The organism is Bacteroides sp. 519, from assembly GCF_010500955.1.
In the GTDB taxonomy this organism is placed as follows: domain Bacteria; phylum Bacteroidota; class Bacteroidia; order Bacteroidales; family Bacteroidaceae; genus Bacteroides.
Genome location: NZ_QVMJ01000007.1, coordinates 57,672 through 173,014 on the forward strand (window position 1 = coordinate 57,672; position 115,343 = coordinate 173,014).

Annotated in this window: 101 protein-coding genes, 1 tRNA gene and 4 pseudogenes (2 of these 106 cut by a window edge); 46 read left to right on the forward strand and 60 right to left on the reverse strand. The window is 39.6% G+C overall.

Features of this window, described 5'->3' with window-relative positions; translation table 11 throughout:
- From D0T85_RS08460 to D0T85_RS08480, 5 genes are all read right to left on the reverse strand, one after another.
- A protein-coding gene (locus tag D0T85_RS08460; protein ID WP_163212229.1) for a DUF3857 domain-containing protein crosses the window boundary here: on the reverse strand, nucleotides 1–2,864 show its 5' portion. It extends 898 nt beyond the left edge of the window; only the first 2,864 of its 3,762 coding nucleotides appear in the window; its start codon is at nucleotides 2,862–2,864; its stop codon lies beyond the left edge, outside the window.
- A gap of 740 nt (nucleotides 2,865–3,604) precedes the next feature.
- The gene (locus D0T85_RS08465; RefSeq protein ID WP_163212231.1) at nucleotides 3,605–4,282 is read right to left on the reverse strand and encodes a DUF3823 domain-containing protein; all 678 of its coding nucleotides are present in this window, start codon (nucleotides 4,280–4,282) and stop codon (nucleotides 3,605–3,607) included.
- Between the two features lie 17 nt (nucleotides 4,283–4,299).
- On the reverse strand, nucleotides 4,300–6,129 hold the full coding sequence (locus D0T85_RS08470) for a RagB/SusD family nutrient uptake outer membrane protein (RefSeq protein WP_163212233.1): 1,830 nt from the start codon (nucleotides 6,127–6,129) through the stop codon (nucleotides 4,300–4,302).
- A gap of 12 nt (nucleotides 6,130–6,141) precedes the next feature.
- On the reverse strand, nucleotides 6,142–9,354 hold the full coding sequence (locus D0T85_RS08475; RefSeq protein WP_163212235.1) for a TonB-dependent receptor: 3,213 nt from the start codon (nucleotides 9,352–9,354) through the stop codon (nucleotides 6,142–6,144).
- Nucleotides 9,355–9,519: 165 nt separating this feature from the next.
- On the reverse strand, nucleotides 9,520–13,575 hold the full coding sequence (locus D0T85_RS08480; protein WP_163212238.1) for a two-component regulator propeller domain-containing protein: 4,056 nt from the start codon (nucleotides 13,573–13,575) through the stop codon (nucleotides 9,520–9,522).
- Between the two features lie 230 nt (nucleotides 13,576–13,805).
- On the opposite strand from D0T85_RS08480, the gene D0T85_RS08485 reads away from it, so the two are divergent.
- The 9 genes from D0T85_RS08485 to D0T85_RS08525 all read left to right on the forward strand — a co-directional run bounded on the left by D0T85_RS08485 (nucleotide 13,806) and on the right by D0T85_RS08525 (nucleotide 24,717).
- A complete protein-coding gene (locus D0T85_RS08485; RefSeq protein ID WP_163212240.1) occupies nucleotides 13,806–14,996 on the forward strand; it encodes a glycoside hydrolase family 76 protein in 1,191 nt (396 codons plus the stop codon).
- A gap of 274 nt (nucleotides 14,997–15,270) precedes the next feature.
- Nucleotides 15,271–17,082 (forward strand): glycoside hydrolase family 2 protein, encoded by a 1,812-nt coding sequence (locus D0T85_RS08490; RefSeq protein WP_163212242.1) that lies wholly within the window; start codon nucleotides 15,271–15,273, stop codon nucleotides 17,080–17,082.
- A gap of 663 nt (nucleotides 17,083–17,745) precedes the next feature.
- Complete coding sequence (gene sppA, locus D0T85_RS08495) at nucleotides 17,746–19,512, forward strand: signal peptide peptidase SppA (RefSeq protein ID WP_163212244.1); 1,767 nt, start codon at nucleotides 17,746–17,748, stop codon at nucleotides 19,510–19,512.
- Between the two features lie 5 nt (nucleotides 19,513–19,517).
- On the forward strand, nucleotides 19,518–20,633 hold the full coding sequence (gene lpxK, locus D0T85_RS08500) for a tetraacyldisaccharide 4'-kinase (protein ID WP_163212246.1): 1,116 nt from the start codon (nucleotides 19,518–19,520) through the stop codon (nucleotides 20,631–20,633).
- Nucleotides 20,590–21,396, forward strand: a complete 807-nt coding sequence (locus D0T85_RS08505) for a purine-nucleoside phosphorylase (RefSeq protein ID WP_163212248.1) — start codon at nucleotides 20,590–20,592, stop codon at nucleotides 21,394–21,396. The genes lpxK and D0T85_RS08505 overlap by 44 nt, the downstream gene beginning before the upstream one ends.
- Nucleotides 21,397–21,403: 7 nt before the next feature.
- A complete protein-coding gene (thiL, locus tag D0T85_RS08510; protein ID WP_163212250.1) occupies nucleotides 21,404–22,438 on the forward strand; it encodes a thiamine-phosphate kinase in 1,035 nt (344 codons plus the stop codon).
- Nucleotides 22,439–22,494: 56 nt separating this feature from the next.
- Nucleotides 22,495–22,567, forward strand: a tRNA-Phe gene (locus tag D0T85_RS08515).
- 253 nt (nucleotides 22,568–22,820) lie between these two features.
- A complete protein-coding gene (locus D0T85_RS08520; protein WP_163212252.1) occupies nucleotides 22,821–24,047 on the forward strand; it encodes a site-specific integrase in 1,227 nt (408 codons plus the stop codon).
- 163 nt (nucleotides 24,048–24,210) lie between these two features.
- Nucleotides 24,211–24,717 (forward strand): HD domain-containing protein, encoded by a 507-nt coding sequence (locus D0T85_RS08525; protein WP_239060672.1) that lies wholly within the window; start codon nucleotides 24,211–24,213, stop codon nucleotides 24,715–24,717.
- A gap of 160 nt (nucleotides 24,718–24,877) precedes the next feature.
- Here the strand turns inward: D0T85_RS08525 and D0T85_RS08530 are convergent, their stop codons facing one another.
- The 3 genes from D0T85_RS08530 to D0T85_RS08540 form a co-directional block, all read right to left on the reverse strand.
- Nucleotides 24,878–25,228, reverse strand: coding sequence for a DUF2200 domain-containing protein (locus D0T85_RS08530; protein ID WP_163212254.1), 351 nt, complete (start codon nucleotides 25,226–25,228; stop codon nucleotides 24,878–24,880).
- Between the two features lie 15 nt (nucleotides 25,229–25,243).
- Nucleotides 25,244–26,011 (reverse strand): N-acetyltransferase, encoded by a 768-nt coding sequence (locus D0T85_RS08535; protein WP_163212256.1) that lies wholly within the window; start codon nucleotides 26,009–26,011, stop codon nucleotides 25,244–25,246.
- Nucleotides 26,012–26,116: 105 nt separating this feature from the next.
- Nucleotides 26,117–26,896 (reverse strand): EFR1 family ferrodoxin, encoded by a 780-nt coding sequence (locus D0T85_RS08540; RefSeq protein ID WP_163212258.1) that lies wholly within the window; start codon nucleotides 26,894–26,896, stop codon nucleotides 26,117–26,119.
- Nucleotides 26,897–27,007: 111 nt separating this feature from the next.
- On the opposite strand from D0T85_RS08540, the gene D0T85_RS08545 reads away from it, so the two are divergent.
- A complete protein-coding gene (locus tag D0T85_RS08545; protein ID WP_203558437.1) occupies nucleotides 27,008–27,433 on the forward strand; it encodes a helix-turn-helix domain-containing protein in 426 nt (141 codons plus the stop codon).
- A 41-nt stretch (nucleotides 27,434–27,474) separates the two neighbouring features.
- Entirely contained in the window at nucleotides 27,475–28,134 is a 660-nt protein-coding gene (locus D0T85_RS08550; protein WP_163212260.1) for a flavodoxin family protein, read from the forward strand.
- Nucleotides 28,135–28,223: 89 nt separating this feature from the next.
- Here D0T85_RS08550 and D0T85_RS08555 read toward each other — a convergent pair whose 3' ends face one another.
- Nucleotides 28,224–28,538: a helix-turn-helix domain-containing protein gene (locus D0T85_RS08555; protein ID WP_163212262.1), complete on the reverse strand. Its 315-nt coding sequence runs from the start codon at nucleotides 28,536–28,538 to the stop codon at nucleotides 28,224–28,226.
- Nucleotides 28,528–28,815 (reverse strand): helix-turn-helix domain-containing protein, encoded by a 288-nt coding sequence (locus D0T85_RS08560; protein ID WP_163212264.1) that lies wholly within the window; start codon nucleotides 28,813–28,815, stop codon nucleotides 28,528–28,530. Before D0T85_RS08560 ends, D0T85_RS08555 begins: the two co-directional genes overlap by 11 nt.
- A gap of 483 nt (nucleotides 28,816–29,298) precedes the next feature.
- Between D0T85_RS08560 and D0T85_RS08565 the strand changes: the two genes are divergently transcribed.
- The 6 genes from D0T85_RS08565 to D0T85_RS08590 are packed head-to-tail and all read left to right on the forward strand — an operon-like array spanning nucleotide 29,299 to nucleotide 32,430.
- Nucleotides 29,299–29,538 carry a hypothetical protein gene (locus D0T85_RS08565; RefSeq protein ID WP_163212266.1) on the forward strand — a complete coding sequence of 80 codons (240 nt, stop codon included), beginning with the start codon at nucleotides 29,299–29,301 and terminating at the stop codon, nucleotides 29,536–29,538.
- Nucleotides 29,539–29,549: 11 nt separating this feature from the next.
- A complete protein-coding gene (locus D0T85_RS08570) occupies nucleotides 29,550–29,762 on the forward strand; it encodes a hypothetical protein (RefSeq protein WP_163209459.1) in 213 nt (70 codons plus the stop codon).
- A 1-nt stretch (nucleotide 29,763) separates the two neighbouring features.
- Nucleotides 29,764–29,988 carry a DUF3873 family protein gene (locus D0T85_RS08575; RefSeq protein ID WP_239060673.1) on the forward strand — a complete coding sequence of 75 codons (225 nt, stop codon included), beginning with the start codon at nucleotides 29,764–29,766 and terminating at the stop codon, nucleotides 29,986–29,988.
- Between the two features lie 20 nt (nucleotides 29,989–30,008).
- Nucleotides 30,009–31,973, forward strand: a complete 1,965-nt coding sequence (locus D0T85_RS08580) for a ParB/RepB/Spo0J family partition protein (protein WP_163212268.1) — start codon at nucleotides 30,009–30,011, stop codon at nucleotides 31,971–31,973.
- 50 nt (nucleotides 31,974–32,023) lie between these two features.
- The gene (locus D0T85_RS08585) at nucleotides 32,024–32,206 is read left to right on the forward strand and encodes a hypothetical protein (RefSeq protein ID WP_163212270.1); all 183 of its coding nucleotides are present in this window, start codon (nucleotides 32,024–32,026) and stop codon (nucleotides 32,204–32,206) included.
- Nucleotides 32,203–32,430, forward strand: coding sequence for a hypothetical protein (locus D0T85_RS08590; RefSeq protein ID WP_163212272.1), 228 nt, complete (start codon nucleotides 32,203–32,205; stop codon nucleotides 32,428–32,430). Before D0T85_RS08585 ends, D0T85_RS08590 begins: the two co-directional genes overlap by 4 nt.
- Nucleotides 32,431–32,630: 200 nt before the next feature.
- On the opposite strand, the gene D0T85_RS08595 is transcribed toward D0T85_RS08590, so the two are convergent.
- The 11 genes and pseudogenes from D0T85_RS08595 to D0T85_RS08645 form a co-directional block, all read right to left on the reverse strand.
- Nucleotides 32,631–32,945 carry a hypothetical protein gene (locus D0T85_RS08595; RefSeq protein WP_239060674.1) on the reverse strand — a complete coding sequence of 105 codons (315 nt, stop codon included), beginning with the start codon at nucleotides 32,943–32,945 and terminating at the stop codon, nucleotides 32,631–32,633.
- A 4-nt stretch (nucleotides 32,946–32,949) separates the two neighbouring features.
- On the reverse strand, nucleotides 32,950–33,879 hold the full coding sequence (traJ, locus tag D0T85_RS08600) for a conjugative transposon protein TraJ (protein ID WP_239060675.1): 930 nt from the start codon (nucleotides 33,877–33,879) through the stop codon (nucleotides 32,950–32,952).
- Nucleotides 33,880–33,882: 3 nt separating this feature from the next.
- On the reverse strand, nucleotides 33,883–34,503 hold the full coding sequence (locus tag D0T85_RS08605; RefSeq protein ID WP_163212274.1) for a DUF4141 domain-containing protein: 621 nt from the start codon (nucleotides 34,501–34,503) through the stop codon (nucleotides 33,883–33,885).
- 53 nt (nucleotides 34,504–34,556) lie between these two features.
- On the reverse strand, nucleotides 34,557–34,871 hold the full coding sequence (locus tag D0T85_RS08610; RefSeq protein ID WP_163212276.1) for a DUF3876 domain-containing protein: 315 nt from the start codon (nucleotides 34,869–34,871) through the stop codon (nucleotides 34,557–34,559).
- 11 nt (nucleotides 34,872–34,882) lie between these two features.
- Nucleotides 34,883–35,089, reverse strand: a complete 207-nt coding sequence (locus tag D0T85_RS08615) for a hypothetical protein (RefSeq protein WP_163212278.1) — start codon at nucleotides 35,087–35,089, stop codon at nucleotides 34,883–34,885.
- Nucleotides 35,090–35,130: 41 nt separating this feature from the next.
- Nucleotides 35,131–37,150 (reverse strand): annotated as a pseudogene (locus D0T85_RS08620) (TraG family conjugative transposon ATPase).
- Entirely contained in the window at nucleotides 37,143–37,478 is a 336-nt protein-coding gene (locus D0T85_RS08625; protein ID WP_163212280.1) for a DUF4133 domain-containing protein, read from the reverse strand. The pseudogene D0T85_RS08620 and the gene D0T85_RS08625 overlap by 8 nt, the downstream one beginning before the upstream one ends.
- Nucleotides 37,479–37,489: 11 nt before the next feature.
- Nucleotides 37,490–37,792 (reverse strand): DUF4134 domain-containing protein, encoded by a 303-nt coding sequence (locus D0T85_RS08630; protein WP_032853573.1) that lies wholly within the window; start codon nucleotides 37,790–37,792, stop codon nucleotides 37,490–37,492.
- A 150-nt stretch (nucleotides 37,793–37,942) separates the two neighbouring features.
- On the reverse strand, nucleotides 37,943–38,683 hold the full coding sequence (locus D0T85_RS08635) for a hypothetical protein (RefSeq protein WP_163212282.1): 741 nt from the start codon (nucleotides 38,681–38,683) through the stop codon (nucleotides 37,943–37,945).
- A gap of 10 nt (nucleotides 38,684–38,693) precedes the next feature.
- The gene (locus D0T85_RS08640; RefSeq protein WP_163212285.1) at nucleotides 38,694–39,125 is read right to left on the reverse strand and encodes a DUF3408 domain-containing protein; all 432 of its coding nucleotides are present in this window, start codon (nucleotides 39,123–39,125) and stop codon (nucleotides 38,694–38,696) included.
- Between the two features lie 3 nt (nucleotides 39,126–39,128).
- Nucleotides 39,129–39,902 carry a ParA family protein gene (locus tag D0T85_RS08645; protein ID WP_163212287.1) on the reverse strand — a complete coding sequence of 258 codons (774 nt, stop codon included), beginning with the start codon at nucleotides 39,900–39,902 and terminating at the stop codon, nucleotides 39,129–39,131.
- A 732-nt stretch (nucleotides 39,903–40,634) separates the two neighbouring features.
- On the opposite strand from D0T85_RS08645, the gene mobA reads away from it, so the two are divergent.
- The 3 genes from mobA to mobC are packed head-to-tail and all read left to right on the forward strand — an operon-like array spanning nucleotide 40,635 to nucleotide 44,382.
- Complete coding sequence (gene mobA, locus D0T85_RS08650; protein WP_163212289.1) at nucleotides 40,635–41,066, forward strand: conjugal transfer protein MobA; 432 nt, start codon at nucleotides 40,635–40,637, stop codon at nucleotides 41,064–41,066.
- A gap of 3 nt (nucleotides 41,067–41,069) precedes the next feature.
- Nucleotides 41,070–42,338, forward strand: coding sequence for a conjugal transfer protein MobB (mobB, locus tag D0T85_RS08655; protein ID WP_163212291.1), 1,269 nt, complete (start codon nucleotides 41,070–41,072; stop codon nucleotides 42,336–42,338).
- A 34-nt stretch (nucleotides 42,339–42,372) separates the two neighbouring features.
- Nucleotides 42,373–44,382 carry a conjugal transfer protein MobC gene (gene mobC / locus D0T85_RS08660; RefSeq protein ID WP_163212293.1) on the forward strand — a complete coding sequence of 670 codons (2,010 nt, stop codon included), beginning with the start codon at nucleotides 42,373–42,375 and terminating at the stop codon, nucleotides 44,380–44,382.
- Nucleotides 44,383–44,430: 48 nt separating this feature from the next.
- Here mobC and D0T85_RS08665 read toward each other — a convergent pair whose 3' ends face one another.
- The 6 genes from D0T85_RS08665 to D0T85_RS08690 are packed head-to-tail and all read right to left on the reverse strand — an operon-like array spanning nucleotide 44,431 to nucleotide 51,546.
- Complete coding sequence (locus tag D0T85_RS08665) at nucleotides 44,431–45,393, reverse strand: DUF4365 domain-containing protein (protein ID WP_163212295.1); 963 nt, start codon at nucleotides 45,391–45,393, stop codon at nucleotides 44,431–44,433.
- Between the two features lie 6 nt (nucleotides 45,394–45,399).
- Complete coding sequence (locus D0T85_RS08670) at nucleotides 45,400–46,362, reverse strand: hypothetical protein (protein WP_163212298.1); 963 nt, start codon at nucleotides 46,360–46,362, stop codon at nucleotides 45,400–45,402.
- A 1-nt stretch (nucleotide 46,363) separates the two neighbouring features.
- A complete protein-coding gene (locus D0T85_RS08675) occupies nucleotides 46,364–48,382 on the reverse strand; it encodes a hypothetical protein (protein ID WP_163212300.1) in 2,019 nt (672 codons plus the stop codon).
- Between the two features lie 2 nt (nucleotides 48,383–48,384).
- On the reverse strand, nucleotides 48,385–49,386 hold the full coding sequence (locus D0T85_RS08680) for a hypothetical protein (protein ID WP_163212302.1): 1,002 nt from the start codon (nucleotides 49,384–49,386) through the stop codon (nucleotides 48,385–48,387).
- A 2-nt stretch (nucleotides 49,387–49,388) separates the two neighbouring features.
- The gene (locus D0T85_RS08685) at nucleotides 49,389–50,747 is read right to left on the reverse strand and encodes a DNA methyltransferase (RefSeq protein ID WP_163212304.1); all 1,359 of its coding nucleotides are present in this window, start codon (nucleotides 50,745–50,747) and stop codon (nucleotides 49,389–49,391) included.
- 4 nt (nucleotides 50,748–50,751) lie between these two features.
- On the reverse strand, nucleotides 50,752–51,546 hold the full coding sequence (locus D0T85_RS08690; protein ID WP_163212306.1) for a thymidylate synthase: 795 nt from the start codon (nucleotides 51,544–51,546) through the stop codon (nucleotides 50,752–50,754).
- A gap of 292 nt (nucleotides 51,547–51,838) precedes the next feature.
- Between D0T85_RS08690 and D0T85_RS08695 the strand changes: the two genes are divergently transcribed.
- Both D0T85_RS08695 and D0T85_RS08700 read left to right on the forward strand, forming a co-directional pair.
- Complete coding sequence (locus D0T85_RS08695) at nucleotides 51,839–53,404, forward strand: DUF3945 domain-containing protein (protein ID WP_163212308.1); 1,566 nt, start codon at nucleotides 51,839–51,841, stop codon at nucleotides 53,402–53,404.
- Between the two features lie 35 nt (nucleotides 53,405–53,439).
- On the forward strand, nucleotides 53,440–55,536 hold the full coding sequence (locus tag D0T85_RS08700) for a type IA DNA topoisomerase (RefSeq protein WP_163212310.1): 2,097 nt from the start codon (nucleotides 53,440–53,442) through the stop codon (nucleotides 55,534–55,536).
- A 197-nt stretch (nucleotides 55,537–55,733) separates the two neighbouring features.
- On the opposite strand, the gene D0T85_RS08705 is transcribed toward D0T85_RS08700, so the two are convergent.
- Nucleotides 55,734–56,579 carry a cation transporter gene (locus tag D0T85_RS08705; protein WP_239060676.1) on the reverse strand — a complete coding sequence of 282 codons (846 nt, stop codon included), beginning with the start codon at nucleotides 56,577–56,579 and terminating at the stop codon, nucleotides 55,734–55,736.
- The gene (locus D0T85_RS08710; protein WP_163212312.1) at nucleotides 56,576–56,833 is read right to left on the reverse strand and encodes a hypothetical protein; all 258 of its coding nucleotides are present in this window, start codon (nucleotides 56,831–56,833) and stop codon (nucleotides 56,576–56,578) included. The genes D0T85_RS08705 and D0T85_RS08710 overlap by 4 nt, the downstream gene beginning before the upstream one ends.
- A 190-nt stretch (nucleotides 56,834–57,023) precedes the next feature.
- On the opposite strand from D0T85_RS08710, the gene D0T85_RS08715 reads away from it, so the two are divergent.
- Nucleotides 57,024–57,551, forward strand: a complete 528-nt coding sequence (locus tag D0T85_RS08715) for an antirestriction protein ArdA (protein WP_163212314.1) — start codon at nucleotides 57,024–57,026, stop codon at nucleotides 57,549–57,551.
- Between the two features lie 114 nt (nucleotides 57,552–57,665).
- Here the strand turns inward: D0T85_RS08715 and D0T85_RS08720 are convergent, their stop codons facing one another.
- From D0T85_RS08720 to D0T85_RS08780, 13 genes are all read right to left on the reverse strand, one after another.
- Nucleotides 57,666–58,361, reverse strand: coding sequence for a hypothetical protein (locus D0T85_RS08720; protein ID WP_163212316.1), 696 nt, complete (start codon nucleotides 58,359–58,361; stop codon nucleotides 57,666–57,668).
- 152 nt (nucleotides 58,362–58,513) lie between these two features.
- A complete protein-coding gene (locus D0T85_RS08725; RefSeq protein WP_163212318.1) occupies nucleotides 58,514–58,849 on the reverse strand; it encodes a helix-turn-helix domain-containing protein in 336 nt (111 codons plus the stop codon).
- Complete coding sequence (locus D0T85_RS08730) at nucleotides 58,846–59,160, reverse strand: helix-turn-helix domain-containing protein (protein WP_163212320.1); 315 nt, start codon at nucleotides 59,158–59,160, stop codon at nucleotides 58,846–58,848. The genes D0T85_RS08725 and D0T85_RS08730 overlap by 4 nt, the downstream gene beginning before the upstream one ends.
- Nucleotides 59,161–59,406: 246 nt before the next feature.
- Entirely contained in the window at nucleotides 59,407–60,324 is a 918-nt protein-coding gene (locus D0T85_RS23175; RefSeq protein ID WP_163212322.1) for a GNAT family N-acetyltransferase, read from the reverse strand.
- Between the two features lie 3 nt (nucleotides 60,325–60,327).
- Nucleotides 60,328–60,855 (reverse strand): dihydrofolate reductase family protein, encoded by a 528-nt coding sequence (locus D0T85_RS08740; RefSeq protein WP_163212324.1) that lies wholly within the window; start codon nucleotides 60,853–60,855, stop codon nucleotides 60,328–60,330.
- Nucleotides 60,856–61,129: 274 nt separating this feature from the next.
- Entirely contained in the window at nucleotides 61,130–61,975 is an 846-nt protein-coding gene (locus tag D0T85_RS08745; RefSeq protein WP_163212326.1) for an RteC domain-containing protein, read from the reverse strand.
- A gap of 34 nt (nucleotides 61,976–62,009) precedes the next feature.
- A complete protein-coding gene (locus D0T85_RS08750; RefSeq protein ID WP_163212328.1) occupies nucleotides 62,010–62,540 on the reverse strand; it encodes a hypothetical protein in 531 nt (176 codons plus the stop codon).
- Nucleotide 62,541: 1 nt separating this feature from the next.
- Nucleotides 62,542–63,267 (reverse strand): hypothetical protein, encoded by a 726-nt coding sequence (locus tag D0T85_RS08755; RefSeq protein ID WP_163212330.1) that lies wholly within the window; start codon nucleotides 63,265–63,267, stop codon nucleotides 62,542–62,544.
- A 60-nt stretch (nucleotides 63,268–63,327) separates the two neighbouring features.
- Nucleotides 63,328–64,329 (reverse strand): FAD:protein FMN transferase, encoded by a 1,002-nt coding sequence (locus D0T85_RS08760; RefSeq protein WP_163212332.1) that lies wholly within the window; start codon nucleotides 64,327–64,329, stop codon nucleotides 63,328–63,330.
- A complete protein-coding gene (locus tag D0T85_RS08765; RefSeq protein ID WP_370459942.1) occupies nucleotides 64,316–65,044 on the reverse strand; it encodes a hypothetical protein in 729 nt (242 codons plus the stop codon). Before D0T85_RS08765 ends, D0T85_RS08760 begins: the two co-directional genes overlap by 14 nt.
- 6 nt (nucleotides 65,045–65,050) lie before the next feature.
- Complete coding sequence (locus tag D0T85_RS08770; protein WP_163212334.1) at nucleotides 65,051–65,644, reverse strand: TetR/AcrR family transcriptional regulator; 594 nt, start codon at nucleotides 65,642–65,644, stop codon at nucleotides 65,051–65,053.
- 629 nt (nucleotides 65,645–66,273) lie between these two features.
- Nucleotides 66,274–66,957 (reverse strand): HAD family hydrolase, encoded by a 684-nt coding sequence (locus tag D0T85_RS08775; RefSeq protein WP_163212336.1) that lies wholly within the window; start codon nucleotides 66,955–66,957, stop codon nucleotides 66,274–66,276.
- A gap of 149 nt (nucleotides 66,958–67,106) precedes the next feature.
- Nucleotides 67,107–67,880, reverse strand: coding sequence for a class I SAM-dependent methyltransferase (locus D0T85_RS08780; protein ID WP_163212338.1), 774 nt, complete (start codon nucleotides 67,878–67,880; stop codon nucleotides 67,107–67,109).
- Nucleotides 67,881–68,634: 754 nt separating this feature from the next.
- Here D0T85_RS08780 and D0T85_RS08785 point away from each other — a divergent pair.
- The 5 genes and pseudogenes from D0T85_RS08785 to D0T85_RS08805 form a co-directional block, all read left to right on the forward strand.
- Nucleotides 68,635–68,748: pseudogene (locus tag D0T85_RS08785) on the forward strand (clindamycin resistance transfer factor BtgA); the annotation flags it as partial.
- Nucleotides 68,749–68,751: 3 nt separating this feature from the next.
- Nucleotides 68,752–69,720 carry a DUF5712 family protein gene (locus tag D0T85_RS08790; RefSeq protein WP_163212340.1) on the forward strand — a complete coding sequence of 323 codons (969 nt, stop codon included), beginning with the start codon at nucleotides 68,752–68,754 and terminating at the stop codon, nucleotides 69,718–69,720.
- 440 nt (nucleotides 69,721–70,160) lie between these two features.
- Nucleotides 70,161–71,408 carry a DNA cytosine methyltransferase gene (locus D0T85_RS08795; RefSeq protein ID WP_239060677.1) on the forward strand — a complete coding sequence of 416 codons (1,248 nt, stop codon included), beginning with the start codon at nucleotides 70,161–70,163 and terminating at the stop codon, nucleotides 71,406–71,408.
- Entirely contained in the window at nucleotides 71,405–73,531 is a 2,127-nt protein-coding gene (locus D0T85_RS08800) for an ATP-binding protein (protein WP_163212342.1), read from the forward strand. Before D0T85_RS08795 ends, D0T85_RS08800 begins: the two co-directional genes overlap by 4 nt.
- Nucleotides 73,528–74,619, forward strand: a complete 1,092-nt coding sequence (locus D0T85_RS08805) for a response regulator (protein ID WP_163212344.1) — start codon at nucleotides 73,528–73,530, stop codon at nucleotides 74,617–74,619. The genes D0T85_RS08800 and D0T85_RS08805 overlap by 4 nt, the downstream gene beginning before the upstream one ends.
- Nucleotides 74,620–74,627: 8 nt before the next feature.
- Here D0T85_RS08805 and D0T85_RS08810 read toward each other — a convergent pair whose 3' ends face one another.
- The 6 genes from D0T85_RS08810 to D0T85_RS23020 form a co-directional block, all read right to left on the reverse strand.
- Entirely contained in the window at nucleotides 74,628–75,068 is a 441-nt protein-coding gene (locus D0T85_RS08810; RefSeq protein WP_163212346.1) for a very short patch repair endonuclease, read from the reverse strand.
- Nucleotides 75,069–75,644: 576 nt separating this feature from the next.
- Nucleotides 75,645–75,977, reverse strand: a complete 333-nt coding sequence (locus D0T85_RS08815; protein WP_163212348.1) for a CGGC domain-containing protein — start codon at nucleotides 75,975–75,977, stop codon at nucleotides 75,645–75,647.
- Complete coding sequence (locus tag D0T85_RS08820; protein ID WP_163212350.1) at nucleotides 75,974–76,741, reverse strand: N-acetyltransferase; 768 nt, start codon at nucleotides 76,739–76,741, stop codon at nucleotides 75,974–75,976. Before D0T85_RS08820 ends, D0T85_RS08815 begins: the two co-directional genes overlap by 4 nt.
- 50 nt (nucleotides 76,742–76,791) lie before the next feature.
- Complete coding sequence (locus D0T85_RS08825) at nucleotides 76,792–77,505, reverse strand: DUF169 domain-containing protein (protein WP_163212352.1); 714 nt, start codon at nucleotides 77,503–77,505, stop codon at nucleotides 76,792–76,794.
- 53 nt (nucleotides 77,506–77,558) lie between these two features.
- On the reverse strand, nucleotides 77,559–79,139 hold the full coding sequence (locus tag D0T85_RS23015) for an efflux RND transporter permease subunit (RefSeq protein WP_203558438.1): 1,581 nt from the start codon (nucleotides 79,137–79,139) through the stop codon (nucleotides 77,559–77,561).
- Nucleotides 79,075–80,604: an efflux RND transporter permease subunit gene (locus D0T85_RS23020; protein WP_163212356.1), complete on the reverse strand. Its 1,530-nt coding sequence runs from the start codon at nucleotides 80,602–80,604 to the stop codon at nucleotides 79,075–79,077. Before D0T85_RS23020 ends, D0T85_RS23015 begins: the two co-directional genes overlap by 65 nt.
- Nucleotides 80,605–80,681: 77 nt before the next feature.
- On the opposite strand from D0T85_RS23020, the gene D0T85_RS08840 reads away from it, so the two are divergent.
- On the forward strand, nucleotides 80,682–81,032 hold the full coding sequence (locus D0T85_RS08840; protein WP_163212358.1) for a four helix bundle protein: 351 nt from the start codon (nucleotides 80,682–80,684) through the stop codon (nucleotides 81,030–81,032).
- A 52-nt stretch (nucleotides 81,033–81,084) separates the two neighbouring features.
- Here the strand turns inward: D0T85_RS08840 and D0T85_RS08845 are convergent, their stop codons facing one another.
- The 5 genes from D0T85_RS08845 to D0T85_RS08865 form a co-directional block, all read right to left on the reverse strand.
- Nucleotides 81,085–82,149 (reverse strand): efflux RND transporter periplasmic adaptor subunit, encoded by a 1,065-nt coding sequence (locus D0T85_RS08845; RefSeq protein WP_163212360.1) that lies wholly within the window; start codon nucleotides 82,147–82,149, stop codon nucleotides 81,085–81,087.
- A gap of 127 nt (nucleotides 82,150–82,276) precedes the next feature.
- The gene (locus D0T85_RS08850) at nucleotides 82,277–83,638 is read right to left on the reverse strand and encodes a TolC family protein (RefSeq protein WP_163212362.1); all 1,362 of its coding nucleotides are present in this window, start codon (nucleotides 83,636–83,638) and stop codon (nucleotides 82,277–82,279) included.
- Between the two features lie 51 nt (nucleotides 83,639–83,689).
- The gene (locus D0T85_RS08855; RefSeq protein WP_370459943.1) at nucleotides 83,690–84,142 is read right to left on the reverse strand and encodes an RNA polymerase sigma factor; all 453 of its coding nucleotides are present in this window, start codon (nucleotides 84,140–84,142) and stop codon (nucleotides 83,690–83,692) included.
- 104 nt (nucleotides 84,143–84,246) lie between these two features.
- A complete protein-coding gene (locus D0T85_RS08860; protein WP_163212364.1) occupies nucleotides 84,247–84,612 on the reverse strand; it encodes a hypothetical protein in 366 nt (121 codons plus the stop codon).
- Nucleotides 84,613–84,745: 133 nt separating this feature from the next.
- Nucleotides 84,746–85,345 carry a TetR/AcrR family transcriptional regulator gene (locus tag D0T85_RS08865; protein WP_163212366.1) on the reverse strand — a complete coding sequence of 200 codons (600 nt, stop codon included), beginning with the start codon at nucleotides 85,343–85,345 and terminating at the stop codon, nucleotides 84,746–84,748.
- A 199-nt stretch (nucleotides 85,346–85,544) separates the two neighbouring features.
- On the opposite strand from D0T85_RS08865, the gene D0T85_RS08870 reads away from it, so the two are divergent.
- The 6 genes from D0T85_RS08870 to D0T85_RS08895 all read left to right on the forward strand — a co-directional run bounded on the left by D0T85_RS08870 (nucleotide 85,545) and on the right by D0T85_RS08895 (nucleotide 90,063).
- Nucleotides 85,545–86,342, forward strand: coding sequence for a nitroreductase family protein (locus tag D0T85_RS08870; protein ID WP_163212368.1), 798 nt, complete (start codon nucleotides 85,545–85,547; stop codon nucleotides 86,340–86,342).
- Nucleotides 86,343–86,361: 19 nt separating this feature from the next.
- The gene (locus tag D0T85_RS08875) at nucleotides 86,362–86,736 is read left to right on the forward strand and encodes an MmcQ/YjbR family DNA-binding protein (protein ID WP_163212370.1); all 375 of its coding nucleotides are present in this window, start codon (nucleotides 86,362–86,364) and stop codon (nucleotides 86,734–86,736) included.
- 251 nt (nucleotides 86,737–86,987) lie between these two features.
- Complete coding sequence (locus D0T85_RS23180; protein ID WP_163212373.1) at nucleotides 86,988–87,665, forward strand: AraC family transcriptional regulator; 678 nt, start codon at nucleotides 86,988–86,990, stop codon at nucleotides 87,663–87,665.
- A gap of 87 nt (nucleotides 87,666–87,752) precedes the next feature.
- Nucleotides 87,753–88,307 carry a flavodoxin family protein gene (locus tag D0T85_RS08885; RefSeq protein ID WP_163212375.1) on the forward strand — a complete coding sequence of 185 codons (555 nt, stop codon included), beginning with the start codon at nucleotides 87,753–87,755 and terminating at the stop codon, nucleotides 88,305–88,307.
- 80 nt (nucleotides 88,308–88,387) lie between these two features.
- Entirely contained in the window at nucleotides 88,388–89,524 is a 1,137-nt protein-coding gene (locus D0T85_RS08890) for a DNA alkylation repair protein (RefSeq protein ID WP_163212377.1), read from the forward strand.
- On the forward strand, nucleotides 89,521–90,063 hold the full coding sequence (locus tag D0T85_RS08895) for a hypothetical protein (RefSeq protein WP_163212379.1): 543 nt from the start codon (nucleotides 89,521–89,523) through the stop codon (nucleotides 90,061–90,063). The genes D0T85_RS08890 and D0T85_RS08895 overlap by 4 nt, the downstream gene beginning before the upstream one ends.
- Nucleotides 90,064–90,482: 419 nt before the next feature.
- On the opposite strand, the gene D0T85_RS08900 is transcribed toward D0T85_RS08895, so the two are convergent.
- Complete coding sequence (locus D0T85_RS08900) at nucleotides 90,483–91,064, reverse strand: hypothetical protein (RefSeq protein ID WP_163212381.1); 582 nt, start codon at nucleotides 91,062–91,064, stop codon at nucleotides 90,483–90,485.
- 190 nt (nucleotides 91,065–91,254) lie between these two features.
- Here D0T85_RS08900 and D0T85_RS08905 point away from each other — a divergent pair, with 190 nt between their 5' ends.
- The 4 genes from D0T85_RS08905 (at nucleotide 91,255) to D0T85_RS08920 (ending at nucleotide 93,840) form a co-directional block, all read left to right on the forward strand.
- Nucleotides 91,255–91,854, forward strand: a complete 600-nt coding sequence (locus tag D0T85_RS08905; RefSeq protein WP_163212383.1) for a type 1 glutamine amidotransferase family protein — start codon at nucleotides 91,255–91,257, stop codon at nucleotides 91,852–91,854.
- A 5-nt stretch (nucleotides 91,855–91,859) separates the two neighbouring features.
- On the forward strand, nucleotides 91,860–92,603 hold the full coding sequence (locus D0T85_RS08910; protein WP_163212385.1) for a helix-turn-helix domain-containing protein: 744 nt from the start codon (nucleotides 91,860–91,862) through the stop codon (nucleotides 92,601–92,603).
- A 69-nt stretch (nucleotides 92,604–92,672) separates the two neighbouring features.
- Nucleotides 92,673–93,425: a VOC family protein gene (locus D0T85_RS22735; protein ID WP_239060678.1), complete on the forward strand. Its 753-nt coding sequence runs from the start codon at nucleotides 92,673–92,675 to the stop codon at nucleotides 93,423–93,425.
- A 13-nt stretch (nucleotides 93,426–93,438) separates the two neighbouring features.
- On the forward strand, nucleotides 93,439–93,840 hold the full coding sequence (locus tag D0T85_RS08920) for a VOC family protein (RefSeq protein WP_163212387.1): 402 nt from the start codon (nucleotides 93,439–93,441) through the stop codon (nucleotides 93,838–93,840).
- 622 nt (nucleotides 93,841–94,462) lie between these two features.
- Here the strand turns inward: D0T85_RS08920 and D0T85_RS08925 are convergent.
- A complete protein-coding gene (locus D0T85_RS08925) occupies nucleotides 94,463–95,587 on the reverse strand; it encodes an ATP-binding protein (protein ID WP_163212389.1) in 1,125 nt (374 codons plus the stop codon).
- Nucleotides 95,588–95,767: 180 nt separating this feature from the next.
- On the opposite strand from D0T85_RS08925, the gene corA reads away from it, so the two are divergent.
- The 6 genes and pseudogenes from corA to D0T85_RS23110 all read left to right on the forward strand — a co-directional run bounded on the left by corA (nucleotide 95,768) and on the right by D0T85_RS23110 (nucleotide 104,240).
- Entirely contained in the window at nucleotides 95,768–96,811 is a 1,044-nt protein-coding gene (gene corA / locus D0T85_RS08930) for a magnesium/cobalt transporter CorA (RefSeq protein ID WP_163212637.1), read from the forward strand.
- 102 nt (nucleotides 96,812–96,913) lie between these two features.
- Nucleotides 96,914–100,828 (forward strand): hybrid sensor histidine kinase/response regulator transcription factor, encoded by a 3,915-nt coding sequence (locus tag D0T85_RS08935; protein WP_163212391.1) that lies wholly within the window; start codon nucleotides 96,914–96,916, stop codon nucleotides 100,826–100,828.
- A 76-nt stretch (nucleotides 100,829–100,904) separates the two neighbouring features.
- The gene (locus tag D0T85_RS08940) at nucleotides 100,905–101,339 is read left to right on the forward strand and encodes a DUF6078 family protein (protein WP_163212393.1); all 435 of its coding nucleotides are present in this window, start codon (nucleotides 100,905–100,907) and stop codon (nucleotides 101,337–101,339) included.
- 135 nt (nucleotides 101,340–101,474) lie between these two features.
- Nucleotides 101,475–101,990, forward strand: a complete 516-nt coding sequence (locus D0T85_RS08945; protein WP_163212394.1) for an RNA polymerase sigma-70 factor — start codon at nucleotides 101,475–101,477, stop codon at nucleotides 101,988–101,990.
- Between the two features lie 2 nt (nucleotides 101,991–101,992).
- Nucleotides 101,993–102,361, forward strand: coding sequence for a hypothetical protein (locus D0T85_RS08950; protein WP_163212396.1), 369 nt, complete (start codon nucleotides 101,993–101,995; stop codon nucleotides 102,359–102,361).
- 39 nt (nucleotides 102,362–102,400) lie between these two features.
- Nucleotides 102,401–104,240: pseudogene (locus tag D0T85_RS23110) on the forward strand (FAD-dependent oxidoreductase).
- Nucleotides 104,241–104,275: 35 nt separating this feature from the next.
- Here D0T85_RS23110 and D0T85_RS22745 read toward each other — a convergent pair.
- From D0T85_RS22745 to D0T85_RS08975, 5 genes and pseudogenes are all read right to left on the reverse strand, one after another.
- Nucleotides 104,276–105,475, reverse strand: a complete 1,200-nt coding sequence (locus D0T85_RS22745; RefSeq protein ID WP_370459946.1) for an acetylxylan esterase — start codon at nucleotides 105,473–105,475, stop codon at nucleotides 104,276–104,278.
- 21 nt (nucleotides 105,476–105,496) lie between these two features.
- Nucleotides 105,497–106,306, reverse strand: a pseudogene (locus D0T85_RS22750) (alpha/beta hydrolase); the annotation flags it as partial.
- 64 nt (nucleotides 106,307–106,370) lie between these two features.
- Nucleotides 106,371–108,041 carry a RagB/SusD family nutrient uptake outer membrane protein gene (locus tag D0T85_RS08965; RefSeq protein WP_163212400.1) on the reverse strand — a complete coding sequence of 557 codons (1,671 nt, stop codon included), beginning with the start codon at nucleotides 108,039–108,041 and terminating at the stop codon, nucleotides 106,371–106,373.
- Nucleotides 108,042–108,062: 21 nt separating this feature from the next.
- Nucleotides 108,063–111,263 carry a TonB-dependent receptor gene (locus tag D0T85_RS08970; protein WP_163212402.1) on the reverse strand — a complete coding sequence of 1,067 codons (3,201 nt, stop codon included), beginning with the start codon at nucleotides 111,261–111,263 and terminating at the stop codon, nucleotides 108,063–108,065.
- A gap of 50 nt (nucleotides 111,264–111,313) precedes the next feature.
- The gene (locus tag D0T85_RS08975; protein WP_163212404.1) at nucleotides 111,314–111,751 is read right to left on the reverse strand and encodes a hypothetical protein; all 438 of its coding nucleotides are present in this window, start codon (nucleotides 111,749–111,751) and stop codon (nucleotides 111,314–111,316) included.
- A gap of 247 nt (nucleotides 111,752–111,998) precedes the next feature.
- Here D0T85_RS08975 and D0T85_RS08980 point away from each other — a divergent pair, with 247 nt between their 5' ends.
- Nucleotides 111,999–115,343, forward strand: partial view of a two-component regulator propeller domain-containing protein gene (locus D0T85_RS08980; protein ID WP_163212406.1) — the 5' portion only. 600 nt of this gene lie beyond the right edge of the window; only the first 3,345 of its 3,945 coding nucleotides appear in the window; its start codon is at nucleotides 111,999–112,001; its stop codon lies off the right edge, out of view.

The window sequence follows — 115,343 nt, forward strand, 5'->3', positions numbered from 1 at the left end:
CCGGACAATCGGCAGAAGGTTACAAACAAAGTCGAAACATCTTTGCAATCTCCCAGACGTGTAGAAATGGTGCGCGAAGCATCTTGCGGAATAAAATTATTCTGCATAAACGGTACATTTGAATAAGTTATGTTTTTCAGAATATATTCGTAAAACAACTTGGCCTTTTCCAACTGACTGGCGTTTTCGTTACCTTTCAGAATTTCGTTCAGCGTTTCCTTTACCAAATAATCGTCTTTAAATTTATTGGTAGTGAGGTCTTTGTACCAGCTACTAACAAATGTCCAATTGGGGATACTGCTAAAAGATAGGGTTGGTACCACATCAACAAAAGAGCTCATCAGTGGTTCGGTTCTCACAGCTGGCTGATCGGTTAATACCCATCTGTACAGCTTCATATCCTCAATATTGGATATTTGAGGGGTGATTTTACCATTGGCAACAACGTATTGAAACTTCTTATCTTTAGGTGCCAGAATAGAGTAGCTGGTTATCATTGAAGGCACTACATATTGAAATGTTTCCTGATTGTAAAAATGCTTGGAAAATGCATCGGTCGAGAAGTCTTTTACTCGATATTCCAAGTAAAGTACATTCCCTATTTCAAGGTTTGTAAAAACAACATGGCTGTTATTGGTTTCGGCCTTTACCTTTTGTCCGTTTTCCTTTATTATTTCTGCTTTATCCAATGTTAAGCTTTGATTACCATAATATGGAATAGAATATTCTTTCCATATTTCAACACCTGTTTGATTTAATATTTTCACAGCTATTTCTACATGATATTCTGCGGCCCCCTCCTGATAATACATAAGTTTGGTATCGTGCAAAACAATAATAGAATGATCGTCGGGAAAATCTGTATGCGAAGGTGTTTTAGCTACTAAACTATCAATATTATAACGGGGGAACAAGTCTTCCATCTCTTTTTTACCTTCGAGCTGACGTAGCTGTGCTCTCGATTCGAACGAGGATGGATCATAATGAATTGACATTTTATAAGCTTCAATGGCTTGTTTTTCATTATTCATTGCTTTGTAAATCTCGGCTTGCTGGGTATAGACATCTGCCAGAGACGGACTTATTTGTATAATACGTTTGGTTATGTTCAGTGCTTCTTCATAACGTTGCATATTATACAGTGTTCTTGCATAATTTTGCATAAAGCCTACACCATAGGGAATTCTTTCTATTCTGTCTTTTAAAACCTGCAACCCTTTTTCTGTATCACCATCTTTTATATATCTGCCTGATAACATATTCAAAGCGCTTGCATTAAAGTAGTTGGAACAATATTCTTCGATGATGGCTGTAGCCGCTTTACTGTTTTTGAGCGTGTATTCTTCAATGTTGAACATTGCGTTCATATAACCGTATTTATATGGATACTTTTCATAATTGCCCTTTACTATAGCTATGTAGTCTTCTTGCTTATTCTGCTTGTTAGCCAGCCATGCATCAATTTGGCTGGTGGTTAAGTTTTCGCCATAAAGTTGTTTCATTTTCTGGCATATATTTTTCACCTCTGTTATTTTGTTGGATGCAATAGCTTCGTCGCAAAGATTGTCAAGTGCATAGAAAGATTCCGGATCGTCTGTCTTCAAATCTTCCATTTGTTTAGTATAGTATGTCTGGTTTTGCGCACGGGCATAAGCCTCAGCCAACCTATAATGTACAAATGATGACTTGGGAGCTTTTTTCTGAAATTCTCTTAATAACAGGATAGCTTCTTCTGCCTTATCGTTTCTAAGGTATGTTTCGGCCAGTGTTAAAGTATGAATAGGATTATCGCTGTCCGACTTCAATTTGGCAAGCAGGTATTCTTCGGCAAAGAAAGGTAACAGATTATTCGATTCGGCAACAGTCGAGGTTGTGTATTTAGTATATTCTGCATTCTCCAACAATCCGCTTACCGGGTCACCGTTTGCGTTGGTTAAGCGTACCAAAAAATTTAAAGCATTAACTTCACTTTGTCCTACCTGTAAAAGAATTCTATTGGCTCCTTTATTTAGTTTAACCTTATACGAATATATATCCATATCGCAGTTGCGCTCTTTTTTCACCGAAGCTACAAGTGCATCATTTATCCAGATTTTAAGCGATCCGGATGTTCCGGCACGAAGATAAACTTCCTGTGCCTCGGGCGATGTTACAAATGTTTGAGCATAAGCTATCACATTGTCGGGTACGAAATAATAAGTAAAATCAAACCAACCATCGGGTTTATTCAGTCCGGGATTATACCAATTTACTGTTGCTCCTACTTTGTTTTGAAAATTATCTTTTATCCGGCTCTTCTGGAGTGCTCCCCAGTCTTTATCAAAGCCACTCCCCGATACATTATTGAAAGTACCCAATACCTGCCACTTTAAAAGGGCTCCGGTTTTTGCAAACAATTCATTTGCTTTCGTGGTGTTGTTACACCCCATATAATGTTTAGCTGCGGTTTCATTGAGCATAGCTTTCAATGTTCCGTGCATGGGATTGTTTATAATAGCTTCCAGAAAATTTATTTTCTCTTTTTCCAGCACATCATTACTTGCAAAGGTAAACGGGGTTGTGTACAACCCATATAGATATGCATCGGGCTCGGAAGCATGTTTATAGAACTCTTGAAACTGATTGAAAGCATCTTCCAATCTGGATTCGCTCCAGTCTAAGAAAGCAAGACCGAGATAAGAATCGGCTTTGCATTCGTCGCTATTCAATGCCAGGTTGAAGTGCTCCCGGGCTTCTATTCTATTGTTTTGCAGAAATGCAGCCCATGCCTTATTGTAATTCTCATTGGCCGATACCGATAAATTTCCGCATACTAAAAGGAAAAGGAAAAGAAATGCAAACTGTACTTTATTATTCATATTCATAGCAATAATGTTGGTGTCTTTTTACAAAGATGCAGAGATTAATTGAAAGTTGAAAATTGAAAGTTGAAAATTATTATACAGTGTTGTAATTTGGTTCAAATCAGAGGGGAATTGAATAAAAACACGGAGACACAGAAACACGGAGCTTTTCCTTGTGCTGAACCCGGAGGCTTCGCTTTTGTCGTACAATACTCAAAAACTCAAAATAGGCCAACGGCCTAATAGCCTCTAGCGTAGGCCAACGGCCTACGATGAAGAATATCACATGGAATGCGAGGCTGTAAGCCTCGGAGCTTGCATACAAATACGCTTCGAGGCCTACAGCCTCGCATTTTCATGTAACATCATTGTGTAGGCCGTTGACCTACGCTAGAAGCTATTAGGCCGTTGGCCTATTTTTGAGTAAAAGCGAAGCCTCCGTGTTCAGCACAAAGAAAAGAACTCTGTTTCTCTGTGACTCTGTGTTTTAATTTTAGTTCAACCCAGCTCCTAACCGAACCAAACACAACTGACAATCAACAGATTACAGTACCACCGATTTTTTAGGCTTGAGAAAAAAGTTTCATCAATTATTTTAAGCCTGAAACAAAAGTATCATGCAGGGTGGTACAAAAGTGCCACAACTAAGATACTTTTGTATCACAAGCGTGGCACTTTTGTATCACAGGCATGATACAAAACAATTGAGGTTACCCCATTATGGAGTAACCTCAACCTTACAATGCATAAATACTAAACACCTATTTTAAACTGAAAACGGGGGAGTATACTCCCTGATCGGCACCACTTGTCCATACACAGATACGACCATAAAGGAATTTCTGTTTTTTCGATTCATCATCTAAATCGAAAGAATAAGTAACAGCACCTTTTTGAATATCATCTCCGGTAAAGTCTACACGTTGTACTTTGCGCTCATCATCAACAAACTGCGTTTTATTTGTTAACAGAATAATGCGGTCTATTTCGCGGTCCTGTACAATCTGATTAATATTAAAAGTAGCTGTAACCTTATCACCGGCTACCTTCATATCGGCATTTGTAATGGTGTAGTAAGGGGTTACCTCCATGTCTTGCACAGTATTACCTTTCACTGTAAAGTAAGTAGTATCGCGCGAGTTTACCCATGGTCCGTTATTATTACGGGTCACCATTTTATAGTCACCATTGAACAACATGGCCGAGAAAGAGCCATCCTGACCTACAAACACTTCAATAGCTTCATATTTCTGAAATCCATCTTGATAAAGTTGCAAGCGTACACGCTCGCCGGTTCCACGAACCTGTATAGCTTCGCCATTATAAACCACCTTTCCGGTAAGTTTAGATTTCGGTTCGTCATAATTATCTAATCCGCAGCCAGTAAACAGAACCAGCAATAGCAAGGTCTGTAAAACTGTTGAAAATATTATCTTCATATACTTTGTCTTTTTAATTATTGATAAGGGTTTTTCTTCATTTTAGGATTGTTATTGACCCATCCTTGATCAATATCAGCATAATAGTGTCGGTCTTCGAAATGTAAGTTATTCCGGTATAAGAAATCCATACTAACTTCTTCAAAGAACCATTTTCCATCATTAGGATCGCCTGGAGCTACTACCAAGTAAGGGAACAGTCCTCTGCGTTTTGCTGTTTCTTTTTCTCTGTTCCATACCTTATCGGCCAAACGCCAACGTTTCATATCCCAGAAGCGATGATCTTCAAAAGCAAACTCTACACGACGTTCGTGAACAATATTTTCAAAAGTAACCGTTGTTAAAGCTTTTACACCTGCACGTTCGCGTACTTTATTGATGTATGGTAGTGCATCTTCGGCTTTATTTGTCTCTACCAATGCTTCGGCTGCTATCAGATAAGCTTCGGCTATACGGAAATAGGTACTCCATGTATCAGAACCTGTAAAGGTTGATGATGCAGGTTTTTCATCCAAAAATTTAAGGATATTAAATCCTGTTTTGTTTACATTAATATCATTAGTCATGATTGGACCATTAATTGATGTAAGCAACTTGCCATTAACACTGTTTCCCATATCCCGGTATGAAGACCTGGTGGCTTCCCAGTTTCCTGCTTCATTTTTCACTAATTGACCGGCTTGAAGCACTATTTCTGCGCCATTAAAGTAAGAACCCGGATATAATACGGTACCAGCTAAACGAGCATCGCGTGTTTCGAAAGGTTCGGATGCTGTATTGTAAAACACTGGTTCTTCAATGGTTCCGAAGTTAAACTTAGCCCCTTGTCCTGGAGTTTCAGCGTCAATTGGTTCAAACTCTTCGACCAGGTTTAACAGTATCGATAAACGACAAGAAGTGGCTTCGCCTGCAATAGATCTTGGTATGCAATCTTTAGTAAAATAATGCTTGCTGATAGGAACTTGATAATCGCGCGACCATATTACTTCTGTATTATTTGTTTTAACAGAAACTGCTTCGTAAAAGTTACGTCCCTTATCTGTATTGGTTTGCAATTCATAAGGGCTATTCTCTATTACTTCTTTAGCTGCTGCCAGTGCTTTTTGATAATAATCGGCAGCTTTACCGGCATCAATGCCAACAGCCCCACCCTCAACAGTTAAATTAGGATGATTTACATTGTATTTAGCTAAAGAACCAGCATATAAAGCAGCACGAGCTTCTAACATTTTAGCTGTCCATTTATTGGCACGAGCCGAATATTTGTTGGTACTGGCCGACAACATTCCCGGAGCAGCAATCTCGCTACATTCTTTAATTATATAATCGTAAATTTCGGCTTCGGTAGCACGTGGAAACTGCAAGGTAGTAACATCTGTACCCGAAATGTATTCAAGTACTTCATCGCCCACAATAGGCATACCCCCTAAACTTCTTGCTGTACAAAAATAGCACCATGCACGAATAAAACGGGCTTCGGCTATCAATGCATTTTTTTCATCTTCGGTAAGTTTGGTTGCTCCTTTTATACCTTCCATAAACTCGTTTGTGTTACGGATAAGTGTATAATCGTATACTCTCCACCAGTTGCGGTCGAACGAACCAATATCATCTCTGTCGTGACGAACAGCTTCGTCTAAGAACGAATAATGATTTACATCACCTCCAGCATGTTGCCCCCATGTGATGCGACCATACATATTAGCTAAAGCAGATTTAATAAGTTTAGGGTCGTTGAACACCTGGTCGTAGCTTAGAATTTTGTTGGGATCCTGGTCCAGAAAACCAGAGCATCCTGTCAATAAAGCTGCTAGCGTTATTGTTATAAGCAATATATATTTTTTCATATTCTACTAATTTTAAAATTTAAGATTGAAACCAACATTTATAACACGCATGGTAGGGTATCCTAATCCGTTATCATCTTGTTGTTCTGGGTCAACTCCTTGTACGTTCGATATAGCAAATAGGTTGGTTCCCGAAACGTAAATACGTAGACTACCAATCTGTGCTTTCGACACAATGCTTTGTGGCAAGGTGTAGCCAATTTCCAGATTTCTAAGTTTCATGTACTTCACATTGTGTTTCCAGAAGGTACTTCCCCAGAAGGTATTATCGCCATCACGATCTTTCAGAGCCATTGGGTATTTACCCGGAATCAGTTCGCTGTTTGCATCCCAAGGATCAGATAGATGCCAACTATCGTCTAACAACCACTGTGGACTATTACCATTGTTTTGGAAAGCACGTGCTTGTTCCCATTGTTGGAAATAGGTAGATAAGAATGTACCTGTAAAGTCGGCTGCTAAGTCGAAACCTCTCCACGATGCTGCCAGATTAATACCGTAGTTGAAAGTAGGTGTAGCATCCTGACGGTATCCGATTGGTCGCTCGTCCATGCCATTAATTACTCCGTCGCCATTGATATCTTTGTATTTCACATCGCCCGGCATAACTGTTCTGTTTCCTTGGCGGTCGTTATCAATAGGATAACTGGCAATTTCTTCCCAGCTTTGGAACTGACCAATTGCTTCCAAACCCCAGTTCAGGTATCCGTAACGTTTTACAATACTGTTTCTATATTTATCCCATGAGTTACCTCTGCGGTCGTCGTAGCGTTCCCAGTCGTAAAAACGTGCATAAGTAGCGTTTACACCAACGCTGTAGTTTACATCACTCACTTTATCGGACCAGGTTATCATACCATCAAACCCTCTGTTTACAGTTGAATTGAGGTTTTCGTAAGGCAACGAGAATCCTGCTTCCGATGGAATGATAATGTCCCATCTGCGTTCCGGACTTCCGGTTTGCTTCCGGTTGAAATAACTCAATTGTGCTCTCAAACGGTTATTAAAGAATCCTGCATCAAAACCAATATCGAAAATCTTGGCTTCCATCCACGATAGTGTTCTAATGGGTAATCCACGAGGTTCCGATCCTGTGATGTAATCTCCATCAAGTACTGTACCTCCTTTATCGAAATTATATCCGGCTAAGAAGTCGAAAGCACTATAATTGGGGGTGTCGTCGTTACCTACCAAACCATACGATGCACGAATCTTAAGATCGTTAAATACATTGGCTATTTTGCTTTCTTTCCAGAAGGCTTCTTCCGAAATTCTCCATCCTATCGAAGCTGATGGGAAGAATCCCCAACGGTCTCCCGGAGGAAACTTCCACGAGCCATCGTAACGTCCGGAAAGTTCGATCAGGTATTTTTCGGCATAGTTGTAGTTTATTCTACCTACCCATCCCATACGAGCTTCGGGATTGTCGAGTGCTTCTGTAAATTCTTTAATTTCGTTTTGTTTGATGTTACTCATGCTATTTGCTGTAGGTGTAGACACGATTCTGGAGTGCGGTCTTTTACGTTTAATTGCTTCTAATCCGGCAACAGCATTAACAGAATGATATCCAAACTTATTGTCGTAAGCCAACTGAATGTTCGAGGTCATTTCCTCTACATTTTCGTGTACACGTTCGCGATAAGGAGTATTCATTGTGTAACTGGTGTAATACTCTTGGCTTTCTTTATTGTATTTGTAAAGTTCGTAAGTAAACTCTTGGTTGTTGAACGTTTTATTTGCAAAATAATAACTCACCAACGCTTTTGCTTTCAGCCCTTTAACAATTTCATACTCGGCATTTGCATTCAGTTGCATTACACGCCAGTCTTCTGTCATTCTACCCGATCTGTCGTAATTCAATACAGCAAAGTTTGTTTGCTTATCGTCTAGTTCTTGTGGATAGTTAGGATTTCCATTGGCATACGCGCCCAACACCGGAATGTTTCTTAATACTGCAAAACGAGGCAACCAATAGTCGTCGCCACCCGGAACCCCAGGGTTCTCGCGCGATTCAACGCGGCCATTAACACCTGCTCCGATCTTCAACCGGTCGTTAATCTGCACATCAATGTTCATCTGTACGTTTGTACGTTCAAAACCACCATAACTGCGCACAGTAGCATCTTGTTGCAAATGTCCGATAGATACATAATAGTTGGATTTTTCAGAACCTCCGGTAATGTTAGCGTTAATGTACGATTGAGGAGAGGTATTCCAGATATAATCATACCAGTCAAACCCTTGATATCCGGGTTCTGTTCCTGCCATCCACTTGTCATACTCTTCGCGAGGATACAATCGCTGATCTTCCTTCATACGACCTTGTGCAATTAACATCGTTTCGGACTGCACATACCTTTTAACATAGGTTTTCGCATCGGCAGGTTCGGTAAATTTAAAGTTGCTTTGCCATCCATAGTATCCATTGATAGATACTGTGTTTTTTGAGCCTCTTTTACCTTTTTTTGTTGTAACAACCACAACCCCGTTAGCTGCACGTACTCCGTAGATTGATGCCGACGCATCTTTCAAAACCGAGATGTTTTCAATGTCGTTGAAGTCGATGTTGTTAAACTGTCCTTCATCAACCTGAATACCATCAATAACGTACAAAGGAGCTCCCATGTTACGAATCCTGATTTGTGTGCTTCCTCCGGGACGGCCGTCGGTTTGACGTGTATTCAACCCGGGAACCTTTCCTACCAGTGCTCCCGAAGCAGTTGCAGCCGAAGAACGTGCAATGTCTTTAGCTCCAACAGTTGAGATGGCACCTGTTAGCGTAGCCTTTTTTTGCGATAGCCCGAAACCAGTAACAACAACTTCGTCGAGTACGTTTGAGTCTTCGCTCAATGTAACTTTTACCTGGTTGCTACTGTTTACCTTTACAATTTGGGTGGTGTACCCAATAAATGACACTTCTAATGTGGCATCTTGTTCAATGTTTAGTGTAAACTCTCCATCAATGTCGGTAATGGTACCGTTTTGTGTGTTTTTCTCTCTAACGTTAGCCCCGATAATGGGTTCACCTGATGTGTCCAGGATGATTCCCTTCACAGTTCTTTTCTGCTGATTCACTTCTTCTACCTTTAAAGAGGTATCGGAAATGTCAACGTTCGCATAAGCATTACTATACGAAACCAGTAAAAACGAGAAAGCAAATGCACATAGTTTTATCCTACGTGTGCTATTGCTACCTCTGGAATAACTTTGCTTTTTTCCATTCATAGTTATTAAATTTAAAAATAAAATTATTTTTGGGCACCGGGGCAAAAGTATTCAACAAGGCCCAAAATGCGGGTACGATATTGAGCCAGAACAGTACGCTGACGTATTGCATAAGTATTAGAGGTACTAATCTGTCTCAAAACCGTACGTATAAAGAGCTGGGCTTTAGCTCAATGCTTCATTCTTTTTTGTGTCACGGTAATTCTTGGGAGTGGTGCCAAACCGTTGTGCAAATACTTTAAAGAAATGTCCGCGATTGTGGAATCCGGTTTTGTGCATAATTTCGTCGACCGAAAGGTTGCTGGTGATTAAAAGCCGCTCAACAGTAGATAATCTTTGCTCCTTTATTAACTCGCTGGGGGTTTTGGAAGTAATGTCTCTGGATTTGCGGTAGAGCTGACGTACACTGACACCCATGTTGGTACTTAATAGCTCGGCCGACAAACCCGGATTCGACAAGTTTTGTTCAATGCACCTCAGCAATTTGTCGATAAATTCTTGCTCTTCTACATGGGTTAACTTACCCGAGTGCAGTTCGAATGAGCTGAGTGGTGAGGTATAATACTCCTTTAAATCTTCTTTGCGTTGCAACAACCTGGTTACAATTTTTTCCAGATACTCTACATTGAATGGCTTGGTAACATACACTTCGGCTCCGGATTCTATACCACGTACTTGCTCTTCGGCATCGTTCCGGGCCGATAATAAGATAAAAGGTATGTGTTTCAGCAGTTTGTCTTTTTTTATCGACTTTAATAGAGAAATGCCATCAATATCGGGCATCATCACATCCGAAATGATAAGATCGGGTACTCTTTCTTTCAAAAACGGTAACACCTCGTTGGGATCATTGATAGGAAACACATTGTATTTTTCAATGAATATCTGCGATATAAACCATAACATAGCCGGTTCATCGTCTATCACCAGAACGCTTTGTTTGGTTTTATCAAAGGCAGGCAGGGTTATTCTTTCGGGCACCGGGAGTACATCATGCGATATAGGCGATAGTTCAACCGGTTCTATGGTAACCTCTTCTTTTGCTTCTGTTTTTTCGGTTTGAAGCTCAGGAAGAATAACTGTAAAGCTTGTAGTTTCATTCAAAACACTCTTTACTTGTATCTCGCCCTCGAGCAGCTGAACATTGTGATTACAGATGGCCAGCCCTAATCCGTTACGGGGCGAGAATTCTCGCTTACTCATAACCTCAAAATTGTCGAGTATGGTGTAGCGGTCGAATATTTTAGATATATTTTCTTCTTTGATTCCCTTGCCGGTGTTAGATATTACAATGTGAAGTTCCTTGTTTTCAATAAACAATTCAACCCATATTTTACCTTGGTCGAACGTATATTTAAACGCATTAGATATTAGATTCGTTATAATTTTGCTCAAACAACCGGCATCAGAGTTCCAGCTTATATTTTTAGCTATGTTTATATAATATTCGTATCCCTTGCTCTCGGCTATTTCCGAAAAAGACTCTGCTATGTTTCGGGTAAGTTCCGAAACAGATACTTTGTTGATATCCACCGTTTTGTGTCCGGTTTCCAGACGTCTGAATTCAATAAGTTCTTGTATCAATCCGTTTAACTTTTCGGCATTGTGTTTAATCAGGGTAGTGTATTTCTTTATATAGTTATCGGTACCTGTATAGGTAATAATTTTTTCGCAAGGCCCGGATATTAGTGTGAGTGGTGTACTTAATTCGTGGGTTATATTGGTGAAGAAACGAAGCTTCGACTCATAAATTTCTTCTTGCTTCCGGGTGTTTAGCTTCTCCATGATGCTATTCTGTTTAAACCGATACCATTTTGTACTAAGGTACACTGCTGTTAAAATAAGCAGAATAATCAATACCGTATATATAAGGTATGCCAGATTGGTACGATACCAAGGTGGTAATATACGGATATGAAGAGATTCTGTTTCGCTCTCTTCGCCCGTAATATTATTTCTGTATTTTACCTGTAGTACGTAGTTTCCGGGAGCAATGTTTGTAAACGAAGCCTGGTTAAACGACCCGTTCTTGATCCAGTTTTCACTTAATTCGTTAATCTTATAATAATAGGTGTAATCGTTTCCGTTAATATAGTCGATGGCAGTGAAGCCTACCGAAAAAATATTCTGATTGTATTTTAGCTGAAGTTCTTCTTTATTGCCACTGTTACTCAAGTAATCATAGTAATTGCACTCTTTACCAAAAATAGATAGTTGATTGAACTGAATGGAAGGATGATACGTGTGTTGCGAATACTCGTTTTCGAAAATAGTAATGTAGCCATTAACTCCGCCAAAGAAAAGTATATTGGTTAGTGGATCTTTAAAACTGGCACCATCACTGAATTCGGACACTTCAAACTCATTTTGCTGTTTGTAAGTACGAAAAGTGTTGCGTTGGGTATTGAATTCAACCACTCCATGATTGGTACTAAGCCACAGGTTGTTATAGCTATCTCTTAATATGCCATGTATGGTTTTATGGGGCAAACCGTTGCTATCATTGAGCACCGTATCCATGTTGTTTGATAATTGGGTCAGGCCATAACTTGTGCCAAACCAATATCCGTTATCGGTTTGAGTTATTGAGAAAACGTCATTGAGGTTTAGGTTTGTTCCGTGTTCATCGAACGTAAATGTTTCTATGTTATGTGTATTGTTATTTACTCTAAAGGCTCCATGACCGCGGTTGCCAAACCATATAATAGAATCGTTTTCCTGATAGGAGGTAAAAAAATAATTAGACGACATCTTTCCTCCACCAAACACAAACCGGTTTGCGTTTGTTATTTCGGGCACATCCGGCGTACCTTTCAGCTTGGCTTTTACAATACCTTCGCCCAAGGTTGCTATCCACAGGGTGGTGTCGTTGAACTCGCATATCGAATGCACATATTTAACAGGTTTGTCGTTGATTGTGATATGGATGTTTTTTATCTTCCGGTCTTTGTACGAATAGTAATTAATACCATCTTCGCTCCCTATCCAAAGTATATTCTTTTTGCTTTTGGCAAAAACATATACTGAGTTATCTTTTAAAAGGCTGTTTGATGTGAGGATTTGCTGGGGAGTGTTTCCACTATTAACCAGTACATCGTAGTTGGGTATCCTGATAATTCCATTGCCTTTTGTACCTATCCACAAGGTTCGTTCTTTATCAATAAAAAGGGCTCTGGCCGGATTGTTGACAGGAAAATCAAAAGTTGAAAAAAGAGTTGATTTAATGGTGTACTGGTTTATGAAGTACATAAAAACGCCCTGTCCATCGGTGCCTACCCATATAATATCCTGAAAACGATCTTTCATCAAACAAAAGATACCCGATTTTATATCGATTTCGTGTACCAGAAAACGCGTTTTAAGCTCGGGTGTGTTTTGTAGTTGAATGAGTCCGCTGGTTTTAAAACCGATGAAATAATCGTTCTGGTATTTCAAAAAGCAAGATACTTCGCCCAACTTTGCAATTTCAGTGTGCAGGTTGCGTATGTAGCTTTTTCTTTTAGATACAGTATCGTACTCGTATAAATCGTGGTTGCTGTCGATGAAATGAAAGAGGTTTTCATTATAGAAACACCAAAGCACTTCTTCGGTATGGTTAAAGTAATTCCGGGTTTCCAATCTGATTTCCAAACCCTTACGGGTGAGTTCGTAGCTACGGTATTTTCCTCCCTTCGCGAAAAACCAAAGTGTATTCTGATCATCGACTGCCATTTCCAGCAAATCTTCAAATACAAAGTCTTCAATGTAAACCCGGTGAAAAGATTCGTCGGATTGTTCATAAAAGTACAAATAGTTATCTTCTTTGGCTATGTAAATTTCATTTCGGGAGTTCTTTATCAGTTTATTGTTCTCATTAAATTCTTTATAAGAGCAAATGGTTTGTGTACGACTATCGAACCGGTCGAGCCCATAGTTGGTTTGTACCCATAGTGTATTGTTTCCGGCATCAATAATGGCACCTATTAGTTTACCCGAAAGATTATTTTGGCTGTTAATTGAATTATATACTTGGAATTTTACTCCATCGAACATATTTAGTCCCTCGCATGTGCCAAACCACATAAGTCCGTTATTGTCCTGGCACATCGATAAAATGGCACTGTTAGACAAACCGTTCTTACTTGAGTACTCTCGTAAATTGTATGCTAATGCTGAGGTGCTGACTAAAGACAATAAAACAATGACACACCAAGGCTTGATTGGTGAAAAGAATGTTTTCATAATATGTATATTGATTTCTATTAAAAAGGAATTTATTATGCAAAAATAGACACGCTAAAATCAATATACAATCCTATTAATACGTCAAAAGTACGTTATTCTGCCAAAAGAGTTCCACTCAAATAACGAGCTGCCCTGCATACTTTTCTGCCCGGATTCTGTACACATCAGCATTCTCTTTTCGTGTAGCTTTGTTGCCATACAACCACCTAATCATAAAATTAATAAGTATGCAGAAAAAACAATTAGTAACAATGTTAGTTGCAGGTGTTCTATTTGGATGCACAACAAACAACTACGAAACTAAAGAACAAGAAGATGATGTTGGAAAAGCACGGATAACGATGGATTCCATTTATGTGCATTATGCCGCTCCGGATACCAAACTTCTACGAGAGAATTGTCCTTTCGACGATCGATACCGGGCAACTTATCTGGCAGCAGAAGAGAGTAACCTACCCAACGAGTATTCTTATTTATGGCCTTACTCCGGAACTTTTTCGGCAGTGAATGCCCTTTATGAATCAACTCGTGATGATAGATTAAAAAAAATACTTGATAAACAGGTATTGGTCGGGCTGGAAGAGTATTTCGACACAAAGCGAGTTCCCTACGGATATGCTTCGTACATTCGTACAGCTCCCGAGTCGGATCGTTTTTATGATGATAATATATGGTTAGGCATCGATTTCACCGACATATACACAATGAGCAACGAAGCGCATTACCTTGAGAAAGCCAAACTTATCTGGGATTTTGTGCTTAGTGGTAAAGACAACAAGCTTGACGGAGGTATTTATTGGTGCGAGCAAAAAAAAGAATCAAAAAACACTTGCTCTAATGCACCGGCATCTGTATTTGCTTTCAAACTATTTAAAGCAACCGGTGATAGTGTTTATTTTAAAACCGGACAGGAGTTATACAAATGGACCCAGACACACCTGCAAGATGAATCGGATAAATTGTATTTCGACCACATTGCCTTGGATGGGAAAATAGGTAAAGCAAAATATGCCTACAACAGTGGTCAGATGATGCAAGCTGCTGCTTTATTATATAAGCTAACCCAGAAGCAGGAATATTTAACCGAAGCGCAAGATATAGCAAAAGCGTGCTACAGTTATTTCTTTCACGACTTCACCACACCAAACGGCGATAAATTCAACATGTTGAATAAAGGAGATACGTGGTTTACTGCTGTAATGCTACGTGGTTTTATCGAACTTTATCGTATTGATGAAAACAAAGAATACATAACTGCTTTCAAGAAAACTCTGGATTATGCCTGGGATTATGCACGAGACGATAACGGATTGTTCTACACCGATTTCAGTGGTAAGAAACAGGAAAAGAAGAAATGGCTACTTACACAGGCTGCCATGGTAGAGATGTATGCTCGTTTGGCAACTGTAGAGTTATAGCTCTAAGATTCGGTTGGTTCAGTTAGTGGCTGAGTTGAACCAAAATAAAAACACAGAGTCACAGAAACACGGAGCTTTTCCTTGTGCTGAACACGGAGGCTTCGCTTTTGTCAGACAATAACTCTGTGTTCAGCACAAGGAAAAGCTCCGTGTTTCTGTGACTCTGTGTTTTATTTCAATTCCAATCTGATTTGAACCAAATATGAATAAAGCGAAGCGATAACTCCTTCCATTCTACAATAATAAATAAACTCTTTAAAATTTTAGAAGAACCATGAAGAAAAAAACTTTTTTGTTACTTGTATTAACGTTAACTACCACAATCTCTTTTGCCCAGTGGAAACCGGCAGGAGATAAAATTAAAACCAAATGGGCCGAAGAAATTAATCCTAACAACGTACTTCCCGAATATCCACGCCCTATTATGGAAAGAAACCAATGGCAAAACCTGAATGGTTTATGGGATTATGCCATTCTGCCACTTGGCGAAAAAGAGCCAAACAACTTTGATGGCAAAATACTGGTACCTTTTGCAGTAGAATCAAGTCTTTCGGGTGTACAAAAAGAACTGGGAAAAGAAAAAGAGTTATGGTATAAACGTACGTTTACTGTACCATCGAACTGGCGCGGAAAAAATATTCTGTTGCACTTTGGGGCTGTAGACTGGAAAGCAGACATTTATTTGAATGATGTAAAGATTGGATCGCACACTGGTGGATTTACTCCTTTTTCGTTCGATATAACTTCATTCCTAACCTCGGGAAACCAAAAACTGGTTGTAAAAGTATGGGATCCAACCAGTCAAAGCGATATACCACGCGGCAAACAGGTTACCAACCCAGAAGGTATATGGTATACCCCAGTATCTGGTATTTGGCAAACAGTATGGTTAGAACCAGTTAGCCCTAAGCATATTTCGCATATCAACTCTATACCAAACATCGACAGCAATAGTTTAAAGGTAGAAGTACAAACCGAAAATACAACTTCGTCGGATTTGGTATTGGTTGAAATTAAAGACAACAACAAAGTAATTGCATCGGCAAAGAGTGTAGCAGGTCAAACCCTCGATCTTCATGTGCCGGCTGCTAAATTATGGACTCCCGATTCTCCTTTCTTGTATGATGTTACTGTTAGCTTACTAGAAAAAGGTAAAACGGTAGACAAGGTAGAAAGTTATGCAGCTATGCGTAAGATTTCTAAACGTAAAGATGCTGATGGCGTTGTTAGAATGCAACTCAACAATGAAGATTGTTTCCATTTTGGTCCACTCGACCAAGGTTGGTGGCCCGATGGACTCTATACAGCTCCTACCGATGAAGCTTTAAAATACGACATTATCAAAACAAAGGATTTTGGTTACAATATGATTCGTAAACATGTAAAGGTTGAACCTGCACGTTGGTACACACATTGCGACCGTTTGGGTATTCTTGTTTGGCAGGATATGCCTAACGGAGGACCATCGCCACAGTGGCAGATGCACCAATACTTCGACGGAAAAGAGGCTGTACGTAGCATTGAGTCCGAAAATAATTTCCGGAAAGAATGGAAAGAGATTATGGATTACCTGAAACCTTATCCTTCTATCGCTGTGTGGGTTCCTTTCAATGAAGCATGGGGACAGTTTAAAACTGTAGAAATTGTTGAATGGACAAAATATTACGATCCTTCGCGATTGGTTAATCCTTCGAGCGGTGGTAACCATTATAAAACCGGCGATATACTGGATTATCACAAATATCCGGCACCCGAAATGATGATGTACGATCCTGAAAGAGCAACTGTTATTGGCGAATATGGTGGTATTGGATTACCTATGCAAGGACATTTATGGCAAACCGATCGCAATTGGGGATATACTCAATTCAAAACTCCTCAGGAAGTTACAACCGAATATGTTAAGTATGTAGATATGCTTATGAAATTAATCCCCAGAGGCATATCGGCAGCTGTTTATACACAAACCACCGATGTGGAAGGTGAAGTAAACGGATTAATAACCTACGATAGAAAAGCTATTAAGGTAATTGAAAGTGAGGTAAAAAGAGCCAATGAGAGAGTTTGCAGATCGTTGAATAAATAAACGCTGATCGTTGTTGGTAGAAAGCCAACAGTTTCACAGTAGGAAACCAACGGTTTCATGGTAGGAAACTACTAGTTTCACGGTAGGAAACCAACAGTTTCCTATATAGGAAACTACTAGTTTTCTACGTATGAAACTGTTGGTTTTCTATATATGAAACTACTTGTTTCACTGTACAAAACAAGAATGAAACTAGTTGTTTCATGCGCATCTCGCGTGCTGGCAATGCTGTAATGATATTTGCCAGCACACTTTGCCAGCACGCTTTAATAATCTATTAATCAAATAGATAAGTGGCGGTGTGCTGGCAGTGCTGGCAAATTTCAGTTTTTAAACTTCTAGGAGGTGAAATACAATGTAGGATTTCCTGATGTGTTCTGCATGAAATAATACATTGCAAACCATCATCAGGGGACCATCAGACTATCAGGGGACCCACAAGGGATCCCCCTACATTGTATATATACCTCACTTTATCTCCTTTACCTCTCCTCTACCTCACTTTACCTCTACCTCACTTTACCTCCTTCCCTTCCCAAATTTTGAATAAAAAAACATTTAGTGTGTGATATTTCCAAAAACAGAGCGACATATGAAGAAAATATTAATTCTATTACTATCTTTGCTAACCTGTCGTGGGTTTGCCTAAAAAACAAATAAAAAATGAAAGATTTTCTTAAGTACACACTAGCTACAATAACCGGCATCGTTTTATCCGGCGTAGTAATCTTTATCATCGGGATCTTTACCGTAGTAGGTATGCTATCAAATACCAATACCGAAACTGTAGTAAGCAAAAACTCGGTTATGATGTTAAACCTCAATGGTATGCTGTCCGAACGTTCTGTCGACATTCCTTTTGCCGAACTTCTGGGACAGGATGTTTCCTATGGTTTAGACGATGTTCTTGCATCAATTAAAAAGGCCAAAGAACACGATGACATCAAAGGAATTTATATTCAGGCCAATGCATTAGGTGCATCCTTTGCATCTTTGCAGGAAATACGCGACGCACTTGTCGATTTTAAAACGTCGGGTAAGTTTATTATTGCTTATGCCGATACTTATACCCAAAGACTGTACTATCTTTCGAGTGTTGCCGATGAAGTATTATTAAATCCGAAAGGCGCCATTGAGTGGAGAGGTATAGCATCGCATCCGGTTTTCTATAAAAACCTGTTAGATAAGATAGGGGTAGAAATGGAAATATTTAAAGTAGGTACATACAAATCGGCTGTTGAACCTTATATAAATACAGAAATGAGCGATGCAAACCGCGAACAGGTAACAGTATATATCAATTCTGTTTGGGATGAATTGCTGGACGATGTTTCTGCATCAAGAAACATATCGAAAGACGATTTGAACATGATTGCCGACAAGATGTTAATTTTTCATGCAGCCGAAGAAAACATTAGATATGGTTTAGCCGATACATTGATCTATAAAAACAATGTTCGTGATTACCTGAAAACAAAAGTTGGTATTGATAAAGATACACGCTTAAACCTGCTCACCCTCGAAGACATGGTCAACGTTAAACGCAATGTTCCTAAAGATAACAGTGGAAATATTGTAGCAGTATACTATGCCTTTGGTGGTATTGATATGGGCGATTCATCACCCGGTTCCGAAGAAGGTATTGTTTCATCAAAAGTTATCCACGATTTACGCAAACTTAAAGAAAACGAAAATGTAAAAGCTGTTGTTTTGCGTGTTAATTCGGGAGGAGGAAGTGCTTACGGTTCCGAACAAATATGGCATGCAGTAAGAGAACTCAAAGCCGAAAAACCAGTTATCGTTTCAATGGGTGATTATGCTGCATCGGGTGGCTACTATATATCGTGTGATGCCGATTACATTGTTGCCGAACCTACTACACTAACCGGTTCGATTGGAATTTTTGGTATGATACCTAATGTAGAAGGACTCACCAAGAAACTGGGTATAGGGTTTGATGTGGTGAAAACAAACAAGTTTGCCGATTTTGGTGCAGTTGGCAGAGGATTGAATAACGACGAAAAAGTTTTGCTACAGAAATATGTAAATGATGGATACGATTTATTCCTGACCCGTTGTGCCGAAGGACGAAATATGCCCAAAGAAGAATTGGCAAAATATGCCGAAGGTAGAGTATGGACAGGAGCTACAGCTAAAGATTTAGGTTTAGTAGATGAGTTGGGCGGACTGGATCGTGCTTTGGAAATAGCTATTGAAAGAGCTGAAATTGACAAATATACAGTGATGAGTTATCCTGAGAAAAAGAGTTTTTGGAATTCATTAATGGAAACAAGCTCTACAAACTATGTTGAAAGCCAGATCATGAAGAATAATCTGGGCGAGTATTACAAACAATTCAGCATATTGAAGAATCTTAAAGATGTAGAATTTCTACAGGCAAGTATGCCGTACGACTTGAATATCAAATAATATTAATGGCAAACCATCGTATTCAAATTAATAGGTGGCTGTACCCTCTGTCCTGGCTTTATGGCATGGGGGTGCGCTTTAGAAATAAACTCTTCGACTGGAAAATTTTCCGGTCGGAGAGTTTCGGCATTCCAGTAATTAATGTTGGAAACCTGGCAGTAGGCGGTACAGGAAAAACCCCTCATATTGAATACCTGGTTAAGATTCTTAAAAGCAACAACGCTGTAGCCACTTTGAGTCGTGGATACAAACGAAAAACCAGCGGTTATGTTGTTGCCGACAGCACAAGTACGGCACGTACAATAGGCGATGAACCATTCCAGATTAAATCAAAGTTTCCCGAAATAACAGTTGTAGTAGATGAAAAACGGGTCAGAGGAATTGAAAACCTGATGAAAAGAAAAGACCCGGCTGTGGATGTGGTATTACTCGATGATGCCTTTCAGCATCGCCACGTAGAACCAGGAATGAATATACTACTGACAGACTATAATCGTCTTTTTTGTGAAGACACCCTCCTACCGGCTGGTCGGCTTCGTGAACCAGTGAAAGGAAAAAACCGTGCACATATAGTTATTGTAACCAAATGTCCGGATACAATTAAACCCTTCGACTTTAATATTGCAGCAAAGTGCCTCAATCTTTATCCGTATCAACAATTGTATTTCTCCAGAATTAAATACGGCGAATTAACACCGGTATTCAAGGAGATGAATGTTCGCGAACGTACCCTGGAGCAATTAACAAGAAAAGAGAATATACTCTTAATAACAGGTATCGTATCTACCGATGATATGAAAAAGAAGATTAGAAGGAACAACCGCAACATTCACCATCTGTCGTTTGCCGACCATCATAACTTCAGCCACAAAGATATTAAACTGATTACAGATAAATACAATCAGTTAAAGTTGTTGAAAGAAGAAGTTATTATTATTACTACCGAAAAAGATGCTGCGCGATTTGTTTCTTTAAAAGGCCTCAGCGATGAATTGAAAGAACAGATGTATGCACTCCCCATTGAAATAGAGATATTACAAGATAAGCAGGATATATTTAACCAAAATATTACAGATTATGTTAGAAAAAATAAAAGAAACAGCCTCTTGGATAAAAAATAAAATGCATACCAGTCCTGAAACAGCGATTATTCTGGGAACCGGATTGGGTAGTCTTGTAACCGAAATAACCGATAAGTATGAAATAAGTTACGAAGATATTCCTAACTTTCCTGTTTCGACAGTAGAAGGTCATAGTGGCAAACTTATTTTTGGTAAGCTAGGCGAAAAAGACATCATGGCCATGCAGGGCCGTTTCCATTATTACGAAGGCTATTCAATGAAAGAAGTAACATTCCCTGTACGTGTTATGAAGGAGTTGGGTATTAAAACTCTTTTTGTATCGAACGCCAGCGGTGGTATGAATCCTGATTTCGAGATTGGCGATTTAATGATTATTACCGATCATATCAATCAGTTCCCCGAGCATCCTCTTCGTGGTAAGAACCTGTATGGCGACCGCTTTCCCGACATGAGCGAGGCGTACTCTAAAGATCTGATTGCCAAAGCAAAAAGTATTGCTAAAGAAAAAGGTATCCGCGTGGTCGAAGGTGTTTATGTTGGTACCCAAGGACCTACTTTCGAAACCCCATCCGAATACAAATTATTCCGTATCATGGGAGGCGATGCTGTTGGAATGTCTACTGTTCCCGAAGTAATTGTTGCCAACCATTGCAAAATCAAAGTATTTGGTATGTCTATCATTACCGACCTCGGAGTTGAAGGTAAAATAGTTGAGGTATCGCACGAGGATGTACAAAAGGCTGCTAATGCAGTTCAACCTTTGATGACAAGCATTATGCGCGAACTAATAAACCGCTCTTAATTATAATATGAGAACAGAAATAGCTACACTTGGTGAGTTCGGTCTTATCCGCCGGCTCACCAATGATATAAAGTTGCAGAACGACTCCAGCAAATATGGTGTTGGAGATGATGCTGCGGTACTCTCCTATCCGGATAAAGAAATACTCGTCAGCACCGACTTGCTGATGGAGGGTGTTCATTTCGATTTGACCTATACTCCTTTAAAGCACTTAGGTTACAAATCGGCCATTGTGAACTTCTCGGACATTTACGCCATGAATGGTACTCCCCGTCAGATTACTGTATCTGTTGCACTCTCCAAACGCTTTTCTATTGAAGATATTGAAGAGTTCTATTCTGGAATACGCCTGGCATGCCAACTTCATAATGTCGATATCATTGGTGGCGATACCAGTGCATCTTTAACCGGCCTTGCCATCAGCATAACATGCATTGGCGATGCAGATAAAGATAAAATTGTTTATCGCAACGGAGCAAAAGATACCGATTTAATATGTGTAACAGGCGATTTAGGTGCTGCCTATATGGGTTTGCAACTTCTGGAACGTGAGAAATCGGTATTCAAAGGCGAAGAAGATATTCAACCGGACTTTACCGGCAAGGAATATCTATTAGAACGTCAGCTGAAGCCCGAAGCCCGTAAGGATATCATCTGCAAGTTGGCCGAAGCAAATATTCTGCCTACTTCAATGATGGATATCTCGGATGGTCTTTCGTCTGAGCTGCTTCATATTTGTACACAAAGCGATGTTGGTTGTCGTATTTACGAGGAACATATTCCCATTGATTATGAAACTGCTGTAATGGCAGAGGAGTTCAATATGAATCTCACAACTTGTGCCTTGAACGGAGGTGAAGATTACGAACTTCTATTCACTGTTCCTATTGCTGATCATGAAAAAATGAAGGAGATTGAGGGTGTTAAACTTATCGGACATATAACCAAAAAGGATTTGGGCTGTGCACTTATTACCCGCGATGGCCAAGAGTTCGAGCTAAAGGCACAAGGATGGAATTCTTTACAAGAAGAAAAAAAGTAGTATTTGTTTAGGTTATATAAAAAAATACTCCTATCTTTGCATCCGCAAACGGTTAAGGTGCCATAGCTCAGTTGGTAGAGCAAAGGACTGAAAATCCTTGTGTCCCCGGTTCGATTCCTGGTGGCACCACTTAAGAAGAGTAGCAAAACGAAGCAAATCCCTGAAACATAGACAGTTTCAGGGATTTTTCTTTTTTGGACAACCCCGCGAAAATGGCAAAAAATGGCCATTTATAGAACATTTCTCTTTGTTCATTCATATGCTTTTTATTTCGGCGAAAAAAAGCAAACGAAACGGTATCTAATGTGCTGATTTGCCGAATTTTGCATACCGACAAACTCGTTTCATTTCCTTAATTTTGAACCATAAAAAAAGAGGTATTATGAAGCAAGAAATGATGAATGTTCTGGTCTACATTATTAAGACCCGAAAATTGAGAAACGGAGAATGCCCTGTATTACTTAGGGTAACTATTGACGGGGTTTACAGCGACATCCGTATTAACCGCAGCGTAAAAGAAGAAATCTGGGATGCAAAGTTAGGAATGTGCAGGGGAAAGAGCCGGGAAGCTAATGAGCTGAACGATTATATCCGTAGCCTACATACCCGTCTGTATGAAATTCATCGGAATATGGTATTGCAGGATGAGTATTTTACTCCCGAAATCTTATTGAAAAAACTCTTTAATAAGGAAACAACGAAAACCGTCCTTACATTTTTCAAAGAGCATAACGAGGATTGCCGACGGCGCATTGGGCTGGATTATGCCTACTCCACCATTAACAGATACGATAACTGTTATAAGTCCTTGCAAGTGGTAATAGAGAAAGAGTACGGAAAATCCGATATAACCTTTACCGAATTTACGTCCCAACTTATTCGGAAATATGAACTATATCTGACAGTTGATAAAGGGCTAAGTCAGAATACGCTTGTCAGATATATGAAAGTCATTAAAAAGGTCAGCACCCTTGCTCTGGCGACCGGATTATTGAAAAATGATCCCTTTGCAGGTATGAGATTCAAACAAGCTAAAACCAATCCGGTTTTCCTGACCAAAGAGGAGCTGGATATTATCACAACAAAAGAATTTACCCTACCGAGAATAGCATTAGTACGGGATGTATTTGTGTTCTGTTGCTACACAGGATTAGCATTCGTAGATGTAAGCAACTTAAAAAAGGAACATATCGTTTTAGACAACGAAGGTACTTACTGGATTCGTAAGTCGAGGGAGAAAACAGAAAATATGTGCGACATCCCGTTGCTTGACATTCCGTTGGAAATAATTCGCCGGTATGAGAATCATAGAATGTGTAAGTCAAAAGGTATTCTTCTTCCGGTTATGTGCAATCAGAAGATGAACTCGTACTTGAAGGAAATTACCGATTTCTGCGGGATTGACAAGGACGTTACCACGCACACAGCCCGCCATACTTTCGCCACGACTGTAACGCTTGCCAATGGTGTTGCACTTACAAATGTCGCTAAAATGCTGGGACATACCAGTACAAGAATGACGGAACATTATGCCAAAGTGCTTAATCACAACATCTATTCTGACATGAAAAAGGTTCAAAGCAAAATGAGTATGAGCGATACCCTTTAAGGAGAAAATTGCAAATTTAAAAGTAATACAGACGGGCGAGAAATCGCCCGTTACTTTTTTATGAATTTTATAGTGGTGAGAGAAAAAGCAAAAAGCCATTTAAACCTATTTGTATTCAACCCTTTTAAGCAAATCCGTATCTTTGCACTGAAGTATCAATAATATGGTAGTAGAAGATAAATTAGAAGCAGTTATCAAAGCTATGGAAACGGTTTTTGAATCCGTACCTTATGGCATCGACCATACAATGAAAGTTTTGGATAATGCTCGCCAGATTATAACGGAAGAAAAAACAGACCGCTTGCAATATGGAGTAATTATTGAATTAGCAGCTGTCCTGCATGATATAGGAGCGATAGAAGCCCAAAAGAAACATGGTAGCATGGAAGGACATTTTCAGGAACTGGAAGGAGTACCCATTGCAGCAGAGATTATGCAGGAACAAAATTACGACCAATCTATTGTTGATAGGGTATGCTATATCGTTGGCAATCATCATACACCCGAAAATATCGACGGAATAGATTTCCAAATACTCTGGGAAGCTGACTTGATAGAGAATATGCAGGTAATGGACTGCATTCAGAATGAAGCAACTCTGAAACAGTTTGTCGCAGATAATTTCAAAACACAGACTGGTAAAAATCTTGCTTTAAACAGATACCGTTAATGTCAAACCACATGAATATCAGCACGGGAACCAGCGGGCAAGCCAATTCCCGATATTCGTTTTCCTTACTTTTTCTATCAGTTGATGTTGGATAAGTATATTATTTATTCTTAATTATATTATTCCGATATCGGTATATCCTCGATCTATTGCAATATTGTTATTCTCTCAAAATCTTTCCCATAACCTTTCCTTTGGCCAGTTCATCAATCAGCTTATCTAAGTAACGAATCTGCCGCATCAGCTTCTCTTCAATCTCCTCCACCCGATAGCCGCAGATTACACCTGTGATTTTAGAAGCGTTTGGATTAATTCGAGGTGCCTCTGCAAAGAAGATTTCAAAATCGTTATTACTGTCGATCTGTTGTTGCAGCGTCTGCTTGTCATAGCCTGTCAGCCAATAAATAATCTTATCCACCTCTTCTTTAGTGCGACCTTTTTTCTCCGCCTTTTGAATATACATGGGGTAGATGTTCGCAAAAGGCATTTTATACACTTTGTTATTATCCATAATTATTCAAAAATGTTATACGCTAACTACTTTATCGAATCGGCTATCCATACAAGCACTAAGGTCGGTGGTAATGAACTTCCCGTTATAATACAGACTGAATATAGTTGCCGGAGTAGGAGAAGCTTTGGCTTCTTCCATACTGGTAAATTTAATGACCTTCAACGGAAGATTTCTTTTCTGTGCCGTTTCCTGCAATGAATTTTGAATGTGGTATTCCGTAAACGGACAACGGTTGGAATAATAGACCACGATGCCATTTTTATCGGGACATTCTCCGCTTAAGGTGCTCTCATTGAATGATGGGGTATCGGCTTCCGGCTTTAATTTCAGTGCGAGCAAGCTGAATCCGTAAGGAAGTGTTTGAACGGTTTCAAATCCTTGTCGGATAAACCATTTAGGATCGCTCATAAAGTGAAACTTCTTTGTCCCGACTACGGTTACTAAACCCTCTTTCCCTTGTCGCTTTGCATCGTCGATGGCTGTTTGAAGCAGAGCTTTGGCATACCCTTTCCCTTTATATTGCCCCGACACCCAGAAGCAATTTATCATAAGCCAATTAGGAGCATTGACAGGAACCCATGCCTTTTCCGCAAGAGTGTATTCGATGAACACCTTTGCACGCTCGTTCAATCGTCTGAAAACATACCCATTATCGAACTCCTTTTTCAACCACTCCTTTTTCAACTCGTAGCTGTCTTTACACTTTTTGCAAGAAAAGGCGCAGCAGATATGTTCTTTCCCAATATTCTCTTTGTCGAGTGTAATAAAGGTTGCTTCCATGTTATTTTATTAGTATTTGTTTCTTGCCTACAAAAATACCCATAAAAAAACACCTAACAAAATTGCTTGATAGGTGCTTTTCAATGAGTTGGATATAATTTCTGTTTACATTATAATTGTCGGTTCTTTGCGTGCCGAAAATGATCTGAGGAACATTGCCCCCGCCATTTTGTAGATAAACCCACCGTAGTTTCGTGCGTTTTCCGGACATACCGTAATACATCGTCCGCAGGAAATACATTTGCTTTTATCTGTTTTGCGGGGTGTTTCCAGTGCAATAGCCTGTGCCGGGCACTGTTTTACACAGGTGCCGCATTCGGTGCATTGTTTGCTGCCTTTGGGTTGCAGCGGCAGATTGCCGGGAACTTTGTAGGGACGGTTGCCTTTAGGCGTGATCTCCGGCAGTGCAGAAACGTCGGACGTCACCGCAATTAAAGCCGTACTTTTGTCGGCAAATTCCTTAATCAATTCCAAGTCTTTCTCATCCGGGCGATTGAGCCCAACCTTCGGAAATATGGAGTGCTGGGCAATGAACGCCCCTGCGGAAACGACTTTAAATCCGTTAGCCTCGACCACATCTTTCAATTCAAGCAGCGCATCATCGTAATCACGGTTACCGTAAACGCATACAATAACGGCAGGCGTTCCATTGCCCTTGAACTTGCCAAGTGCAGGCAACGCAATGGCGGGAATACGCCCGGAATAGACTGGCATTCCCACTACCAGTAAATCGGAACTGCCCATAACAATTTCCGTTTCAGGAGTTGTCCCCGTGATGTTATACTCCTTTTTACTGCCTTGCATTTGCTCCGCAATATGTCTCACAACACGCCGGGTTGTGTTGGTCGCACTGAAATAAACCAGATTGATGTTTTCTATTTTCATGCTTTCTTATTTTGATAAGTCCGATATATAATCTAATTTTGCTTGCATAATGCAAGTAATTCTGCAAATATACAAATTAACTTGCGAAATGCAAGTGATTGCAAAAATATAATGGAATTAGATATGATACAGCAAGAGAAAAGGTCAGATTGCCCATTTGCGGCGGCGCTCGAAATCTGGGGCGATAGGTGGTCGCTTTTGATCATCAGGGATATATTCTTTTTCGAGAAGAAAACATACGGGGAGTTCCTGAAATCGCCCGAAGGTATATCTACCAACATTCTTGCTGCGAGGTTGCAGCAGTTGGAAGAGAATGGGATGATAAAGAAGTCCGAACATCCGGAAAGCAAAGCTAAGATATTGTACAAGCCGACACAAAAAGCAATCGATCTGATACCTGTGTTTGCGGAGATATACCTGTGGGTGGAGCACTATTATCCGCTACCCGACACGATACGACAAATAATGGATATTTTTAAACGAGACAAGCAGGAAGCCATCCGGTCGTTGACAGAAAAGGCAACCGGGATGCTATAATTCCCACCTTATTAAGTAACACTAATTTCAACATATATACGATGAAAATAATAGTGATAAACGGTAGCGCCCGTAAAAATGGCAACACAGCCACCATGTTGAAGAGCTACCTTGAAGGAGCTTCTTCGGTATCGGATGTGATCGAAACAAAAATAGTAAATCTTTACGAACTGCAATATACCGGTTGCATCGGCTGTTTGGGCTGCAAGGCTAAAAAAGGAAATAATTATGGAAAATGCGTAGTAAAAGACGGTATTTATGATCTACTGCGCGAAGTCACCTCGGCCGATGCCGTTGTTATCGGATCGCCCATATACTTTGGAGAAATAACGGGGCAGCTTCGCTCTTTTCTCGAAAGGTTGGTTTTTCCGCTCTATACCTACCGGTTGGATCAGAAGATACTTACTCCAAAACGCTTTCCTGTTACGATGATATATACTATGAACGTAACTAAAGAAATGTTTGACCAGATACAACTGGGAACTTCTTTGAAACGATTGGAAGATCTTATGGAGAGAATCTTTACCACTCCGGATACGTTATATGCTTACAACACTTATCAAGTCAACAATTACGATAATTATGAGTTGGAAGTATTCTCTGAGCCGGCGAAAGCGGAACACCGCCGCATGCAGTTCCCCATAGATTGCCAAAAGGCTTACGACAGAGGGAAAAAAACGGCTCAGTCGTTACTGGAATGATTGCAATAAGAATAAACATGGATTTATTATTTTACTTAAACAAGTCTAATAGAAACACTAAAGGCTATCCGTGGGATAGCCTTTAGTGTTTAGAATATCTTGCGATAGCTGTCTTTCAGCATTTTTTCTATATCAGATTCCTTATATAAAACTTTCGCTCCGATTTGATAATAAGGGATTTTGCCTTCGTTCCGATATTCTTGCAAAGCCCTTCTGCTGATTTTTAAGCGTTCAGACAATTCCTTATCAGTTAAATACCTCTCTCCATTTAGGGTAGGCCTACTTTTTTTAGCAAGTATCTCTACCTTATCCAGCATCCGGTCTAAAGATTCAAAAAAAGCTGAGATTTGGGGAGTAGTTCTCGTAATAAGGCTATTTTGATTTTCTGCATTCTTATTTTCCATACTCCCCCCTTTCTAACTCTATATACTTCTTAACATCCTCCGGCTTATAATAGATTTTGCCGTTAATCATTGAATAAGGGATTTTTTGAAAATTTCTCAGATACTGCAATTTCCGCTTGCTAATATCCAGTATTATGCAAACCTCCTGACTATCCAGCCATTCTTTCATTTCCTTATCTTCACTTTGGTCGCACAGAAGATTTATCTTCCGGGCAAATGCTTGAAAGCGTTCCATCATTGCCTCGAAAGTGCGGGCTTCTATATTTATTATCTCCATAATATTTACCTTTTTCGTTCATACTATGATTACGGGAAAACAAAGGTAAGTTATTAAAATACACCATATACCAATCCCTTATGGGCTGGTAGCTTTCGTCTGCACTTGTCTATACCTAAAGTGCAAACTAATTCCGGCGGCGGTTAAATATGCTGCTTTTTATACTTCCTGTTCAAACTATCCGGGAGTAATGGGGGATTTTTTCTACTGCCCATATCTTATAATTTCTTCCTCTTTTAGCGGAAATGCCAATTACGCCAATGAAGTGTTCGATTTCATGCGCGAAAGTATTTCCGTGTTCTTCACGCCGAAGCAAGTTCGAGCCTAAAGGTTTCGTAAAAAATCTTCCTCTTTCCGTTCCGGCGAGCGTATTTATTCCCGAAAAATCTGCATCGGCTAAACACTACCTTTCTCTGCCCCTGAAACTCGATCACTCATAACCGGCTCCGATACGGCATAGCGTTCTAAAAAAAAGTCAGAATTATGATACGAACAGCAGAAAAAAACAGGAAACAACGATTCTCAAACCTTCCAATCAGCATAGGTTGGTTTTTGAAAATAGTTTTTGCGGTGGCTGGGTTTGCCCTCTGGGGGTGGTCGTTCGTGGCGGTTGTCGCAGGGATTTATTTAGCGTGGGCAATCATTAAAGGCGTTTTGTCCTGTCTTATTTCCCTTGTCGTTATCGTGGGCTTTATCCTCCTTTTGATAGTATTAATTTTCTAAAATCCAAAGATATGAAACCAAAGTATTTCAATTCGTTAGGCTCGTTAAACGAGTACGCAAACAACTATCCGAATAACAGTTTTTCATTTGAGCATAACCCCCGGAAATGCGGATGCGACAGCGTTAGATGCAGTTTCGATGTAACCGACAAAGAGGATAACGACATCTTGGAAATCCTTGTTATATGCCCCATTTGTGCCAATAACCCTAAAAACAGACAGTAATATGACACAGCCTAAAATGAACCTGCATGGAGTATCAGTATGCCCCGCAGGAGAAGAAAATTACGAGCGTTACAAGGATTTTCGCGGGAAATGGCTTTACCAGTACGATTACCGGGATACGGACGGAGAACTGTTTAGCGTGGCAATGCCAACCCTTACCGAGTGCCGAATGAGGCGGGATAAGTGGTTAAATCAAAAAATAGCAAAAGCAAATAACAATCAATAATCATTCAAATACTTACAATTATGACAGCAATTAAGAACAACGGCACAGCCGTAGCCGTAGCAGAGAAAGCAAACGAAGTAGTAACCGCAGTAGTGGTTAGCAAACCCGCAGACGGACAGTGCAAAGCCGTAAACATCGCATCCGACCTCATAGAGCCAAGCAATTACAACGCCCGAAAAACCTTTGATGCCGATGCGCTCAAAGAGTTGGCGCAAAGTATCTCCGTTCATGGACTGATACAGCCCATTACGGTACGGCGTAAGGGCGAGAAAGGCGAGCATTACGAAATCATTTGCGGAGAACGCCGTTTTAGGGCTTGCCGTATGCTCAAACTTGCCGAAATCCCCTGCATCGTTCGGGAAGTAACCGATGAACAGGCGTATGACCTTTCAATCTCCGAGAACTTACAGCGTGAGGACGTTCCACCAATGGAGGCGGCAGAGGCTTACAAACGCCTTATAGACACAAAGCGTTACGATATTGCAAGCCTCGCCGTAGCATACGGCAAGAGCGAAAAGCATATCTATCAAATGCTGAAACTTTGCGACCTCATTAAAGGCATTGCCAACCTCGTAAAAGAGGGCAAGCTGACAGCATCGGCAGGGATAGTTATCAGCAAGTACGACAAGAAGATACAGGAAGATATTTTGAACGACCGATTAGGCAAGAACGGCACAGGCGAATGGTGCAATATCTCCGCTAATGCGTTGGAAGGCAAGATACGGAACTGTTATACGAACAACCTTGATAATTACAGTTTCGATAAATCCAAGTGTCTGAAATGTATTCACAATTCGAGCAATTTCGACCTGTTCGCCGAGAGTGGCGGTTGTGGCAAGTGTACCAACAAAAAATGTTTGTCGGACAAGCAAACGGCATACCTTGTAGAACAGGCGCAAGCCGTAGCCCTTGCCGACCCGAAACTCGTATTTGTCGGCGAACAGTACAGCCATGACAACGAGGCTACCCAAATAATCAAAAAGGGCGGTTATGAGTTTAAGAACGTGCAAACGTATAACCTTAATTCATACCCCACAGCCCCGACCGAACCGCAAGCCTCCGAGTACAAAAAGCCCGAAGATTACGACAAGGCACAGGAGAAATACGGCAAGGAGCAGGAAAAGTACACCAAGCAGACGGCGCACCTTGAAGAACTGAAAGAGCAGGGCAAAATCCGTGTGTATGCTAAAATCGGCGATAGTAATGTAAGAATGTTCTACAAAGAGGTTGCCACCAAAGACACCAAGACCAATGAGCAGTTAATCTCCGACCTTACCGCCAAGAAAAAGCGTAACAACGAATTGGCAGACGAAAAGACCGCCGAGGGCTTAAAGGAACTTTTGCGCACGGAACAGCTACCGCAGTCGACATTTACCGCCGATGAAGAAACGGCAATGTATTTCTTTATGCTTTCCAAGTTGCGCCGTCATAACTACAAAGCCGTAGGACTGAAAGAAAACGACTATTATGGCTATCTGACGGACGAGAAGAAACTCAAAATCGCATCTTCGCTGACCGAAGAACAGAAAACCGTTGTACGCCGTGATTATCTGTATAGCCACCTTACAGACGGTACAAGAACCGTAGGCGATGAAAAAGGCGGTATGCTGTTGGCGTTCTCAAAACAGCATCTACCCGAAAAGACAGAGGAAATTGTAAACACTCATAAAGAGGATTACGACAAGAAAAACGCCCGATTGGATGAACGTATCGCAGGGCTGAAAAAGGCTGAAAAGAAAGCGAAAGCCGATGCCAAAGCGAAAAAGGCAGAGCAGACCGCCAAGACGGAGGAAGCCCCTAAAACAGCCGAAAAAGCCGTCAAAAAGGAAGTGAACACCACCGCCCCGAAGTCGGAAACCACTAAGCCGAAAGGCAAGGAACAGCCCAAAGCGACCCAATCCGAGAAGAAAGAGGCGAAACCAACCCCGAAAGCGGATAAGGTGCTGATTGTCGGAGTACCCAAAGCGGAGGCAGTAGCGGTATAAATTTGAAGTTCAACAAGGAGCGGGAGAAATCCCGCTCCTATAAATTACCAATGATGAAAGTATTTGTATTATTCCAAACAGATATTCACAGGATAAGGGCAAGCCGTGTCTTTTTCGGCGTGTTCACCTCCGAAGCGTTGGCGATAGATCACGCCAAAGAAAACGGCTTATATACCTGTGATGCAGAGGTAGAAATATTTGAATGTGAAATTGATAAATTCGGCGAGGTATGAGGATAAACGCATATATCGGCAATCCGATTATTGCCACACAACAAGATTATTACGAACTGGAGGAACTTTTGCACGAGATAGAACCCGACTGCCACAGCGTACAACTCCGACAGGAGCGTTTAATCATTGAAAATATGAGCCGTATGACGTTCCATTATCCGCGCAATCCCACAATTCAGTGGGTAGCTGGCAGGCTGCGGTACATGGTCGAAAACGGGCTATAAATGCCTTTGAAAACGATTTTAAGAACTTATATCCGGGCAGGGGAAACTTTGCCCGGACTTCTTTTTCCATGAGCCATTAACAGGGCTTTATGCGGGAGAAAAAGAAGCAAAAAGCCGAATTAGATGTTTCTCCTTTGTATTGGAACGAAACACTTCCCCTTCGGGCAAGAGCGAAAGACAATTTATATTTTAAATTTGATTTAACCGATTAGAGTGGGAGTTATCAAGTATGAGCGGTCATCCTCTTTTAATTCCATTTTATATTGACATAAACTTTTGCTTTTAGCCAATTCTCGGATAGTCGATCTGACATCCTCCGGTTGTTCCTCAAATCTTAATCCATAATAAATAGCCGTAGGCTTTAGTGGTAGAAAGTATCTTTCTTTAGTTGTATCTTCGATATTTTGAGGGATAATAATTATCCTCCATTCTTTCTCATATTCCCAATTTATAGCTTTACTTGTATATGCCTTGAACAAGAAAAGAATATCACTCAATGGCTGATTTCCTCCCATAATTCTATTTACTTGTTGCAGTGCAAATTCCGCGTGTACCGCTACCGCCTCCGGCTTGAATCACCCAGCCCGCAACAGTCGGTATCGAGAAATACCCGATTATTCCGATGATAAGGAATATGATATATACGCCGTTACTGCCATCCGGCACGTATGACGGGTCTTTGAGCAGTCCTATATCCATTTGCAGCATGAGTGCCTGAATTTTAGACAGCACAGCCGAAAACAGGTCGGCAACGGGTAGCCACAGGTACACCGAGATGTACCGTGAAAGCCAGTTGGTAAGTGTGGATTGAAAACCGTCATAAACAGAGAGGGCAAATGACAGCGGCCCTAAGATTGACAGCACCACTAAGAAAAAGGTGCGTAAGGTGTCAATCGTAAGGGCTGCGGCATTGAACAGCAGTTCAAAGAAATCCCGGACTAACTGCCGGAACCACATTTTCATATCGTACCATTTGCGTTCGCCCCACATACTGATAATCTCGCCCATTTCCCAGATTCCCAACTCTTCCATTTTCCGGTCGTAAACCTCGTCATCGACCAACCATGCTTTACCCTCGTGTACCCGTGCATCGTATTCCAGCGCATCTTTCTCCGCCTGTAATGCCTGCACATCCGTTATCTGTGATTCGAGTATGGTATGCGTTCCTTTTACCACTGGCGACATAACGGCGTTGATTGTGCCGAGTACGATTGTGGGGAAAAACATAATACACAAGCCAATCGCAAAGGGACGAAGCAGCGGATATACGTCTATCGGTTCTGCCCGTGAGAGGGCTTGCCATACACGGGAAGCCACATAAAACAGCGCACCCAGACCCGCTATCCCTTTGGCGACACCGATCATGTCGCCGCAAAGGGGCATCATTTCCTGATACAGATTCCGTAAAATCTGATGCAGGTTTTCAAAATCTATTGCTAACAACATCATGGCTTACCAGTATCTATCGGATGGATCACCATACAGGGCGCGTACATGCTCCATATCACCCTTTTCCTGACTGCGGATAAAGGATACGGATATACTTTTCTTGGAAAAGTAGCTCACAAGGTTGCGGTGTTGCACCATTTTGGTATGTATCTGATCTATGATAGCCATGCGTTCGGCATCGGTCATAGAAAGCCCGTTGGAAGCCGAAACGATATTCTTTATATCCGACAGCAGGTTTCCGCTCTCTTTCAACAGTTTGGAATATCCGTTCGATATGGCTTCCAGTTCCGAATGGGTGAAATTCTTATCCGTCAGCATTTTGTTGAAGTTGGTAGAATATATCCGTGATATTTCGCTGACCAACTCTACCGTTTCCTTTACCTTGCGGGCATCCTTTATCAGATTATGTACCGACTGTAATTTGTCGTAATACTCCTTGCCTTGGTTATAAATCTTCTGCATTTCCTTGAAACTGTTGATTACATTGGATGCAGTCGTAGCCGTTTTGGAAACCGTCAGTATATTTTGAGCAAGGTTTGATGGGTCGATGACCGCCCACTGTGCTTTTGCCTCAAAGCCGAAGAAACTAACGGCTAATACAAGGCTTAAAAGAATCTTTTTCATTGCTATACATTTTTAATTGTTATTTACTTGGGGTAAAGGATCAGTCCGAAAGACTAATCCTCTGTCCGGACATATTCACCGAAAGCGGAAAGCAATAAGACCTCCCGCTCCCGGTCGTAGGCAATTCCGATACGCCCGTACAGGTCGATGTAGTACAAACCGAACAAGCAATACACCGTACAATCACAGACCACCTGCGGGTTGTTGTAAGTAAGTTCGATACGGATGCCTCCCCGCTTGCGGGAAGTGTTGCGGTAAATCCTTACCGCAGGCGCACCGTCCGGGCTTACCCAACGTCCCGTAATCTCCCGCAGGTTAAAATCCTGATATGCGGCGCAAGGGTCGGCTATATTACATTTGCTGAACATGGCGCACCTCCTTACTTTTTCGCTTCTTTAGCTTCTTTTCTTAATAGGCTTGCAGGGTCAATCACAAGGATGTCAATATGGGCGTTGCCGCCTATGACTTCCGTTTCTTCTTCGCTTTCTTCCTGCGGTTTGAGCAGGACTTCGGTAAGGACACTGTTTATCCCTACCGTGTGGATGAGCAGCTTTTGAAGTTGCTCGTTACTGAATCTTTTTAACATGATCTTTTAGTGGTTGTGGGGCTTATCGCCCCGGTTGATAATTATAGTCTTTTACTTTCGGCAATCTGCTTAATCGCCAGTTCGTAATCCCCGCCGAGTTCGTCCGTTTTTTTGAACACTTCCATCTTTTCGGTTTCCTCTGTCGTGTAGGTCAGGTATTCTTCGCCGCTAACTTCGGTAGCATACACTGCCGACTGAACGCCACCCAGCCCGAACCATACTTCTTTGTAAAACCTGCCGGGATGGTTTGCCATGTTGATAGACAGGATTTGTCCTTTCTCTTTGTCAGTCAGACCTAAAAGTGATTGGATTACATCGAAGCGGTTCATCGCCCAGCATATATTCGTAGAAAGTATTGAACGAGGGTACGATACTGCGGTCTCCCCTAATGCGCTCGATATATGCCGATACTGCGCTACCGAGTTCCCCGCTTTCGGTCTTGCTTACCTTATCGTCTTCGGATTTCCAAAGGGTCAAAAGCAGCGTTTTGATACTGTCCTTTTTCTCCACATCGAACTTGTAATCGTCCGTATAGAAAGGATTAAAGCTGATCGGATTTTCCTCTGTGTATGTGAAATAAATCCCGTCCTCACCTTTGGTTTTCCGGCGTACCATTTCACAAAGTCCCTGATAGGAATTACCCGTATCGACCAGAACTACGTGCGTTCCCTGTTCCCAATACTGGCGGACGAGGTGGTTCATAAAAAAGGATTTACCGCTGCCGGATGGCCCCAACACGAATTTATTTCGGTTGGTGGTTATCCCTTGCTTCATAGGTAAATCCGATATATCCACATGGAGGGGCTTACCGCTCACACGGTCGCACATCTTAATGCCGAAAGGCGAAAGTGAACTTTTGTAGTTGGTTTCCTCTGTGAAGAAACACAAGGCGGGTTCGATGAACGTATAGAAACTTTCCTCCGAGGGAAAATCCCCCGCATTGCCGGGCATAGCCGCCCAATAGAGTGTAGCCGCATCCGTTGTATTATGACGGGGTTTACACTCCATAAGAGCAAGCTGCGAACCGACATCGTTCCGGATATGTTTCAGTTCCTCCGCATCTTCCGACCATGCCATTACATTGAAGTGCGCCCGGATAGAGGTAAGCCCGAACGAATGTGCTTCGTTCAGGTACTTGTCTATCCATTCCTTATTAATTTGATTCCCGCGTGAATAGCGGGATAAGGATTGCATATTGCGGGCTGCCTTCTCGAATTTCCGCAGGTTCTCTGCCGAATCGTCCAGAAAAATATACTGGTTATACACATGGTCGCACGAGAGCAGCAACCCTACGGGTGCGGCAAACGACAATCGGCAGTCGCTCCGGTCGGTGGATAGCTTTTCATAGCGCATATCCGTTCCGACTGTTCCGGGCAAGTCCTCCACATCGGAAATCGTATGCAGGCATACTTTCTTTGCTCCGATGCGAAGCCCGTCTGCTCCGAGTTCCATATCCTCTAAGCAGGTCGTATTGTCCAGCGAGAGGGCAAAGTATTTTTCCACCAATCCGGGCTGGCTTTCCGTTCCCGTAATCTCGTCCGAAGTCAGTCGGGTCAGGCTTATAAATCCCGAATCGTTTACGATACGCTCGAACTGTCCGACCGCTTCCAAAAACCGTGTTGCCGTGTCCTTGTTTACCTCTTTGGGTATGATGTTCCCCCGGCAAAGCGATGAGAAATTGCTTTGCATTCTCATTCGCTCTTTAGTTGTTTTTGTCAGGAACAGGAAACAGCTATGGTTCAGGTAGGGGCGTTCGTTGAAGTGGCGTTCAAACGAGCGGGACAGGAAGCTCATATCTTCCTTATCCGTTTCGGGTTTGTAGGTTTCCTTAACGAACCAGTCCTGCTTTTGGATAATTGAATAATCGGGTAAAACCTTGATTGCTTTTGCCCATGCCGAGTGTATGGCTTCGTATTCGACTGCGGTAACGGTAAACAGTTCCGGCAGATCGACACGGAAGGCTACCGTTATATCCGCGTCTTTACTGATGATGCAGCCGTGTTCCACCGCCAATAGCGGGAACTTGCTTTCGATGGTAGCCGCTTTCATTACATTACGCATCGCGCACCTCCTTCTTTTTTGGTCGGCTGAACAAGCGGCGGGAATTTTTGCGGTTTATCAGGTAGCGCGGGTGCTGACGTTTTGCCAGCACTTTCATTAATCCATACTCCCCGTATTTCGCATTCAGGTTGAAAGTCAGCCACACCAAAGCAGAGGCGGCGATAACGCCGAAGCCTATACATACCCATTGGTCAATGCCAATCATATACATGATGACAAAGACCACGAATACAGCCAACAGACCGCCCGCGAAGATGAATAGATACTGACTTTTCAAGCCCTTAAATTCCACGCTCTTGCCAATGCCTTTATTAATATTATGCTCCATAGCTTGAGCGATTAAAGGAAGAAGGAGCGTAGGATGGTGGCGGCGACAATCAGGAAGATACACGCGCCGAACCAAGAGGCGGCGGTTTTCGATGTATCGGGGTCGCCCGAAGAGAACTTGTTATACACTTTGATTCCGCCGATAAGCCCTACGACCGCACCGATGGCGTAAATCAATTTTGTGCCGGGATCGAAATACGATGTTACCATATTGGTAGCTTCGGTAATACCCCCGATACCGTTGCCCTGTGCAAAGGCGGATGATACGGCAGCGAAAATAAAGGCTGCCGACATAAGAATTTTCTTCTTTGTCATACGATTTTTTGATTAATGGTACAGGGGTGGAATAGTCCCCTGTACCGGAAATGAATAATTCTGTTTAACTTTAATCTTTTAGTGGTTTCAAGCGCGTAGCTAACCGTAATCCCGTTCTTTCATCTTGCTTTGTTTTAACTGTTATACATCTTACGCAAAACCGCGTACATTAAAATCTTTCGGTGCTTTCACCACAGGCTCATCCGTTTCTCCTGCTTCCCGTTTCTTTCGGTGGAAGGCTGCAAAGTAATCGTCCATAAGTGCGGACACCACTTTCTTTTTCGGTTCATCGCCTGCGACCTGATCGAACATTTCGGTCTTTCGTATCTCGATGAGTACCCGCCCGGCTTCTTCTTTTTCTTCGGTTGTTGCGACATCGGTAGTTTCTACCGTTCGCACCATTCCCGCCAGATCGTCAAAGCCAAGTCCGAGTGCCATTGAAACCCCGGCACCCCCTTCGGTATCTTCGTCCTCTGTTTCTTCTTCGTCTATATCTTCCGTGTTATATTCCGGCTCTAATTCGGGGGGTATGTTCTCAATTACTAAATTGATTTCGTTTGAATTTTCGTCTGTCATATTTTCATCGGATAAGACTGTTTCCGATTCAACCAAAGGGGGTGTTACCGGAGCATCTTTTTTGTTTTCGTCAGCAAATATAGGCTCATTTTCAATCCGTTTTTCATTATGAATCAGCGTGGTAGCTTCTGTCCGGGATTGTCTAAGGTCAAATTTGCTTTTGCCGATTATATCCTCTTTCGGGGTGGAACGAAACGGGTTAAAACCGGGATTTTTCGCTGCATTTTTCTTTCGTTTCTGCATCCGTTCCCGAAGCAGGTAAACGGCGATAACCAATGCGTACAATACGATTGCTGAAATAATATATCGTTCCATAGCTTCTATTTTACAGTAAATCGCCACGTTGCTGGCGGTACAGTTCGTTGATTTCTTCTTTATTCACATTGAGGTGTTCCTCCAGTACAGTATCTATATAGCCGCCGACAGTTATATCATTTCCTGTATCGACCAGAGTTCGCACCAGCTTCGCTATAAGAGAATGGACGCGATGGCTGATGTAAACACATTGTCGTGTTTTTATCTCATTGCGTTTGAGAAATGTTTCTTTAAAACCTGCGGATTGTTGCCCTCGCTTACGCCGGGATGATTCTTTCGTTTCTTGTGGCGGTTGGATGACAGGGGTTTCCTGTTCCGGCGGGATATCTTCTAATACAGGTTCAGCGGGTTGGATAACCTGCGGATTTTCCCGGTTGTCGGGTTTGGTTTGACCTATGATAAAGTCGGGGTCAAACCCTGATGTATCTACTTTCTTTGCCATACTTTACTTATTTATCAATTCCAAAAGTTCATCGGTAAGGGCATCAATATTACTGCCTTTTACAAGGGATTTATCCGCAGGGAATAATGTTGAACGGAACAAGGCTTTGTGATTGACCGACTGCTCTCTGCGAAAACGTTTGCTGTCGGGAATGAAGGTGTTAAGGGCTATAAACCCCAACTCTTTGATAACCCCTTCGTACACCTCATATAATTCGGATTTTTCCCTGCCATCAACCAGATTCCATAATAGCCGCATCGCTTTGATATTGGATTTACCCGTGTTCACGATATTGTCCCTTACAACAATCATGTAGTTGAGGGTGCTTTCCATTACTACACGGTCGGCAGCAATCGGAGCGATGATATAGTCCATACTGGCGAGAGCGAGAACTAAATCACGATTGTTCATTGTTCCGGGCAGATCGAAGAACACAAAGTCATACTCACCCTGTTCACAAAGCGCATCGGCATCGCTCAACGCTTTTTCCGTACTACTCTCAATCACAGGATAGGCTCGCTTTCCTTCCAACCGGGTAAACTGCTCGTAAGCCATTCCCTTGTAATACTCGTCCTGTTCTACCATTTTGAAATCACGTTCCCGCATTTCAGCAATGGAGTGCTGCGGGTAGTCGCAATCCACGATTGCCACATTGTAGCCTTTGACATAATGCAGATAACTTGCGATCAAAACCGTAAGAGTCGTTTTTCCTGCTCCGCCTTTTTGAGTGCTGAACGCTACATACTTCGGCTCTTTTTTACTTACTTCCTTTTTCATTGTTCTGAATGTTTTAATTGTTATTTATTGAATTATTTGTACCTCTAATCCGGTACTGTTTTTATTCAGTTAATATTTGATTGTTTGCCTATTGATTGCCGCATTTCCATATTGACAGAATGAAATGCTTTGATAGTTTTCCGCCTGTTCATTTACTTACAGCAATACATAGCTGAAAGAGTAAAAATGCAAAGTGATATTCCGATACAACAGCACTTATTTACAACAGTACGACAGCACGACAATACAAATTCAAATAGTTGGTTTTTCACCTCTGTAAATTCATAAATCAGCGAGGCTTCAAATCCATTTTCGAGGGCAAATAAACGCCTTCTTTTTCATACTTGCACCATATTTTCGAGGGGTGGTAGCTTCTGTCTGGGATTGTCTATACTTATTGATATACAGTGTGTTATTTATTTGCTATAACTTTGCAGCATGAAACGTTGCGGGGTATTCATGCCGATTTTTAAGATAGGCACGGCACTCAAAAATTGCCCGGCGAAGGGCAGTCTTATATCCCGAAAAGTTCGGGACGAAAAGATGCCCCTTGCGGGCAAAATGTATTTGCATTTTGGCAAATAGCAAGATGTGTTGATTGCAGCAAACTTCGTTTTTTGCAGCATCAACCACTTGCTCTTCCAGAGGGGATTTTCCTCTCCGAAGTCGGGAAAAATTAAGCCGGCATGAGCCGACCGCAAACGTTCATATAACCACTAAAAGATTAATGTTATGAACGAAGAAAAAAGAGAACCCCGTAAGCGGGGAAAGGGGGGCAGACCCCCGAAGAACGACCCGGCGAAACATCGGCTGACGGTGAACCTGACGGACACACAGCACGCCGGATTTCTTGCCATGTTCGAGCAGTCAGGCGTAAGTTCGCTGTCTGCTTTTATCTCAGCCCGCATCTTTGGCGATGAGTTCCGGGTGGTAAAAACGAACGCATCAGCGGTCGAATTTACCGCAAAGCTGACCGCATTGCACAGCCAGTTTCGGAGCGTGGGCGTTAATTACAACCAGATCGTAAAGGAGTTGCACAGCAATTTTGGGGAGAAAAAAGCACTTGCATTGCTCTATAAGTTGGAGAAAGCGACCGTAGAACTGGCAGGAATCGGGCGCGAAGTGATGCAGTTATGCGAACAGTTTAAGGCGAAATACCTGTAAAAAATGGTGGCGAAAATCTCTCATGGAAGCAATTTGTATGGCGCACTTTCCTACAATCAGGAGAAAGTGGACGAGGGTTTGGGTAAGGTTTTGGCGACTAATTTAGTAATCGAACCTACCGATGGAGCGTTCAATGCCTCTGCCTGCATGCAGGATTTTGAGCGGTTTATGCCCTCGCATATCACCACCAAGAAACCAGTTATCCATGTTTCACTGAATCCGCACCCGGACGATAAGCTGACCGATGAGCAGCTTACAGAGATCGGGCAAAAGTATATGGAGCGGTTGGGATATGGCTCGCAGCCTTACATGATTTTCAAACATGAGGATATAGACCGCCAGCACATCCACATCGTTTCGACCCGTGTCCGTCCCGATGGTTCGCTTGTCCCTGACAGCTTCGAGAAAGACCGCAGCAACAAAATACGGCGGGAGTTGGAAAAGGAATATAACCTGATTCCTGCCAACGGTCAGAAGCAGGGTGAAGCGTGGCGGCTTGCTCCGGTAGACGTTAGCCAGGGGAACTTAAAAAAACAGGTGGCCAACGTTATCAAGCCGCTTTCCGGAATGTACCGTTTCCAAACGCTCGGCGAATATCGCGCCCTGCTTTCCTTATATAATGTAGGAGTGGAAGAAGTCAAAGGAGAGAATAAAGGCAAGCCCTACCGGGGATTGGTTTATTCGGCATTGGACGGCGAGGGTAACCGTGTCGGTAAGCCTTTAAAATCTTCCCTGTTCGGTAAAGCTCTCGGTATCGAAACATTGGAAAAGCAGTTTGGCGTATCGAAAGAAACAATCAAAGCGGACGGTGTTACAGCCCGTACCCGCACAGTGGTTTCCGAAGCCTTGAACAGTACCCGCACCGAAAGCGAGTTCCGGGCGGCATTGCAAAAGAAAGGTATCGACTTGGTACTTCGCCGCAATGATGAAGGGCGCATTTTCGGGGCTACGTTTGTCGACCACAACGAACGGACGGTACTAAACGGTTCGCGTCTGGGTAAGGAGTTTTCAGCGAATGTTCTTAACGAACGGTTCGCAGATGATTCGCACCGCGAGGATCTGCAAACTGAGCAGCCGAAGCAGTCCGATAACCTACGCCATACTGATAAATCCACTACCGACAAGCAACCGCAAGCCGGGCATTCTACGCTCGATGATGCGGTGGGTAGCCTGTTATCTGTCCTAACCCCTGAAACGCAAGGGGCGGACAACCAACAGCCGACCATTAAGCGCAGGAAAAAGAAAAAGCGCAGGTATGGTAGGCAACTATAAGATTTGAAGTAATAACAATTTAATTTTTACGATTATGCAAAATGAAGATGATTTGAGGGGCTTGGCTAAAGTAATGGACTTTATGCGTGCGCTCTCTATATTATTCGTAGTGATAAATGTGTATTGGTTCTGTTATGAGGCAATGCACGAGTGGGGAATCAATATCGGGGTGGTCGATAAAATCCTGATGAATTTTAACCGTACCGCCAGATTGTTTAGCTCGATCCTGTGGACGAAAATCTTTGCCGTAGTGTTTCTTGCTTTGTCCTGTCTGGGAACAAAGGGCGTGAAAGAGGAAAAGATTACATGGACGAAAATCTATGTGTGCCTCGGTATTGGTTTCGTCCTGTTCTTTCTGAACTGGTGGCTATTGGCATTACCATTACCCAAAGTAGCCAATGCCGGATTCTATATCTTTACCATTTCGGTAGGCTACATATTATTATTGATGGCGGGTACATGGATAAGCCGCTTACTCAAAAACAATATGTTCGATGATGTTTTCAATACGGAAAACGAATCGTTTATGCAGGAAACAAAGCTGATGGTAAATGATTATTCGGTAAACCTGCCTACGAAATTCTGGTATAAAAAGAAGCAGTGGAAAGGTTGGATTAATGTTGTAAATCCGTTCCGGGCAGCGATTGTGTTGGGTACTCCGGGTTCGGGTAAATCATACGCCGTTGTAAACCAGTTCATCAAACAGCAGATTGAGAAAGGTTATACAGGCTATATTTACGACTTCAAGTTTCCAGACCTCTCTACCATTGCTTATAACCACCTGTTAAACAACCGGGAAGGTTACGAGAAAGTACCGACTTTTTACGTGATAAACTTTGACGATCCTTCCCGTTCGCACCGTTGTAATCCGATTAATCCCTCATTCATGGATGATATTTCGGATGCCTACGAATCGGCATATACGATAATGCTGAATTTAAACCGGACGTGGGTCCAAAAGCAGGGTGATTTCTTTGTCGAATCCCCGATTATTCTGTTCGCCGCTATTATCTGGTATTTGCGTATCTACGAGGGTGAGAAGTATTGCACCTTTCCCCATGCTATCGAGTTTCTGAATAAAAGCTATGAAGATATTTTCCCGATTCTGACCTCTTATCCCGACCTCGAAAACTACCTTTCTCCTTTTATGGATGCGTGGAAATCCGGGGCTGCCGACCAGCTTCAGGGGCAGATTGCAAGTGCGAAAATACCGCTCTCCCGCATGATTAGTCCACAATTATATTGGGTAATGTCGGGCGATGAATTTACCCTTGATATTAATAACCCGGACGACCCTAAAATGCTGGTCGTGGGTAATAATCCCGATAGGCAAAATATCTATGGTGCGGCATTGGGGTTGTATAACTCCCGCATTGTGAAGTTGATTAATAAGAAAGGGATGCTGAAAAGTTCGGTTATCATTGACGAGTTGCCGACTATTTATTTTAAAGGGCTTGATAACCTGATCGCCACCGCCCGAAGCAACAAGGTTGCCGTGCTGTTGGGCTTTCAGGACTTTTCGCAGCTAAAGCGCGATTATGGCGATAAGGAGGCCGCCGTAGTAATGAACACGGTAGGTAATATCTTTTCCGGTCAGGTGGTTGGCGATACGGCGAAAACGCTTTCCGACCGTTTCGGAAAAGTGTTGCAGAAACGCCAGTCCATGACGATAAACCGCAACGACAAATCGACTTCCATTTCTACACAAATGGATAGTCTGATACCGCCGTCCAAAATATCTAATCTTACGCAGGGTATGTTTGTAGGAGCGGTAGCAGATAATTTCGATGAACGGATAGAGCAAAAGATTTTCCACTGTGAAATCGTAGTCGATAACGAACGGGTATCCGCTGAAACGAAGGTGTATCGTAAAATCCCCGTTATTACCAACTTTGTAGATGAAAACGGCGTGGATCGTATGAAGGAAATGATTAAGGAGAATTACGACCGAATCAAAGCGGAAGCCAAGCAGATTGTTGCCGATGAGTTGGAACGCATTCGTAATGATGAGAATTTAAGGCATTTGTTGCCGAAGGAGGAGTAGAAATAGTTAGAGCCGCAAATTTGCGGCTCTAACTATTTCTAATTATTTTTAGTTTTTCTTTTCTCGAATCAACTCTTGTAGTTTCTGTGCCTTTTCAATTCGCATGGATGAGTAATAATCAAAAGTCATTTGTATTGACCTTTCTTGAACTAAAGAAGCATCAGGCATTATATCAGGATTACCTTCTTCAATACTATCAATGTATTTCAACAAACTATTTCCTCTACGAGTAAGTGTTACTAAAAATCTTGAAACCATTCCATTTTTATTCCAATCAATTAAAAAATCACCAAGGTCAATTTCAGCAAGGTTCTGGCTAATCAAAAACTCTACATATTTGTATAAAAATTCCCGTTCTTTCTCTCCTGTATGAATATATTGACTTCTACACTCAACCACATCCATTGCAACTGATATATCGAAATACAATTGTCTACACAAATTTGTCAACCCTAAGAGATATAGATCTAAGTATGATAGGTTGAATAAGGGTGATGTGAAGTGATTTTGAACCATTGCTTCAAAAACATCTTTAATTTCAAGAAATGGTTCTTCAAAATTACCAATGGTCTCAAAAACTTTATTCTTTGTGGTTATATCAAGTGTATTTTCTTTTGGAATTTTTATATTCCCAATACCATTAATTCTGAAATAATGGCGAGCATCTATAAAATAAACTTTATCTCTACTTGGGCTGTGAACAAAAAGAATAACGGGTATTGGAAATTTTTCCCAATAATACTTATGCTTTTCATCTGGATAAAATGTTAGGTTATCGCTATCAGACTTACTTTCGTACAAATAAGAATCGCCTGATTTTATCTGAACAGCAGCTATCTTGCCAGTAACTTCTCCTTTATTATTGACATATTCAATTTGCCCATCTATGCCTACATCAGAATTTGAGGTTGTTCTAAAAATCAGTCCCAGTTCTGTAAGCATAAGTCCTACCTTATGAACGCCTATCTGTTCTTGCCAATTGTCAGATGTGAATAAAGGGAGTACATCCATATCATTTTATGTTAAAGGAAGCTCTATATGATATTTCCAAATTTTGGATATACCAACACAAGTATCTCCGTAATATTTATCACAGATAGGGTAAATAATACTTAATGGTTTGTTCCCTTCGGAATACTCCCATAAGCAATACAACGCCATCCCTAAGGCTTGGGGTTTTGTTGATACTGGTGCTAGATATATGTTTGTAAAAGGTTGGCATTTTTGCTCCCTGTCAACATACTTTTTTATCGCTTGTGCAGTAACAAATGGGTCATTCGCAGGAGCAAATAAATTCAAATCCAAATTCTTAAATCCGTCAGTGCCTACAGCCGATTCAGCTTTATAAGCTTTGAGCATGTTTTCTTGAAACATATCTGCTTGCAATGGAGGAAAACCAAACAATTGGATTTTCCTAGCATGTTTTTTCTTTCCAGCAACATCTGTTATGCGACTATCGTCATAACCCGATGAAATAATTAGTAAGTCATTTTCCATATTAGGGTTAGGAGAACCACCATACCCTAATACCTGCGCTACATCATGAAAGAAATCAGAGAAGTTAGTGTTTTCTTCTTCTGTATATTTCTGTGGCTCTGTATAAATAATATCGATATGGTTTATTTTTCTTTTTTTCTGTAAATAGCGAATTGTAAAAAGCATGTGAGGAATTAGAAAACCTGTAATATCAATACACAACTTCGTGTCTTCATTTAACTGAAGAGTATCAATAAAGGCTGATAACTGGCTATAGCCTTCGTATGGTACAGATATTTTTGTTTCATTTCCTACAAATAAATTATTTTCATAGTCCGGTAAAATAATCCAATATTTTTCTTTTGCATTAATTGCTTTAAAAACTTCACAAACCCTATCTGTCTGATTAAATGTGGAAACAAGTATATCATAGTCAGAAGTTCCTATTTCTGCTACATTTAAATATTTTTGTTTGTAAAAATATGTAAAATCAACTTTTGCCATATTATAAATCGAAAAGTGTTTTAGGTTGTTGCTCGGATAAAGAACTTTGCGCAAAAGGAGCATTATATCTTTTTTTACGCTTACGAAGTAGTTCTTCAAATTTATCCGACTGATTCAAATTGAAAATACTTTCGGCTTCCTCAGTAGATAAAATTACAATTCCTCTTTTGGATAAAGAAAGCTCCCAATGTGGTATGATTGTTCCATTAATATTGTAAGTTCTATATTTATTGTTGGAATTTTTATCTCTTCTGTCTTCTTCCGATTGAACGATATATGAATAGTTTTCCAAAAAATTGAATGTGCGTCTTGCTTCATCACTCAGATTTTCAAGATTCAACCCAAATATATTAATAGAACATTCGGGAGGAATGTCAGAATATTTTAACTCTCTAAGAAATTTCCCTAAACGGTCAATGCAATCGACCAATTTCCCATCCTTTTTTGCCGGAATTCGATTGTCTTCAAAAAACCAATCAATCGTATCTTTTATTCCTTTTGTTTGGGCATCTAAGTTGATTTTAATCTTATTTCTAAATGCCTCTTTTGCTTCATTGAAATAAGTCCACTTATATGAATGCTTTAATATATTCAATAAGTTTCGTGGTGTTCCGCTAGACATTCTGAGAAAATCATCAAATCCATAATACGGAATATTTTCTCTTGTTTCACGGGCTAGCATATCTATTATATCCCGCTTGAATTTATTTAAGACTGTTGCTTGTTGATTCTTTTCATTTTTGGATTCCGGTGTATAATTTAGTGCTTCCTCTTTTATGTCTAAAGAAATTTGCACCAAATCCTTTTTTTCTTTTTGATTTTTCTTTTTACTCAAATCATTCCAAGCACGATAGAATAAAAAGACATTGGTTCTTTCTATAAGAACATTATCCGATGAGAGGTTAACAATAATAGAATTGATTTCATCTTCCGCCATTCTCCCTCTTAGTTTTTCCTTTAACTTGGAGAAGTAGGATTGTGCTTGTGATGGCTTCTTGGACTTCACTTTCTGAAAAAATGATTCCATGTTGAATGATTCAATAAAGTCATCTATTTTCTGCTCTTCCGAAAAATAGATACCATTTCTCCTTAACCGATGTTCACATACTCGCCGCATAAAATCGGCGTAGTTTTTATTATTACGTCTTAAAAATTCATCCAACACCACCTGTTCAAATTCAGAGCCTTCCCGATTTTCCTCACCACTACCAAGTGTTTTGTAGGTACGGACTCCATAAAGTCTTGCTCCAATTCGAAATGTACAAGAAGTGTTTTTTTCTCTTATCAATGTTTGAATTAGTTTCTGCTGATTCTCTGATATATTTTCCAGTTCATCAATCAAATACAAGAATATTTTATCTTTAAAAAATGGAACGAGTTCCGTCATTATAACGGGTAATCCATAAGTAATTCTCGCAGGAGATACCAGTATGTCAATATAGAGTTTATTGTCCTCATTGAAAATACAATTCTCAACTTCATAATCAACTTTTCTCTGTAATGAAGAAAAGAAATGTACAAGGTCTTTCAAATTTGAAGGAACGTTATCATCCGGTTTTTTATTTAACAGGCCTATAATCTGTTCTACTAGTTCCTTCTCATTCGGAATCTCGACAATATTTTTTTGCTGTAAATCAATGATTGAGTTTAGTGTTATTTGAGCTAACCAAAGTTCCCAGTAATAAGCGTAAACACTACTCCATATTTCGTCAGATTGTCCTTTATTACTGAATCGTTCGGAATTAAACCCACTACATCTTACATAAATACCAATGAACTTGTCATCTTCGAGCCCTTTTTTCAAATTCTCTTGGTACTTTATTTTTTGAAGTTCGTAGGAAAAATAGCGCATTAAATGCGTCTTTCCGCTACCTTTACTTCCTAAAAGTATCATAGGCATGACAGAGGTAGGTTTTAATAAATCCTTAAAGCCACCCTTACTCGAAATATCAACCCAATACTCGATTATTTGCTCGTCTGTAAAATCAACGGCCTTTGTTATGTCAAAAGGATTATTCATATCTAAAAACTATATTTCTTATTATAACGCTTAAATATTGGGAACCAATCAATATCATCTTCATCATACCAAATTATTGGCAATGTATTATCTGGCGTATTATGAAAGAATCCCAATAGCAATTGGCAGTCTCCCCATCCTAATGCAGCGTAATCACTTAATTTCTCTAATTTATCGCCCGTATGCCCTTCTTTCTGATTAATATTATAGAATAATGGTCTTCCTAGTCTATAACAAAATTCCCTCGTGAAATCTTTCTCAAAATAAAGGTTGTCTCTTTGTGGAAATACTCTAGAATTAGCATCAAAACATTTATAAGTATCATCTAATTCTATCACCGCTTCTACTCTATCATATAATCCACTCTTTTTTACATTTTTTATTCCTGATGATGTTGCAAACAACATCAGGTAGGAAATTTGTATATCAGTGGACAATTTTTTTATTTCATCGACACATGGTTTTATATTATTATCATCGGATGTTGCTTGTGAGCCGGAACCACAAAAGTCATCTATAAAAACATAATGTTTGACTTCTGGAAACTTTAATTTAATAGTCGCTCCGCTTCTATCCAGTATTTCATCGGTATATACAAACAACTTCTTTGATAGTTTATTCTCTTGTCTAAAAAAATACAGTAAATGCGCCCCGCTTTCAGATGGATTACCAACACCTATAAATCTCGTGTTTTTTTCCTCTTCTTTAAATTTCTCTTCTATCAAATCAACATCAAGGGTATCTTTGTTGTTTTTCCGTATTGATTCAATTAACGGATATCTATATAAATCGCGAAATAACGATTTTAATAAATTCCTCATAGGAACAGCACCAAAATACATAAACTTTGATAGTAAATACAAGGCATGTAGTTTTTCTTTATCCGAAGAAAAGTTGCTAAGCCATTTTTCTATTGATGGATTCAGTACTCTATTGTCCCAAAGTGTTTCATTTAGGACTTTAATTTTAGCTTTAAGATTTTCCTGTATTTCAATTTCTGTCATACTCATTTTTTGAAAACTAGAATCCATTCCCTTGAAATTATATCCGCTGTTTTATTACGTTTCGTCATCAAACCATAGGATTTAATATCATCAATCAATTTAAATTGCAAAACCAATCCTTTACTTTGGATATATTCAGTCAAGTATTCTTGTGTATTAAACTCAATATCACACACCTTATTGTTACCTACTACTATGATTAAGAATCCTTCATTTTTTAAAACTCTAATGGATTCATCAAGGGCTATTTTCATTTCAAGCAGGTAATTACCAACAATATATGCTCGAAGCTTATTCTTCTCAAACAATGTCTTTAGTAATTTGTCTGCATTTTTAATTCCTGTCTTTACCTCTTTGAGTTCGGATGATAAATAATTCTCTCTTCCTATGCTCTTTTGGTCAAGTGCTTTTAAATCTTCATCTACCGTTAAACCTAACCAACCAAGATTAAGGCTTGATGAGCGAATGTATTTTTGCGCTCCAGCATAAGGAGGTGAAGTGAGTACCATATCCACACTCTCGTCTTTAAGCCGCGCTGATTTATTAATCGCTTCTGTTAAAACTTTCGCATCTTCAGATATCACTTTTGAAGATACCTTATCTGAAATATTGGAAAGACTTTTTACTCGTGAAATATTTTCAATACTAATGGCTTTAAACTTATCAAATACATTTAGTGTATTGAGTTCCACGAGCCGTTTTTCTATTTTTTTATATTGGTTACCGTTCTTTTCAAATCTATTAGGGTTGAGTTTGACAGGAACGGCTATTCGGGGATCAGCATAACTTACTTTTTTTATGCAATTTGAAAAGCATACTTCAAAGAACGTTTTATATTTATCATCAGGTAATTCATCTACTGCACGACGGATTTTCGCTAATTGAATTTGTGTTTTTTCGGGAAACCAAAATTCTCTATTTCTGACATCAGGAAACTCTATTTTTCTAAACGATTTCGCTCTTGACAATAATGCAGTTAACATTAGCGTCAATTTTTCGTTATTAAGTTTTTGAGTTTTTACAGTTGCGATTTTTTGTGCTAGAGGATTTGCATCAGCACCCACAGCATTACGCCCGGCTAGATTTGCTTCAAGAAAAACTGTTCCCGTACCACAAAACGGATCTAACACGGTATCTCCCGGTTTGGAGAAATATGCATTATTTAAAAAGAAATACGGAATATGCGGCAGTAATTTAGCAGGATAGGCATGAATCAAATGGGTGTACCTGTCGGCTTTATTCATTTGAGGAAATAAGGCTCTAAAGCTAATAGGAATAGGTTTGTCTGAATCCAAATATTTTTGAATAAAATATTCAGTTAACGCCTCATTTGATTTATATTTTAACAACTCCTTATCCATAAATTTATACTGCAATTGGAGCTTTTATTCCCGGATAAGGATTGTACCCTTCTAATTGGAAATCTTCGTATTTAAAATCAAAGATGTTTTTTATTGTTGGGTTTACCACCATTGTTGGGTATGGTCTGGGCGATCTCGAAAGTTGCAAATCAACTTGCTCAAGATGGTTCATGTATATGTGAGTATCACCAAAAGTATGAATGAATTCACCAAGTTGTAAATCGCAAACTTGTGCAACCATCATCGTTAGCAATGCATAAGAAGCAATATTAAAAGGAACTCCTAAAAATAAGTCTGCACTTCGTTGATACATTTGGCAGGACAGTTTATTATCTGCCACATAAAACTGGAATAACGCATGGCAAGGAGGCAGTGACATCTTACTAATGTCTGCCACATTCCATGCACTAACTATGATGCGCCTTGAATCAGGATTACTTTTTAGAGTATTGACAACTTGGCTAATCTGGTCAATATGTTGACCATCAGGTGATGGCCACGAACGCCATTGATAACCATATATTGGGCCAAGTTCCCCCTCTCTATCAGCCCATTCGTCCCATATGGTCACTCCATTTTCTTGCAGATACTTGATATTTGTATCACCCTTTAAGAACCAAATTAGCTCGTGGATTATGGATTTTAAGTGTACTCGTTTTGTTGTAATCAGCGGAAACCCTTCATTTAAATCAAATCTCATTTGATAACCAAAAACACTAAGCGTACCTGTGCCTGTACGGTCAGACTTTTTTGTCCCGTTATCTCTCACATGCTTTAATAGAGTTTCATATTGATTCATAAAATTATACGCATAAAATTGGCTTTGCAAAGTTACGAATTTATATCCAACTGGCAAAGCGCAATCAATACAACATTTGATGTCTTTTCCTGCCGCAAATTAGTATCAAAATCACATCTTCATTTTCGACTTAAGCGACAAAATGGAAAGACAAAAATTCCCCAATTTTCAAAACACCCATAGACAACCCCGGACACAAGCATCCACCCTCTTAAATCCTTGCAATCAATCCATTACTTAGCCTTACTTTCGTTCTGCATTAATATTAATGCAGAATAAAAACATATTTATTATGGACGAAAAAAAAGTAAAAAATGAAGAACCTAAAGTCTTTCTGACACAGGGCGAAGATGGCAAGTTGAAAGTCATCACAGGAGAACAGGACGGCAAGCTAAAAACAGCCGATCCCAAGAAAGAGAATGCCGATCAGTTTATGAAGATTGACACTAACGGTAATGCGTTGGAGAATTTCTTCAAGAAGTTTTCGGCACAGTTCAGCCACCCATCGCACACGGGTGTTTATGCTGTCAGCGCGTCTGCGGTAGACAAGGTTGCGGCTTTCTTTGACAAACTTATCCGTATCGACCACAAAGACAAGGCACTCGACCCGTACCGTGTCAAGTTTGATGGTAAGATACGCATAGAAGTAGAGTTTACAGGCAAATATCAACCTTTAGACCTGAACAAGCTCAACTGGAAAGAAGTTGAAAAGTTGGGCGTTTCCGGTGAGAGCTTGCAAGATGCCCTCAAAGCAATGGTTTACGGGCATAAGTCGCCCGGTCTGGTCGATATTAAGCCTGCCGTTGACGGACAGGAATTTCCCATGCAAGCCCGCTTATCGTTGGAACAGCAGCCGGACGGCAGTATCAAAATCGCTACCCATCCCAAACAGGAGCAGCCTGATTTTGAAAAGCCGTTCATGGGAGTTGTCTTTACCGAACAGGATAAAGAGCAATTCCAAAAGACAGGACACGGCGGGCGTGTATTCGACCTCGAACCCGTAGCCGGAGGCGAAAAAGTTCCTTCGCTTGTTTCCCTCGATAAACTCACCAACCGCTTTGAGGCTATGGCGTTGAAGGATATTTATATTCCGCAGACCTTGAAAAATGCCCCGCTTTCCGAAGAACAACAGCAAGGACTGAAAGAGGGCAAAGCCGTTTGGATTGAGGGTATGGATAAGAAAGTTAAACAAGGCGAACAACCCTCAAAGATTGACCGCTTCGTTCAGTACAACGCCGCCAGTAAAAACTTTGATTTCAAGTTCAGCGATGAGCAACGCCAGCAGTTCAATCAAGAGCGGCGAGCCAAGCAGGGTGAGGGACAGGCGGAAGGTCAGGAACAGAAAATGCCTAAAGCCCGCAAACTCGGTGAGATATGGGTCTATTCCAAACAGGGCGGCGTACAGCTATCCCGTGAGGATTTCGACAAGCTGTGTAACAAAGAGCCTGTCTTTGTCAAGGACATGGAATCACAGAAGCCCAAACAACAGGCGGATGCTTCGGGAGCGCAAAAGGTGGAAGCGACCGACCAGAAAGGACAGAAGTACAATGCGTGGGTATGGATTGACGAAAACAGGGGTAAGGTTCGCCATACCACCAAGCACCCCGATCAGGTACGGGCTATCGAAGCGAAGCAGGCGGCACAGAATACGCAAAACATCAAACCCGCTGCCGAGAGTAAAACGCAGGTCGCCGTCAATAACGAGGGTAAGACCAACGAAGCGACCAAGCATTCGACCGAACCGCTAAAGAAAGGTCAGTCGCAGCCTACCGAAAAGCAAGCGGAGAAAAAAGAGCAGAAGCAGGAACAGAAACAATCTCCTGCCGCTCCGAAGAAAGGGAAAGGGCGCAAGATGTAATCCATTATTTCAACCACTAAAAAATCAATGTTAAAATGAAAATTATAATTGCAGAAAAACCGTCTGTGGCTAAGAGTATAGCAGCCATAGTCGGTGCAAACAATAAAAAAGATGGCTATATAGAGGGTAACGGGTATGCCGTTACATGGGCTTTCGGGCATCTGGTCGGGCTTGCCATGCCGGAGCATTACGGCATCGAAGGTTTTAAGCGAGAGAACCTGCCGATACTCCCGAAAGAATTTAAGCTGTTGCCCCGTCAGGTAAAAGAGGGCAAGGAGTATAAGAACGATCCCGGCGTAATGAAACAGCTTAAAGTAATCAAAGAGTTGTTTAATAGCGGGGATGAAATTATTGTGGCTACCGATGCCGGACGTGAAGGAGAACTCATATTCCGCTATATATTTGAGTATATAGGCAGTTCACTTCCGTTCCGCCGTTTGTGGATAAGCTCACTTACCGACAGAGCAATCAAAGACGGTTTCCAAACCCTACGTCCCGGAAGTGATTACGATAACCTCTATGCTTCGGCGAAAGCCCGCAGTACCGCCGATTGGCTTGTCGGCATTAACGCAAGTCAGGCACTTTCTATCTCCGCAGGCTATGGTGTCTGGTCGCTCGGCAGGGTACAGACACCGACACTGGCGATTATTTGCAGCAGATACCTTGAAAATAAGGATTTCAAGCCGCAAACCTATTTCCGTCTGAAACTGCATACGGCGAAAGATGCTGTGGCTTTTCCCGCCCTTTCGGTGGATAAATTCGTTACCCGAACCATCGCCGAAGAAGTAACGGCACAGGTCAAAGCTGCCGGAGCGGTTAAGGTTACAGGCGTAGAGCGTAAGGAGGTCAAACAGGAGCCGCCTTTGCTTTACGACCTTACCACCCTTCAAAAAGAAGCCAACAGCAAGCATGGTTTTTCGGCAGATAAGACCTTGACAATAGCACAGGCATTATACGAAGCGAAAAAAATCTCGTACCCACGAACAGGCAGCCGCTATATCTCCGAAGACGTACTGGAGGAAATACCGCACCTGATCGCTATGCTTCGTTCGCATCCTCTTTTCGGTGCGTATATCGACAGCAGGTTCGATACAACGCTTAATATCCGTTCGGTGGACGATACGAAAGTTACCGACCACCATGCGCTGATTATTACGGAAGATCCGGCTACCGGATTATCCAAAGACGAACAGCTTATCTACGATATGATTGCCGGGCGTATGCTTGAAGCCTTCGGCGAACGTTGCATCAAAGAGAACACCACCGTTTCGCTTGACGCGGGCGGCGTACACTTCTCCTGCAAAGGCAGCGTTACGCTCGTCCCCGGTTGGAGGTCAGTATTTAACTTTAAGGACGAGCCAAACGATGAGGACGATACGGCAGTTCTGCCCGCCCTCATAGAAGGTGATAGTCTATCTGTCCGCGATTGCGAAATTCAGGAGAAGCAGACCAAGCCCCGCCCGCTTCATACAGAGAGTTCATTGCTGGCGGCGATGGAGAGTGCAGGTAAAGAAGTAGAGAACGAAGAAGAACGGGAGGCGATGAAAGACTGCGGTATCGGAACACCCGCTACCCGCGCGGCGATTATTGAAACCCTGTTTTCCCGCGAGTATATCACCCGTGAAAAGAAATCCCTTGTACCGACAAATAAAGGGCTGGTGGTCTATCTGGCGGTAAAGGATAAGAAGATTGCGGACGTTGCCATGACCGGGCAATGGGAACAAGCCTTGAATAAGATAGCATCGGGCGATATGGAGGTATCGACATTCCATAAAGCAATAGAGGTTTATGCTTCACAGATAACATCCGAATTGCTTGATATGACATTTGAATGGCAGGATAACCGCCAGTCATGCCCTTGCCCGAAATGCAAGAACGGGAATGTGATTATCTACAATAAAGTCGCCAAGTGCCAGAATGAAGCCTGCGGGCTTACCGTATGGCGTTCCATTGCTAAAAAGGAACTGACGGACGGGCAACTGACAGACCTTTTGATGAACGGCAAGACTGCCTTTGTTAAAGGTTTTGTAAGCAGCAAAACAGGAAGCACTTTCGAGGCAGCAGTCAAGTTCGATGCGGACTATAAAACGGTCTTTGAGTTCCCGCAGAATAAAGGTGGTAGCAAAAAATGACGTTCTAAGTAAAATCTTCATTATCCTTTCATAAGATACTCACGCTCGACAATGTTAAAATGAATTTTGCACTGTTCTCGCTTAATCGTATCTTTGCCACTGAAAGACTTTGTTTTACGATTCGGAATAGTCGTTTAACATTGATCTTTTAGTGGTGGGCATCCGGGGCAAGGCTTCGGATGCCTTTTTTGTATTTGCTACCTTGAAAGTTTCAGAATACGGACAGCACCGCGTATCACTATCAGAAATATTATTATACCAATAATCAAGTCAGGTAGATTGCTCCCAAACCACCAAACGAGTAACCCGGCAACGATAACCCCAATATTTATAATAACATCGTTCGCCGAGAAAATAATACTTGCTTTCATGTGTGCATCTTTACTTTGGGTGCGTTGTAACAACCAAAGACATACGGAGTTTGCCGCTAAAGCCAATAGCGAAATTCCAATCATGGCTTGAAACTCCGGTATAACTTCCAAACCTACAAATCGCCGGATAACCTCCGATAAACCGAGCAAAGCGAGGATTATTTGTAGAATCCCACTCCACAATGCCACCCGTTTTTTCTTCGCAATTGCAGCGCCGACTACCATTAGGCTCATACCATAGACCAACGCATCAGCTAACATATCAAGGCTGTCGGCAACCAAGCCCATAGACCGGGAAATAAGCCCGGTTGTCATTTCTATAAGAAAGAAACCGAAATTAATAGCAAGGACTATCCATAGGACTTTTCGTTGCCGGGAATCATCTTCTGCTATAACTTCTCCTTTTTCCTCAACGGAAACAACAAGGTGCGATCCTAAATTAAGTGAATCGAGTTCTGCCGAAATCGGTTCTACTTCCCCAGTATGCCATACATCGAGCGTTCGCCCGGATAGGTTAAACTCCAATTTCTCAATCGTAGTTATTTCCGTCAATTTCATGCGGATAAGATTTTCCTCACAAGGACAATCCATTTTATCTATACGAAAGGTCGTTTGTTGCATATTAATCACATAATTGCGGCCTACAAAGATACCACTTTTAGTCCATATCATAAGCTCGCATTTATAAATAAAAGCGACATCGTTTTCCCCCTATAAACCAGGCATTCCCAATCTTTTACTATTAACGGTTCTTCTTTCGTTCGGTTGAAACGGCAGCATCTTTTATCTTCCTTATCGGTTAAGACAGGAAACCACATCATTAAATAAGAACCATCATTCATAGGCGTAAGCATTAAAAATCCGGCTTCTTTCATTTTCCACCTTAACACATACGGCAACTGCCCCGGCAGGTTATTTTCTATCATGGCGCAAAGGTGTTTACGGAATCTTAACGGGCAGTAAAGTACAAGCCTTGCAGGTTCTCGGAAAAATCTCCACGCCGTATAAGTTCAGGGTAGTATTTTATCCGTGAATACTTGACAGCCCTAATTCCTACACCGGAAATGCACCTGAATAAAAAATCAACCCGGCAGATGCCGATTAAAAATTAAGATTATGGAAAATATATCAGAAGCACGGATTTATGTAGGAACTTACGCTAAGTATAATGACGGTTCAATAGAAGGTAAGTGGTTAGACCTTTCGGATTATTCAGATAAAGAAGAATTTTACGAGGCTTGCCGCGAGTTACACAAAGACGAGGAAGACCCCGAATTGATGTTTCAGGATTGGGAATATATACCCTCCGGGTTAATAGGAGAAAGCTGGCTGTCCGATAACATATTTGAAATTATCGAAGCCATAGACGATATGGACGATGATAAAAAAGCAGCATTCGAGGTCTGGCTGAACCACGAAAGCTACGATCTTAGTTCCAAAGATATAAACGACCTGATTTCCTCCTTCGAGGATGACTTTCAGGGTGCGTATAAAGATGAGGAAGATTATGCTTACGAAGTCGTTGAAGAATGCTACGACCTGCCGGAATTTGCGAAAACTTACTTTGACTATGAAAAGTTCGCCCGCGATTTGTTTATGACCGACTACTGGTTCGATGACGGTTATGTGTTCCGGCATTCATAACTGAACCGGAAACGATTTTTAGGCGGAGCAATCCGCCTTTTTAGTGTCTGTCTATTGAAAATTGGATGATGAAACTAACGACAAACATTTATCTGTCTATTTTTGCATTTGCATTTATTTAAATCTGTCAAATACTGATAATTTTGCGATTATACCTTCTTCTATCAAGTTATTTATTAATTCCATATCTTCAGCATCAGTATAATTGGGGAAGAACTCTTTTTGAAAACTAAGCATATAAATGAAAAAATCAAAAAATAGCTGGATGTGATTATTTAAAGCAACAATAGTATTGGTTGAATCATATTCTGGCAAAACACTATATCCAATTTTATTGTCTTCCATTTTCATCATGATTAGAGCAAATGGCTCTGTTTTTGCGGAATGGGCAATTTCAGAGAACATCCCATACATATTTTTCAAGTTTTCACTTACATTCCCATTTCCAACATTAGGTGTTTTCCCTTTTAATTTATGAAGACTTTCTTTATTGTTAACTTTCTTGTCGATCTCTGATAATCTCGCAATTAATTCTATTTGTTTCCTTTCTAATACAGTAGCCTCTACTAATTCACTATCAAGAATATGTTCGCTAATTATCAACTGTGTTCTAAGAAAAGAAACAATCAATGCCAATTTATAATTATCTATTTCACCCATTCCGCTGATATTTTCAAAACGGTTTATTATTGACACTACATAGCTATCCATTAGCCCTAATATCTGCAAAACATTAGGATATTCCTTTTTAATCATAGATTGTGAAATTTCTCTTGCTATCACAATTTCTTTTGTATAATTCTCAATCATAACATTATTAATTTTAATTATGGGAATTGCTTGTTGAGGTCAACAAAAGTAGTATATAATTGGGAATCAGTCGTTACTTCTGTTGTCTAAAATAGCAAACCCCGCTCTATCTCACGACAGTACGGGGCTAAACAATGGATAAATAAGAAAAGCTAATTGGATGGTTCAGGTTCAAGTTCTTTTTCGCTGTTATTATCACCTTTAGAAAAATGGTCGCGGATGAATTTCTCTACATTTTTCTCCGTATAAAAAATCTTATGATGTATTGTTATATAGGTTAATTCGCCCGCAGAGCGGTAACGCTGCAATGTCCGTTTGCTTACGTTCAGCAGTTGGCACAAGTCCTGATTATCCAAAAGCCGCTCACCATTCAGTACGTTATGCCGTCCGCTCATTATATCCATAAACTTATCCAATCGGTCAAAACGTCCCATGAATTGCTCGAACCATTCCCGCATCCAATCTCTCAATCCTTCGTCCTCGTTCATGGCTTACCTCCTTCCGTTTTATCGTTTCTTATCACACGACCGGATAGCAGACGTTTGACTTCCGCCAACGTGTATCTCGCTTTACCGCCTCGAATGGAATATGTTATTTCTCCATTACTGCGTAATCGCTGCATGGTGCGTTTACTTACCTGCAACATAGTTGCGGCTTCTTGGTCGCTAACCCAAACTTCCGAAGGATCGGGTTGTGGGGTTGCATGCTCTTTCGCCTGCTTTTTTATATCGGAATGAATACGCTCGATTTTTCGCACCAGACTTTTGTACGCTTCCGATTCTATGGTTATTACTTTCATGCCCGTAACTTATTGATTCGGTGCAAAGTTCGGGAGGATTAATATGCCGATTTCACAAGTTTACCCAAGTTGGGTATTAATTTATTTTAGAATTGATTTATATTACTGAAACATAACATAATAGATGAGTGTTGAAAATCCATCAAATAATTGAAAGGAACTAATTCGAAAGAAAACATTCTTCTTAACCCAATAAAAAGCAAAAGTCCCAAGTTGGGTAAACTTGGGACTTCTATGGCAAAGCGGCTAGACCTTTATTTCATTGCAATATAGCTCGAAAAAGGCTTTCTTGATCGCATCTCTTGTCTTAATAAACTCAGATTGTATGAAATCTGTTGTTCCTATTGCTTCAGAAGGATCTTCAAAACCTATATGCAACCGTTTATTTACTTTCCCTGAGAATGTAGAGCAATGTTCATTTGCACCGGCACAAACTGTAATAACGTAGTCCCAGTCATCATTCGTATAATCATCCACATTATGGGGCGTGTGGTGCGAAATGTCTATTCCAACCTTCTGCATAACTTCTATTGCTTTAGGATTTACTTGCCCACTTGGCTGTGTTCCTGCCGAATAAACCAGTAGTTTGGGGTCAAAGAATTGCAAGAAACCATGTGCCATTTGGCTTCTGCAACTATTGCCTGTGCAAAGAATAAGAATTTTAGGTGGATTTTTGTTTATTATAAGTTGCCAGTGCCCGACATCACGCCATTGGTCGAATTTCCAACCAATTTCTTTCATATGCGATACCTGTTTGAAGCCAAAACTTTCATGCAGACGTACACTTCTTTCATTCGGAGTGCAAATGCCGGCAATAAGAGAATGTATGTCTCTTTTATATATTTCTTTGAAAAGATACTGGTACAAGATTGTGCCAAGACCTTTGCCTTTTTGGTCTTTCTCCAGATATACAGTTACCTCTTTTGTGGATGAATAAGCACAGCGGTTATTCCAGTTGTGTAGATAGCAATAACCTACTATTTTACCATTTATCTCTCCAACAAAATAAGGAAAGTCATCATCTAAAAAAGCTGCTATTCGATGTTTCATCTCACTTTCACTTACGGCAAGCGTTTCAAAAGTTACGGCAGTATATTCTATATAGTAGTTGTAAATATCGCAGATTTCTTTTGCATCAGCTAAAGTTACATTTCTGATTTTCATTCCTCACTCCTTTTTATAAATGATCTGGACTATACTGTTTTCATAAGCCATACAATTCTGCAACTTCCATTTGGATTCTTTGGAGCTGTCAGGAAACAGCGGTATTCCGTTTCCAAGAAGAACAGGGATAGTGGTTATTATCATTTCATCAACCATATTCTGATTGAGAAGCATTGTTGTCAACTGACCGCCGCCGACAAGCCAAATGTCTTCACCATTTTCTTCCCGAAGTTTTGAAATCTCTTCAACTATATTCTCCGTAATAAAGTGAATGTTCTCTTTTACGCCCATCGAATTGCGGGAAATAACATAGGTCGTTTTGTCCTTGTATGGCCAAACGAAATCCATATTCAGAATATCCCGGTATGTTTGTCCGCCCATAATAACCGTGTCAACGGATTTGTAGAAATCGTCGTAACCGTAATTCGTATCCGGATTGATCGGATATTTCGTTAGCCAATCCAAATCCCCATCACTCCTGGCAATGTACCCGTCAATGGATGCTGCTATGTATAACTTTATTTTCTTCATGATTTTCAAATGTTATGCAAAATACGAAAAAAGCGTGGAACTCACACCATTTCGACGTAGAGGCACTGGTATGCCCAATAAGCGAAACAGATAGAGTCCACGCCATACTTTCGTATAGCATGAACACTTCATCTGTCGCCTCGCTTATTTTCAAAAATTACCAGTTTTCTACATCGAGACGTTCAGCGAACGTTATGTTATATCTCTATGAAGTATCTAATATACTTCTTATTCTCTTTATTTTACGCATACAAAGATACTATATTTAATTGGCTTATTTGCTGTCCGCATCGTCCATTCTTCGGGTTAACGCCTTAATCAAACGATTAAGGAATTCTGTTCGATTGGTTTTGCGACCTCTGATTTCTAAAAATATATGGTAAATATCACTCAAATCGACCTTGAAAATTCTTCCGAAAATGGTCGCCAATGCTTTTATTTCTATCATTCCCGAATTGATGCTTTTTTCTTCGTGGATGCTATATATGAGTTCCCCTAATGCCGTTTTTTTGTCCGTCCATTGGGCAGGAGGTAATTCTTCATCTACTTGATAGCCGTTTTCTTCCTGATACTTCAATTTTGATAACTCGCAATTCAGATAAGCCGCCAACATATCGTTGGCAAGCAGTTTAGCAACCTTGAAATCAAAATTGGTCGAAAATTTAGGATCGCGCTCGAAATAAAAACTTTCCAGATTCAAATCCATTTCATGACGACCTCTCACAAAATAGAACTCATCAAAACAGGTCTGCCCCGAACGGTAATACTGGATAAATTCAACATTTTTATTGCAGAAGTCATTTATCTGGCTATGTTCTTTTTCCAGATATGTTTTTATGGTTGTGTAGTTTGATACAGGACGATTAACTTCCAGATAGTATATTTTACGAAGATATATCAGCTTGCTGAACACTTTGGGTTTCGTTTCTTTGAAAAATGTCACCTCCTCCTGTTGGGTAGAGAACTCATATGCTGAAACAATTACCTTCAATTCTTCAAAAGCATTTTCCATCATCAAAATCATAGACGGAACGTTTTGAACTATATCATACAGTTCCAATTCTCCCGCTTGTATTGACGCATTTAGTTCGCTGATTATTTTTTCTATTTTATCTTTCATAAGAGTATCCGTATAATGAAAGTTGATCGAATCTTTAGAATCTTAAACCGATCTTAAAAGAAATGGAATGATGACTTAACTGTTCTTCGAATTCTTTCAAAAAATAGTTGTCGGTATGCCTTTTCAGCCGTTCCAGTTCCTGTAATTCATAGCCAACAGCCAGTTGCAACTTCATTTTATTTTTCAGCGGGTATTGAATCCCGATAGAAGGGTTCATGAAAAATCCGCCGTTGGTATTACCGGACGGGGCAAAAGAATATCCGGTAGCATATTCGGCATAAGGCGTAAACTTTCTTTCCCTGCCGATTTGAGACCTTATACTTCCATACACAGGGATAAGCGCTTTCTCATAAAATGATAAGCCCGTTCCTACTCCGGCAGACCATCTATCGGTCAGCTTGTAATACCCCAAGACCTGCCATGTGAAAGGAGTGGAGGACGGTGTACTCATGGATAATCCCGTTCCGATAGTCGTTGCGAAAGATATTTTACTTTCGCCATTGGTTTGCGCTTTCACGCTACTAACTGCAATACATAGAAGTATAATAAAGATAAATCGTTTCATATCATTGAATATTAATGGTTATTTCTTTTGCGATCTTTAATGCGGATGTCAAAGAAGATGTGTCGGGATAAATATTCCCATTGCTTCCGTCAGGACTGCTATGCCCAATGATTGTTGCCGAATATTGCTTCTTGTTGGAATCGAGGTCTATTTCTGCCGAATAAACCACGGCGGGTTGTCCGCTACCTTCTTTACCACCTGAATAATTTGCATCCCCTTCTTTCGCATTTTTAGGGTAATTATCGTTCCAGTCCGTAGAATGGTTCAGTTCTATTTTTACAACGAATTGTTTCAAATCACCGACCGGACGCATTTTTACGTCAAAACTTCCGTGTGGTGTTGCACCGGATATACCGTCAATCAAAGGTTGAACCTTTGTTGGCAGATACAATCCATCCGGATATTGCACTCCACGAGCGTAGCACCATACAGGCAATGATTCTTTCCGTCTGTTACCCCCATTGGATTGCCACGATTCGGTTGCTATCTTGTGACTTGCATAAATGGTTGTAAGGTAGTTACCTGCCAAATCCTCTACCCATATAGCAATTTGGGGTGGATTTTTCTTGTTAATACCCAGAAATGCAGGGAAGTCATGTAACCATTCATCACCCTTTGTTACCAAGACTTTAATGTCGTCCTCTTTGTAGGTAACTAAATCCTTGTCGCAAGAGGTCAGCATTCCCAGTGCTGTAAATCCTGCTACTACTAAATTTTTTGCTTTCATTCTTACTTTATTTATTTGTTAATAATGTGTCCAAGTGGGTACATTGTGGGTAAAAAAATATCACACATACCTATTCATGCTTTCCGACTGTTTTATACAGTAGTTATCCTGTTCGTCCAGATAAATGATATAATACTCCATTGCTCCGTTTGTTCGTAGCAATTCGTCCAGTTTGTCTGTTTCTACTGCCATAATTGCGGTAGCATATGCATCGGCGGTGGTACAATCGGACGCAATAACTGTAGCACTTAAAATACGGTTATTTGCCGGATAACCTGTCTGCGGATTAATCGTGTGTCCATATCGTTTGCCGTTTTGGGAGCGGTAGTTATTATAGTTCCCCGAAGTCGCAACCGCTGTTTTTTCCGTCAGACGAAGGATTATTTCAAATTCGGACGATTTATCAATTCCCAAATACTTGGGCGGTTTAATTATCCCGATAGACCAATCCGAGCCTGCACCATTTTTACCCTTTGTTATAATCTCGCCGCCAATATCAACCATGTAGTCATTTACACCTTTGCTGTCGAGGTAACGGGCAATAATATCACATGAAAGTCCGTCACCGATAGCGGAAAAGTTTAGTTGAATACGGGGATCTTTCTTTTCAATGGAACCATTTCTTAGAGTAACTTTGAAGTAGCCGATATACTCCATTATTTCATTTATCAAGCTATCAGATGGTTTTTCCATATTATTAAATCCAAATCCCCAAAGATTGATTAACGGAGAACAGGTAGGGTCAAATACTCCTTTTGTCTTTCCCGCAAGTTCCATCGAACGGTTAAAGGCTTCTATGAAAATGGCATCCAAAGCTATTTCCTCGTTATTATTTACTTTCGATAAGGTTGATTGAGGGTCGAACGGATTGAGGGATTCGTAAAAGACATCATAAATGAATAGGATATCTTCGTTCAAATCGTAAGGATAGTTGTAAGTTATCCTGTAATATGTATGCCTTTCTCCCGACAATACATGATATTTGCTCTTATCATCGCATTCGGCAGAGCCATATAATATAAATGGGAACATAGCTAATGTAAATTGTTTATTGATTAACATATACAGTAACTTTTTTTACAATACCCAGAGCCGTAGTCAGTTTAGAAGTATCGGGATAAATGTTGCCATCGGAACCGTCTGGACTGCTATGCCCGATAAGTTCCCCCTTAAATTCCCGTTGCCCGTTAGTCAAATCAACTACGACTTGATAAACGATTGCAGGTTGTCCGCTTCCCATTTTTCCACCGGAATAATTAGCATCTCCCTCTTTAGCGTCTTTAGGGTAATACTCATTGAAATCCGTCGAGTGATTAAATTCGCATTTGACAACAAACTGCTTAATATCTCCGCTCATTTGAAGGTTAGTCGTGAAACTGCCTTTGGGTGTCGCTCCAGTTACTGCATCCGGCAACGGCTCATTTTTGGTCGGAAGATAAAGTCCGTCGGCATACTGCTTACCTTGTGCATAACTCCAACAGGGGAGCGATTCTTTACGCCTGTTTCCTCCGGCAGCAGTCCATGACTGCTTTGCCAACTTCTCACTGACATAGATTGTGGAAAGGAAATGTCCTTCCAAATCCTCTGTCCATATAGCTATCTGTGGCGCATTCTTCTTTTTGATAAACCAGAAGAGAGGAAAGTCATGTAACCACTCGTTCCCTTGTTCTATGGCGACTGTAATATTACCGTTGCCAAATTCCGAATGAATAGTATTCTGTCCACTGCAACCCAATGTCGTTATTGCTACAACCATACTTAAAATTGTTTTTTTCATTGGTGGTTATTTTATCATTATATCTATAAGCATATCAATTCCTTGAGCTATCTGCTCCCAACCTTTGTCGCTTTGAATATCAATGCCGTTATACATCTTACAATTTTCTGCGAACATGGCTAAATAGACTATTCCAGCATCCATAAGAGCAGATATGGCTTGTAATTGTTCCTTATCTACCTTTGCGAATCCGGACATTATTTCCATAAATTGTACTCCATTTTTTTCTCTTTGGGCGCGGATTTCTACTACGAAATCTTTATCAGAAGAAAGCTCCCATCGTTTCAATCTTTTAAGCGCAGTATTATCTCTGTATTCAGCTATTTCCCTGCGATAAAACGCTTTCAAATAAACTTTAATATCCGCAACATTCGGTCGTTCCAATGGGGTATTAAGCCAAAAATCATGCTTCTTCATGTAAGCATAGATTAAACCGTCGAGAGATTCAAAATAGCGGTAAATGAGAGTTTTGTTTACTCCCGCTTGCTCTGCCACTTTCCTTACTCCAAGCGATTCAAAGCCTTCCCCTACAATAAGTTCTCCGACCGCATTAATCAGTTTTTCTTCGGTCATATCCCGGTCTCGTTCTATTTTCGTCATTTTGATTCAATTTGGTGTCCAACCGGACACAAAATAAGTAACCATTCGGACACAACCAAATTTTTTCACAATAAATATTGAAAATATTTATTATGCAGCTATTAATCAGTGATATATGATTTAAAAATACCTCGCAGTAAGAACCGGGAGGTATTAAGCAAAGAGTATCTGTATCAAATAGCCATGATTCAGCTACTGTTTTATTAGGTAATATATGATTGCCAGCAATATACTATAAATTGCTCTGTTTTTTTATGGTATTTTGGAATACCGACAGAGATAGAAGTGAACGAAGGAAGAAAACCATTTTTGTAGTAAAATCTGAGGTGTATAGCTTGTAACGTTTCTTCGGATTTCTTTTCTAAGAAAAAGCTATTTAACGATGTCGCAAAACTATTAGGAGTATACAAATGGATAACTAATTCTTCTCCCGAATCTATTATTTTGAAATATCTTAAGGTATCCTGAAAGGATAAAAAAAGCTTTGTCTGTCGGTTTCCCTGCCTCGACTAAAGAAGTACCTTTTGCTACAAAATCGTATTTGAATAATGACTATTAAGGAAATATCTTGTTGCTCAAGATCAATATACAGTGATATTTTATTGCAGAGTTCTTGTATCTCTTCTTTCTCATTGTACATTACTTGTGGATTTTATACCAATTATTTCTTTCAAATCTACAATCACGTCGGATTTCTCGGCCAATAAACGATAACTATTATGACCTCCTGAGTAAAGAACATGACGGATATTTAACGCTTTTGCCACTTCAGCATCATGCAAGGTGTCTCCAATAATCAGTACTTTATCCGGAACTAGTCCGTTTTCCTGCATGAGTTGTTTCCCGATCTGAATTTTTCCGGCAGCACAAATATCATTGGCTCCGTATATACCATCAAATTTATCCGTTATTCCGAAATAATCGGTTTCTTTTTGTAGTGTGTGTTTTTGAGATGCAGATAAGATGTATTGTTTTATACCTGCTTCGCAAACCATATTCAAAATAGAAAGCGCATCTGGGTTTAACTGTTTCTTATTTTCGTATTCCTGATATACTGTGTGATATTCCTGTGATATTTCTTCAATAGATTCTTTTTCAAAGTCAAATCCTATTTTACGATGAAAGGATTGCACCGGAAAGCAGAATAAATCTTTATATTGAGATAATGTTAGTATATCAAGATTCCTGTTCACAAGCATCTTATTTATTACTTTCAGGTTAATCTCCACATCATCCAAAAGTGTTCCGTTCCAATCCCAAATCAAAGCATCTATACTTTTCAAACTCACACAATTATTTTCCTGTAGAATCATTGGTTTTATATTTTCCTTTTTCAATTTTAGTAAAAATGAATAAACACTATTAGATATCGCTTTAACTCCTTGGCAAATGCTTAGTTTAGTGAATTCATCTTATAAGTAAATAAAATGCAAAGAGACAAATTGTTCTCAGCTTGAATTAGTTAAATTTTTTTCCCGATATAGAACACGTAGCCATAAAAGTCTTTATATTTATTGTATAAGCTTTCTTCATGGCGTTCGGAAGCTACCAGACTTTCAGCATTTTTATTGCCGGCATGCTTTTTCAAAAACTCTTCCCGCGCTCTGTGGCTTGGAGCATAGAAATGCTCTGTCCAGCACTTTTCCGGTAAGATGAAAGTGGCGACCGGGACATATCCGGCTTTCTGCATCTGGGCAACCTTATTTGGAATAGTATCTATTTCGGGATAATTTGCCATCCAAAAATCGTTGATTTCTTCGGAACGTTCATCGGTAAACCACGAAACCTCCGACACGGCGACATAGCCGTTTTTCTTCAAATACTGTTTCCATTCGTTCAGTCCTCGCTCAAAACCTATATTATAAATTGCACCTTCCGACCAGATAAGGTCTAAGGATTCTTTCTCGAAAGGAAGATTATCCATTGAACCGACATTCCCTTTCACCCGGTCTTGCAGGCCGAGATATTCCACATTACGATTGAAAATACGGATGAAGTCAGGAAACAGGTCAAGCCCTGTAATTTGTCCCGGAGTGTTCTGGGCGAGAGTCATCGTCTGGCCGCCTGTTCCACAGCCGAGGTCGGCAATGCAGGATTTATCGGTCAGATTGTCGATGAAGCTCAATGCTTTGAGGGTTACTTCCGGGCTGCCGGGGCCTTGACGTTCTACACTTGAAAAATATTCGCAGATCAGATTGAAATCGAAGTCGTGGATGGTTTTATTCTCGTTACTCATGATGTTTAATATTATTGTTATGATAAACCATTCATATATATCTGGTCTTTATGAAGAGTACTATAAATTGTATTCATTTGCAAAAATAGCATATAAATGGGAAGCAGTTGCTATTTTCTATTCCCATTTTAATAACAAACCCCACTCTATCTCACGACAGTACGGGGTCTGAACAATGCTACCATAGATATAAGCCTAAATATTTAGGTTGTAAATATATGGGTAATATGGAGATTATTTCGTATCCTTGTATTGCAAGAGTCGCTCTTAATATATTGTTGAAAACGAAGCTAATCAGCGAATAATGATAGCTGGTTTCTAAATCGTTACCTATCTGCAAATTCAGTTTTGCAACACACTGGAACATACATAGTTAAAAGATTCTCTATATTTTTCCACATGACAAATAATATCTATTTTTACTTGCTTACTACATATATCTTTTATACATTTGTGAAGTATTGGAAATGACAATAGCATTGTCGGACAAAACGCCGAAAAAAGCACTATGTTCATTCATTTGCACGGTTGTTTTGACACTCTATAAGATATTATAAATGTGGTAGTTACTGAAAGGTAAAACGTTCTGGTGGCACCACCTTAAAAATCAAGCAGTTACATTAGGTTGTGACTGCTTTTTTTGTTATAAAAAGCCTCTATTCTACCCTATTTTCTATTGATTTATCACTGTTTTTAACTAGTTGTGTAAACCGCTGTGTAAACCGGAAATTAAGATGGCTACAACATTTCCAATCAGAAGCTATTGAAATTAATCTCTCTGTATTCGGAGCTTGCCACTTGCGGAGTAATGGACGGCAAGCGGAAAGAGAACCTAAGAACCGAGATTAACGACCTGATAAACGAGTAACCCATGAATATAGATTTCCCGCCACCGTCCAAAGGCACATATAACAATGCAGGCAGTAGCAGAAAGCTGGCAAACTACCTCGAACATGAAGATATGGAACGCATGGAGCAAGGAATCTATACCGAAGGTTTTTTCAACCTGACAGATGATAATATCTACAAATCACAAGTTATAAAAGACATAGATAGTAATATCGGTCAGCTATTAAAGACAGATGCCAAGTTTTACGCTATCCATGTCAGCCCGTCAGAAAAGGAACTTCGGGCAATGGGAAATACCGAACAGGAACAAGTCGAAGCCATGAAGCGGTATATCCGGAAAGTGGTTATTCCTGAATATGCCAAAAACTTCAATAAAGGGCTATCGGCAGAGGATATAAAGATTTACGGAAAGATACATTTCAGCCGTGACAGGTCAAACAACGAACTAAATATGCACTGTCATTTGATTGTCAGCCGTAAAGACCAATCTAATAAAAAGAAACTATCTCCGCTTACCAACCACAAGAATACCACGAAAGGAACGGTTCAGGGCGGTTTTGACAGGAAGAACCTGTTCCAACAGGCAGAACTGGGATTTGACAAGTTATTTGGCTACGAACGGAAGCTAACCGAATCTTTTGAATACTACAACACAATAAAGAACGGAAGTATCTCCGACCAACTCAATATGCAGGAACGACAGATTGCTGATGAAAGAAAAAATACAGATATGCAGACAGGCATTAGTTCCGGCAAGCAGGAAGAACTGACTGAAAACAAGGTTGCATATAAACAAGACGACAAGCTTTCAAATATACAATCTGTAAATCAAGAAAATAAGAAAGAAGATAAACAATCTTTCAGCCTTCCTGATTTGGGTTTATCCTCCGTATTGGGCTTGCTTACTCCTGAACCCAACAACGGTAATGAAGAACAGCAAATCCCCATGAAAAGAAAAAAGAAGAAGCCGAAGCGGGGATTTAGGCGGTAACAATCCATTTTAGATTTGTGAAACAAGGTATATTCCAAGTCTGAAACAGCAATGCCAAGCCCTTCGGGTTTTAGAAGATTTCTTCCTTTTCGCTCACGAAAAGAGTAAATCTACTAAAAGCATTGCTTTATTCAGCCTTTCCATAAGAGAGGTGTTTAACAAATTTAAAAAGGAAAATATGATTGGAGAAGTTTAGATATGCGTATTATTCTCTAAGTTAAAGGTGTTGATTTTATAATCAATTAGCAAACAGATCGATAAGAAATGAAAGAACTCTGAAGAAACAATAGTTTTAGCTATGAGGAAATGCATAAAGACATAAACACCTTTCCCTCTCGATAAAGATAAAATGCTAATATTCTGCGATATAAAAAGAAATATCGCATCCCTTGACTATACAGATTATTTTGACTAATTTTGCAAATTGAGAAATTATTTGTATGATGGGTGATTTGAGACCAATTTATATCGATCTATTTGCAGGTTGCGGAGGACTTTCTGAAGGGTTTATTCAGTCAGGGTTTACACCTATTGCACATGTTGAAATGAACAAAGATGCATGTGATACCCTAAGAACCAGATCTGTATATCATTATCTGAAATCGCAAAATAAAGCAGAACTATACACAAATTATTTGAAAGGGCTGATTGATAGAAACACCTTATGGAGTTATGCTCCTCTTTCTGTTATTGAGTCTGTGATCAATAAGGAAATTTCAGAAGATAGTTTATGTGAAATATTTGATAAGATAGATAATTCTTTAGGCAATCGAGCTGTAGATGTAATTATTGGAGGGCCTCCATGTCAAGCATATTCTATTGTTGGGAGGTCACGAGATCCTGAAAAGATGAAAAGGGATCCAAGAAATTTTTTATACAAATATTATGTTCAATTTTTAAAAAGATACCAACCGAAAATATTTGTATTTGAGAATGTGCCAGGAATCCTGTCTGCAAAAAATGGAGTACATCTGGATAATATCTTTAATGCAGTTAGGAAAGCTGGGTATGAATTGGAAATTCCAAAGAAAAAATTTCTGAATGCTAAGGATTTTAATGTATTACAAGATAGGAAAAGAGTTATTATAATAGGGTGGAAAAAGGAGTTAAGTTTGAGCTATCCGGATTTTGAAGAAAAAGAACCCCAATACGAAATCTTAAGAGATTTATTCTCAGATCTAAAAAAACTCAAAAATGGACAAGGGTCTTTAGGACTTGCTCCTTATGAAAAAGAGGCAACCGCATATCTTAAAATGTCCCGAATACGAAATGGTTTAGATTTTACCACTCAACATATTGCCCGCCCGAACAATGATAATGATTTAGAAATATATAGGTTGGCTGTTGAAGAATGGAACAATGGAAGACGTTTAAATTATTCCGAATTACCACGAAAATTGATTACTCATTCAAATACAAATGTTTTCACAAACCGTTTTCAAGTAGTAAATGGGAGAGGAATATCACATACTGTCGTTGCACATATTGCCATGGATGGACATTACTATATTCATCCAGACAAAACACAAAATCGTTCTATTACTGTAAGAGAAGCTGCTAGGATTCAATCTTTTCCAGATGATTATTTTTTTGAAGGCAGCAGAACTGCGGCATTTAAACAAATAGGGAATGCAGTTCCTGTATTAATGGCAGAAGGCATTGCAAATAAAATTAAAGAAATGCTATGAGTGAAGAACATAATAAAGGAGAATTCATTTTTAAGCCTAGAGCTCGATTGATAAAAACAATAGGCGAAGAGTTAATAAGTAACGATAATGTTGCTATAGTTGAATTGGTTAAAAATAGCTACGATGCATTTTCCTCTATCGTTGAAATATCCTTCGATGGGATTGTTAATGAAAAGTTAGAAGGAAGAAAAATAAAAAAATATATTGCAAAAGAAGGTGCGTCAATAATTATTTACGACGAAGGAGTTGGGATGGATTTTAAAACTATCCAATCCGCTTGGATGGAACCTGCTACAAATTTCAAGAAAAAAGAAGAGAATAAAAATCCAAATCGAAAATTTACAGGAGAGAAGGGGATAGGACGTTTCGCATCCGCCAAATTAGCAGCCCATTTAGAACTAATAACAAAGCAAAAAAATAAAGACGAAATCGTTGTTCATTTTAATTGGGACGATTTTTCAGATGAGGACAATTATCTGGAAAACATCAAAATTAATTGGGAGATTAGAAAACCCATTGAACTAAAGAATAGTGGAACCATACTTAAATTAACCAATCTCAATAATGATTGGGATGAAGACAAAATTAGAGAGTTGAGAATCACACTTTCTCGTCTTTTAAATCCAATTGTTCCTAACGAAGATTTTTTGATCAGTGTAAATGTCCCTAATGAACTTGATAAAAGTTTAGCAAGTTTAATTGAGAGACCTGAAACACTCAATAAACCTGATTATTATATAAAGGGTAAAATAACAACAGAAGGAAGACCGTCAAATTTTATCTTTTTCAGTAAAAATAAGGGAGTTGAAGAGTTGCTGAGTTTTGGGGAGAAAGAATTTAAGTTAAAAGATCCTATTCGAGAGTCAATTGCTGGTCCCTTTGATTTTGAATTTAGGATATGGAATAGAGATGACTTAGCGAGATTGTCGAAAGAAATCAACTCTACAATAAAAAATATCAAAAAAGATTTGGATGATCTTTCTGGTATCAGCATTTACCGAGATAATGTTCGAGTGCTTCCTTATGGAAATAAAAATAATGATTGGGCTAGATTAGATATACGAAGAGTCAATAATCCAACACTTAGACTTAGCAATAACCAAATTGTCGGATATGTTTCTATCGGTTTAGATAGTAATCCTTTGTTGAAAGACCAAAGCAATAGAGAAGGGATTGTGGAAGGACAGGCTCTTGAAGACGTTAAAGACTTAATAAAGTTAATTCTTAATGAAGTTGAACAACGGAGGTATAACGAGCGTCCAAGAGAAAATGATCAGAAGACTATTGTTCGAGAAAGTTTATTTGAAAGGTTTTCTTTACAGTCTTTATCAACTCTTGTTAAACAGAATATCCCTTCTAACAAATTAGTAATTGATGCAGTAGAAAAAAAAGATGCTGAAATTAAAGAAGGGATAGGTAAAGTTCAAGAAGTAATTTCCAGATATAGACGACTAACCACTTTGGGACAGTTAATTGATGCCGTAGTACACGACGGAGGAAATTATCTTAATAAAATTGACATGCAATCTCATTTAATAATTAAGACCCTTAAAAAAACTGATTGTCAAAAAGAAGAAATACTTGAACTGGTTTCCAATATTCAAAATCTCAGAAAGGATTTTGCTCAATTATTTAGAAGGATAGAGCCTTTTGGCGGAAGAAAGCGAGGACGTCCAAAAGTTGTAACTGTAGAAGATGTCATTAGGGATCAGTTTTTACTATATCATACAGACCTTTCGAGATTGAATATTCAGTATGAGATTTCTGATACAAAAAACTCTGTCACAATAGATGAAGCCGAATTAGGAATCATCATTATGAATTTAATACAGAATTCAATTTATTGGCTGGAGAATACAGAGACTCAAAGACAAATTATTGTTGAGGTTATTAAGGGTGAAAATGAATTGTCGATAATATTCAGTGATAATGGTCCAGGAATAAAAACAGGAAATGAAGACAGTATTTTTGAGCCATATTTTAGCACAAAACCTGATGGAATTGGGCTTGGTTTGGCTATAGTTGGGGAGTTGATTTCAGAATACAATGGAGATTTCATGTTGATTAATAACGGGCCTTTGGATGGAGCAAACTTTAAAATAACTTTTAGATACAGAATATGAGCGAATTAAAATTGTTATATGTCGAAGATGACAAAAGTAATCGGGAAGATTTAGAAAAAATATTAGATGGAGATAAAATAGGAGAGTATACGATTTCCATGGAATCTGTTGATACTTTTGAAAATGCAATTGATATAATTGAATCGAAAGCATACCATATTATAATACTAGACCTTTTTAAGGGAAACCCTCAGCAAGGAGGAAAAGAGGAGGGGTTAGATATTTTAACTAAAATACAACAGAATTTTTTTGTTCCTGTAATATTCTACTCAGGAAATACAAAGCACGTACAGGATCTTAAGTCTCAGATTGTTGGAGTTGTGACAAAAGGAGACGAAGGTGTTGAAGGCTTAAAAACAGAAATTGGACGACTAGTACAATCAAATCTCCCTTTTCTAAAAGATCGTGTACATGAATACTTGGAAAGTGAATTTAAGACTTATTTTTGGGATATTATTCACAATCAAAGAGACAAATTTAAGCCGGAAGCTAATGATTTTTCTTTAGGGTATTTGATGTTACGGAAATTCAGCACATCTTTATCCAAAGAAAAGATATCACAAGTTATTAAAAATGGGGAAAGTAAAGACAAAGTACACCCTATGGAATTTTATCTGTATCCTACAGATGTAAAATTAGAATTTGAGAGTGGTGAGATTTTACAAAAAGGTAAAGATGTGTATGTAATTTTAACTCCTAGTTGTGATTTCATAGAGGATCTAGGCACAAAAAGAGTACGAAGCGTAGGAAAAGTCCTGTTGGCAAAGACAAGCTTATTAAGCCAGAATGATTCCTATATAAAATACACAACCTCAAAAACAGAAAGTAATAAAAATAGATTAATGAGGCTCATTGAGTCACGCAAAGGTGATCGTTTTTTCTTTTTACCTCAGACACCTTTTATTGAAAACCGAATAATTGATTTCCAAGATAAAGAGATGGTCGATTATGGTAAGTTGAAAGATTTTTACCGTATTGCCAAGTTAGACAGCCCTTTTGCTGAATCAATGATTTCAAGTTTTATCAGATATTATAATCGAATAGGCTACCCTGATATTGATAGTGATTTAATAATAAGAAATTTGTAGAGTTTCAATTATTCAAAGGTTTTAGACAAGTTACTCAAAGTATTTTCTATAGCATCAACTAGCGGGGTGACATCTCGTTTGGATCTGTGGCGAATGTCACATTCCCAAATTGTTATAATATTCCATCCCATAGAAGTAAGCTTCTGCAAATTCAACTTGTCTCGTTTCTTATTTGCCGTAATTTTATTTATCCAAAAATCAGTATTGGTTTTTGGGATATATGCATATTTGCAATTCTCATGATTATGCCAAAAACATCCATTAATAAATATTACTGTTTTATATTTTGGTAATACAATATCTGGTTTGCCTGGTAATTTTTTTTCATTTATGCGATATCTATATCCTTTAGCAAAAAGAGCTTTACGCAATAAAATCTCCGGTTTAGTATTCTTTGACCGGATTTTAGACATTACTTCTGAGCGTTTTTTCTTATCCCAAATATCCATAATATAATATTAATATATCCATATTGTACAAAAGTAGTAATAGAAAAGCAACAAGGGAAACAGTTGAAGAAGAAATTATTGCAGGTACGTTTCCTCCTGTTACCTCCGCAACAGTTACGTCGGTAACAGGAGGGATGTTGTTTTATTGACAAAACAATAATACACTATTTTTATCCTATCCGCAGAATAATAATTGTGTTTTCCTATTAGTTTATTATGCTAAGTGCAATAATTATATCTGTTAATCAGTCGATTACAGTGCTCATTTAGAACAAAATCTTGAAAGAAATTTTCTTTATTATAGATATTTTTCCTACCTTTACAACAGAAATCATGCTAATAGCGAGCAGAACGATGAAAAATAATCGTGTGGGATTTCCAATTTAAGAAAACATAAAGAGTTGACTATCAATAGGGTTAAGGCTCTCTTTCTGGTGGCACCACACTTTAAGAGTGCTACAGCTGTTGCTCGGCAGGTAATCTGCCAGCGGATAGATTTCGAACTGTAGTTTGTCTGGCTCGTTCGGATGCAGGTGGTACTTTCTTATTTGGGTGTCGGGCATGATATTTTTATCTTTAATGTGTATACTCCAAAATTATAACATCATCGCCTATCTTTTTCTGAATACTTTTTTTCATCATTTCTGCATTGGGACAAGGAAAACCTATGGGTGTTCCTTTGAAAACACATGATGCAAAAGCAATTATCTCTGCTCCACGTTCTACCAACATCTTAGCACGAGGTACGGCACGTTTGCCGGGGCATCCGCCACAAGTAACGAAACCTACTATTTCACATTCTCCATATTCGGCAAATGCAAGTTTACCACCTGTGGCAACCTTGAAACAGGTTGTTCCCGGACACATATCCTCTGTTTGCTGACAACGTATTATTCCTATTTTCTTCATATCTTTATTACTTTATCGAAACGACTATCCATACAAGCACTAAGGTCGGTGGTAATGAATTTCCCGTTATAATACAGACTAAATATAGTTGCCGGAGTAGGAGAAGATTTGGCTTCTTCCATGCTGGTAAATTTGATAATCTTCAACGGAAGATTTCTTTTCTGTGCCGTTTCCTGCAATGAATTTTGGATGTGGTATTCCGTAAATGGACAACGGTTGGAATAATAAACCACTATACCGTTTTTATCGGGGCATTCTCCGCTTAAGGTGCTCTCATTGAATAATGGAGTATTAGCTTCCGGCTTTAATTTCAGTGCGAGCAGGCTGAATCCATAAGGAAGGGCTTGAACTGTTTCAAATCCTTGTCGGATAAACCATTTAGGATCGCTCATAAAGTGAAACTTCTTTGTCCCGACAACGGTTACTAAACCCTCTTTTCCTTGTCGCTTTGCATCGTCGATGGCTGTTTGAAGCAGGGCTTTGGCATACCCTTTCCCTTTGTATTGCCCCGACACCCAGAAGCAGTTTATCATGAGCCAATTTGGAGCCTTGACAGGGACCCATGCCTTTTCTGCAGGAGTGTATTCGATAAACACCTTTGCACGCTCGTTCAACCGTCTGAAAACATACCCGTTATCAAACTCCTTTTTCAACCACTTCTTTTTCAACTCGTAGCTGTCTTTACACTTCTTGTCGGAAAAGGCACAGCAAATATGCTCTTTCCCGATATTCTCTTCGTTGAGTGTAATAAAGGCTGTTTCCATGTTATTTTATTAGTATCTGTTTCTTGCCTACAAAAATACCTAAAAAACACCTATTCCTGATTTATCCGCTCACGTATTTTCTTCCATGCGTGTGTATCAAACAAACTACTCTCCCGCATAGTATAATACATTTCCTTAAATCGTGAGATAGGTATCACAAAACTTAAAATATTAGCTTCTACATAAGGACGAACGGAAGGATCGAAAAGACCGATAAACGTTCTCTTTCCACCTCTATTATTCTCAACAACTGCATTGGTTACTACAGCCGAGCAACCGGATCCAAACATGGAAGTTACTGCATCTTCCGAATTATTATCGAAATAAGTCCATGTCGTTAGTCCAGATAATATATCGGGAGTGGCTAAGAATAAGATGCCTTCCACTTCGTCAAAAGTTTCAATCTTGTCGATGCGAGCAAAATTCAAATACTTCCGGTTGGTAAGTGGTACGCCAAGCTGTTCAATAAACTCAACCACCATTCCGGGTGTCTTTTTATATTTTTCTTTCAACGAAACGAAGTTGGGCACCCGTTCGGGCATTTCGGTAAAGCCAGTATAAAACTTTCCTCCTCCGCAACTGATCACTTCTGCATTCAAACTTATGGGATTTCCTTCTCTAACCGTTTTTAACCCTTTGAAAAAACAACCGTTTATTTTTTCAGTATTGGCAAGCGGGGTATCGGAATACCAAAACACTATCGGAAGTTCGGCTTTTTCGCCGAACGCTTCCCTGTAATTGTCAATAAATACTTTTACTTCCATAAGCATGCTATTGGGTATGTTGATTGTCTTCTATGGTTACAAAGATAAAAAAATTATTGATTAGTCAATCTCTCACGCAAACGATAGAATAAATAATACACAAGCGGAATAATTACCAATGAAAGGAACATAGAACATATAAGTCCGCCTATCAACACCCATCCCAGCCCGTTTTTCCATTCAGCTCCGGCTCCGTGAGCTATGGCTATTGGAATCATACCGACTACGGTAGAGATTGTTGTTAGCAAGATAGGACGAAAACGGCGGCTTGTAGCCTCCAGAAGCGCCTCTTTAATTGTTACACCCTGTTCCAGTTGTTGATTGATAAAATCGACCACCAATATTCCGTTTCGGGAAACCAATCCAATTAATATAAGGATTCCGAGCATGGTGATGATTCCAAGCGGAGTCATTGTCAGTCCGAGTGTAAAAAATACGCCGATAATAGCCAACGGTATGGAGAGGATAATTACAAACGGATGAGTATAGCTGTTATAAAGCAAAACCATGAGAAGATATACTAATATCAAAGAAATCAGCATCACGGTTCCTAAATCGCCAAAACCTTCTTCCTGATTCTCCATATCCCCGGCATACTTTATCTGTATCGAATCTGGCAGGTCGAGACCCTCTATTGTTGTCATCACATCATCGCCCACATCACCACTCGGACGACCTACAACCATACTGCTGATTGTTACCGAACTTATGCGGTTGTAACGTTCAAGACGTGAAGGGCTTTCGCTCTCCGATATAGATGCTATTTGCTTGAGTTTTATCTCCGCCCCGTCGTTGTTGATAATGGTAAGGTTTTCAATGTCGGACTTGCTTTTGCGGTCGAATCGATCCAAACGTATGTTAATGTCGTATTCTCTGTTATCGTCCCTGTATTTAATATCGGTATTTCCGGTGAAGGCATAGTTCAATGCCTCTCCTACTGCGAGTTGAGAAATCCCCAGCCTTGCCATTTTCTCCCGATTAAGCGTTACTGCAATTTCAGGACTTCCAGCTTCTACTGAGATCTTCAAATCTGATATGCCAGGTATCTTTTTCAGGTTATCCACGATAAGGCTTGATGCGGAGAGTATTTCATCCATATTGTCGCCCATTATATACATTTCAATAGGTGCGTCGTCGCTCCCGCCGAAAAGGCTTACTGGAACAGTAGTTACTTCCGCTTCAACGATATGTTGCTGTAAAAACAGCTTTATTTGCCTTGCATATTCTTTATCTGATACATTGCGTTTATCATAATCCACTATTTTTACGTTTATTTCGGCCTGGTTGGATTCTATAGAGCCGTTTTCTTCAACACCCACACTGGTAAAGAGAGATGTTATCAACGGCTGCCCTTTTAATAATTCTTCCGCCTGTAAGGTTATAAAATTGGTTTGTTCGATAGTGGCATCTTTCGGCATTTTCAGGCGTACATAAAATTCGCCCCTGTCTCCGGCATCAATAAACTCCGTTCCGATCATACCTACAGCAAGTAAACTGATAGAGGATATAAATAATAGAGTTGTTGCACCTAATGTAATGAGTTTGTGATTTAGTGACCATTTTAGCAGGTTACGCATTTTGAGGCCAAAAGCGTCCAACGATAGTATTGGTGTTGACGATTTCGAGTTTCCCAAAACGGACAGTCAATGACGGAATAATAGTTAATGAAACCAACAGACTGATAAGCGATGCCACTGCTACAACCAATGAAAACTGTCCGAAAAAGCCACCTACCATACCGCTCAAAAAAGCCATCGGCAGGAAAACAACCACAAGAACAAGTGTAAGTGTGATAATAGAGCCGCCGATTTCGCGTACTCCGTCGAGGGTGGCTTGTACTTTGGTTTTGCCCATTTCGAGGTGACGGTGTATGTTCTCAATAACAATAATCGAATCGTCCACCAGAATACCTATTACGAGCGACAGTGCCATCAATGTCATTAGGTTGAGCGTTGCCCCGGCAAGATACATAAAGGCAAAGGTGGAGATTAGCGACACCGGAATGGACACCATTACAATAAGGGCGTTGCGAATGCTATGTAAACATAACAACATGGCAAGTGCTACGAATAGTATGGCCATAAAAAGGTCTTTGATAACAGAGTTGGTAGCCTCTATCGTAAAATCGGAACTATTGTAAGCTATTTGGAACGATAGCCCATCCGCTTGATATTTGGATTCAGCCCGCCGGATAACTTCGCTGATTTCTTTCGATACCTTTACGGCATTGGCATCCAACTGTTTTTGAATGACTATTCCAATGGAATTTGTCCCATTATAGCGTGTAATCGCTTCCACGTCTTTTTGTCCATCATAGACATGGGCAATATCCGATACTTTTACGACAGAGCCGCCGGGGAGTGTCTTTACAATCACATTCTCAATATCTGCAATTGATTGAAATTTTCCCGAAAGGCGTATGAATACCTGTTTTTCATCGTCTGTTATTTTTCCCGCAGGATAATCCATATTTGAATAATTGAGGATAGCAACTACATCCGAAATAGTCATGCCGTAGGCAGCAAGGCGTTGTTCGTCGATATCTACTTGTATTTCGCGCTCGCGACCGCCTATAAGGCTAATGCGGGCGACACCCTGTACCTGTTCAAAGAGAGGGGAAATATCGTTTTTTACAATGTCGTACAACGCTGCTTCGCCAATATTTCCGGTTACGGACAACTTCATAATGGGCTGGTCGTTTACGTCGAAAACATCAACAGAAGGTTCTCGTACTGTCATTGGCAGGTCGCTGCGTATAGCTGTTACTTTCCGTTGGGCGTTTTGAGCCGATATGTTTACGTCTGTCCCATCTTTGAATTGAACAACAATATAAGAAAAACCTTCCATCGACATGGTGGTTATTTCATCAATGTTTTCGAGGGATGATACAGCATCCTCTATCTTTTTAGATACGGAACTTTCCACTTCTTCGGGGCTTGCCCCAGGATAAACAGTTGCAACTGTAATGAGCGGCATATCTATATGGGGAAAGAGTTCCTGGCTCAAACGTCCCAATGATAACAGCCCGGCTCCTACAAACAGGATAAACATTACCACAACGATTGTAGGGCGCTTTATTAATAAGTTTAATAGTTTCATGTTTTTAAATTAAGAGTTAAGAATTAAAAATTAAGAATTACTTTTGCAGTGAACTGAAAATTTATACTTTAACTTCCATGAAGGAGAATATTATTGCGACTAAAACCTATAAGTTCGCATTACGTATCGTAAATGCATATTTATTTTTAAGTAAAGAAAAACAAGAATATGTTTTATCTAAACAATTGTTACGTAGTGGAACAGCCATAGGAGCTCTTGTTAGTGAAAGTCGATTTGCACAAAGCAAAGCCGACTTCATCAATAAATTACACATTGCTATCAAAGAAGCTAATGAAACCAGATATTGGATAAACCTGCTCCATGATGCTGACTTTATTACGGAGGCCATGTACCTTTCTATTTTTCCCGAAATAGAAGAAATCATAAGTATTCTTTCATCCATAATCAAAACGTCGAAGAAAAATTAAAATTAGAAATGAGTGCGAAGCCCTAATAACTAACATTCTTAATTTTTAATTCTTAATTCTTAATATCAACGGCTCTGCCGTTGACAAGGTTGATTTGCCCGGCAACGACAACTATATCTCCCTCTTTCAAACCGCTATTTACGGTTATATAATTGTCAAGCACTTTGCCTATTGTGATTTTCTGCTTATAGGCTTTGTTATCCCTTACAACATAAACTTCGGGGTTTTTGAGACTTTCGATAATTGCCTTACGGTTTACCATTATTTTCGTACTTGTGGCAGTTTCTCTTGTCGCAATTTGTGCGGATACATACATCCCTGCTTTCAGCGTGGAGGCGTCACTTCCTGTCAGTTTTATTTCCAACTGATAATTCAGCAATGAGTTTCCTTTTGAACCGATAACATCGACTACTCCGGCGAACTCCTGTCCGGGAAGTATATCTGTTGTCAGAATTGCTTTATCTCCTTTTTGTACCTGATAAACATCCTTTTCTGTGATATTCACAACCGCTTTCAGTTGAGAGGGATCGACAAAATCCGCCACCTGACTTCCAATGCTTAACAATGTGCCTTCTTCGAAATAATCGGTTTCCAGAATGCCGTTTATAGGCGACACCAGTGTAGTATTATTTAATTGGTCTTGTAATTCGGTTACTGCGCGTTGTGTTTCACGGCAAGTAATGAGTATGGCTTCGTATTCTCGTTGTGTTACTGCTCCCGCCTCTGCCAATTTTTTGTAACGTTCTACATCGGTTTCGGCATTTGCCAGATTCATTCTTGCAAAGCTAAGAGATTCCTTTACAACACTATTTTCAACCTGTGCTATTACAGTTCCTTTATTTACATAGTCGCCTGCCTTTTTGTATTTATTCAATACAATGCCCTGTACTTTTGAATAGAGTACCACCTCGTTAGTTGCCTGTATGCGGCCATCGACGTGAATATCACTGGAAATTCCCTGTACTCCAACCTGTTCTACCTGCACAGGAACAGTGGGGTTCACTAATAAGGAACGGGTGGCAATTTGGTCTATTTCTTCTTTATTAGCTGCCAGTTTCCACACCAGTAATCCGATTACTGCAATAACAATCAGGATATTTATAATTTTTCTTACCATAATGGATGTATTAATTAAGAATTAAGAATTAAGAGTTAAGAATTAAAAATTAAGAATTGTTTTGTATATATAGGAATGTTGCTTGCAACTGTTATCAGCACCGGCACCCATTCTTAATTCCTAATTCTTAATTCTTAATTTCCATCAACCTTCCTTCGGACTTTTTCAATTCGAGTATGCTCTTATGATAATTCGACAGTTCATACATGTAAGCTGATTGCGCTTCCCTGTATGATTTTTCAATATCTAACAGATCGGTAATGCTATATAAACCTTCCTGATAGAGCATAATCCCTTGTTTGTACGATTTTTCGGCAACCTTCATATTTTCTTGTTGGGCATTTGCCGACTGGAAAGCAACTTGAAGTTGCTGGCGGGCGTTAAACCCATCACTTTCTATGGTTTGCTGTTGTTGTTTTATATCTTCTTCTACCTGTCGCAACCGGAATTGCGCCTGACGTATTTTGTGATGTTTTGCTCCTCCGTCAAAAATCGGGATAGATAGTTTTGCCCCGAAATATGTACCATTAGACCAGAATGTGCTCTTAGTAATCGTGAATTGCTCATTTTCGAAATTATAACTGGAAGAAGCAAACAAAGATAAAGTTGGAAGATAAGTCTGCCGGAGTTGCCGGATTTCTAACTCACCGTTTTTTTTCTCGTTATTCAGTATAAGCAGTTCGGTTTTATTCTGTGCATAGTTGACTTGAACTGAAGATAAAGAGGTTTCTAATGGTGATAATTTCATATTACCTTTTGCTAGAAACCGATATTCCAATGGCATCCCCATCAATACTTTCAGGTAGTTCATCTGTTGGCTTAAGGTTGCAGCGGTTTTCTGAATATCGACTCTCATATTGCTGATATTCACTTTCATCCGGTTCAGGTCGATTTCGCGGGTAATGTTTTGAGCAACCTGTAATTCCATTTTCGTATAAATAGAATCCATTAAACCAAGGGTTTCGATGTTGTTTCGTAAAAGGTTCTCCGAGTACAGAACATCATAGAACGTATTGCAAATATTGTAGATAAGTTCTTCTTTACTCATCCGTTCCTTCAGCGAAGCAAATTCATGGGCGTTCCGGCTCATCTTTATTCCAGTAAACAATCCGGCATCAAAAACTACTTGTTCTAAGTCAATCCCGGCTACGGCAGTGTATTTCACTCCCATTTCTATTCCAATAAGTTCTCCCAGCATTCCGAAAAAATCACCTGGCATCATAGAAGTCGCCAGTTTTAAATTATCAGTTACAGATACCGATCCGTTAAGTTGCGGTAATAGGGCACTTTTAGCCTCCTTGTGTGCAGCTTCCGATTCCTGAGTGCCGAATTTAGCCTTATGCAACTCATAGCTATTTTCTAAACCATATTGTAAACACTCCTGTAAATCAAATGTTACAGGTTGTTTATCCTGCGCTTTTCCTCTCAAATAACCACCACATAATAGGAGTAAGGAGAGAAATAATGATTTTGTAATACTTTTATTCATATCAAATCGCTTATATATACCTACCGATTGGTATGTATATGGGTAAAAAAATTAGGTTATTAAAATGTCATTATATAGCCCTTCCAGTTGTTTGCGAAGATATTTGACTGCATAATGCTTTCGGGATAACAACGTATTGACTGGAATATTCATGCTTAGAGCTACATCCTTTACTGGCAAACCATCCAATTCAGTCAGTTCAAAAGCCTCTCTTTGTTCCGAGGGTAATTCCGATAAAGCAGTTTCAAGTTCCTGCCATACCAACGAACGTAAGTATTCGGTTTCGGGTGTCGGGTTATCGTCGTTGAATAAAATTTCGGAAAAATCCTTCAATATATTACCTTCTTCATCGTAGCCGGAAACTGGGAATTCGTCTTCCTGCTTTTTTCTATCTTTATTGATAATTGTATTTCGAGCCACACGATAGAGCCATGCAGAAACTTGCTCAATAGGACTGCTTGTACTTTCAATAGTTTTAACTAATTGATAAAATACATCCTGCAATATATCTTCCGCATCTTCCTTATTGGAAACTCTTTTGCGGATAAATGATTTTAGCCGGTTGATGCTCTTTTACAAGTTTTTCAACATTTTCTTGCCCAAGCTGTTTACTCATTTTCTTTGTTTTGCTCCTGTTGTTTATCCATACCAAAATGTTCTCTGTTAAAAGGATGACCAAAGCCAAATCGCCGCCTTTTATTTATAAACTCTTCACGTTGTTCTGGTGTCATTTTCATCCATTTTTCATGAATTGGGTTTTCTCTCATTCCCCCACCCATCCTATTTCTACCAAAGCCAAAACGACCGAATAAGATACGTGCAAGAACAAGTAAACCTAAGGCTTGCCAAAAATTAATGGCTATCAAACCAAATATAGCAGGCATCAACCAATTCCATAATAACATAACTATTGTGCTAAATGCTGCCGCTATTAACAGGAAGCCGACAGGCATTAAAAATCTCATTTTCTTCATAACTAATTGTCATTTTATAAAGCCGACTGTAATAGTGCTTGCAACCGACTTTGTGTTATTTTTAAGAGCTCTCTATTTATGAAGACAACTGAGGTCGAAAAAGATTTTATGAAAAAGGAGAAAAAGATATTTTTTATTTTTTGTTCGTTTTCAGCAAACTATATAGGTTATCCCAATCACGTTCCATTTCTTTGAGTAACATTGTGTTATCTTCCTTGGATATTGCCTGATCCATGACGATTCCATCACTTATTTTTAGAAAAAGATTTGCCAGTTCTTCGTTCTTAATATTGGTTTTAATTTCCTTATTTCTTTTAGCTGTTTCTATTATTTCTGCCCATGCCCAGCGTTCTTTCTTGCGTTGAGCCATATGTATTTCTAAGAAGTCCGGAATTCGTTTAGCAGCATCCGACAGAAAAATGAATATATTCATACCTCCGTTTTCTTCTATTTCGTCGAAATCATCCGGCTCTTGAAGTACATTTAAATAATGCTTATAAAATTCCTTCAAAGACAGTTTGGGGAATTTACTATAGTTAGCAATAATTGCATTGTTATAGAAATATTTCACAACCTCTTCAAATAGTTCATCCTTACTGCCATAGTAGTGATAGAACGCACCTTTTGTCAAGCCGACTTCGTTTACAATGTCCCTAAGAGAAACTTCTTTATAAGAGTTCTTCAGAAACAGCTTTAATGCTGTTTGCAAAATTTGTTTTTTAGAATCTGTCATAACACATACCGTTTGGTATGCAAAGATAGTCATTCCTTGTTAATAACAAATAAGTCAAGGTTATAATATGCCCTTTCGGGTATTTATTGAATAATACTCTTATATTTGTACCGAAAAAGTATCGAACACATGAGTTAGAACCTGGGAATCTTGAACCAGGGAATCTTGATAAGGTAAGAACCAACTAAAAACTTAGAATATGTCTATTACAAAACAAATAAAAGAGCGCAAATCCGTACGCAGTTACACCGGAGAACCGTTAAGCGAAGAGCATGTTAATAGTATAAACAAGTATATCGGCCAACTGAATGCCCCTTTCGGAACAAAGGCAAGAATACAGTTAATCAGGGCAAAGACAGGCGATCAACCGATTAAACTTGGAACTTATGGAGTAATAAGTGGTGCGACAGACTTTTTGCTTCTTATTGGCGAAAAAGGCTTAATGCCCGAAGTTGGAGCAGGTTATATGTTCGAGCAGGTAGTTCTTTATTGCACCCAATTAGAACTTGGAACCTGCTGGCTTGGCGGAACATTGAAACGGAATGACTTTTTAAAACAAATTCAACTTTCCGAAGGCGAAGAACTGATTGTTATTTCACCAGTCGGGTATAAAAGAGAAAAGAGGACACTTCTGGAATCCATAATGAGAGCAGGAGCAGGAAGTGACAAGCGTAAACCTTTTGGTTCACTTTTTTTCAATAATACCTTCGAAATTCCTTTAACTGAAACAGATGCCGGCAACTATAAAACTCCGCTGGAAATGCTGCGGCTTGCTCCATCAGCTAGCAATAAACAACCTTGGCGTGTTATGATGAAAGATAACGCTTTCCACTTCTACTACCATGTAGGACGGTTCTCGGCAAATGATATGGGGATTGCCCTCTGCCATTTCGAACTTACCTGCAATGAACTTCACTTAAAAGGACACTTTGAAAGAATACCTGAGGTATCCTCCTCAAATGATGTAGAATATGTAACTTCTTGGATAATAGAATAGGTTTCTTTACAACAACAAGATGAATATAGAAGAATTAAGAGAATATTGTCTTTCGTTAAAAGAGGCAACCGAATACATGCCATTTGAAGATGAATATCTTATTTTCAAGATATTCGATAAATGGTTTGCTATAATCCCACTAAACGACCCGGTATTGAAAATAACCGTGAAATGTGATTCTACAAAAGCCATCGACTTACGCGAACGCTATAATAGTGTAGAACCGGCTTGGCATTTTAACAAGAAATTCTGGAACAGTATCACGCTTAATAGCGATATGAACGACGAGACCGTAAAACATTGGATTCGTCACTCAATAAAAGAAGTACTAAAAAAACTCCCAAAGAGAGTACAATTGGAATATTTGGAAAACAATCCATTATCTCCAGAATGATACAACAACAAATCATCTATCTTTGCATCAATAAAACAATTCCCTGCAAAGTATGAAGAAATATATAAAAGTACCCACCGCATTAATCAGCGACACTACCTGCCAAAGTACGCTATTATTAGACGGCTGCTCTGTTATCGAATCCTGTGTTCATACGCTAAACGGAACGGGAACCATGTTTCTCGAAGAACATCTCTTATTCCTTGTGCTTGAGGGACAATTTATTATGCACCACGGCAAACAGACATACGGTGAATAAGAACGAAATGATTTTATTAAAGAAGGCCACCTCGGTGAAGTATGAAAAAACCGGCGACCCGGACAATGATAATATATCCGAATGCATTATGTTCTGCCTGAAAGATAACCTGATTAAAGAGTTTCTCACTATGGCAAACGTAAAGATTCCCCGCACAGAAGAAGAGATAAAAACATCAGTCTACCCAATGGATGAATGTTTGATTGCCTTTGGCCGATCTCTCGACCCTTATTTTAAATGTCCCACATTGGTAGATCCTGGATTGCTCCGTCTTAAAATAATGGAACTATTGTATGACATATCCCTATCTAATAAAAATATGTTCATCCAGTTGCTTCAATTCAGGCAACCGGCACGTATGGATATCCGGAAAGTAGTAGAACAATACTACGCTACACCCGTTACCCTACCCGAACTGGCCTATCTTTCCGGACGAAGTCTTTCCAGTTTCAAACGCGACTTTCAGTTACTATACAATATGCCTCCTGCCCGATGGATAAAAGAAAAACGATTGGAGAAGGCCAAGGAAATGATTCAGAACACTGCAATACCTGTCAATGAAATAGGCTATTCTATGGGCTTTGAAAACATATCCCATTTTTCACGTATCTTCAAAGAATATTATGGTCAATCACCAACCGACTATCGCCAACCTATTAATTTGGACTAAATAGAACAAAACTTTGAGCCATACAGTAAATTCTATGGGTGAGATATACTTTAATTTTGCATCGAACAAATTATCAAAGATAAACGTATGGACAAGAAAAGAATTTTAGTCATTACAGGAAGCCCAAGAAAGAATGGCAATAGTGATTTATTGGCAGAAGCCTTTATCGAAGGAGCCTTACAGGCAGGGCACATAGTCGATCGTTTCGATAGCGGCCGGAAGAAAGTAAAAGGTTGTATAGCCTGCGACAAATGCTTTACCCGTGGAACAGCATGTGCAGTAAAAGATGATTTTGATGAAGTAGCTCCTCTGATAGCACAAGCTGATACGCTGGTATTTAGTTCGCCACTATACTATTTTTCTTTTCCGGCACAGATAAAGAGCGCTATTGACCGACTTTATTCCTTCATTTCAAGCCCTGAACCTCTAAAAATAAAAGAAACTGTTTTGCTGGCCTGTGGAGGAACATCAGATCTTACCGACTTTGAAGGCATGACCAAAGTATATGAAAAAACAGCTTCCTACTTAACTTCGGAAGACCGTGGGCAATTACTCGTTCCCGAAGTTTATGATAAAGGCGAAATAAACGTCAAAGGACAAGACTATCTTAAATCGGCCAAAGAACTTGGGCTTGCAATGTAAGTAAGTGAAATTAAGGGAAAGGGATGCACTTCTCCTTTCTCCTTAAAATCACTATCTTTGGCAAAAATAAAACTACAGCCATGGCAGAACCCTTTAAAAACATGTACAACGAGCAGTTTCTCGATCTATTCACGAAAGACTTAAAGCTCGTTATACCCAACTTAGACACCCGTGCATTTATGTCTCAGGTAATGGATAAGGAATGGGAAAACAGAGAACTCAAACAACGTACCGTACACATTGCAACAGTGCTCAAAAGCTTTCTGCCGACAGATTACAAAGATGCAATCGCCAAAATACTTGAACTGTTAGATTGTATAGAACCCCGATATCCTCATTGCTCCAAGATAGACGACACAAAGTTTGGCTTACTATTAGAGTATGGAGGGGTTTTGGATAGTTACATAGAACAATACGGGCTGGGCGATTACGAAACCTCTGTTAAAGCAATAGAGAGAATCACCCAGTTCACAAGCTGCGAATTTGTAACCCATCCATTTATTGTTAAATATCCCGACGCCATGATGGCGCAAATGCTGGCTTGGTCGAAGCACGAACATTGGGGAGTAAGGCGGCTTGCATCCGAAGGTTGCCGCCCGCGCCTGCCCTGGGCAATGGCCATACCAAGTCTAAAGGCAAACCCGGCACCCATCATTCCTATATTGGAAAATCTCAAGAACGATCCGGCACGATTTGTGCGGTTGAGTGTTGCCAACAACTTGAATGATATTGCCAAAGACAATCCTGAAGTAGTGATTGATTTGGTAAAAAGATGGCAAGGAGAGTCGGAAGAAGTTGATTGGATTATTAAACACGGCTGCCGGACACTCCTTAAACAAGGCAACCCAGAAGTGATGGAACTATTTGGCTTGGGTTCTGCCAAGAATATACACATAGAGAACTTCCAGATTGCAACCCCCGAAGTGAAAGTGGGCAACTCGTTGGAGTTTAGTTTCAACCTGTTGAATAAAAGCAACAAGGAAGCTAAGATAAGACTCGAATATGGTTTGTACTACCAGAAGGCGAACGGTACATTATCGAAAAAAGTTTGTAAAATTAGTGAGAAATCCTATGCAGCAAATTCAACCACATGTATCACCCGGAAACACTCTTTCAAGGTAGTAACCACTCGGAAACTTCACCCTGGGCTTCATCAAGTGGCTATTATAATCAATGGAAAAGAATTTGATAAGTATGATTTTGAACTGGTAGAATGAAAGAATTGTTTGCAAAATGCATCTCGCATGATAGTGGTATAAAAGGACGAATAGGCGGTAATCCTCCACAATTAATTGGAGAACAGATACCCGATGAATATATGTTTTATGCTACATTAGTTCATCCCGAAAAAGAGAATATTATGCTTACCATTTTGATTCACAATAATTTTGAAACCCTCATAGAAAACAATATTTATCCTTCAATAGCTGTGAAAGTTATAGAACATAAATATTCCGAAATGGGAAGCAATACACATAAAGCTATTACAAACTTGCCTGTAAATTCAATTAGCGATTATAAAGAGATACAGGATAATGATTTTCAGTTTATAAAAGTGGGGGGCGAACCACGTTTCATTCAATATAAAGATTATTATTATGAGGAACTGGAAAGAAATGGTTATTCTTTTTTTTTACAAATAGATGAAGAGGGGTATAGGCAAGATATGGAATATGTATTTATGTATGGTGCTTTGTATCTGTATAAACATAATGTAACAGGAAAAATAATCGCTGGTTTCTGGCAATATTCTTAATCTGGATTATTCCATAAGTTTGGTTCAAATCAGAGGGGGAAAATGCTCCCCTTTGCTGGGCAGGGCTGTTCTAATATTTTAACCGCAGAGTTTCGCGGATTAACGCGGAGTTTTTAATTTCTATGCAGCATTGAATCTTAAACTCTGCGTACTCTGCGTACTCTGCGGTTAAAAAAGAATTGTTAAATCAGAACTTAACAGCCCTGCCTTTGCAGGTCCATATATTCACCCCAAAAACACAATTGATAATCAACCAACTGCAGTACCACCGTTTTTTAAACACTGATACAAAAGTACCACCATTTTTTCAAGCTTGAGAAAAAAGTATCACGCGGGTGGTACAAAAGTATCACCACTAAGATACTTTTGTATCACAAGCGTGGCACTTTTGTACCACAGGCATGATACAAAAACGAAAGTCACAGGGATATCGTTCTGTCAATTTTATCTAGTAGTTGAAACCCGACATATCGTTGTTCTTCAGGCACCTTTATGCCTTTCAACTTTTCAGGAAATTGGTAACGATAATAACAATCCCAATAGCTACCAACTCGTGAGTGTATTCGATTATAAAACGCTGGATTTTGTTGAATAAATAAAACTAAATTCGACTTATTAATTCTTTCAAAATGTTTATTTATGTCTATCAATATTTCAATTACATATTCGCCTATTATTCTCATTACATACGGAATTGTCCATTCTTTATCAGAACTAATAATATTCAAGATTGCTTTTTGGCGGATATAACCATCACTGTGCCTAGAAAAAATACAATTTAAAATCTCTTTTTCTGTCTGTGTGAATTTTGAGTCATTCAAGGAATAAGGTGGTCTATAGTAAATTCGTGAGGGAATATCAATTATTCCCTCTCCAACTACAGCTTTTTCAAACCCTTTTGTTGAATGCATTGTTTCTATATCAAACTTTGTCAACAAAGATTTTATTTCTTCTCGGATTTCTAATGGAAATGCCTCTTGTATTACTGCTATTTCTGTCATTTGCTTCTTTTTTAATATCTGAAATCCTTAACCCTTCAAATAAGTAAAGCCATCCATGCCCTACTTATTATATGATTGATGGGTAAATATACAAAACTTCCACTTACAGAAATATGTATTCCTGTAAAATAAGTCAGTATATTTGCAATTCGATTTACAAGGATGAATTAATATTATAAACAGAAACAAAATGAACAAAAAAGAAGTAATATTTGTACTCTTAAACGAGTTTGCCGATTGGGAAGGAGCCTATATTTCTACCTGTCTGAATATAGGTGTTAAACCTGGAGGCCCCATTAAATACACAGTAAAAACAATGGCCCTCACAAAGGAGCCCGTCATGTCCATTGGCGGATTCAAAGTGTTACCCGATTATAGTTTGAATGATATGCCAACAGACTATGCCGGACTGGTATTGATTGGCGGTATGCATTGGTTCTCGCCCGAAGCTGCGCAAATTGTTCCGCTCGTAGAGAAAGCTGTTAAAGAGAACAAACTGGTTGCCGGAATATGCAATGCCTCGGTATTTCTCGGAGCATGTGGTATCCTTAACAATGTGAAGCACACAAGCAACGGATTGGATTATCTGAAACAGTTTGCCGGAGAAAAATACACTGGCGAAACTAATTATATCAACAAACAAGCAGTGAGAGACGGCAACATTGTTACTGCCAACGGAACTGCTCCATTAGATTTCTGCCGTGAAATTTTGTATGTATTAGATGCAGATACCCCCGAAATTATAGAAGAAAGCTATCAATATTACACCAATGGGCTTTCGCCGAGATAATATGTATGTATAAAGAATATCCACCCGACCTACGCTTACAACATTTAATAGAAACCTATTGGGTTACTGATGGAGTAATTGAGAGTTGCTTTACACAGCGGATTCTACCGGATGGTTGTGTGGATATTATCTTTGATTTTGGAAGTAACAACCCTGCCGGATTGCCTAAACTTGTTGGTACAATGACCTCTTTGTTGGAAATCTCCTATCGCCCGGGACAGATACAAATGATGGGAATCCGTTTTGCTCCGGCAGGAATCACTGCATTTACCCGCATGCCTATTTTCGGAATTACCAACCGGAACATAGAACTTCCGCTTGCTGAAACACTATTTGATAACAGTTTCTATGAGCGACTACCCGATATGGAGTATATGCAGGAACGGATTGCTTATATCAACACCTATTTTCTGGCGCGTATGCACAAGTTATATCTGCCCGACAAACAAATCAGGCATGCTGTTTCTCTTATTCAAAGCAATAACGGACATGTATCTGTCAGCAAAATAGCCGGTGAGGTCTGCCTGTCCGAGCGACAATTCGAACGTAAATTCAAAACAACCATCGGTATATCTCCCAAAGTATTCAGTAACATCATGCGTTTCCGGTTTGTCCGCAGTTATATGGAAACCCATCCAAATGAAAGTATGTACGAAATAGCCATTGCTTGCGGATATCACGATCACTCGCACATGAATAAAGAGTTTCAGCGATTAGGAAATATCTCTCCATCGGAACACACTGTGTAGAATGTCGGTTTTTTACACGAAATACATCAAACCGGTATTGTATTTTTGCAATAAAAAAAAATGAAAGCAATGGATTATCAAACTCTATCTCCCAATATTGGCGTAAAGAGCGTCGATGAAACAGTACAGTTCTATACCAATACATTAGGTTTCAATCTGATTATGAGTGTCCCCGCTCCAACCGGAGGCCTGCAATGGGCAATGGTTGCTAATGGTGGAGCAACGCTTATGTTTCAGGAAATGGGCAACTTAACCGAAGAATATCCGCAGTTAGCCGGTCGGCCGGTGTTGGGTGCTATGACCTTTTATGTAAAAATGAAAGGCATGCAAACACTGTACGAAAAGCTTCTGGGAACAGAATATATTGCTAAAGAAATGCATAAAACATTCTATGGAGCCGACGAGTTTGCCATCTTCGATAATAACGGGCATATCCTAACAATAACGGAAGATTCAGTAGAACCTACCGCAATCAAGAACTATGATAACTACTTCCTGCCAGCTAACAATTATCAAGAGAGCGTACATTTTTATTCTGAAGTATTGGGATTGGAAAAGAAATTCGAGTTTGCAGAGCAGGGTATGATAGCCTTCAAGGTCGGCAACGAAGAGCCGGCAATCATCCTGAAAGACAAAACTAAGATGCCGAACACAATACCTGCGATTTGGATAGAGGTTGAAGACACCAAAGCAGTTTACGAAAAGATGAAAGCCAAAGGCATTGTCTTTCTATCCGAACCATTTAAGATACGGACAGGTTGGGCGGTAGAATTGAACGACCCTTCGGGCAATAGATTAGGATTTACAGATTATAAAAATTAAAAATAGAAGAATTATGAAATTCAGTAACGTAAGACTATTAGTAAAAGACTATCGGAAATGTTTCGATTTTTATACCCAACAACTTGGTTTGGAAGCCGCCTGGGATGTTGAAGAATGTTATGGCAGCTTCAAAGTAGCCAACGGAATAGAAGGGCTTGCCATATTTACATCCGACCTAATGGCTCCCGCTGTTGGTAATGCCGATAAAACACAACCCACAGGTTATCGCGAAAAATCAATGATATCTTTTGAAGTTGATAATGTAGATGAGACTTATCAAGCACTTTCGGCAAAAGGACTTAAATTCATTAATGAACCAATAGATATGCCCGGTTGGGGAATGCGTGTTGTTCATCTGTACGACCCGGAAGAGAATCTGATAGAATTCTATTCTCCACTGAATCAATCAGAATAGTAGGGACTTTCTGATAGAAAACCCTGTACTCTTCTGCATAATAATCCACTATTTTCCATAAAATAGTCCATACTTCTAGGCAAGCTATATAGCATTGGGGTTCCGGTCTATATAGATGAGTGACTTCGATCTATATAGCACCGACCCCTTGATCTATATAGCATTGATCCCTCGGCCTATATAGAAAGATATTTTACTTATTATTGAACAGTACTTTTCTCCCGGTAGGATAAAGGTTTTCTCCTACCGGGATGAAGCGTTCATCCTACCGGGAGAAACCGTTTATCCTACCGGGAGAAAGGCTTCATGTTACCGGGATGAAGGAGTCGATTCAAAGTATGAACAATATAGGTTAAACAGAATACGAACAAATTGTTATCATGTTACATTTTTATAACTCCCTGATTTTTAGTGGATAACAAAAACATTTTAGTGATAGCAGTGGTAGATATTTTTTACTATCACCACATCTATCACTAAATTAACCAACTGTTTATCAGATTGTTACAGCTGTTAGTGATAGCAGTGATAGCAAAATCGCGAAAAAACATTTTCTGAGGGCAAAGCCTCCGTGTTGTTCAGCGGTGTTCAGCGTGTTCAGCAGCAGATCCTATAACTATTTCTACCCCAACAAGAACTCCTCCATGTTTTCGGGAGAAACAACAGTAAAAGTACTATCTGAATAATTATTCAAAAACTGTGTAGGCATTTTATATTTTGCAGAGGGATTCCACTTAAATTCAAATGCATGGATTTGTCCATCTCCTTCTTCGATATAATCGATTTCTTTCTGATCTGTAGTTCGCCAAAACCAGCTGTTACGCCACATCTTATCATATTCCAGTTTCTTCTTTCTTTCGGATATAATGTAGTTTTCCCAAAGTGCACCAATATCGGAACGACTTTCAGCTAAAGAGAAATCTGCAATAATGGCATTACGGATACCGTTATCATAAAAAAATATTTTCTTGCTGCTTTTAAGTTCATTTCGTAGGTTACGGCTAAATGATCCCAAACGGAAAATAACATAACACTGCTCTAATAACACAATGTACTTTTCTACTGTTTTGGTATCTAATCCACAAAGTTGACCTAATTCGGAATAAGATACCTGATTGCCAATCTGAAAAGCAATCGCTTGTAATAGTTTCAAAAGTTTTTCCGGCTTCTTTATTTGCTCCCACATCAGAATATCTTTATACAAATAACTGTCTGACAGTTGTTTCAGGATCTCTTTTTCATCCCCCGGATTGTTTACCACATCAGGATAATACCCATACACTAAACGATGTGGTAATAATCTTTTTTCATCTAACAATCCATGGTGTTGTACCATTTCGGCAAAAGATATAGGATACATTTTATATTCCCATTTTCTACCTGTAAGTGGTTCGTTGAGCTCATTAGCCAAATCGAAAGAGGAACTTCCGGTTGCAATAAGTTGTACTTCGGGCAATTCGTCTGTAATGAGTTTCAGTTTTAAGCCAATATCTTTAATACGTTGAGCTTCATCGATCACAACATACTTTTTACTTCCAAAAATATATTTCAAGCGAGTAGCCGATATATTTTCAAAAAGATTCTGTACGTCCAATTCATCGCCATTGAGCCAAATCATTTCATCAGAACCTTTAAAGAGTTCTTTAACCAAAGTTGTTTTTCCAACCTGTCTGGCACCCATTAGTACAATTGCTTTACCTGTGTTAAGCTTATCTCGAACTGTATTTTCTAATATTCTATGTATCATAACAACTCTATTATATCACAAAAATACAATAAATTTGGAATTGAATCCACAAAATAGGGTATATTTGAGGATTTACCTTGTTCTTTATCTATGATACGGTAAGAATGGAAAGAAGTCGAAATTTAAGAAGAGTTTTCAAACAAAAGCTTCCTGATAATTGTTTTTTAACAAAAAGAAATGATGATGAATAATCTGCTCAACGAAGAACTACTCTATACCGGTGACAGCCAAATAGCTACCCACCTGAGCCTAACCAGCTATAACACAACTGAAATTCAGGAAGCCACCGGAACCACTATCAAAGATATAAGCAATACGCTCAATAATAACCGTATTAACTGGCTACAGGTTTGTGGAATGCACAATACAGAAGCTATCAGAGATATATGCGAACATTTTGAGATAGATTTTTTGGTGTTGCAGGATATTCTTAATGTAGACCACCCCACAAAAATAGAGGAGCATGATAATTACATGTTTGTTATCATGAAACTATACCGGTTTAATGAAGCTAACCCGGATGGTGAGCTTGAACAGCAACAAGTTGCTATTGTACAGGGTGTAAACTTTGTGATCACCTTTCTGGAATGGGAGTCTCCCATCTTCGATGGTATTGTTAAAGCCTTGCATAACAACACATTGAAAATCCGTACACGCCAAAGTGACTATTTACTTAGTGTAGTACTGAATAGTTTGGTTGCAAACTATACTTACATAGTAAACGCAATTGATGATGCACTGGAAGATTTGGAAGAAGAACTTTTAAAAACAACAAGCAGCAACGATATTGGCGTACAGATTCAATCCATACGCCGTCAGCACTTAAAAATAAAGAAAGGCATTTATCCGTTAAAGGATCAGTACAGTAAATTATTACGTGCCGATAATCTTCTGGTTCATAAAGTGAACCGGGCTTTCTTCAATGATGTGAACGACCATCTGCAATTTGTATTGCAAACGATTGAGATTTGCCGTGAAACTTTCTCTTCGTTGGTCGATTTGTATATATCAAACAACGACCTTAAGAGAAACGATATCATGAAACGCCTTACCATTGTTTCTACCATTTTTATACCGATTACCTTTCTTGCGGGTGTTTGGGGAATGAACTTTGGCCTAATGCCCGAACTGAGCTGGAAATACGGATACTTGGTAGCATGGGCAATTATGATTGTTATTGGTGGTGGCACTTATCTGTTTTTCAAGAAAAAAGAATGGTATTAAATTGAAAGATATTTTCGGCAACAGAGGAAATAATGTACTAATCATGATTTATTTCAACCAAATTGTGTTTATATTTGGGATCTTATCATAACTGTGAAGTACATGCAATTACGTTTAATCAACATTATAATCCTTATTCTGTCTTCTATCTATTTACAAGGACAACCAACATACAAACTATTTAATAACATTACTCTGAGCCCCGAGGCATCCGTAATCAGTTGCTTTTCACAAGATGCACAAGGATTGATATGGATTGGGTCCGACAAAGGATTGTTTAGTTACGATGGTTATTCAACCCGGCAGCATTTCAGTTTTGGCCAAGCAGGAAACACCCGCATAAATTGTATTACGGCAACAAATAGCTACTTGTATCTGGGCGCGGATAATGGTATCCATGTTTACAATTATAAAACCGACCAGTACGAAAAAAGAGAAGTTAATTTCCCATCCAATGTGCGGGCTATGGTAATCCGAAACGATGTTTTATGGATTGGAACATTAAACGGATTATATACATACCATTTTCAAACAAACGAACTATTCAAAATCGCTCGCGAATCTAATCCCGGATTATCGCACGAAACAATTTATTCGCTTATTCATGCCAAAGACGATAATATATACATTGGTACTTACAACGGTTTCTGCAAATACAATACTGCCCAAAATCAATTTGAAAGAATAACTATTCCAGCTAACATTGGCCGAAGCAATCAGTTTATTAATTCGTTACTCGAAGACAATACCAGAAACTGTATTTGGGTAGGAACGGAAGGAAACCTCTATCAATACTTCCCTACGGATAATACTTCGCGCACCATAGAAGTGGTTAATAACAATTCTATTAAGGCACTTGCACTTGATGAAAACAATCAACTACTGGCCGGTACCGACAATGGTTTATATGTGTACAACGAAAAAGAACCAATACAACATATATTACACGATTCCCGATATAGCCAATCTTTATCCAACAACATTGTATGGAGTATATTTAAGGACAAAGACAAAAACATCTGGTTGGGTACCGATTACGGTATTTCGTTATCTAAATTCAACAACAGTTTCCGGTATATACCCATTGCCGGAATAACCGGAACCGGCGAAGGGAATCATTTTTATTCATTATCCAGAGATTCAAAAGATGTGTTCTGGTTTGGCGGAACCAATGGGATTATCAAATTCAATAGCCTCGACCACCCACAGAATACTGTTTGGTATAAAATGGGAGATCCCCAACATACACTGGTACACAACCGTATCCGCCATATATTCGAAGATAGTAATCAGGAATTATGGATAGCTACAGATGGTAGCGTAAACAGATATGACCGCAAAAACAATCGTTTTATACATTATAATATAGTAGATAGTACCAACACCTATAATGCTAACTGGGCATACAATATTCTGGAAGATAAAAAAGGACGGTTATGGATTGCAACCTGTCTGGGAGGCTTATTTGTTGTGGATAAAGAAAAGCTTGTTCACACACAAAACGGCAATTATGTAGCCGATTACAATTTCACTACACAAAACGGTATATCGGGTATGTTTATAAATCAGTTGGTTGCTGATAACGACGGAAATATCTGGGTGTCTTACTATAACGATGGAGTAGACAAGATAAACCCCGAAACCTTTGAAACAACCACGATACCTGTTGGGGAAATGATTAAAGGAAAATACCTAACCTATATTATTGCTGATAATAAAGGAATGATTTGGGGAGGCTACAGAGGTGGTGTACTGTGTATTAACCCTGCCGACAATAGCTTCAAAACAATTAACCTGAATCAGTTTACCGATAATGAGGTGCTTGCATTGGCCGAAATAGACGATTATATATGGATAACCACAACCGATGGAGCATGGGTACTGAACAAAGAAACACTGCATGTTAAACGAATAAATTTAATGAACCATACATTCTCCTCTTTATATTACGATAAAAAGGATAAAAAGATATATATGGGAACTGTTGATGGTATTGCTGTAGTATCTCCCAACATCATTGAGATAAGTGCCAACGAGCATCCTGTAATAATTACCGGAGTACAGGTTAACAATGAACCACTTGTAGCAGAACACACCGAAATTCTGGGAGAAAACAGCATACGTTACAGCAACTCAATTACCCTTAAACATAGCCAGAACAATCTGCGTTTCGACATTTCCGACTTCCCCTATATGCTGGAAGAAAAAAACAGGCTCATATATAAATTAGATGGGATTGAAAAAGAATGGTTTATACTACCATCGGGTAGCAACCAAATTTCTTACAGCAACCTGGATTATGGCAAATATACGTTGCACATTAGCAAACTGAACGAAAACAGTAAACCTTCGCAAACCATAACAAGCATTCCTATTTTAATCAAGGCCCCGTGGTATTATACCAACTGGGCCAAAATAATTTACATATTGCTTTTTGTTAGTTTGGTGGCATGGATTATCAACTTCTTCAGGGTGAAGAATAAATTAAGAATAGAACGTATTGAAAAAGAAAGGATTACAGAACAATCAAAGTCTAAGATTGATTTCTTTACCAACATGTCTCACGAGTTGAAAACACCACTAAGCATGATTATTGCTCCGGTTAGTAAATTACTGATCGACGTTAAGAACCAACAAGAAAAGCAACAACTCGAGGTTGTGCAACGGAATGCTATGAAACTAAATTCACTTATTCATCAGGTGCTCGATCTCAACCGGATGGATAACGATGCCAGTTCCAGCCTCATCTTATCAAAGGTAGAGTTTGTTGCATTTGCAAAAGGTATTTTATCGGTTTATACCGAAGGCATTGCGAAGGAAAAGAATATCAGTTTCGAGTTTCAGAGCAATATCCCTAAGTTGTATCTGGAGGTTGATTTAATTAAATTCGAATCTATTTTAAATAACCTGTTATCTAACGCTTATAAATACACACCTGTTGGTGGACGGGTTATTCTTTCGCTAAAATATAAAGAAGAGAAACAACAGATTGAACTATCTGTTTCGGACAACGGCAGTGGTATCCCGGCAAAGGATATTCCGTACATTTTTCAACGTTTCTTTCAATCGCCCAAAACTTCGGGTAAGAAAGAGGGAACCGGTATTGGTCTTTATCTGGTTAAAACGTATACAGAGTTGCATGGAGGCAATATACAAGTTATATCGGAAGAGGAAACTGGTACTACAATTATAATAACCCTACCTGTGCAAACAGATATTCTCACTGATGAGAGTAGGGTTTTGCCCAACATAGCCAGTAATATTGATAAGCCTCTTATTTTGATAGTTGAAGACAATGCAGAGATTGCAGAGTTTATTGGGCAGATAGTAAGCCCACAATACCGTTTTGAGATAGCGGAAAACGGCAAAAGCGGATTAACAACTGCAACCGCCCTCCTACCCCATCTGATAATTACCGACTTAATGATGCCTGTTATGGATGGGCTTGAAATGAGCCTGCAGTTGAAAAAGAATATACCTACATCTACTATCCCGATTATTTTGCTTACTGCAAAGAACGATAAACAAACGGAACTCGAAAGTATTCATTTAAATATTGATGCTTTTATTCCCAAGCCTTTCGAACCGGATATTCTTTTGTCGCGGATTGAGCAATTACTGGCAAGCAAGCAACAAATGGAAACCAAAGCCCGCATTGAGGTCATTGCCACACCAAAAGCCATTGATGCTGTTTCGTTAGACGAAAAGTTTCTTGCAAACATTACACAAATAATTGAGGATAAGGTTTCCGATCCTGATCTGAATGTAAATGCTTTAAGTGATTTATCGGGTATCAATAACAAACAGCTTTACCGGAAAATAAAACAACTTACCGGAATGACCCCGTTGGAGTACATCAAATCTATTCGTTTAAAAAAGGCAGCAATGTTATTGGAACAAAAAAAATTCACTGTTGCCGAGGTTATGTATATGGTTGGCTATTCTAACCACTCATACTTCTCGAAGTGTTTTCAGGCGGAGTTCGGTAAAACGCCTAAGCAGTATTTGGAGGCATAGACATATCCATGTTTATAATTACAGATTATATTTATCTTTGCAAAGGAAACAGTAGTTATACAAACAATAAAATATCATGAAAAAAGATTTCAATTATAAAGACGTTCCACAAACCTACCCTCACTGTCTTCATGCTCAATGTCCGCAAGCACAAAAATGTTTGCGTTTTTATGTAGCACAACATGCTGATGAAGAAACACAAACCTTTCCGCTCATTAATCCTAATTATCTTAATGGCAAAGAAGAAAGTTGTCCTTATTTTCAATTAAATGTTTTAACACGATTTGCTTCGGGTATTACACATTTATTTGATGATTTGCCTCATGCCAAAGCCGTTAAAATAAAGCAAATAATATACAATTACTTTAAACGAAATATGTACTACCGGATATTGAATAAAGAGCGACTCATAAAATTAGATGAGGAGGCTTTTATTCGCGGAGTATTTAAGAAAGAAGGAATTGATACGGAACCTGTATTCGACGAATACGTATACAAATATGATTGGTAGAAATTCTCATAAATTCTCACCACGATGAGAACTTTTTCTCATTGCGATGAGAAAGTTTTCTCATTACGATGAGTATTTATTCTCATCGCGATGAGAATAAGTACTCACAGGGATGAGAATAAAAGTAGTAACCTTATGGACGAAGAAAAACTAATAGCACAATTAAGACAGGGAAGCAAAGATGCTTTTAATCAGTTATACAAAATATACTGGCGGCAAGCATACAACTTTAGTCGTTTATACCTGAGCAATTTGTCTGTTGCCGAAGAGGTTGTACAAGAAGTATTTGTCAAGCTCTGGGAATCACACGATTTTATCCGGGAGGGCGAAAGTTTCAAAGGGCTGCTTTTTATCATTACCCGCAATCTGATATTCAATCAGCACCGTAAAAGTGTAAACGAAGAATTCTATAAAATGACAGTTCTGGCTGCTATGGAGCAATCTAGTTTTAATCTTGAAGAAGAAATAGAAGCCAGGAACCTGAGCGAATACATTGACCGGTTAATAGAAGAGATGCCCCCACGAAGGCGTGAAATATTTAATCTTAGTCGTAAAGAAAATAAATCATATAAAGAGATAGCCGAGCTCCTTCAGATATCAGAAAGGACGGTAGAAAATCAAATCAGTGAAGCATTGAAGATCCACATATAGTCGTGTCCCAAGATGGAAAGGCAGCTGTGTGGGCAGGAGCAATTGACGATCTTTGGGATTTAGGAAAACCTGTTGAACATGGAGGTCCCTGGAAAAACGCTGAAGTAAAAAGAGGTATTCCGTCGGATCCTTATCTGTTCGGGTTTTATGATAAAAAAGAGTTATCTTTATCTCATACAAGCAAGCAACCGGTAACTATCACTATCCAATTCGATCCGACAGGAAACGGTGACTGGATGACATACCGGCAAATAAACGTGAAGCCAGACGAAGTCTTCAAATATGAATTTCCACAAGGCTTTGAAGCCCGTTGGATTCGTTTCATAGCCGATACAGATACTCAAGCCACCGCATGGTTAGATTATCGCTAAATAGAATCTATTTTTTACTAAACTCATAAAAGTGCCAGCATGAAAAAATATCTATACCTGGTTGTTCTTTATATTTTCGCTTCGAGGAGTTTATTTGCTGCCAACTACCTTCTCGAAGCCGAAAGCTTCACCCATAAAGGCGGATGGGTTGACCAGCAGTTTATGGATCTTATGGGCTCTCCTTATTTAATGGCCCACGGATTGGGGCAGCCCGTAAACGATGCTTCAACCCGTATCACTTTGCCCCAAACAGGAACGTATTACATTTATGTGCGTACCTATAACTGGACTTCTCCGTGGCGCAAAGAGGATGGACCGGGCAAATTCAAACTCATCATAAATAATAACGATTTACCGGTATTAGGCAACCAGGGAGAAAGTTGGATATGGCAATCGGCTGGTCGTGTAACCGTAGAAAACCTCCAGGTTACGGTTACACTGCATGATTTGACCGGATTTAACGGACGTTGTGATGCTATTTTCTTTACTACAAATCCTCATTTCATCCCTCCGGGCGATGTGGATGAACTGGCCGCCTTTCGCCGAAACATGTTAGGACTACCCGATAAAGCCCCACAGACCGGGAATTTTGATCTGGCTGTAGTAGGCGGAGGTGTTGCCGGAATCAGCGCGGCTATTTCGGCAGCCCGGCTGGGTTGCAAGGTAGCACTGATTAATGACAGGCCGGTGCTGGGTGGTAACAACAGCTCGGAGATACGTGTACATCTGGGTGGACGCATCGAAGCTGGCCCGTATAAAGAATTGGGCAATCTGCAAAAAGAATTCGGACCATTAAAAGAAGGTAATGCCCAACGGGCAAATTATTATGAGGATAGTAAGAAATCGTTGCTAATGAAAAAAACATAATCCTTTTCTCTAATTTCAGGGCTATCGGTGTGCAGATGGATGGTTCGAACATCTGTTCGGTAACAGCAAAGCACATTGAAACAGGTGAGGAACTTAGCTTTGAAGCTCCGCTATTTTCCGACTGTACAGGCGACGGAACCATTGGCTTTTTGGCTGGTGCCGATTGGCGTATGGGGCGTGAAAGTAAAGAAGAATTTAACGAAAGTACCGCCCCTGCCGTAGCCGACGATATGACTATGGGTTCGTCTGTCCAGTGGTATTCTGTAGATGAGGGTGAACCTTCCGGGTTTCCCCGCTTCAATTATGGAGTAGAGTTCACCAATACAAACTGCGAAAAGGTTGTTATGGGCGAATGGACTTGGGAAACAGGCATGAATCAGGATCAGATTAATGACTTTGAACGCATACGCGATTATGGTTTGCTGGTTGTTTACTCTAATTGGAGTTTTCTGAAAAACAAACTTCCGGAAAACGAACCATTCCGTAACCGGAAGTTGGATTGGGCGGCATATATTGCCGGTAAGCGCGAATCGCGTCGGCTGATGGGGGATCATATCTTAACAGAAAACGACCTCCGTGATTTTGTAGAGTATGAGGATGGGACAGCTGCAACCACATGGAGTATTGATCTGCATTATCCTGATCCGGACAATTCCAAAAAATTTCCTGATGCAGAATTTAAGTCAATAGCAAAACATATCAATATTCATCCGTACCCATCCCATACCGGTGCTTGTATTCGCGCAATGTGGATAACCTGTTTATGGCGGGACGGAACATTAGCGTTACACATGTGGCATTGGGTACTGTTCGGGTAATGCGCACTACAGGAATGATGGGTGAAGTAGTGGGCATGGCTGCGTCGCTATGCAGAAAGTATGATGACACCCCGCGAGGGGTGTATCAACGTCATCTTCCCGAATTAATATCTTTGATGGAAAAGGGGATTGGGAAAAAAGGACTTCCTAATAATCAACGGTATAATGAAGGAGGAACATTAGGAGAGAAATGATAAAAGATGAATTCGTTCTCACCACGATGAGTATTTCATTGTGGTGAGAATAAAATATCCCTGAATAATCTCACTGAAGCATCATAGAATTCTTTACCCACACTATGACCCAATTCAGGAAAAGCCATCCATGTTTTTTTTGATTTTACCTGATTATAAGCCGCAAAGTTAATATGTGGCGGACATACATTGTCTTGTACCCCAATGCCCATTATTAAAGGACATTCAATCCATTGCGTAAGGTTTTTGATATCAAAGTAGGTCAGTAAGCCATAGATATCCTCCCATTTTGCCTCGGGATGATTCTTCATATAAGTATCAAAATCACTTTTAGGCCAAGGGGCAATATTAAAATAATCGGGATAATCGGATAAGAACGGAACGTTAGGCGCTGCAACTTTCACCCGTTTATCTAAGGCTGCTGCTACAAAAGACAAAGCACCTCCCTGACTTCCACCACGGACAGCGATTCTTTCCGGATCTATTTCCGGGCGTGAGGTAACAAAATCCAAGGCCCGTATCACATCAAGGAAAGCACCACGATAGTAATAATTATCCTTATTATCAAGTCCATAATTAATCCATGTACCGTATTTATTAGTTGGTTGATTCAATGCCTGTCCCCGAATAGATAAAACAAAATACGCAAAGCCATCCCACGTTTGATTAGGAAAATATGGAGTAGAGCCATATCCCATATATTCAACTATAACCGGATGTTTCCCCTCTTTCTTTGGTTTGGAATAATATCCTCTAATCAACTCATTGCCAAATGATCGCATCTCAACTAAATACATATCATAATCCAGTTTTGAAGCTTCGGGTACAAGAGTGAGTTTATAATTGGGCTTAACTTTTTTCAACTCTTTCAAACTCTTATCCCAGAATTCTTTAAAATCAGCTTTGGCATCTATCGGCGAATTTATCTTTTCAGGCTCATAACCTACATTGAATTTCTTTTCGGAAACTACTTCTTCGTTGCGTTTAAAAAGTACGGTATATCTGTAAAAGCCCGGAGTAGGATGCTGATAGATAAATTCCTGATGGAAGCTTTTGTTTGCTCCCATCTCCATATCTAACGAATCCGTTTTTAATGGTCGGTAATCATCTGTTGTAAGAGAAACAATCACCCGGCCGGTTACATTGGAGGAGTTGTTATTCTGCAAATGAACATTAATTTTTAGCGGATCGGTACCAGTGAATATATAATCGGGATCGGGCACAGAGACTTCCATCTTTATTTTATCATTTGCAATCTCCCTCGCTTTTAAAATGTCTTTGATGTGATTTTTCAGTATATGGAAACCTGGTTCGCCCATTGCCCCATGATCGTGTCCGTCAATCTCATAAAGATATGTTTCTTTATGCCCCACAACTTTCATCATCCGCCAGAAGTAGGCAGTTTCTTCATAACGTCCAAACAATTCCATTTCGCGGTCACCCGAGATGATAACCAAAGGAGGGGCATCCGGCCGCACATAAAATAAAGGTGCAAATTCGTCTATACTGGGTTGAGTCGGTTTCATACCTTTGGATTCCCTGTAAGCAAAGTGGCTTATGGCATGTCCGCTGAACGGAATTAATCCGGCAATGGAATTGGCATCAATGCCATATTTATTCAGCCATTTTTTATCTAATCCAATCATATTGGTTAAATATCCGCCGGCCGAATGGCCGGACACGAATATCTTTTGCTTATCGCCTCCATATTTTTCGATCTCTCTAAAAGTCCATGCAACAGCGTCGGCAGCGTCATCAATGCAGTCGGATAAAGTAGCCTGAGGTAGTAAGCGGTAATTTACTGCAACCACAACCAGCCCACTGTTTTTCAACTTACCGGGTATAGACTTATTTCCTCCTGAAAGTCCGCCTCCATGAAACCATACCACGGTTGGACAACCTGTAGCGTTTTCGGGATAATAGATATCCAATTTACAACGCTCTATGGCATAGGGCTCTTTGGATGAAGTGTAAGGATGATTCTCTATAGTACGATACGTGAGTTCCTGGGCAGAAACTGTGCTACAAATAAAAAGACTTACTACTAATATATACAAGTTATTCATACCTATTAAAATTATATTATTGTTGTTTTTTACCCGACTGCTTTCATATAAAGCCCAAAGTTAATTAATATCCATAATTATTGGACTCTATCAATTTATTTTCTGCTAGTTCGGCACTGGGAATTGCGTATAACAAATTCTTCTTTGTACGTATGGTAGACCTGTTTGCATTGCCGCAAACTATAAACTGCGTATCATTCATTACACTTAGATACAATCCCCACCGCAAGAGGTCGAACTTCCGGTTAAATTCCTGACATAATTCCAGTCCGCGTTCTTTTAATACCAGACTCCTTGCTTCTATAGGATCTGTTACATTACCGGAGTACAGGGTTGTTGCATTAGCACGTTTCCTGATAACGTCTATATCATTCATTGCAGCATTAACATCGCCAAGTTCAACCAATGCTTCTGCCCGAAGCAAATATGCTTCTGCGAAGCGAAGAAGAATAACATCCTGATCGGATTGAGATGCTTCCTTCTGGGCATAGAAAGAAGGATTGGCGATATCGTCTTTATAATGTTTTGTAAGGCAGGGAACGCCGTACTCATATGTATCATTGAAATCGGCAACGAAAGCTTTCAGGTTATCGGGCAGGTTCTCTGCATTGTACTTATCGGACATTGAGGGGTACGAAACCCATTTAGTAGACGTATAACTGGTAAGGTAATAATGAAATACGCCATGAACAACGCGGTCATCATCTTCATCGAACTGATCGTACAGGTTGGGAGCCATGTAAATCCATGCACCACTGCCTCCATAAGGCGCTGGGGTATAATAATTGTTCAAAGCTGAATTGCGATAATCCACATCATTGCCGGCGGCAGCGCCCCAAACGAACTCTTTGTTTCTTCTGTTATTACCACCCCATAAGCTTAAGTAATTTGCAGCAAGGTCAAAATCAACACCTTTTCGGGCAATAACCATGTCGCACAACTCTTTCGCACGTCTATAACATTTTTCTGCATCTATATTTTCCGAGCCCTCTACCGCACTACATGTATATTTTTTAATATCTCCTTTAATATCCACCATTATTTCGGTGTTTCCTTTACATGCCAATGCTGTAGATCCCATGGTGCAATATACACGTGCCAGTAGCAATGCCGCTGCTGTCTTATCGGCATGTCCCCATGCACCCACATTTCCTTCCGACTGATAATACATATATTCAAGGCATGTTTCCAGATCGTTAGTTATTACATTATAAACATCCTCTACAGGTGATCTGGGGCAATTCTGTTCTGTTTCGGAAGCCAACCTTATTGGCACAGCACCATACATTCTTACCAGATGAAAATAAGCCCATGCCCTGAGGAAAAGTGTTTCACCATACAATTGTTTTACTGCCGATTCGGTTTTATATGCATCGGTTATCTCCAATGATTCCTTAGCCTTATTGGCGCGGTTGATCATTCTATAAAATACACTCCACAAGTCATTGTTAGTGTTATAAGCATAATGACCGGTTACATCTCCGCTACCTGCCGAACTTAATACCCACGCAGGTGCTCCACAATGGTCATTATCATAATCCATCCATGCTTCATAGGTTTGTTCCATACACCAGTTATCCCAGAATATAGCATAAATTCCCGTAACCAATTGTTCGGCTCCGGCTTCGGTTTGCGCCAACTGTTCGGCAGTAATTGCATAAGGGCTTTCATCCAGCGAGCAACTTGCTACAAGCATACCGGCAGAACATAGTATTATTGATAGTATCTTTTTCATGATTTGTATGTTATGTATAAATTAAAAAACAACGTTAAGGCCAAATGTGAAACTTCTTTGTTGCGGATAAGCTCCCGAGTCGATACCCCGCAATGATGGTGTCGAGCCAAACGAGTTAACTTCCGGGTCGTAACCCCGGTAATTTGTTATTGTGAAAAGGTTATTAGCAACTGCATTTAAGCGTATGCTGTTCACAAACGGAAAAGGCTTTTTAATGGTATAACCAATTGATAGAGTACGCAGTTTTAGGTAGGAACCATCTTCCAGATACATCCGTGAAAAGCGTTCGTCGCGACCAGTATAATAGAATATTTTAGGAGCAGTAGCTGTTTCCGGGTTTACACTCCATGATTGGTTGTACACATAGTAAGGAACATTTTGTGTTGTACCCAGATTATAATAACGCAGGGAATTCATATTGAAAATATCGTTTCCATGTACTCCCTGAAACAGCATACTGAAATCGAAATTCTTCCATGTAAAGTCTACATTAAACCCGTAATAGAAGTCGGGATTCGCATCACCTATCCAGTCCTGGTCTTTATCGGTGATGAAGCCATCGTTGTCTTTATCCAGATATCTGATTTCACCAATCCAATCCCTGCGGATGATTTCTTCCGTAGCTGCATCCGAACTACTTATTCCATAATCGGGATACTGTGTTTTAAATTGGTGACTGCCAATCACTTCCTCGCGCGAGTTCCAGATACCATCTGTAACAAATCCATAGAACGAGCCGATAGAATGGCCATCGGCAATAGCATATGGGCGCAAACTATTATAAATGGAATTCGGGAACATCGGATCGGCGCCGAAATCGCATACTTCATTCTTGTTGAACGATATATTACCTCCTACCATTAATGAAAAGTCTTTGTTTTGAATAGCCCGTACTTTTATGCTGGCTTCTAGACCGCGGTTAATTACAGAGCCGGCATTCGAAAGAATCTGCATTATTCCTGTGCTTGGAGGGGTTTGCTGGTATTGCAAAAGATCGGTAGTCTTTTTATAATAATAATCGACTTCCAGCGATACACGCTTAAATAAATCCAGTTCAATACCGGCATCGTGCTGCCATGTTGTTTCCCATGTAAGGTCTTTATTTCCGGGATTGTATGTATTGGTAGCATAGCCATTACTTACACCTGTTCCGAACGGATAGTTTGCTGCCGACATTATGGCAAAAGTTTGATAAGAACTAATAGCCTGATTACCTGAAGCACCGTAGCTATAGCGAAGTTTTACATTACTTAAAACATGAGACAATCCTTCCATAAATTTTTCTTCGGATAGTCTATATGAAATACCTATTGACGGGAAAAATGCTGCACGCTTACCTTTGGCAAATTTGCTGGATACATCGTCGCGTGCGGTAAAAGTAAGATAGTATTTGTTGGCATAATTATATGCCAGCCGGCCGATGATAGAAAATAATTTGGAATCGCCCACGTTAGACTGCGTGCCTACCATAGTACTGGCATCCTGTAGCAACCACCCTTCGGTTAAATCTGTTCCAAATCCCTGAACGGTGATGGTTTTTCCATATGTGCTCGATGACTCCCACGATGTACCTGCTGTTGCACTAACATTGTGTTTCCCAAATGTTTTGTTGTACATAAGGAGATTATCGTATACCAGTGAAGAACGCCAGTTATCTCCGGCATAAGATTTACCACCAACGCTTCTTCCTTCTGCCAAAAAGCTGGGCCAATATTTATTAGCATCATTGCGAGAGTAAGTATATCCTAAAACCATTCTGTAAATCAATCCTTTGGCCAATGTTATATTTGCATAATTAGAGGTTCTGAAAGATACACTCCGGTTTCTATTAAGTGCCTCGATATAGCGTGTGGGCACAGCTACCATGCTATATTCATTGTCTAAATCGTCTTGCGTTTGTGTAGCCGGATAGGTTATGGCCGAGCGGATAACTCCTTCAGTTCCGTTGTTTTTATTATTGGTAGCTGTTTTAATTATACTGGAGTTGGCAAAAGAGCCCGATATTGAGGTTCCTACTTTCAACCAGTCTTTAACCTGCTTATTCAGGTTTGTTTTAATAGTATAACGTGTATAATCCGAGCCTTTCACAATTCCTTCCTGATTCAGGTAGCCTCCACTTATGGAATAATCATAGCCTTTGGTCTGGCCCGAAATGTTCAGATTCAGATCGTGCGTTACTCCTGTTTGAAGCACCTGATCCTGCCAGTAGTATGGATCGTTATCATAATCATCGGGACCTTTTACATACACTCCGCTGCTGTTTTCCATACCTGGAAAGGGCAGATCTATCTGTTCCCAGGGGAAGTTAGATATCTCTTGTGTATTGATGTACGACATGTTCCGGTAGTTGGCATAGTCGCGTGCTCCAAGTACCTTTATTTTCTTTACAGCATCACTGATGGTTGTTTTATAGGAAAACGAAACCTGATCTTTCACATCCAGTCCGCTTCCGCTTTTAGTTGTTATTAATACAACTCCATTGGCACCACGCGAACCATAGATGGCTGTTGCCGAAGCATCTTTCAAAATCTCAATAGAAGCAATATCATTAGGATTAAGTGAAGACAAGGCATTATTATAGCTGGGCGCACTCGAGTCGAAGTTAATTGTATCGTCATTGCTATCGGCAACAGGAACCCCGTCAATTACATACAGAGGCTCGGAAGAACCCTGAAAAGAGTTTGTACCCCGAATCTGGATGCTGATACCTCCACCCGGTGCACCATCATTCGATGTTACATTTACACCCGTCAGGCGTCCCTGCAAACCCTTTTCAAGGCTAACAGGCGAACTTTTTAGTAATTCGTCGCTCTTTACCTGTGCTACGGAGCCTGTTAAATCACTCTTTTTCATGTATCCATAACCCACTACTACTACTTCGTCCAGCGTTTTACTATCTTCCTGCAAAACGATTTTCATATCGGGTACAGCCTTTACCGTTTTCGATAAATAACCAATGTAAGATATCTCCAGATTAGTACCAGGACTACAGTCTACTGAGAATCTTCCGTCCAAATCGGTAATTGTACCATTGGAAGTGCCCTTCACAATAACATTGGCACCTACAATGCTTTCGCCGCTTTCATCTACAATTACACCATTAATCTTTCTATTCTGCTGTACAGTTTCAATTTCATCTGCTGCCTGCGTCTTTATGGTTCCACCCAGCAACAAACCCAGGCAGATTCCTGCCGTTAATACATACTTGTGATAGTTTTTCATTGTTAGAATAAGTTTGAATGTTAATCATTTATTTTGATCGTGTTATATAACTATTGCTTTTCCTTTAGTAGAAGCGACTTTAAAATAACCGAGCCGGGTTTTGAACCGCTAATGCCCAAACCGTCTATCGACACTTTATATGTAGGGTCTAATGCTATTGTTATCCCCTTTTTTCCGGCAAGTATTGTTTTTTTTGTTTTGAGCTTTTCATTGCGTTCATCTTTTGCCGAATAAATTACAGTAACAACAACATCCATCGGCAAGGGATCTTTAAACTCAATTAGTGCGTAATCATATTCCGAACAATCGCGGGCCAGCCACCATCCACCTCCTTCCCATTCTTTAGTCCATGTAATTTTCATTCTCTTTGCATCAAACTGCGTATTTCCCCAAGGCTGGAAGTTGATGACCAATACATTAAAGTCTTCTGCCAAAGCAGAAGAAACTACTGAGATTAAAGCCATAACTATTAATAATTTCCTTTTCATTTTTTATAGTATTATATTAGTTGTATTATCCGGTAACCTGTTTGATATATATTGAATGCCTCAGGAATTTTCCTGGAGCAAAAATAGAGGAGTGTGATGCGATGGGCATTCCCAAATGATTCTTCTGTCGCCCCTTTTGTACCTTGTTACAAAACAGACCCAATTTTGGTACATTTGGGAGTATCAGAAATCAGTTAAGAATGAAACTTCACTATTTAATTTTATATATTTGCATTAAACCATTTTTATGAAGAGAAGCTTTACTGTTATATTACTCTGTTTGTCGGCTGCCATTATACATGCTACAGAATCATTTAACTTCCGTTCCTTAGATGTAAAATCAGGTATAGCGGATAATTATATCCAGTCTATCCTGTGTGATCAATATGGTTTTATGTGGTTTGCTACAATTAACGGATTAAGCAGATATGATGGGTATCAGTTTAAAACTTACACTACAACGCAGTTAGGAGCGTATAATAACGATATTGATTTTACTGTAGAAGATGCCGCGGGCACTATCTGGATAAAAACTCCTAAGAATTATTACTATTATAACCGCGAGAAGGATGAAATAGACCCTGATATTTCAAACATATTAAATCCTTTGGGAATTACCGGAGATATCAGCAGACTGTTTGTAGATAAAGACCGTAATTTATGGTGTGTTACAGGCCATACATTGTATTATTATAAATTCAGGCAGAAAGAACTCTATCAGTTAACCATACCTGCCGACAGACAAGTGTTGCAACTGGATTGTTATAATTCGAATGCGTATATATTACTGTCCGATAGCTATATATATCGTGTAGAGTGGCGATCGCAAAGTTTATCCAAAGAAATACAGATTATACTTCCCCCGGGCTGGAAACAACGCATGTACATGGATACTTTATCGCGGATATGGTTCTATGTAATTCATACTAACGGAGTTAGCTGTTACGACACTAAAACCAAACAATGGGTTCAATTTCCGGGATACGCTGATATCAACACTGAACTTATAACCAATGTTTTAGACGATGGAGATGGAAACATCTGGATAGGAACGGATAGTAAAGGGATTTATATTAGTTATGATAAAGATAAAAAGGTTGAAAGAATAAACAGGGATATAGATAATCCGTTTTCATTACCTAATAACCATATCAGTTGTTTTTATAAAGATGACTCGGATATTATGTGGGTGGGTACTAGTAAATTGGGAGTAGCATATACCAATCTGCACAACATTACTTTCGAAACTTATCGTTTACCGAAACAAGAAGATGTTAGCTGTATTATTGAAGATAGGAAAGGCAATCTGTGGCTAGGATTTGATGGTGAAGGATTAGCATATTATGATAAATCAAATAAACGGTATACGCTCTATTCAAAGAAAGATGGTTCGGTTCCTTCAGACATCATTGTATGTTCGTATCTGGATTCTAAAGGAAGAGTCTGGTTTGGTTCTTACGGCAACGGGATTTTCTATGAACAAAACGGAAAGTTTACTGCCATAATACCTGAACATGAACAAAAATACTCAATCAGTTATATCCGCTGTATTGAAGAAGATTACGAAGGGAATATCTGGTTAGGAACAATTATGGATGGAATATACTGTTTAAACGGAGCAGGAGATATCGAGTCTTACTATACCATGGAAGATACGGAACTCCGCACCAACAGTATTACCACCTTCTCGTGTGTAGACGGCATAAACCTTTATATAGGAACCAGTAGCGGAATCTATTATATGAATACACAGACAAAAATAATATCACAACTGGAAAACAAGGATACTTCCCACCTGCTGTCGGAAAGTCTGTACATTAATTATCTTTATCAGGATGTTCGCGGATTGCTATGGATCGGCACCCGCACTGGTATTTATATCTATGATATTAAAACAACAGCACTCACTCATTTGTCGGTCAAAGATGGACTCTCACATAATTATATACGTGCTATAATAGAAGATAATGAGAATAATATTTGGATTACAACAGATAATGGAATAACCAACATTGTTGTATCCAATACCGTAGAGGAGCGTTCATTCAGGTTCTTTTGTTATCCTTATTTCAATGAAGATGGAATTGGTAATATGGTTTTCAACAATCATTCTATTGCCCGTGCGCAACAAGGAGAAATATTGATGGGAGGTTCGGGAGCATATCTGTCTATCAATCCTCATTCAATCAGACATATCCGGAATAATCATCCCGTTATTTTTACCAGCTTATATCTAGCTAACCAACGCATGAATGTGGGTACTCCCAACAGCAACGGTCGTGTAATACTTGAAAAAAACATCCAGTTACTTAATGAAATTACAATGGATTACTCAGACAGTAATTTCGCTCTTGAAGTTTCTTCAATGAATTATGCAGATTTGCATAAGCTGCAATATGTATATCGCTTAAACGAAAACGAAGAATGGATTAAACAGGATGGCAACCGTATTTATTTTAATAAACTTCTGCCCGGGAAGCACAAACTGGAAGTTAAGGTTTACGAGAGCAGCAATACATATAGGGATAATAAACCAACCTCTTTAATAATCCATGTAAAACCACCATTGTGGCTGTCGACGCCGGCATACATGTTTTATATCCTTATTACAATATGTATCATCATATTGTTATTCCGGAACATGAGGCAGAGACAGCGGCATGAAATGAACGAAGCAAAGATGCGTTTCTTTACGAATGTAAGCCATGATTTACGAACGCCTCTTTCACTTATTATAATTCCATTGGAAAAACTCCTCAGCCTGAATATAGAAAAGTGGATAAAACATGAAATAGAATTAATTTACCGGAATGCAGAAACATTATTGAATGAAGTAAATTTATTACTGGATTTTAGGCAATTAGATCAAGAAAAGACACAATTGAATTTATCTTATGGTAACTTCTCCGATTTTGTTAGGGATGTGTGCAATTCCTTCTCTCCACAGGCATATAAAAAAGGCATAACCTTTGATTTGCAAATCAATGATTCACAATTGTGTATGGATTTCGATCATAATAAGATTCAACGGGTTTTATTTAACTTATTATCCAATGCAGTAAAGTTTAATAATGAGAACGGAAATATAACATTTACTTTGGATAAGATACGGAAAGATGATTCGGAATTTGTCCGGATTCAGATTGCAGATACAGGTATTGGAATAAAGGATGAAAATAAGAAAAAAGTCTTTGAACGTTTCTATCAGGAACATCAGATTAAATCAACATACATTGGGAGTGGTATCGGTTTACATATCGTCAAAGAGTATGTTGAACTACACAATGGAGATATTGAAATAAAGGATAACCAACTTCAAGGAACTATTTTCATTATTACTTTACCCATAACACGGAACTACATTGAAGGAGCAAAAGAAGAGAATGAAATTATAACAGAGAAAAGTACTACAGGTGAATCTCTTACCATTAGCACTAACACTGACCGGAATTCTATTTTGATTGTTGAAGACAATGATGATTTTCGTATGTTTTTAATCAATTGTCTGAAAGATTATTATATCGTTTTTGAGGCATCCAATGGGAAGAAAGCATTGGAAATACTCTCTGAACAATCTGTACAGATAGTTATA

Coding starts and splice junctions, on each gene's coding strand:
- corA (WP_163212637.1), top strand. CDS start 95,768: ATGATGAATAATCTGCTCAACGAAGAACTACTCTATACCGGTGACAGC.
- D0T85_RS22745 (WP_370459946.1), bottom strand. CDS start 105,475: ATGGAAGTCTCTGTGCCCGATCCCGATTATATATTCACTGGTACCGAT.
- D0T85_RS08810 (WP_163212346.1), bottom strand. CDS start 75,068: ATGGATATTTGGGATAAGAAAAAACGCTCAGAAGTAATGTCTAAAATC.
- mobB (WP_163212291.1), top strand. CDS start 41,070: ATGGTGGCGAAAATCTCTCATGGAAGCAATTTGTATGGCGCACTTTCC.
- D0T85_RS08805 (WP_163212344.1), top strand. CDS start 73,528: ATGAGCGAATTAAAATTGTTATATGTCGAAGATGACAAAAGTAATCGG.
- D0T85_RS08525 (WP_239060672.1), top strand. CDS start 24,211: ATGGTAGTAGAAGATAAATTAGAAGCAGTTATCAAAGCTATGGAAACG.
- D0T85_RS08920 (WP_163212387.1), top strand. CDS start 93,439: ATGAAATTCAGTAACGTAAGACTATTAGTAAAAGACTATCGGAAATGT.
- D0T85_RS08760 (WP_163212332.1), bottom strand. CDS start 64,329: ATGTTAATCAATAAACAATTTACATTAGCTATGTTCCCATTTATATTA.
- D0T85_RS08925 (WP_163212389.1), bottom strand. CDS start 95,587: ATGATACATAGAATATTAGAAAATACAGTTCGAGATAAGCTTAACACA.
- D0T85_RS08790 (WP_163212340.1), top strand. CDS start 68,752: ATGAATATAGATTTCCCGCCACCGTCCAAAGGCACATATAACAATGCA.
- D0T85_RS08945 (WP_163212394.1), top strand. CDS start 101,475: ATGGACGAAGAAAAACTAATAGCACAATTAAGACAGGGAAGCAAAGAT.
- D0T85_RS08480 (WP_163212238.1), bottom strand. CDS start 13,575: ATGAAAACATTCTTTTCACCAATCAAGCCTTGGTGTGTCATTGTTTTA.
- D0T85_RS08750 (WP_163212328.1), bottom strand. CDS start 62,540: ATGAAACGATTTATCTTTATTATACTTCTATGTATTGCAGTTAGTAGC.
- D0T85_RS08910 (WP_163212385.1), top strand. CDS start 91,860: ATGTATAAAGAATATCCACCCGACCTACGCTTACAACATTTAATAGAA.
- D0T85_RS08815 (WP_163212348.1), bottom strand. CDS start 75,977: ATGAAGAAAATAGGAATAATACGTTGTCAGCAAACAGAGGATATGTGT.
- D0T85_RS08845 (WP_163212360.1), bottom strand. CDS start 82,149: ATGGTAAGAAAAATTATAAATATCCTGATTGTTATTGCAGTAATCGGA.
- D0T85_RS08475 (WP_163212235.1), bottom strand. CDS start 9,354: ATGAATGGAAAAAAGCAAAGTTATTCCAGAGGTAGCAATAGCACACGT.
- D0T85_RS08905 (WP_163212383.1), top strand. CDS start 91,255: ATGAACAAAAAAGAAGTAATATTTGTACTCTTAAACGAGTTTGCCGAT.
- D0T85_RS08690 (WP_163212306.1), bottom strand. CDS start 51,546: ATGAATCAATATGAAACTCTATTAAAGCATGTGAGAGATAACGGGACA.
- D0T85_RS08555 (WP_163212262.1), bottom strand. CDS start 28,538: ATGGAAAATAAGAATGCAGAAAATCAAAATAGCCTTATTACGAGAACT.
- D0T85_RS08590 (WP_163212272.1), top strand. CDS start 32,203: ATGAGGATAAACGCATATATCGGCAATCCGATTATTGCCACACAACAA.
- D0T85_RS08875 (WP_163212370.1), top strand. CDS start 86,362: ATGAATATAGAAGAATTAAGAGAATATTGTCTTTCGTTAAAAGAGGCA.
- D0T85_RS08720 (WP_163212316.1), bottom strand. CDS start 58,361: ATGATTGAGAATTATACAAAAGAAATTGTGATAGCAAGAGAAATTTCA.
- D0T85_RS08890 (WP_163212377.1), top strand. CDS start 88,388: ATGGCAGAACCCTTTAAAAACATGTACAACGAGCAGTTTCTCGATCTA.
- D0T85_RS08850 (WP_163212362.1), bottom strand. CDS start 83,638: ATGAATAAAAGTATTACAAAATCATTATTTCTCTCCTTACTCCTATTA.
- D0T85_RS08745 (WP_163212326.1), bottom strand. CDS start 61,975: ATGAAAGATAAAATAGAAAAAATAATCAGCGAACTAAATGCGTCAATA.
- D0T85_RS08550 (WP_163212260.1), top strand. CDS start 27,475: ATGAAAATAATAGTGATAAACGGTAGCGCCCGTAAAAATGGCAACACA.
- D0T85_RS08870 (WP_163212368.1), top strand. CDS start 85,545: ATGTCTATTACAAAACAAATAAAAGAGCGCAAATCCGTACGCAGTTAC.
- D0T85_RS08625 (WP_163212280.1), bottom strand. CDS start 37,478: ATGGAGCATAATATTAATAAAGGCATTGGCAAGAGCGTGGAATTTAAG.
- D0T85_RS08885 (WP_163212375.1), top strand. CDS start 87,753: ATGGACAAGAAAAGAATTTTAGTCATTACAGGAAGCCCAAGAAAGAAT.
- D0T85_RS08610 (WP_163212276.1), bottom strand. CDS start 34,871: ATGTTCAGCAAATGTAATATAGCCGACCCTTGCGCCGCATATCAGGAT.
- D0T85_RS08970 (WP_163212402.1), bottom strand. CDS start 111,263: ATGAAAAACTATCACAAGTATGTATTAACGGCAGGAATCTGCCTGGGT.
- D0T85_RS08900 (WP_163212381.1), bottom strand. CDS start 91,064: ATGACAGAAATAGCAGTAATACAAGAGGCATTTCCATTAGAAATCCGA.
- D0T85_RS23020 (WP_163212356.1), bottom strand. CDS start 80,604: ATGAAACTATTAAACTTATTAATAAAGCGCCCTACAATCGTTGTGGTA.
- D0T85_RS08775 (WP_163212336.1), bottom strand. CDS start 66,957: ATGATTCTACAGGAAAATAATTGTGTGAGTTTGAAAAGTATAGATGCT.
- D0T85_RS08670 (WP_163212298.1), bottom strand. CDS start 46,362: ATGGCAAAAGTTGATTTTACATATTTTTACAAACAAAAATATTTAAAT.
- mobC (WP_163212293.1), top strand. CDS start 42,373: ATGCAAAATGAAGATGATTTGAGGGGCTTGGCTAAAGTAATGGACTTT.
- D0T85_RS08465 (WP_163212231.1), bottom strand. CDS start 4,282: ATGAAGATAATATTTTCAACAGTTTTACAGACCTTGCTATTGCTGGTT.
- mobA (WP_163212289.1), top strand. CDS start 40,635: ATGAACGAAGAAAAAAGAGAACCCCGTAAGCGGGGAAAGGGGGGCAGA.
- D0T85_RS08865 (WP_163212366.1), bottom strand. CDS start 85,345: ATGACAGATTCTAAAAAACAAATTTTGCAAACAGCATTAAAGCTGTTT.
- D0T85_RS08940 (WP_163212393.1), top strand. CDS start 100,905: ATGAAAAAAGATTTCAATTATAAAGACGTTCCACAAACCTACCCTCAC.
- D0T85_RS08560 (WP_163212264.1), bottom strand. CDS start 28,815: ATGGAGATAATAAATATAGAAGCCCGCACTTTCGAGGCAATGATGGAA.
- D0T85_RS08680 (WP_163212302.1), bottom strand. CDS start 49,386: ATGACAGAAATTGAAATACAGGAAAATCTTAAAGCTAAAATTAAAGTC.
- D0T85_RS08490 (WP_163212242.1), top strand. CDS start 15,271: ATGAAGAAAAAAACTTTTTTGTTACTTGTATTAACGTTAACTACCACA.
- D0T85_RS08545 (WP_203558437.1), top strand. CDS start 27,008: ATGGAATTAGATATGATACAGCAAGAGAAAAGGTCAGATTGCCCATTT.
- D0T85_RS08640 (WP_163212285.1), bottom strand. CDS start 39,125: ATGGCAAAGAAAGTAGATACATCAGGGTTTGACCCCGACTTTATCATA.
- D0T85_RS08700 (WP_163212310.1), top strand. CDS start 53,440: ATGAAAATTATAATTGCAGAAAAACCGTCTGTGGCTAAGAGTATAGCA.
- D0T85_RS08965 (WP_163212400.1), bottom strand. CDS start 108,041: ATGAAAAAGATACTATCAATAATACTATGTTCTGCCGGTATGCTTGTA.
- D0T85_RS08540 (WP_163212258.1), bottom strand. CDS start 26,896: ATGAAAATAGAAAACATCAATCTGGTTTATTTCAGTGCGACCAACACA.
- D0T85_RS08630 (WP_032853573.1), bottom strand. CDS start 37,792: ATGACAAAGAAGAAAATTCTTATGTCGGCAGCCTTTATTTTCGCTGCC.
- D0T85_RS08895 (WP_163212379.1), top strand. CDS start 89,521: ATGAAAGAATTGTTTGCAAAATGCATCTCGCATGATAGTGGTATAAAA.
- D0T85_RS08975 (WP_163212404.1), bottom strand. CDS start 111,751: ATGAAAAGGAAATTATTAATAGTTATGGCTTTAATCTCAGTAGTTTCT.
- D0T85_RS08705 (WP_239060676.1), bottom strand. CDS start 56,579: ATGATATGGACTAAAAGTGGTATCTTTGTAGGCCGCAATTATGTGATT.
- D0T85_RS08535 (WP_163212256.1), bottom strand. CDS start 26,011: ATGGAAGCAACCTTTATTACACTCGACAAAGAGAATATTGGGAAAGAA.
- thiL (WP_163212250.1), top strand. CDS start 21,404: ATGAGAACAGAAATAGCTACACTTGGTGAGTTCGGTCTTATCCGCCGG.
- traJ (WP_239060675.1), bottom strand. CDS start 33,879: ATGATGTTGTTAGCAATAGATTTTGAAAACCTGCATCAGATTTTACGG.
- D0T85_RS08820 (WP_163212350.1), bottom strand. CDS start 76,741: ATGGAAACAGCCTTTATTACACTCAACGAAGAGAATATCGGGAAAGAG.
- D0T85_RS08470 (WP_163212233.1), bottom strand. CDS start 6,129: ATGAAAAAATATATATTGCTTATAACAATAACGCTAGCAGCTTTATTG.
- D0T85_RS08585 (WP_163212270.1), top strand. CDS start 32,024: ATGATGAAAGTATTTGTATTATTCCAAACAGATATTCACAGGATAAGG.
- D0T85_RS08635 (WP_163212282.1), bottom strand. CDS start 38,683: ATGGAACGATATATTATTTCAGCAATCGTATTGTACGCATTGGTTATC.
- D0T85_RS08685 (WP_163212304.1), bottom strand. CDS start 50,747: ATGGATAAGGAGTTGTTAAAATATAAATCAAATGAGGCGTTAACTGAA.
- D0T85_RS08935 (WP_163212391.1), top strand. CDS start 96,914: ATGCAATTACGTTTAATCAACATTATAATCCTTATTCTGTCTTCTATC.
- D0T85_RS08695 (WP_163212308.1), top strand. CDS start 51,839: ATGGACGAAAAAAAAGTAAAAAATGAAGAACCTAAAGTCTTTCTGACA.
- lpxK (WP_163212246.1), top strand. CDS start 19,518: ATGGCAAACCATCGTATTCAAATTAATAGGTGGCTGTACCCTCTGTCC.
- D0T85_RS08580 (WP_163212268.1), top strand. CDS start 30,009: ATGACAGCAATTAAGAACAACGGCACAGCCGTAGCCGTAGCAGAGAAA.
- D0T85_RS08665 (WP_163212295.1), bottom strand. CDS start 45,393: ATGGATGTACTCCCTTTATTCACATCTGACAATTGGCAAGAACAGATA.
- D0T85_RS08715 (WP_163212314.1), top strand. CDS start 57,024: ATGGAAAATATATCAGAAGCACGGATTTATGTAGGAACTTACGCTAAG.
- D0T85_RS08725 (WP_163212318.1), bottom strand. CDS start 58,849: ATGAACGAGGACGAAGGATTGAGAGATTGGATGCGGGAATGGTTCGAG.
- D0T85_RS08840 (WP_163212358.1), top strand. CDS start 80,682: ATGAAGGAGAATATTATTGCGACTAAAACCTATAAGTTCGCATTACGT.
- D0T85_RS08730 (WP_163212320.1), bottom strand. CDS start 59,160: ATGAAAGTAATAACCATAGAATCGGAAGCGTACAAAAGTCTGGTGCGA.
- D0T85_RS08605 (WP_163212274.1), bottom strand. CDS start 34,503: ATGAAAAAGATTCTTTTAAGCCTTGTATTAGCCGTTAGTTTCTTCGGC.
- D0T85_RS08755 (WP_163212330.1), bottom strand. CDS start 63,267: ATGAAAGCAAAAAATTTAGTAGTAGCAGGATTTACAGCACTGGGAATG.
- D0T85_RS08795 (WP_239060677.1), top strand. CDS start 70,161: ATGATGGGTGATTTGAGACCAATTTATATCGATCTATTTGCAGGTTGC.
- D0T85_RS08645 (WP_163212287.1), bottom strand. CDS start 39,902: ATGAAAAAGGAAGTAAGTAAAAAAGAGCCGAAGTATGTAGCGTTCAGC.
- D0T85_RS08530 (WP_163212254.1), bottom strand. CDS start 25,228: ATGGATAATAACAAAGTGTATAAAATGCCTTTTGCGAACATCTACCCC.
- D0T85_RS08575 (WP_239060673.1), top strand. CDS start 29,764: ATGACACAGCCTAAAATGAACCTGCATGGAGTATCAGTATGCCCCGCA.
- D0T85_RS08485 (WP_163212240.1), top strand. CDS start 13,806: ATGCAGAAAAAACAATTAGTAACAATGTTAGTTGCAGGTGTTCTATTT.
- D0T85_RS08860 (WP_163212364.1), bottom strand. CDS start 84,612: ATGAAGAAAATGAGATTTTTAATGCCTGTCGGCTTCCTGTTAATAGCG.
- D0T85_RS08740 (WP_163212324.1), bottom strand. CDS start 60,855: ATGAAGAAAATAAAGTTATACATAGCAGCATCCATTGACGGGTACATT.
- D0T85_RS08675 (WP_163212300.1), bottom strand. CDS start 48,382: ATGAATAATCCTTTTGACATAACAAAGGCCGTTGATTTTACAGACGAG.
- D0T85_RS08565 (WP_163212266.1), top strand. CDS start 29,299: ATGATACGAACAGCAGAAAAAAACAGGAAACAACGATTCTCAAACCTT.
- D0T85_RS08570 (WP_163209459.1), top strand. CDS start 29,550: ATGAAACCAAAGTATTTCAATTCGTTAGGCTCGTTAAACGAGTACGCA.
- D0T85_RS08825 (WP_163212352.1), bottom strand. CDS start 77,505: ATGGAAGTAAAAGTATTTATTGACAATTACAGGGAAGCGTTCGGCGAA.
- D0T85_RS08595 (WP_239060674.1), bottom strand. CDS start 32,945: ATGGGAGGAAATCAGCCATTGAGTGATATTCTTTTCTTGTTCAAGGCA.
- D0T85_RS08780 (WP_163212338.1), bottom strand. CDS start 67,880: ATGAGTAACGAGAATAAAACCATCCACGACTTCGATTTCAATCTGATC.
- D0T85_RS08800 (WP_163212342.1), top strand. CDS start 71,405: ATGAGTGAAGAACATAATAAAGGAGAATTCATTTTTAAGCCTAGAGCT.
- D0T85_RS08505 (WP_163212248.1), top strand. CDS start 20,590: ATGTTAGAAAAAATAAAAGAAACAGCCTCTTGGATAAAAAATAAAATG.
- D0T85_RS08770 (WP_163212334.1), bottom strand. CDS start 65,644: ATGACGAAAATAGAACGAGACCGGGATATGACCGAAGAAAAACTGATT.
- D0T85_RS23175 (WP_163212322.1), bottom strand. CDS start 60,324: ATGAAAATCAGAAATGTAACTTTAGCTGATGCAAAAGAAATCTGCGAT.
- D0T85_RS22735 (WP_239060678.1), top strand. CDS start 92,673: ATGGATTATCAAACTCTATCTCCCAATATTGGCGTAAAGAGCGTCGAT.
- D0T85_RS08615 (WP_163212278.1), bottom strand. CDS start 35,089: ATGTTAAAAAGATTCAGTAACGAGCAACTTCAAAAGCTGCTCATCCAC.
- D0T85_RS08520 (WP_163212252.1), top strand. CDS start 22,821: ATGAAGCAAGAAATGATGAATGTTCTGGTCTACATTATTAAGACCCGA.
- sppA (WP_163212244.1), top strand. CDS start 17,746: ATGAAAGATTTTCTTAAGTACACACTAGCTACAATAACCGGCATCGTT.
- D0T85_RS08710 (WP_163212312.1), bottom strand. CDS start 56,833: ATGATAGAAAATAACCTGCCGGGGCAGTTGCCGTATGTGTTAAGGTGG.
- D0T85_RS08765 (WP_370459942.1), bottom strand. CDS start 65,044: ATGAAAAAAACAATTTTAAGTATGGTTGTAGCAATAACGACATTGGGT.